This is a genomic window from Anaeromassilibacillus senegalensis, from assembly GCF_001261775.1.
Taxonomy (GTDB): Bacteria; Bacillota; Clostridia; order Oscillospirales; family Acutalibacteraceae; genus Anaeromassilibacillus; species Anaeromassilibacillus senegalensis.
Map to the genome: position 1 here is coordinate 288,357 of NZ_LN868537.1, position 115,343 is coordinate 403,699.

At 53.2% G+C, this 115,343-nt stretch carries 110 protein-coding genes and 1 tRNA gene (2 of these 111 cut by a window edge); 89 read left to right on the top strand and 22 right to left on the bottom strand.

The window, feature by feature from the left end:
- The 11 genes from mutL to BN2106_RS07030 all read left to right on the top strand — a co-directional run.
- On the top strand, positions 1–202 hold the final stretch of the coding sequence (mutL, locus tag BN2106_RS06980; RefSeq protein WP_050697855.1) for a DNA mismatch repair endonuclease MutL. It extends 1,763 nt beyond the left edge of the window; only the last 202 of its 1,965 coding nucleotides appear in the window; the start codon falls outside the window, past its left edge; it ends in the stop codon at positions 200–202.
- Positions 203–234: 32 nt separating this feature from the next.
- The gene (gene miaA, locus BN2106_RS06985; RefSeq protein ID WP_242846270.1) at positions 235–1,206 is read left to right on the top strand and encodes a tRNA (adenosine(37)-N6)-dimethylallyltransferase MiaA; all 972 of its coding nucleotides are present in this window, start codon (positions 235–237) and stop codon (positions 1,204–1,206) included.
- A gap of 24 nt (positions 1,207–1,230) precedes the next feature.
- Positions 1,231–2,610, top strand: a complete 1,380-nt coding sequence (locus BN2106_RS06990; RefSeq protein WP_050697856.1) for a biotin/lipoyl attachment domain-containing protein — start codon at positions 1,231–1,233, stop codon at positions 2,608–2,610.
- Positions 2,588–3,319 (top strand): YggS family pyridoxal phosphate-dependent enzyme, encoded by a 732-nt coding sequence (locus tag BN2106_RS06995; protein WP_050697857.1) that lies wholly within the window; start codon positions 2,588–2,590, stop codon positions 3,317–3,319. The genes BN2106_RS06990 and BN2106_RS06995 overlap by 23 nt, the downstream gene beginning before the upstream one ends.
- Positions 3,320–3,382: 63 nt before the next feature.
- Entirely contained in the window at positions 3,383–3,865 is a 483-nt protein-coding gene (locus BN2106_RS07000) for a cell division protein SepF (protein ID WP_050697858.1), read from the top strand.
- The gene (locus tag BN2106_RS07005) at positions 3,865–4,623 is read left to right on the top strand and encodes a YlmH family RNA-binding protein (RefSeq protein ID WP_050697859.1); all 759 of its coding nucleotides are present in this window, start codon (positions 3,865–3,867) and stop codon (positions 4,621–4,623) included. Before BN2106_RS07000 ends, BN2106_RS07005 begins: the two co-directional genes overlap by 1 nt.
- 15 nt (positions 4,624–4,638) lie before the next feature.
- Positions 4,639–5,292, top strand: a complete 654-nt coding sequence (locus tag BN2106_RS07010) for a DivIVA domain-containing protein (protein ID WP_050697860.1) — start codon at positions 4,639–4,641, stop codon at positions 5,290–5,292.
- Positions 5,293–5,405: 113 nt separating this feature from the next.
- A complete protein-coding gene (lspA, locus tag BN2106_RS07015) occupies positions 5,406–5,903 on the top strand; it encodes a signal peptidase II (RefSeq protein ID WP_082236403.1) in 498 nt (165 codons plus the stop codon).
- A 1-nt stretch (position 5,904) separates the two neighbouring features.
- On the top strand, positions 5,905–6,831 hold the full coding sequence (locus BN2106_RS07020) for an RluA family pseudouridine synthase (RefSeq protein WP_407921742.1): 927 nt from the start codon (positions 5,905–5,907) through the stop codon (positions 6,829–6,831).
- A 1-nt stretch (position 6,832) separates the two neighbouring features.
- Positions 6,833–7,642 (top strand): Cof-type HAD-IIB family hydrolase, encoded by an 810-nt coding sequence (locus BN2106_RS07025; RefSeq protein WP_050697862.1) that lies wholly within the window; start codon positions 6,833–6,835, stop codon positions 7,640–7,642.
- 22 nt (positions 7,643–7,664) lie between these two features.
- Positions 7,665–8,042 carry a ComEA family DNA-binding protein gene (locus BN2106_RS07030; protein ID WP_050697863.1) on the top strand — a complete coding sequence of 126 codons (378 nt, stop codon included), beginning with the start codon at positions 7,665–7,667 and terminating at the stop codon, positions 8,040–8,042.
- Between the two features lie 53 nt (positions 8,043–8,095).
- Here BN2106_RS07030 and BN2106_RS07035 read toward each other — a convergent pair whose 3' ends face one another.
- The 3 genes from BN2106_RS07035 to BN2106_RS07040 all read right to left on the bottom strand — a co-directional run bounded on the left by BN2106_RS07035 (position 8,096) and on the right by BN2106_RS07040 (position 9,019).
- Positions 8,096–8,668 carry an SOS response-associated peptidase family protein gene (locus BN2106_RS07035; protein ID WP_050697864.1) on the bottom strand — a complete coding sequence of 191 codons (573 nt, stop codon included), beginning with the start codon at positions 8,666–8,668 and terminating at the stop codon, positions 8,096–8,098.
- 72 nt (positions 8,669–8,740) lie between these two features.
- A complete protein-coding gene (locus BN2106_RS16100) occupies positions 8,741–8,962 on the bottom strand; it encodes a hypothetical protein (RefSeq protein WP_154666444.1) in 222 nt (73 codons plus the stop codon).
- Positions 8,933–9,019 (bottom strand) — tRNA-Leu (locus tag BN2106_RS07040). Before BN2106_RS07040 ends, BN2106_RS16100 begins: the two co-directional genes overlap by 30 nt.
- Before the next feature lie 480 nt (positions 9,020–9,499).
- On the opposite strand from BN2106_RS07040, the gene BN2106_RS07045 reads away from it, so the two are divergent.
- From BN2106_RS07045 to plsY, 12 genes are all read left to right on the top strand, one after another.
- Entirely contained in the window at positions 9,500–10,996 is a 1,497-nt protein-coding gene (locus BN2106_RS07045) for a peptidoglycan DD-metalloendopeptidase family protein (protein ID WP_242846271.1), read from the top strand.
- Positions 10,997–11,448: 452 nt separating this feature from the next.
- Positions 11,449–12,732 (top strand): UDP-N-acetylglucosamine 1-carboxyvinyltransferase, encoded by a 1,284-nt coding sequence (locus tag BN2106_RS07050; protein ID WP_050697865.1) that lies wholly within the window; start codon positions 11,449–11,451, stop codon positions 12,730–12,732.
- Between the two features lie 98 nt (positions 12,733–12,830).
- Positions 12,831–13,625 (top strand): MBL fold metallo-hydrolase, encoded by a 795-nt coding sequence (locus BN2106_RS07055; protein ID WP_050697866.1) that lies wholly within the window; start codon positions 12,831–12,833, stop codon positions 13,623–13,625.
- An 8-nt stretch (positions 13,626–13,633) separates the two neighbouring features.
- A complete protein-coding gene (gene rlmH / locus BN2106_RS07060) occupies positions 13,634–14,113 on the top strand; it encodes a 23S rRNA (pseudouridine(1915)-N(3))-methyltransferase RlmH (protein WP_050697867.1) in 480 nt (159 codons plus the stop codon).
- 249 nt (positions 14,114–14,362) lie between these two features.
- Positions 14,363–15,511: a D-alanyl-D-alanine carboxypeptidase family protein gene (locus BN2106_RS07065; protein WP_050697868.1), complete on the top strand. Its 1,149-nt coding sequence runs from the start codon at positions 14,363–14,365 to the stop codon at positions 15,509–15,511.
- Between the two features lie 207 nt (positions 15,512–15,718).
- A complete protein-coding gene (locus BN2106_RS07070) occupies positions 15,719–17,059 on the top strand; it encodes a glucose-6-phosphate isomerase (protein ID WP_050697869.1) in 1,341 nt (446 codons plus the stop codon).
- Positions 17,060–17,113: 54 nt separating this feature from the next.
- On the top strand, positions 17,114–17,530 hold the full coding sequence (locus tag BN2106_RS07075; protein ID WP_050697870.1) for a hypothetical protein: 417 nt from the start codon (positions 17,114–17,116) through the stop codon (positions 17,528–17,530).
- 156 nt (positions 17,531–17,686) lie between these two features.
- A complete protein-coding gene (locus BN2106_RS07080; protein WP_050697871.1) occupies positions 17,687–18,181 on the top strand; it encodes a YceD family protein in 495 nt (164 codons plus the stop codon).
- A 25-nt stretch (positions 18,182–18,206) separates the two neighbouring features.
- The gene (gene rpmF, locus BN2106_RS07085) at positions 18,207–18,389 is read left to right on the top strand and encodes a 50S ribosomal protein L32 (protein ID WP_050697872.1); all 183 of its coding nucleotides are present in this window, start codon (positions 18,207–18,209) and stop codon (positions 18,387–18,389) included.
- A 72-nt stretch (positions 18,390–18,461) separates the two neighbouring features.
- A complete protein-coding gene (locus BN2106_RS07090; RefSeq protein ID WP_050697873.1) occupies positions 18,462–19,778 on the top strand; it encodes a DUF512 domain-containing protein in 1,317 nt (438 codons plus the stop codon).
- Positions 19,771–21,093 (top strand): ribosome biogenesis GTPase Der, encoded by a 1,323-nt coding sequence (gene der / locus BN2106_RS07095; protein ID WP_050697874.1) that lies wholly within the window; start codon positions 19,771–19,773, stop codon positions 21,091–21,093. Before BN2106_RS07090 ends, der begins: the two co-directional genes overlap by 8 nt.
- 86 nt (positions 21,094–21,179) lie before the next feature.
- Positions 21,180–21,887, top strand: a complete 708-nt coding sequence (gene plsY, locus BN2106_RS07100; RefSeq protein WP_050697875.1) for a glycerol-3-phosphate 1-O-acyltransferase PlsY — start codon at positions 21,180–21,182, stop codon at positions 21,885–21,887.
- Positions 21,888–22,013: 126 nt separating this feature from the next.
- On the opposite strand, the gene rpmB is transcribed toward plsY, so the two are convergent.
- The gene (rpmB, locus tag BN2106_RS07105) at positions 22,014–22,202 is read right to left on the bottom strand and encodes a 50S ribosomal protein L28 (protein ID WP_050697876.1); all 189 of its coding nucleotides are present in this window, start codon (positions 22,200–22,202) and stop codon (positions 22,014–22,016) included.
- A 203-nt stretch (positions 22,203–22,405) separates the two neighbouring features.
- Here rpmB and BN2106_RS07110 point away from each other — a divergent pair, with 203 nt between their 5' ends.
- The 11 genes from BN2106_RS07110 to BN2106_RS07160 all read left to right on the top strand — a co-directional run bounded on the left by BN2106_RS07110 (position 22,406) and on the right by BN2106_RS07160 (position 31,349).
- On the top strand, positions 22,406–23,098 hold the full coding sequence (locus BN2106_RS07110) for a site-2 protease family protein (protein WP_242846272.1): 693 nt from the start codon (positions 22,406–22,408) through the stop codon (positions 23,096–23,098).
- 11 nt (positions 23,099–23,109) lie between these two features.
- Positions 23,110–23,850, top strand: coding sequence for a segregation and condensation protein A (locus BN2106_RS07115; RefSeq protein WP_050697878.1), 741 nt, complete (start codon positions 23,110–23,112; stop codon positions 23,848–23,850).
- Positions 23,820–24,365 (top strand): SMC-Scp complex subunit ScpB, encoded by a 546-nt coding sequence (gene scpB, locus BN2106_RS07120; protein ID WP_050697879.1) that lies wholly within the window; start codon positions 23,820–23,822, stop codon positions 24,363–24,365. Before BN2106_RS07115 ends, scpB begins: the two co-directional genes overlap by 31 nt.
- On the top strand, positions 24,362–25,000 hold the full coding sequence (locus tag BN2106_RS07125) for a DUF2953 domain-containing protein (RefSeq protein ID WP_050697880.1): 639 nt from the start codon (positions 24,362–24,364) through the stop codon (positions 24,998–25,000). The genes scpB and BN2106_RS07125 overlap by 4 nt, the downstream gene beginning before the upstream one ends.
- A 40-nt stretch (positions 25,001–25,040) precedes the next feature.
- Positions 25,041–25,481 (top strand): GerW family sporulation protein, encoded by a 441-nt coding sequence (gene ytfJ / locus BN2106_RS07130; RefSeq protein ID WP_050697881.1) that lies wholly within the window; start codon positions 25,041–25,043, stop codon positions 25,479–25,481.
- Positions 25,482–25,529: 48 nt separating this feature from the next.
- Positions 25,530–26,705 carry a D-alanyl-D-alanine carboxypeptidase family protein gene (locus tag BN2106_RS07135; protein ID WP_242846273.1) on the top strand — a complete coding sequence of 392 codons (1,176 nt, stop codon included), beginning with the start codon at positions 25,530–25,532 and terminating at the stop codon, positions 26,703–26,705.
- A 70-nt stretch (positions 26,706–26,775) separates the two neighbouring features.
- On the top strand, positions 26,776–27,618 hold the full coding sequence (locus BN2106_RS07140) for a pseudouridine synthase (protein WP_082236406.1): 843 nt from the start codon (positions 26,776–26,778) through the stop codon (positions 27,616–27,618).
- Positions 27,542–27,931 (top strand): hypothetical protein, encoded by a 390-nt coding sequence (locus BN2106_RS07145; protein WP_207641704.1) that lies wholly within the window; start codon positions 27,542–27,544, stop codon positions 27,929–27,931. The genes BN2106_RS07140 and BN2106_RS07145 overlap by 77 nt, the downstream gene beginning before the upstream one ends.
- Before the next feature lie 180 nt (positions 27,932–28,111).
- Positions 28,112–29,467: a carboxyl transferase domain-containing protein gene (locus BN2106_RS07150; RefSeq protein WP_050697883.1), complete on the top strand. Its 1,356-nt coding sequence runs from the start codon at positions 28,112–28,114 to the stop codon at positions 29,465–29,467.
- 61 nt (positions 29,468–29,528) lie between these two features.
- The gene (locus BN2106_RS07155) at positions 29,529–29,894 is read left to right on the top strand and encodes a biotin/lipoyl-containing protein (RefSeq protein ID WP_050697884.1); all 366 of its coding nucleotides are present in this window, start codon (positions 29,529–29,531) and stop codon (positions 29,892–29,894) included.
- 51 nt (positions 29,895–29,945) lie between these two features.
- Complete coding sequence (locus BN2106_RS07160; protein ID WP_050697885.1) at positions 29,946–31,349, top strand: oxaloacetate decarboxylase subunit alpha; 1,404 nt, start codon at positions 29,946–29,948, stop codon at positions 31,347–31,349.
- A gap of 411 nt (positions 31,350–31,760) precedes the next feature.
- Here BN2106_RS07160 and pyk read toward each other — a convergent pair whose 3' ends face one another.
- Entirely contained in the window at positions 31,761–33,515 is a 1,755-nt protein-coding gene (gene pyk, locus BN2106_RS07165; protein ID WP_050697886.1) for a pyruvate kinase, read from the bottom strand.
- Positions 33,516–33,797: 282 nt separating this feature from the next.
- On the opposite strand from pyk, the gene BN2106_RS07175 reads away from it, so the two are divergent.
- From BN2106_RS07175 to tuf, 13 genes are all read left to right on the top strand, one after another.
- On the top strand, positions 33,798–34,601 hold the full coding sequence (locus BN2106_RS07175; RefSeq protein ID WP_050697888.1) for a M15 family metallopeptidase: 804 nt from the start codon (positions 33,798–33,800) through the stop codon (positions 34,599–34,601).
- A gap of 138 nt (positions 34,602–34,739) precedes the next feature.
- Positions 34,740–34,949: a 50S ribosomal protein L31 gene (gene rpmE, locus BN2106_RS07180; RefSeq protein ID WP_050697889.1), complete on the top strand. Its 210-nt coding sequence runs from the start codon at positions 34,740–34,742 to the stop codon at positions 34,947–34,949.
- A 113-nt stretch (positions 34,950–35,062) separates the two neighbouring features.
- Positions 35,063–35,686 carry a YigZ family protein gene (locus BN2106_RS07185; RefSeq protein WP_050697890.1) on the top strand — a complete coding sequence of 208 codons (624 nt, stop codon included), beginning with the start codon at positions 35,063–35,065 and terminating at the stop codon, positions 35,684–35,686.
- A gap of 90 nt (positions 35,687–35,776) precedes the next feature.
- The gene (locus BN2106_RS07190) at positions 35,777–36,772 is read left to right on the top strand and encodes a deoxyguanosinetriphosphate triphosphohydrolase (protein WP_050697891.1); all 996 of its coding nucleotides are present in this window, start codon (positions 35,777–35,779) and stop codon (positions 36,770–36,772) included.
- A 187-nt stretch (positions 36,773–36,959) separates the two neighbouring features.
- Positions 36,960–38,726, top strand: coding sequence for a DNA primase (dnaG, locus tag BN2106_RS07195; protein ID WP_050697892.1), 1,767 nt, complete (start codon positions 36,960–36,962; stop codon positions 38,724–38,726).
- Between the two features lie 12 nt (positions 38,727–38,738).
- Entirely contained in the window at positions 38,739–39,842 is a 1,104-nt protein-coding gene (rpoD, locus tag BN2106_RS07200) for an RNA polymerase sigma factor RpoD (RefSeq protein WP_050697893.1), read from the top strand.
- Between the two features lie 10 nt (positions 39,843–39,852).
- Entirely contained in the window at positions 39,853–40,263 is a 411-nt protein-coding gene (locus BN2106_RS07205) for an RrF2 family transcriptional regulator (protein ID WP_050697894.1), read from the top strand.
- A 499-nt stretch (positions 40,264–40,762) separates the two neighbouring features.
- Complete coding sequence (rpoB, locus tag BN2106_RS07210) at positions 40,763–44,518, top strand: DNA-directed RNA polymerase subunit beta (RefSeq protein WP_050697895.1); 3,756 nt, start codon at positions 40,763–40,765, stop codon at positions 44,516–44,518.
- A gap of 18 nt (positions 44,519–44,536) precedes the next feature.
- Positions 44,537–48,079, top strand: a complete 3,543-nt coding sequence (rpoC, locus tag BN2106_RS07215) for a DNA-directed RNA polymerase subunit beta' (protein WP_050697896.1) — start codon at positions 44,537–44,539, stop codon at positions 48,077–48,079.
- A 257-nt stretch (positions 48,080–48,336) separates the two neighbouring features.
- Entirely contained in the window at positions 48,337–48,759 is a 423-nt protein-coding gene (rpsL, locus tag BN2106_RS07220; protein WP_050697897.1) for a 30S ribosomal protein S12, read from the top strand.
- 156 nt (positions 48,760–48,915) lie between these two features.
- Positions 48,916–49,386, top strand: a complete 471-nt coding sequence (rpsG, locus tag BN2106_RS07225) for a 30S ribosomal protein S7 (protein ID WP_050697898.1) — start codon at positions 48,916–48,918, stop codon at positions 49,384–49,386.
- Between the two features lie 45 nt (positions 49,387–49,431).
- Positions 49,432–51,513, top strand: a complete 2,082-nt coding sequence (gene fusA / locus BN2106_RS07230) for an elongation factor G (RefSeq protein ID WP_050697899.1) — start codon at positions 49,432–49,434, stop codon at positions 51,511–51,513.
- A gap of 104 nt (positions 51,514–51,617) precedes the next feature.
- On the top strand, positions 51,618–52,820 hold the full coding sequence (gene tuf / locus BN2106_RS07235; protein WP_050697900.1) for an elongation factor Tu: 1,203 nt from the start codon (positions 51,618–51,620) through the stop codon (positions 52,818–52,820).
- A gap of 49 nt (positions 52,821–52,869) precedes the next feature.
- Here the strand turns inward: tuf and BN2106_RS07240 are convergent, their stop codons facing one another.
- Positions 52,870–53,778 (bottom strand): SDR family oxidoreductase, encoded by a 909-nt coding sequence (locus BN2106_RS07240; protein ID WP_050697901.1) that lies wholly within the window; start codon positions 53,776–53,778, stop codon positions 52,870–52,872.
- Positions 53,779–53,917: 139 nt separating this feature from the next.
- Positions 53,918–54,574, bottom strand: a complete 657-nt coding sequence (locus BN2106_RS07245; protein ID WP_050697902.1) for a DUF2238 domain-containing protein — start codon at positions 54,572–54,574, stop codon at positions 53,918–53,920.
- Positions 54,575–54,686: 112 nt separating this feature from the next.
- On the opposite strand from BN2106_RS07245, the gene BN2106_RS07250 reads away from it, so the two are divergent.
- Positions 54,687–55,445: a nitroreductase family protein gene (locus BN2106_RS07250; protein WP_050697903.1), complete on the top strand. Its 759-nt coding sequence runs from the start codon at positions 54,687–54,689 to the stop codon at positions 55,443–55,445.
- A 42-nt stretch (positions 55,446–55,487) separates the two neighbouring features.
- On the opposite strand, the gene BN2106_RS07255 is transcribed toward BN2106_RS07250, so the two are convergent.
- Together BN2106_RS07255 and BN2106_RS07260 are read right to left on the bottom strand one after the other, a co-directional pair.
- Positions 55,488–55,697, bottom strand: a complete 210-nt coding sequence (locus BN2106_RS07255) for a hypothetical protein (RefSeq protein ID WP_050697904.1) — start codon at positions 55,695–55,697, stop codon at positions 55,488–55,490.
- A 54-nt stretch (positions 55,698–55,751) separates the two neighbouring features.
- Positions 55,752–55,937 (bottom strand): YdeI/OmpD-associated family protein, encoded by a 186-nt coding sequence (locus BN2106_RS07260; protein ID WP_050697905.1) that lies wholly within the window; start codon positions 55,935–55,937, stop codon positions 55,752–55,754.
- A gap of 174 nt (positions 55,938–56,111) precedes the next feature.
- Between BN2106_RS07260 and BN2106_RS07265 the strand changes: the two genes are divergently transcribed.
- The 3 genes from BN2106_RS07265 (at position 56,112) to BN2106_RS07275 (ending at position 60,262) form a co-directional block, all read left to right on the top strand.
- On the top strand, positions 56,112–56,906 hold the full coding sequence (locus tag BN2106_RS07265; protein WP_050697906.1) for a M15 family metallopeptidase: 795 nt from the start codon (positions 56,112–56,114) through the stop codon (positions 56,904–56,906).
- Between the two features lie 157 nt (positions 56,907–57,063).
- A complete protein-coding gene (gene gltX / locus BN2106_RS07270; protein WP_050698459.1) occupies positions 57,064–58,533 on the top strand; it encodes a glutamate--tRNA ligase in 1,470 nt (489 codons plus the stop codon).
- 34 nt (positions 58,534–58,567) lie between these two features.
- The gene (locus BN2106_RS07275; protein ID WP_050697907.1) at positions 58,568–60,262 is read left to right on the top strand and encodes a glutamine--tRNA ligase/YqeY domain fusion protein; all 1,695 of its coding nucleotides are present in this window, start codon (positions 58,568–58,570) and stop codon (positions 60,260–60,262) included.
- 94 nt (positions 60,263–60,356) lie between these two features.
- Here the strand turns inward: BN2106_RS07275 and BN2106_RS07280 are convergent, their stop codons facing one another.
- On the bottom strand, positions 60,357–61,352 hold the full coding sequence (locus BN2106_RS07280; RefSeq protein WP_050697908.1) for a biotin--[acetyl-CoA-carboxylase] ligase: 996 nt from the start codon (positions 61,350–61,352) through the stop codon (positions 60,357–60,359).
- A gap of 203 nt (positions 61,353–61,555) precedes the next feature.
- Here BN2106_RS07280 and BN2106_RS07285 point away from each other — a divergent pair, with 203 nt between their 5' ends.
- Genes BN2106_RS07285 through BN2106_RS07310 form a run of 6 tightly spaced genes read left to right on the top strand, consistent with a single transcriptional unit; the run spans position 61,556 to position 66,555 of the window.
- Complete coding sequence (locus BN2106_RS07285) at positions 61,556–61,753, top strand: DUF951 domain-containing protein (RefSeq protein ID WP_050697909.1); 198 nt, start codon at positions 61,556–61,558, stop codon at positions 61,751–61,753.
- A gap of 48 nt (positions 61,754–61,801) precedes the next feature.
- Positions 61,802–62,884 carry a peptide chain release factor 1 gene (gene prfA / locus BN2106_RS07290; RefSeq protein WP_050697910.1) on the top strand — a complete coding sequence of 361 codons (1,083 nt, stop codon included), beginning with the start codon at positions 61,802–61,804 and terminating at the stop codon, positions 62,882–62,884.
- Positions 62,885–62,914: 30 nt separating this feature from the next.
- Positions 62,915–63,940 carry an L-threonylcarbamoyladenylate synthase gene (locus BN2106_RS07295; RefSeq protein ID WP_050697911.1) on the top strand — a complete coding sequence of 342 codons (1,026 nt, stop codon included), beginning with the start codon at positions 62,915–62,917 and terminating at the stop codon, positions 63,938–63,940.
- Positions 63,933–64,538, top strand: coding sequence for a dephospho-CoA kinase (coaE, locus tag BN2106_RS07300; RefSeq protein WP_050697912.1), 606 nt, complete (start codon positions 63,933–63,935; stop codon positions 64,536–64,538). Before BN2106_RS07295 ends, coaE begins: the two co-directional genes overlap by 8 nt.
- A 19-nt stretch (positions 64,539–64,557) precedes the next feature.
- Positions 64,558–65,124, top strand: a complete 567-nt coding sequence (locus tag BN2106_RS07305) for a lytic transglycosylase domain-containing protein (RefSeq protein ID WP_050697913.1) — start codon at positions 64,558–64,560, stop codon at positions 65,122–65,124.
- Positions 65,125–65,139: 15 nt separating this feature from the next.
- Entirely contained in the window at positions 65,140–66,555 is a 1,416-nt protein-coding gene (locus tag BN2106_RS07310; RefSeq protein WP_050697914.1) for an aminopeptidase, read from the top strand.
- Positions 66,556–66,757: 202 nt separating this feature from the next.
- On the opposite strand, the gene hydF is transcribed toward BN2106_RS07310, so the two are convergent.
- The 6 genes from hydF to BN2106_RS07340 form a co-directional block, all read right to left on the bottom strand.
- Positions 66,758–67,948: a [FeFe] hydrogenase H-cluster maturation GTPase HydF gene (hydF, locus tag BN2106_RS07315; protein ID WP_207641705.1), complete on the bottom strand. Its 1,191-nt coding sequence runs from the start codon at positions 67,946–67,948 to the stop codon at positions 66,758–66,760.
- Positions 67,949–67,971: 23 nt separating this feature from the next.
- Positions 67,972–69,390 carry a [FeFe] hydrogenase H-cluster radical SAM maturase HydG gene (hydG, locus tag BN2106_RS07320; RefSeq protein ID WP_050698461.1) on the bottom strand — a complete coding sequence of 473 codons (1,419 nt, stop codon included), beginning with the start codon at positions 69,388–69,390 and terminating at the stop codon, positions 67,972–67,974.
- A 26-nt stretch (positions 69,391–69,416) separates the two neighbouring features.
- Positions 69,417–70,376, bottom strand: a complete 960-nt coding sequence (hydE, locus tag BN2106_RS07325) for a [FeFe] hydrogenase H-cluster radical SAM maturase HydE (RefSeq protein WP_050697915.1) — start codon at positions 70,374–70,376, stop codon at positions 69,417–69,419.
- Positions 70,373–70,630, bottom strand: a complete 258-nt coding sequence (locus BN2106_RS07330) for a TM1266 family iron-only hydrogenase system putative regulator (RefSeq protein ID WP_050697916.1) — start codon at positions 70,628–70,630, stop codon at positions 70,373–70,375. The genes hydE and BN2106_RS07330 overlap by 4 nt, the downstream gene beginning before the upstream one ends.
- Positions 70,631–70,833: 203 nt before the next feature.
- Positions 70,834–71,298: a D-aminoacyl-tRNA deacylase gene (gene dtd, locus BN2106_RS07335; RefSeq protein ID WP_050697917.1), complete on the bottom strand. Its 465-nt coding sequence runs from the start codon at positions 71,296–71,298 to the stop codon at positions 70,834–70,836.
- A 22-nt stretch (positions 71,299–71,320) separates the two neighbouring features.
- Entirely contained in the window at positions 71,321–72,748 is a 1,428-nt protein-coding gene (locus BN2106_RS07340) for a winged helix-turn-helix domain-containing protein (RefSeq protein WP_050697918.1), read from the bottom strand.
- Positions 72,749–73,085: 337 nt separating this feature from the next.
- Here BN2106_RS07340 and BN2106_RS07345 point away from each other — a divergent pair, with 337 nt between their 5' ends.
- Positions 73,086–75,089 carry a PAS domain-containing hybrid sensor histidine kinase/response regulator gene (locus BN2106_RS07345; protein WP_050697919.1) on the top strand — a complete coding sequence of 668 codons (2,004 nt, stop codon included), beginning with the start codon at positions 73,086–73,088 and terminating at the stop codon, positions 75,087–75,089.
- Between the two features lie 91 nt (positions 75,090–75,180).
- On the opposite strand, the gene BN2106_RS07350 is transcribed toward BN2106_RS07345, so the two are convergent.
- Positions 75,181–76,002 (bottom strand): MerR family transcriptional regulator, encoded by an 822-nt coding sequence (locus tag BN2106_RS07350; protein WP_050697920.1) that lies wholly within the window; start codon positions 76,000–76,002, stop codon positions 75,181–75,183.
- A 196-nt stretch (positions 76,003–76,198) separates the two neighbouring features.
- On the opposite strand from BN2106_RS07350, the gene BN2106_RS07355 reads away from it, so the two are divergent.
- Both BN2106_RS07355 and BN2106_RS07360 read left to right on the top strand, forming a co-directional pair.
- Positions 76,199–76,696 (top strand): HDIG domain-containing metalloprotein, encoded by a 498-nt coding sequence (locus BN2106_RS07355; RefSeq protein WP_050697921.1) that lies wholly within the window; start codon positions 76,199–76,201, stop codon positions 76,694–76,696.
- Positions 76,693–77,193 (top strand): GNAT family N-acetyltransferase, encoded by a 501-nt coding sequence (locus BN2106_RS07360; RefSeq protein WP_050697922.1) that lies wholly within the window; start codon positions 76,693–76,695, stop codon positions 77,191–77,193. Before BN2106_RS07355 ends, BN2106_RS07360 begins: the two co-directional genes overlap by 4 nt.
- Before the next feature lie 57 nt (positions 77,194–77,250).
- On the opposite strand, the gene BN2106_RS07365 is transcribed toward BN2106_RS07360, so the two are convergent.
- A complete protein-coding gene (locus BN2106_RS07365; protein ID WP_050697923.1) occupies positions 77,251–77,670 on the bottom strand; it encodes an acyl-CoA thioesterase in 420 nt (139 codons plus the stop codon).
- A 463-nt stretch (positions 77,671–78,133) separates the two neighbouring features.
- On the opposite strand from BN2106_RS07365, the gene BN2106_RS07370 reads away from it, so the two are divergent.
- Positions 78,134–84,061, top strand: a complete 5,928-nt coding sequence (locus tag BN2106_RS07370) for a glycoside hydrolase family 97 N-terminal domain-containing protein (protein ID WP_050697924.1) — start codon at positions 78,134–78,136, stop codon at positions 84,059–84,061.
- Between the two features lie 336 nt (positions 84,062–84,397).
- Positions 84,398–85,729: an MATE family efflux transporter gene (locus tag BN2106_RS07375; RefSeq protein ID WP_050697925.1), complete on the top strand. Its 1,332-nt coding sequence runs from the start codon at positions 84,398–84,400 to the stop codon at positions 85,727–85,729.
- A gap of 34 nt (positions 85,730–85,763) precedes the next feature.
- Here the strand turns inward: BN2106_RS07375 and ald are convergent, their stop codons facing one another.
- The gene (gene ald, locus BN2106_RS07380) at positions 85,764–86,879 is read right to left on the bottom strand and encodes an alanine dehydrogenase (RefSeq protein WP_050697926.1); all 1,116 of its coding nucleotides are present in this window, start codon (positions 86,877–86,879) and stop codon (positions 85,764–85,766) included.
- 380 nt (positions 86,880–87,259) lie between these two features.
- Between ald and BN2106_RS07385 the strand changes: the two genes are divergently transcribed.
- Genes BN2106_RS07385 through BN2106_RS07420 form a run of 8 tightly spaced genes read left to right on the top strand, consistent with a single transcriptional unit; the run spans position 87,260 to position 94,939 of the window.
- Positions 87,260–87,595, top strand: a complete 336-nt coding sequence (locus tag BN2106_RS07385) for a cupin domain-containing protein (RefSeq protein WP_050697927.1) — start codon at positions 87,260–87,262, stop codon at positions 87,593–87,595.
- A gap of 13 nt (positions 87,596–87,608) precedes the next feature.
- Entirely contained in the window at positions 87,609–88,568 is a 960-nt protein-coding gene (locus tag BN2106_RS07390; RefSeq protein WP_050697928.1) for a sugar kinase, read from the top strand.
- Positions 88,558–89,412, top strand: coding sequence for an amidohydrolase family protein (locus tag BN2106_RS07395; RefSeq protein WP_050697929.1), 855 nt, complete (start codon positions 88,558–88,560; stop codon positions 89,410–89,412). Before BN2106_RS07390 ends, BN2106_RS07395 begins: the two co-directional genes overlap by 11 nt.
- Position 89,413: 1 nt before the next feature.
- On the top strand, positions 89,414–89,842 hold the full coding sequence (locus BN2106_RS07400) for a secondary thiamine-phosphate synthase enzyme YjbQ (protein WP_050697930.1): 429 nt from the start codon (positions 89,414–89,416) through the stop codon (positions 89,840–89,842).
- Positions 89,843–89,870: 28 nt separating this feature from the next.
- The gene (locus BN2106_RS07405) at positions 89,871–90,914 is read left to right on the top strand and encodes a LacI family DNA-binding transcriptional regulator (RefSeq protein ID WP_050697931.1); all 1,044 of its coding nucleotides are present in this window, start codon (positions 89,871–89,873) and stop codon (positions 90,912–90,914) included.
- Positions 90,911–93,313 carry a glycyl radical protein gene (locus tag BN2106_RS07410; RefSeq protein ID WP_050697932.1) on the top strand — a complete coding sequence of 801 codons (2,403 nt, stop codon included), beginning with the start codon at positions 90,911–90,913 and terminating at the stop codon, positions 93,311–93,313. Before BN2106_RS07405 ends, BN2106_RS07410 begins: the two co-directional genes overlap by 4 nt.
- Before the next feature lie 12 nt (positions 93,314–93,325).
- On the top strand, positions 93,326–94,237 hold the full coding sequence (locus BN2106_RS07415) for a glycyl-radical enzyme activating protein (protein WP_050697933.1): 912 nt from the start codon (positions 93,326–93,328) through the stop codon (positions 94,235–94,237).
- A gap of 21 nt (positions 94,238–94,258) precedes the next feature.
- Positions 94,259–94,939, top strand: coding sequence for a fructose-6-phosphate aldolase (locus BN2106_RS07420; RefSeq protein WP_050697934.1), 681 nt, complete (start codon positions 94,259–94,261; stop codon positions 94,937–94,939).
- A gap of 254 nt (positions 94,940–95,193) precedes the next feature.
- Here BN2106_RS07420 and BN2106_RS07425 read toward each other — a convergent pair whose 3' ends face one another.
- From BN2106_RS07425 to BN2106_RS07435, 3 genes are all read right to left on the bottom strand, one after another.
- A complete protein-coding gene (locus tag BN2106_RS07425; protein WP_050697935.1) occupies positions 95,194–95,724 on the bottom strand; it encodes an AAA family ATPase in 531 nt (176 codons plus the stop codon).
- Positions 95,725–95,795: 71 nt separating this feature from the next.
- Positions 95,796–96,356 (bottom strand): YdeI/OmpD-associated family protein, encoded by a 561-nt coding sequence (locus BN2106_RS07430; RefSeq protein WP_050697936.1) that lies wholly within the window; start codon positions 96,354–96,356, stop codon positions 95,796–95,798.
- Positions 96,357–96,459: 103 nt separating this feature from the next.
- Positions 96,460–97,029, bottom strand: coding sequence for a folate family ECF transporter S component (locus BN2106_RS07435; RefSeq protein WP_074017460.1), 570 nt, complete (start codon positions 97,027–97,029; stop codon positions 96,460–96,462).
- Positions 97,030–97,322: 293 nt separating this feature from the next.
- On the opposite strand from BN2106_RS07435, the gene BN2106_RS07440 reads away from it, so the two are divergent.
- The 19 genes from BN2106_RS07440 to spoIVA form a co-directional block, all read left to right on the top strand.
- Entirely contained in the window at positions 97,323–98,582 is a 1,260-nt protein-coding gene (locus BN2106_RS07440; protein WP_050697937.1) for a diaminopimelate decarboxylase, read from the top strand.
- A 28-nt stretch (positions 98,583–98,610) separates the two neighbouring features.
- Positions 98,611–99,228, top strand: a complete 618-nt coding sequence (locus BN2106_RS07445) for a TrkA C-terminal domain-containing protein (RefSeq protein WP_050697938.1) — start codon at positions 98,611–98,613, stop codon at positions 99,226–99,228.
- Between the two features lie 223 nt (positions 99,229–99,451).
- Positions 99,452–100,330, top strand: coding sequence for a YicC/YloC family endoribonuclease (locus BN2106_RS07450; protein WP_050697939.1), 879 nt, complete (start codon positions 99,452–99,454; stop codon positions 100,328–100,330).
- Positions 100,331–100,357: 27 nt separating this feature from the next.
- On the top strand, positions 100,358–100,633 hold the full coding sequence (gene remA / locus BN2106_RS07455) for an extracellular matrix/biofilm regulator RemA (RefSeq protein ID WP_050697940.1): 276 nt from the start codon (positions 100,358–100,360) through the stop codon (positions 100,631–100,633).
- The gene (gmk, locus tag BN2106_RS07460; protein WP_050697941.1) at positions 100,626–101,231 is read left to right on the top strand and encodes a guanylate kinase; all 606 of its coding nucleotides are present in this window, start codon (positions 100,626–100,628) and stop codon (positions 101,229–101,231) included. The genes remA and gmk overlap by 8 nt, the downstream gene beginning before the upstream one ends.
- Positions 101,228–101,449: a DNA-directed RNA polymerase subunit omega gene (locus BN2106_RS07465; RefSeq protein ID WP_050697942.1), complete on the top strand. Its 222-nt coding sequence runs from the start codon at positions 101,228–101,230 to the stop codon at positions 101,447–101,449. The genes gmk and BN2106_RS07465 overlap by 4 nt, the downstream gene beginning before the upstream one ends.
- Entirely contained in the window at positions 101,449–103,905 is a 2,457-nt protein-coding gene (gene priA / locus BN2106_RS07470) for a replication restart helicase PriA (RefSeq protein WP_050697943.1), read from the top strand. Before BN2106_RS07465 ends, priA begins: the two co-directional genes overlap by 1 nt.
- 34 nt (positions 103,906–103,939) lie before the next feature.
- On the top strand, positions 103,940–104,413 hold the full coding sequence (gene def / locus BN2106_RS07475; protein ID WP_050697944.1) for a peptide deformylase: 474 nt from the start codon (positions 103,940–103,942) through the stop codon (positions 104,411–104,413).
- Positions 104,414–104,455: 42 nt separating this feature from the next.
- On the top strand, positions 104,456–105,382 hold the full coding sequence (fmt, locus tag BN2106_RS07480; RefSeq protein ID WP_050697945.1) for a methionyl-tRNA formyltransferase: 927 nt from the start codon (positions 104,456–104,458) through the stop codon (positions 105,380–105,382).
- Positions 105,383–105,415: 33 nt separating this feature from the next.
- The gene (locus tag BN2106_RS07485) at positions 105,416–106,117 is read left to right on the top strand and encodes a zinc metallopeptidase (protein WP_050697946.1); all 702 of its coding nucleotides are present in this window, start codon (positions 105,416–105,418) and stop codon (positions 106,115–106,117) included.
- Between the two features lies 1 nt (position 106,118).
- Positions 106,119–107,459 carry a 16S rRNA (cytosine(967)-C(5))-methyltransferase RsmB gene (gene rsmB / locus BN2106_RS07490; protein ID WP_050697947.1) on the top strand — a complete coding sequence of 447 codons (1,341 nt, stop codon included), beginning with the start codon at positions 106,119–106,121 and terminating at the stop codon, positions 107,457–107,459.
- 26 nt (positions 107,460–107,485) lie between these two features.
- Entirely contained in the window at positions 107,486–108,523 is a 1,038-nt protein-coding gene (gene rlmN / locus BN2106_RS07495; RefSeq protein ID WP_407921744.1) for a dual-specificity RNA methyltransferase RlmN, read from the top strand.
- Entirely contained in the window at positions 108,501–109,229 is a 729-nt protein-coding gene (locus tag BN2106_RS07500) for a Stp1/IreP family PP2C-type Ser/Thr phosphatase (protein WP_050697949.1), read from the top strand. The genes rlmN and BN2106_RS07500 overlap by 23 nt, the downstream gene beginning before the upstream one ends.
- 21 nt (positions 109,230–109,250) lie before the next feature.
- A complete protein-coding gene (gene pknB, locus BN2106_RS07505) occupies positions 109,251–111,320 on the top strand; it encodes a Stk1 family PASTA domain-containing Ser/Thr kinase (RefSeq protein ID WP_050697950.1) in 2,070 nt (689 codons plus the stop codon).
- A gap of 5 nt (positions 111,321–111,325) precedes the next feature.
- A complete protein-coding gene (gene rsgA / locus BN2106_RS07510) occupies positions 111,326–112,213 on the top strand; it encodes a ribosome small subunit-dependent GTPase A (RefSeq protein WP_195891800.1) in 888 nt (295 codons plus the stop codon).
- A complete protein-coding gene (locus tag BN2106_RS07515) occupies positions 112,198–112,842 on the top strand; it encodes a thiamine diphosphokinase (protein WP_242846274.1) in 645 nt (214 codons plus the stop codon). Before rsgA ends, BN2106_RS07515 begins: the two co-directional genes overlap by 16 nt.
- A gap of 73 nt (positions 112,843–112,915) precedes the next feature.
- Entirely contained in the window at positions 112,916–113,089 is a 174-nt protein-coding gene (locus BN2106_RS16470) for a hypothetical protein (RefSeq protein WP_195891801.1), read from the top strand.
- 257 nt (positions 113,090–113,346) lie between these two features.
- Complete coding sequence (locus tag BN2106_RS07520; protein ID WP_050697951.1) at positions 113,347–114,885, top strand: DUF3794 and LysM peptidoglycan-binding domain-containing protein; 1,539 nt, start codon at positions 113,347–113,349, stop codon at positions 114,883–114,885.
- Between the two features lie 60 nt (positions 114,886–114,945).
- Positions 114,946–115,343, top strand: partial view of a stage IV sporulation protein A gene (spoIVA, locus tag BN2106_RS07525; protein WP_050697952.1) — the beginning only. It continues 1,081 nt past the right edge of the window; only the first 398 of its 1,479 coding nucleotides appear in the window; it begins with the start codon at positions 114,946–114,948; its stop codon lies off the right edge, out of view.

The window sequence follows — 115,343 nt, forward strand, 5'->3', positions numbered from 1 at the left end:
CACAGAAAAGCTTGACTGGCTGTACCACAACGTAGCGTGTCGCGCAGCGGTGAAAGCCGGGGATGAGAGCCGCCCGGAGGAACTTCTGGCGTTGGCAGAACGATTGGAGCAGAATCCGAATATACGCTATTGCCCGCACGGGCGTCCGGTGTCGATCGTGCTGAAAAAGCGCGATTTGGAAAAACAGTTCGGCCGCATTTGACAGAATATGCAGCAATTGAGGTTATAATAGAAATGATGTCGATTCAGACGTACCCGAAACAGCAGAATATTCCCGTTGCGGCGGTGGTCGGTCCCACGGCTTCCGGCAAAAGCCGGTTGGCGGTGGAACTCGCGCTGCGGTTTAACGGGGAGATCATCTCCGCGGATTCCATGCAGATTTATAAGGGGATGGCGATTGGAACCGCAAAGCCGACAGAGGAAGAGATGCGCAGTGTGCCGCACCATCTGATCGATTTTGCCGACCCGGAGGAACCCTTCAGTGTGGCGGAATATGTGGAGCTGGCCGCAAAATGCGTTCGGGATATTTACAGCCGGGGAAAATTGCCGATTCTGGCAGGCGGGACAGGCCTTTATGTGCGTTCATTTCTACAGAATATTCAGTTTACCGAGGAGGAGCGCGACGACGCGTTTCGCGCGCAGATGGCAGCCAAGGCAGAGTGTGAGGGCGTACAAGCCCTTTGGGACGAGCTGTACCGGATTGATGCGGATTCCGCATCGCGTATCCATCCCAATAACGTCGGGCGCGTGATTCGCTCGCTGGAAATCTATCATACAACGGGAAAGACCATGACGCAGCAGTTGGAAGCATCCCGCCGCTTTGCTTCCCCATACAATACCTGTATTATTGGACTGGACTTTGTGGACCGGCAGGTTCTCTACAACCGCATCAATGCCCGGGTGGACGAGATGCTTGCATTGGGCTTGGAGCGGGAGGCGCGCGAGGTGCTGGCGCAGAGCCCTAAAACCGCGGCGCAGGCGATTGGATACAAGGAATTCCTTCCGTATTTTGCCGGGAATGGCACGTTGGAGGAGACGGTGAATTCCATTAAGCAGGAAACCCGCCGCTATGCCAAACGGCAGCGCACCTGGTTCCGGCGCGACGAAGAAATTCATTGGATTCTGGCGGACGAGCAGCCGGATTTTTCGTCCGTCGCCGACGAGGCCGCGCGGATTTTGCGCGCGTGGCTGGAAAACATCCGTTGAACAGCTGATGAAAGGAGGCATCCTGTGAACAATCCTATGCTGAAGCGGCTGCTTTCCCTGTTTGTCGCTTTTTTGTTGTTTCTCTATATAGGCTACCAAATCTATAATGCCAATTACAGTTCTGTGCGGACGGAAACCGTATACAGCAAGATGGAATCGGACACGATCCAGACCAGCGGCATCGCGGTGCGTGACGAAAGCCTGATCGAGCAGCCGGTCAACGGTGTGATCACCTACGTGGTCGAGGACGGAGGCCGGGTGTTTAAAGGCGGAACGGTCGCTGTTACCTACGCCAACGACGCCGACGCCGCGGCACAACGGCAGCTGGAGGATCTGGACAATGAGATTGCCAAGCTGCAAAAGTTGAATTCGCCCGGCGATACATATGCAGCCAATCCGGACTCCCTGAACAAGCAGATCAATCAGCAGTTTACAGACTTGCTGATCGGTTCGCGCAAGAACGGCTTCAGTGAGCTTTCGGATAACCGGGAACAGTTTTTGTATTTGCTTAATGAAAAGCAAATCGTCACAGAAAAGGTTACGGATTTTAATGCCCGCATCAGTTCCCTGCAAGCGCAGCGGAATACATTGGCGGCTTCGCACGGCGCACAGACAGGCACAATTGCCTCGCCTGCATCCGGATATTTTATCAGCCGTCTGGACGGCTTTGAAGGCGTTTTTGACTATCATAACATTAAGCAGATCACACCGGAGGAGGTGCGGGAAAAGGCTGCGCTGCAACCTGCTCCCTCCAACGCGGTGGGGAAAATCTGCGGGGAGTTCAACTGGTATTTTGTGTGCGTGGTCGATGCGGATACCGCGCTGAAATTCCAGGAGAAAGCCAACCAGACCCGCTATGAAAGCAAGCTGGTGACGCTGTCCTTCCCATTTGCAGCGGCCGCGCCGGTTCCCGCGGAGGTAGTCAAGGTAAACCAGAAGGACAAGGAATCTGACGCGGCGGTAATTATGCGCTGCAACAACATGGACGCGTCTCTGGCGCAGCTGCGCAACGAGACCGTGCAGATTCAGATCGAGGAATACAGCGGCCTGCGCGTCAGCCAGAAGGCCATTCACTTTGAAACAATCACCAAAAAGACCAAGGACAAGGATGGCAACGACAACGGCGTTGTCACCAGGGAAGTCAAGGGCGTGTATGTCATGCACGGCAGCGAACTGGAATTCCGGCAGATCATTCCGCTGTACAGCACAAACAGTTATGTCATCTGCAAGTCGCTGACAGAGGATGAGGAGAAGGATATGGCCAGAAAGCCGTTTGTACAGTATGAGGGGCAGGAAGATCCCCCAGACCCGATGGAGGGTCTGTTCACCGACCAAACGGTGCATCTTTACGACGAGATCGTCGTGGAAGGGACGGATTTATATGATGGAAAAGTCGTCAAATGATCTGGAATGTCGTTTTCTGGATCTGGAGGAAAACCTGAAAAGGATCCGGGAGAAAATCGCGGAGGCCGCGGTCCGGTCCGGCAGAACGCCGGAGGAAATTACCCTGCTGGCCGCGACCAAAACCGTACCGGTAGAGGTGATCAATCACGGGATCGAAATCGGCTTGGACCACATTGGAGAGAACCGCGTGCAGGAGTTGTGTGATAAATATGATTACCTGCATAAAGAGCAGACGGATGTGCAGTTTATCGGGCATTTGCAGACCAATAAAGTAAAGTATTTGATTGGCAAGGTCAGCATGATCCAGTCTGTGGACAGCGTAAAGCTGGCAAAAGAGATTTCCCGCCTTTGCACACAAAATGGATCGGATATGCAGGTTTTGATTGAGGTAAATATTGGAAAAGAGGCCAATAAGTCCGGTATTCTTCCGGAGAAAATGCCGGAATTAGTGGAAGAGATTTCCGTATTTCCTGGTATTCAGGTGCGTGGATTGATGGCAATTCCGCCTGCAAATGCCGATTCCACGGAAATGGACCGCTATTTTTCAAAGATGTCCGATTATTTTATTGACATGAAAGCCAAAAAAATAGATAATGTTACTATGGACTATTTGTCCATGGGGATGTCTGCTGATTATGCGCAGGCAATTTTGCAAGGCGCGAATATGGTGCGCGTCGGGTCCGCCCTGTTTGGGGCGAGGCAGTATTGAATCCATTCACTAAAAAATCGGCCGCCGTATGGAGACCGGGAGAATTTATAGGAGGCAAACTTTATGGCAGGACTGGTACAGAAATTCAAGAATATGTGGAATCCGCCGGATGATGAGTATGATTACGACTACGATTACGAGGAGTCTGCGCAGGACAGCGCGCCGCCGGAACGGGAAGAGCCGCGGGAACGCGAGGTGCGCGATACCATCAAACGTGCGCCGTCCAGTTCTTCCAACAATAAGGTAGTCAACATCCATGCGACCGCGCAGCTGCAGGTGGTTTTGTTCAAGCCGGAGCGTTTCGGTGAGGAAACCCGCGCGGTGGCGGACGAGCTTTTGAAAATGCACACGGTGGTTTTGAATCTGGAGAACACAGAGAAGAACGTATCCCGCAGGATCATCGATTTCCTCAGCGGCGTGGCGTATGCCAACGGCGGCAAGATCAAACGCGTCGCAACCAGCACCTTTATCATCACACCGTACAATGTAGACCTGACGGGAGACGACGTACTCGATGAGCTGGAAAGCAACGGCGTGTATTTCTAATGGAAAAACGCACCGGAACAGAAGATGCGGTGCTGGAGGCAAAGCTGGAAGACGCCTGCCGGTTTGCCTCGAATGGCAGGCCGCATTTTATCGGTTTTCTGGATGAACGGCAGGCGGCGTTGGCGGAGCGGCAAATGCGCCGGTTCGGTTTTACAAACTATATGCTTTGGGGCGGAACCGACGAGGCGGAACGCGTTCTGTTTGGCGCGTTTCCCGATTACATGGAGCCAGCCGCGGAATTGTTTCCGATGGAGACGCTGACATTTTCCTACCGGTCCTGCGATGCGCTGACGCACCGCGAATTTCTGGGTGCGCTGCTGTCGAAAGGAATTGTGCGGGAAACGGTCGGGGACATTCTGGTGGAGCCGGGGCGCTCCGTACTGTTTGTGCGGGAGGAAATCGCCCCTTTTTTAACACAGCAGGTTGACAAAATCGGACGCGTCGGTGTGAGAATTTCACCCGGTGCGTCGTTGCCATATCCGGAGCCCCATACCTTTTCTCCGTTTTCCGGTGTGGTGGCATCCGCACGGCTGGATTGTATCGCGGCGCTGGCCTTGGGGCTCAGCCGGGAGAAGGCGGCGGACTTGGTCCGCGCCGGTCTGGTCATGCTGAACCATGAGGTACAGTCCTCTGCCTCAGCACAGGTGGCGGAGGGGGATAAACTTTCGGTTCGCGGCAAAGGGCGGTACGTTCTGGACCGTCTCGGCCCTATGACAAAGAAGGGGCGGCTGAGCGTTGCAGGCAGGAAATATATATAATGGGAGGCTTCTTTTATGCTTACGCTGAATGACATTATCAATGTCACTTTTAGGAGAACAAAGTTTTCTGGTTACCATCCCGACGATGTGGACGTTTTTGTCGATAAGGTGAAGGAATCCTACGACGAAATGATTCGTAAGAACATCGAGCAAAAGGAAGAGATGGAGAAGCAGAAGGAAGAATATGACCAGCTTCAGAAAAAGCTGGAGGTTTTGGCGGGCAAAATAGAAGACTACCGTCAGGAAGAAAACGAGATTAAAAATGCCCTTGTCAGCGCGCAAAAGCTGGGAGACGCTTCGGTTCGTGAGGCGCGCCATAAGGCGGAGATCATTATAAAGGACGCCACCCTGAAGGCGGAACGCATCATTGCCGGCGCGGATGAAAATATCCTTGCGCAGAAGCAGGAGCTGGACCTCCTCAAAAGAGAGACCGCCGCGTTCCGTGCGCAGCTGTTGGAAACCTACAAGCAGCATTTGACCCTGATCGATGCCATTCCGAATGAGCGGCCGCAGGAAATCAAGCTGACCAAAGAGCCGCAGACGGTGGTACCGCAGGCGGAGGAACCCGGTTTTCCGGATGATTTCCACGTGACGATCGCGAATTTTGACGAAGAGCAAACCTCTGCGAATTTGGACCCATTTGCCCACGGAGAGGACGTTTTAGACTGAGCGGCGCAGCGTTCAGCAAAAATTTAGAAATGACACGAAAGAAAGGGCGGGCGTAAGTTCGCTCTTTTTCCATACGAAGAAGCAATATGCGGAAACGTGCGAAGGAGGATTTTATGACAGCAGTGATATCTTTGCTTTTGGCCGCTGTGGCTGTCGCGGCAGATCAGTGGATCAAATGGCTGGTGGCAACACAGTTGCAGCCAGTGGGCTCAGTTACGGTCATCCCAGGCTTTTTAGATTTTACCTACCTGGAAAACCGGGGCGCGGCATTCGGCATGCTTCCGGATCAGCGTTGGTTTTTTATTGTTGTGACCGGGTTGATTACCCTCTTGTTGATCGCGGGACTATTTGTCTATAAAAAGCACAACTGGCTTTCGTTGACAGCCTCTGTCCTGATCATCGGCGGCGGTATTGGAAACCTGATCGACCGGCTGCTCTACGGCTATGTGATCGATTATATTCATGTTTCTTTCTTTCCGCCCATTTTCAATTTTGCCGATTGCTGTGTGACAGTGGGAACGGTTCTTTTGATGCTGTACATCCTGTTTTTCTCCGACAAAAAAGAGGGGAAAAGGCTGACTGCGAAGGATCCGTCCTCCGGAGGGCTTTGATTTGGCGGAAGTAGTGGAAATTGCGGCAGCGCCCGACGATGTGGGGATGCGTTTGGATAAATTTCTGGCGGAAAGGTTGGAAAACTGCACCCGCTCTGCGGTGGAAAAGCTGGCGGAGCAGGAAATGATCCATTGCGGTAAAAAACCGGTCGCAAAGAACTACAGGCTGCATGCTGGAGATGTCTTTTTTGTAACGCTGCCGGAACCCGTCGCGCTGGACGTGCAGCCGGAAGAGATTCCGCTGGATATTCGCTATGAAGACGGCGATCTGTTGGTGGTCAACAAGCCGAAGGGGATGGTGGTGCATCCGGCTGCGGGCCATTACAGCCATACGCTGGTTAACGCGCTGCTGGCACACTGCGGCGATTCTCTGTCAGGCATCAACGGCGTCATTCGGCCCGGGATTGTCCACCGGATTGATAAAGACACCAGCGGCTTGCTGATTGTTGCAAAGAATGACTTGTCCCATCAAAATCTGGCGGAGCAGATCAAAGTTCATAGCTTTACGCGCATGTATGAGGCAGTGGTCCACGGTAATTTAAAGGTGGACAGCGGGACGGTGGATGCACCGATCGGCAGGCATCCGACGGATCGGAAGCGTATGGCGGTGACGGACCAGCACGCGCGCAACGCCGTAACGCGTTATGAAGTGCAGGCTAGGTATTCGGGCTTTACCCATGTGAGGCTGAAGCTGGAAACCGGGCGTACGCATCAGATTCGCGTGCATATGGCGTATATTGGTCATCCGGTGGCGGGAGATCCCGTCTACGGCCCCAAAAAACCGGTTCCCAATCTGGACGGGCAGTGTTTGCATGCGCGTACCATCGGCTTTATCCATCCGCGCACGGGGGCGTATCTGGAAATCACCAGTGAGCTGCCGGATTATTTTACCGCGCTTTTGAATAAATTGTCCGCAGGAGGAATGTAAATTGGATTTAAGTGGAGTTCTGTTAGTCAGCGACCTGGACGGTACGCTGATCGGTGAAAATTTTGTTGTGCCGGAACGCAATCTCCGGGCGATCGAGCGCTTTCAAAATGTGGGAGGCAGTTTTGCCATTGCGACCGGACGGTCGATTTTATCCGGCGGCAGATACGCGGAACTGACCCATCCCAAAGGACCATGCATTTGTTTGAATGGGACGATCCTGTATGACTATCAAAGGCAAAAACTTATATGGGACTGCCACTTAAACCAGCATACAGCGGCTGCTTATATCCAAAAGCTTTATGATCGGTTTCCAACGGCGGGGATTGAATATTTTTGCGTCGAAACCATCCATATTCTACGCAACAACGCATATGTGACGGAGCATTTAAATCATGAGAGCGTGTCATGGAGTGAAGGCCCGCCGGTTGACGCGGACGAGCCCTGGTATAAGGCGCTGTTTGCAGACGATCCGGAAAGAATGAATGAAATGGAAGCCTTTGCCAGAACCTTCTCGCATGAGGATGTGCGGTTTGTCTCATCTTCTGAGAATTATCTGGAGATGCTCCCCGCGCAGGCCAGCAAAGGAAACGCCCTGCGAAAGGCTGTACAGATGGCTGGCTATGACTTAAAACAGGTTTATGCGATTGGAGATTACTATAACGATACGGAGCTGCTGGAGGCCGCGGGTGTATCGGCGGTTCCCGAGAATGCACCGGAAGATATAAAGCGGCGGGCCGACCTCGTAGTGGGACATTGTTTCCAGGGGGCGGTGGCGGATTTGATCGAAGAGATTGAATACAGGCATTCGTAAGAAGATAGGGCGGTGGGAGCGGTTGGAAGAGGAAAAGAAGCAGGTGCGAATCCTGATTGGAATCGCGGCATTTCTCTGCGCGCTGATCGTCGGTTACAATGCTTTCTATGTGCCGGATATCCCTTTACAGAATGAGGTGTGGACCGATCAAATGTCCGGCGGCACTGGCACGGAATCGTATGTCCCTCAGGAGCCTGCTGAAAAAATCGATTTAAATTCGGCAACAGCAGCTGCGTTGGACACATTGGATGGAATCGGTCCGGTTCTCGCCCAGCGAATCGTGGATTATCGTGAGGAATACGGTGGCTTTTACAGTGTTGAGGAATTGAAAGAGGTAAATGGTATAGGGGAGAAGCTGTTTGAACAAATTAAGGACAAAGTGACGGTTTTGCAGCCGTGAACGTGTACATAAAAACAGGAATCAAACGAAACTGTTTCGCTTGATTCCTGTTTTTATGTTTCATCTGTTTTTTCCAAAGCGGATGGTTCGCAGTGAAGCATGGAAAATGCGGAGACGGTGTCGGAGAGCCACTCGTCGGCCCGTTCTGCGGGGATTACGACAGGAAGGCGTTCTTCCCGTTTGCCGGTATTGTCTCCAGTTGGCGCGGTCAGGACGACACAGTGCCGTTCCTGATCGTAATCGTTGTACATACCGGCGATATAAACGGGTGTATGGTCAGGGTTGGTATAGCGCTGTTTGACGGTTTCAGGCCCCCATTTGCGAAAGCCGGTGCAGGGGATCAGACAGCGCCTCGTATAAAGGCTGTTGTGGAACATCCACTTTTTTTCAGCTGTTTCCACAGGCGCGTTGGCCACAACGCTGCCGCTCGCGAAGTGTGGGAATCCCCATTTTGCCAGTTCCGGTTGGATCCCGTTTTCACCGTCCACCAAAATCGGTGTGGCGGCAGTGGGGAAGATTTCTCCGGTTTTAATGCAGTCCCTGCCGTGCTTCCGCTCAATCTGTTCCAGAATTTCCCGAATGTTTTGGTTTCGATCGTCCTCCAAGAGTGTATACCGTCCGCACATAGTCATCCTCCTCAAGATTATGGAATTCTATCATAAAATACCCAATTTTGCAGAGGATATGTTCAAACGGTTTTATTGCCAAAAAGAAGCGGCAAAGATGGAATTTTCCAGCGGTGCTTTCCTAATCTGCTTTTTACAGACAGGTAAAAAGAAAGCGTTATAAAAGTCAGGTTTGACAAGGCGATCCGTGGGGGAATGTCCATATTTTATTATTTCGTATTTGTCCGGACAAAAAAAATCCGAACCAATTTGGTCCGGATTTTGTGGTGCAGGTAAGAGGACTTGAACCTCCATGAAATTGCTTTCACATGGACCTGAACCATGCGCGTCTGCCAATTCCGCCATACCTGCATATTTGGTTTTTGCTCTTGCTTTTGGGCTCTCGCCCGACTGCTTGGCTAGTATAGCATATACGAAAACGGATTGTCAAGCGGTATTCTAAAAAAATTTGAAAAATTTTGTAATTCTCTGCGAATTTCCGAAAAGGGTTGCAAGTTTGTAACTTTTGTTGTATTATAAGATATCAACATTACAAAGTTGTAACTAATTTATGAACAAAGGAAAGGGAATAGAGTGATGCAGCTCCTAAAAAAGGGAAAACAGGCGTCGTCTGTTGAACCTTCCATCCAGACAGAAACAAAAAACCTGTGGACAGACCGCGCGCAATTGCACTGCCTCTTCGCGCGCTTTTGCCGTTTTTTGTATATTGTTGGAATACAGACGGTTCGTATTATAAAAAGGGTCCATAGAAGGCTCCACCGCTTTTTCCTGCCGCTTATTACGCTTTTAAAGCGAATTTATGCACGGACGATCGGCAGGCAGGTCCATCGTTTGAAAAATGAATTCCGTTCGATTAAAGAGGGATTTTTGATTGCCGGACGTCGTTTAAAGCAGGCGAAGCGGCAGGGAATGGGCCAGGCCATAATGGAGTCCCTGAAGATTACAGGAAAAAGCTTTGTGCGGCATAAAGGCTTCCTGTGCGGCATGCTAAACGTGTTGGCGCCTTTGGGGGCGCTGGCGCTGTTGGTTTTTACCGTACAATACTGGAACAATTTAAATTACGGCCTGGTTTTGACTTACGACGGACAGGAAATCGCGACGATTCAAAGCGAATCTGTGTTTGAGCAGGCGACCGAGATGGTCAATCAGCGTATGATTCATGACGTAAAAGGGGAAGAGGCTACGGTGGAGATCACGCCGGCCTTCAAGCTTTCTGTTGTGGATGAGAGCCGTTATGCTGCCGCAAGCGCGGTCTGCGATATGATCATTAAGCAGTCCGACGGCATTATTGAAGAAGCCAGCGGCCTGTATGTGGATGGCGAGTTGATCGGCGCAGTAAAGAGCAGCGCGGACCTGCGCTATATTTTGCAGAATATTTTGAACGATGCGCGCGGTGGAGATACCGCGGCGGATGCCTCCTTTGCACAGAACGTGGAGACGGTCAGCGGCCTGTTCCCGACCAACAGTGTAATGACCAGTGATCAGATGCGGGAACTGCTGACAGGAACCGAGAAGGATGCGGTCATTTATACCGTCAAGGCGGGGGATACCGCAACCTCGATTGCGCAGGCGCACAACCTGACCATCGCACAGCTGAACAGTGTCAACAATGGGCAGATCGGCGATGTGATGCATGAGGGTGACCTGATCAACATTGAGGTCGCAGTTCCCAGGCTCAGTGTGGAGCTGACCAAGACAGAGACGTATGAAGTGGCGCTTCCCTACAAGACGATTACCCAAAAGGACGATTCGCAGTATACAGATTATTCCAAGGTGTTGACAGAAGGCGTCAACGGGCAGCAGCAGTGTGTGGATAAAGTGACGTATCGGAACGGCAGCGAAGTGCGCCGGGAGAATGTCAGCAAACAGACGCTGCAGGAGCCGGTGGATAAGGTGGTTGTGACCGGAACGAAGAAGCGGCCCAAGTCTGCCGAACCAGGCTACAGTACAGGAACCATGATGTGGCCTGTCCCATCCCTGCATACGATCACCACGTATTATGAGTATCGCTGGGGCAGTTTTCACAGCGGCATCGATATTTCCGGCAGCGGTGCGTACGGCAAAACCATCGTGGCAGCCGACGGTGGAACCGTCACGGCGGCCGGGCGTTCCGGCAGTTACGGATTGCGGGTGCAGATCGACCACGGCAACGGGTTGCAGACGCTGTACGGGCACTGCAGCAAGCTTTTGGTAAAGCCAGGGCAAAAGGTTGCCAAAGGGCAGGCCATTGCACTGGTTGGAAGCACGGGCAATTCCACCGGACCACATTGCCATTTTGAAGTGTACCGGTACGGAAGCCGTCAAAATCCGCTGAATTATGTAAGATAAAAGAATGGAGAGCGCTCTGCACGTTTATAACGGCAGGGCGCTCTTTTCCTTCTGTTTGGCGTATTATGCCGCAAAGAAAAGGCAAATTATGTAAAGTTCATCGCTGTGCGCAGATTTACATACAAGGGGCGTTTGGCAACGCAATTATTTTTATTTACATTCACAAAGTTTTCCAGATTGGCTGGCTTTGCTTGACTTTTAGCGGCAGGTGTATTATTATCGTTAGGAGTAAATGATGCTCATATTAGGCAAATGTTTCGTGATTTTTGAAGAATATAACTGAATCATTTTGTAAATATTAACAGTCTGCGACATCACTAATTTTGCGGTTTCTGCAAAAGATAGTGTTACTTTCATTTTTAAAACGGAAAGAGGCGCAGGCTTTTTATTTGGGTCTATTTCCCTGACACCTGGGTAGGATTATGTGAATTTTGAGATTGGAGCGTGCCGCATTGGACAAATTTGTGATTAATGGTGGCAACCGGCTTACCGGCGAGGTAACGATCAGCGGTGCAAAGAATGCCGCAATTGCAATTATTCCTGCAGCGATTTTATCGGACGGCGTATGCCGCATTGAAAATATACCGAATATCACCGATGTGACTTCCATTACCCGTATTTTGTATGATATGGGTGCGCAGGTGCGCACCATTGATAAATCGACTATTGAAATTGACCCGCGCAAAATTCATACCTGCGTCGCTTCCTATGAACTGGCAAAGCATATCCGCGGCTCCTATTATCTCCTGGGCGCTCTTCTGGGCCGCTTTTCCCATGCCGTGGTTACGATGCCGGGCGGATGTGATTTCGGCGTGCGGCCGATCGACCAGCACCTGAAGGGCTTTGGTGCGCTCGGCGCCAATTACAAGCTGGACGGCGGCATGGTCGACGTCAGCGCGGAGCAGTTAAAAGGCAGCCATATCTATCTGGACGTCGTTTCCGTGGGTGCGACGGTCAATATTGTTTTGGCGGCAGTTCGTGCACAGGGCTTGACGGTGATTGAAAACGCGGCAAAAGAGCCGCATATTGTAGATCTTGCAAACTTCCTGAACTCTATGGGCGCCGATATTCGCGGCGCCGGCACAGACGTTATCAAAATTTATGGGGTGGACCATCTGAATGGTACAACCTATTCTATTATTCCTGACCAGATCGAAGCGGGTACCTATATGGTTGCCGCTGCTGCGACGGGCGGAGATGTACTGGTTAAAAACGTCATACCAAAGCATCTGGAGTCCATTACTGCCAAGCTGGAGGAGATGGGCGTGGAGGTGGAGGAATATGACGACTCCATCCGGGTGCGCAGAGATGCGCGCCTGAATAAATGCAATATCAAAACAATGCCGCACCCTGGATTCCCGACGGACATGCAGCCTCAGATTGCGGTGCTGCTCGCCATTGCGAATGGGACCAGCATCATCAACGAAAGCGTTTGGGACAACCGGTTCCGCTATGTGGAGGAGCTGAAGCGGATGGGCGCGCAGATTTCTGTGGACGGCCGTCTGGCGGTTATCGAAGGGGTGGACCATCTGTCCGCTGCTCCGGTCAAGGCGACGGACCTGCGCGCGGGCGCCGCGATGCTGATTGCCGCTCTTTGTGCGGAGGGGACCTCGCAGGTGGAGGATATCCAGCACATTGAACGCGGTTACGAAAATGTGGAGGAAAAGCTCAGCAGCCTGGGCGCGGATATTCAGCGCATCCACGTGCCGGAACCTGTGATTGCGCGGGCGATTTAAGAAAACTATTGGACAATAGAGAATGGGTATCCATCCATTCTCTTGTTTTTTAGGCAGTCCGAACCGGGCTGCCTGCAGAGGAGAAAGGAACGGGTCTTTTGGCGAGATTTACGCCGCTTTTCAGCGGCAGCAGCGGTAACGCATATTACATAGGGTCTTCTTCGGAAGGCGTTTTAATTGATGCAGGGCGTTCCGCCAAACAGCTTGTAAATATGCTGCGAACATGCGGGACGGAGCCGGAGGCAGTCAAGGCGATTTTTGTTACGCACGAGCATTCGGACCATGTGAAAGGCCTCCGTGTGCTGGCGAACCGGTATCATATCCCGGTGTACGCGTCCCAAGGAACATTGCAGGCGCTGTTGCAGATGGGGTGCCTGGAGGGAGATTTTCCGGTTCAGGAGATCACGCTGGACGGTGTGGAATGCGCCGGAATGTTTATTCAGTCGTTCCGCACTCCGCACGACTGTGCGGAAAGTGTGGGATACCGTGTGTTTACCGCGGACGGGCGCAGCGCGGCGGTATCGACGGACTTGGGATATATGACGGACACGGTGCGCGGCGCGCTCTGTGGGGCGGATCTGGTCGCGATAGAGTCAAACCACGACGTCCGTATGTTGCAGAACGGCCCGTATCCCTACCCGCTGAAAAAGCGTATTTTGTCGCGGATTGGGCATCTCAGCAATGTTGCATGTGCCGATGAGTTATGTCGCATGGTGGAAATGGGGACCACGCGTTTTGTATTGGCACATTTAAGCGCGGAAAACAACACGCCGGAGCTGGCCTATCAGACGTCGGTGTGCTCTCTGTCTTTGGCGGGTATGAAAGAAAAAATGGATTATAAACTTTGTGTGGCGCCGCGTGAGAACTGCACAGGGCAGTCCGTTTTATTTTAGGAGCAATTATGTTTACAGTCAACCTGATTTGTGTAGGGAAGTTAAAGGAATCCTATTGGCGGGAAGCGTGTGCGGAGTATGCGAAGCGGCTTTCCGCTTTTTGTCGTTTTACTATTGTGGAACTGCAGGAGAGCCGATTGCCGGACAATCCCTCCGCATCGCAGATTGAAACGGCGCTGCGGGCTGAAGGAGAAAAAATTCTTGCTGCTGCAAACGGATCGCCGCTGTTTGCTCTTTGCATTGAGGGGAAGCCGGTGTCTTCTGAACAGCTGGCGGAAAAGATCGGCGCGCTCGCGGTCAACGGTGCGAGCACGCTCTGCTTTGCCATCGGCAGTTCTTATGGGCTGAGTGATGCGGTCAAGCGGGCGGCGGCCCTGCGCCTCTCGATGTCGCCGATGACCTTCCCGCATCAGTTGGCGCGCGTGATGCTCTGTGAGCAGACCTACCGGGCTTTTCAGATTTTAAACCATGGAAAATATCATAAATAGAAACTTATCATGTTTGGTCAGATAAGGAGTGACTCCCCCCGCCATCGGCGGGGGGAGTCACTCCATTTAGCTGATTGTGCTATGGCCCTCTTTTCTTTAGTCACGGCTGAGACAAGAATGTTTTGTGGATTTGCCATAATGAGGGACGATCCGGCATAAGAATTAGTGGAATGCCAGAGCAGGGCCAAAACGCCTGCCGCGTTCGGGCGGTTGGCCCTGGGCTGGAACCAGAACTAGGAGGTGTCGGATATGAAGTTCAAAAGGATCACAGCGGGGCTGCTGGCCGCTTTGCTGGTGGGGCTGACTGTGCCTACGCGAACGGCGGCTGCGCTGTCGGAAGAGGAAGTCAAAGCACCCGCCGCGATTTTGATGGAAGCGCAGACGGGAAAGGTTCTATATGAAAAGAATTCGCACGAAAAGCGGCCGTGCGCGTCCATTACAAAGGTTATGACGCTGCTGCTGGTAATGGAGGCGCTGGACTCAGGGAAAATCTCCCTGACGGATACGGTTTCCGCCAGTGCGCACGCGTCTTCCATGGGTGGGTCGGACATTTGGCTCAAGGAAGGCGAGACCATGACAGTGGACGACATGCTGAAGGCCACGGTAGTGGCCAGCGCCAACGACGCAGCCGTCGCACTGGCAGAATTTGTGGCCGGCAGCGAGGATGAGTTCTTGCGGCAAATGAACGAGAAGGCACAGCAGCTTGGCATGGCGGATACCACCTTCCTGAACTGCAACGGGCTCGATGAAGACGGCCACCTGACCTCTGCAAACGATGTCGCCATCATGTCGCGTGAGCTGATGAAGCATAAGAAAATTTTTGATTATACGATGATCTGGATCGATTACGTGCGCGGCGGACAGACGCAGCTGGTTAACACCAATAAGCTGATCAAAACCTACAAGGGGATTACCGGCCTGAAGACCGGCACGACCGGGAAGGCGGGGAGCTGTATCAGCGCCACCGCAGAACGGGACGGCGTGCAGCTGATCGCCGTTGTTTTAGGTGCGGCGAATACAAAGGATCGCTTCGCCTCCGCGGCAACCCTCCTGGATTACGGCTTTGCAAACTGGGCAGTTGCCGCTCCAGAGGTGCCGCAGGATGCCCTTGCACCGGTTCCAGTCCTGAACGGTATGGTGGACGAGGTGGAAGCCACCGTCACGGCAGACGGCGTTCTGCTGGTTCCAAAGGGCAGGGAAAAGGAAATCCAGTATCAGGTCTCCATGGGAGAAAATCTGACCGCCCCGGTGGAAGAAGGGCAGGTATTGGGAAAAATCACCTGCACATTGGGGGATGAGACGCTGAAGGAGTACAACATTCTTGCCAAAACGTCTGTTCCGGAAATCACCTTCTCAGCGGTATTTCAGCTCCTGTTCCGCAATTTTGTGTCTATGTAGAGAGAATGTCCGATCAGGTCCGCGCGTCCGTTTTGACAGGCGCGCGGCTCTTTTTCGACTACTCTTAAAAAGAAATACACAATTTGCACAAGAGCGCAACGTTCCAAATAATTTTAATTATAAAAGTTGTGACTTCCCTTGCAAATAGGGGCAATCTATTGTAAAATAACAACAGACCCATATTTGCAACATTTAGGAGGATTTCATATGTCAATTAGGATTGATACACAACATCTATCCGGGTTTATCAATGAGAATGAATATAAGGCGCTTGCGCCGCAGGTGAAGCTGGCTCACGAGATGCTTCATTCCGGCACGGGCCTCGGCAATGATTTTATCGGCTGGGTGGATTTGCCCACCAACTATGATAAAGAAGAGTTTGCCCGCATCAAAGCGGCGGCGGAGAAGATCAAGTCCGATACCCAGGTGTTCATTGTCATTGGCATCGGCGGTTCTTACCTCGGCGCGCGCGCGGCGATTGAATTCCTGAAGTCCCCGAATTATAATGCGATGAAAAAGGACACGCCTGAAATTTACTTTACAGGCAACAGCATCAGTTCTTCCGCGCTGAGCGAGTTGCTCGCGCTGTGTGAAGGCAAGGATGTGTCCATCAATATGATTTCCAAGTCCGGTACGACAACGGAGCCTGCCATTGCGTTCCGCGTCTTCCGTGAGTATCTGGAAAAAAGATATGGCAGAGAAGAAGCGAAAAAACGCATCTACTGCACAACCGACAAGGCGCGCGGCACCCTCAAGCAGCTGGCAACCAAGGAAGGCTATGAGAGCTTCGTGGTTCCGGACGACGTCGGCGGCCGTTATTCCGTTCTCACGGCGGTTGGCCTTCTGCCCATCGCGGTCTGCGGTGCGGACATCGATGCGTTAATGGCCGGCGCGGCGAAAGCCCAGCAGGAGTACAACAATCCGGATGTGTATACCAATCCGTGCTACGAATATGCGGCGCTTCGCAATATGATGTACCGCAAGGGCAAGGAAATTGAAATCCTGGTCAGCTATGAGCCCTGCTACACCATGATGTGCGAGTGGTGGAAACAGCTTTACGGCGAAAGCGAGGGCAAAAACAACAAAGGCCTTTTCCCGGCATCCGTCGTATTCTCCACCGATCTGCATTCCATGGGCCAGTATATTCAGGAGGGCCGCCGTTCCCTGTTTGAAACGGTTGTCCTGTTCGATAAAGCCAAGCAGGAAATTTACATCGGCAACGATCCGGAAAATGTGGACGGCCTTAATTTCCTGGAAGGCAAGAGCATGGCGTACATAAATGAAAAAGCCTTTGAGGGAACTGTGCTGGCGCATACCGACGGCGGCGTGCCGAACGTTGTGCTGCACGCGCCGGATTTCTCCGAAGAGTCCCTGGGCTTTCTCATTTATTTCTTTGAAAAGGCATGCGCGATTTCCGGTTATCTGCTCGGCGTGAACCCGTTTGACCAGCCTGGCGTGGAAAGCTACAAGAAGAACATGTTTGCTCTTCTCGGCAAGCCCGGCTATGAGGCGGAGAAGGAAGCGCTGGAAGCGAGACTGAAAAAATAAAGGCTGGCGTTCTATCCGCTGAGGCGGAAATAAAATCATACAGGGGGAGTTTCAATGGTTACTCTGATCGTAGGAAAAAAAGGTTCCGGAAAAACAAAAAAACTGATCGAACGCGCAAATGAAGCGGTTAAAACATCCAACGGCAACGTGGTCGTGATCGAAAAAGGCCTTAAATTGACGTATGACATCTCCCATCAGGCACGTCTGGTGGACAGTGACAGCTACAGCATTCAGGGGATGGATGCTCTGGCGGGATTTATCAGCGGTATCTGTGCCGGCAACTACGATGTGACCGATATTTTTGTAGATTCCACATTGAAGATCATCGGCCAGGATATGGAAAACCTGAAGACGTTTGTTGGCAGAATGAGCAAGCTCTCTGAGAGTGCGGACACGAACATCACCCTGCTGGTTTCTGCGGAAAAGGGCGATCTGCCGGAAGGCGTCGGCGAACTCGCCACACAGATTTAAATTGTTACAAAACTTCGATGCTGCCGGGTTGCGCACGTGCCCCGGCAGCATCTTTGTGCGAATATTTTGCCGTAATTCGCAAATTTTCCCTACAAATTGTATTGACAAAGCGTATATTAACCTATATAATAGGCTAATGTAGCGTCGAGGTGTAAAATGCTTCTTGATTTAAAGAATGTGTTTCTGGAAGAGGGTGCATCGCAGCGTTTCCAGTATCCTTTGGATTTGCAATCCATTGACGTAAATGGTGTTTATCCGTTTGTCTCGCCGGTCGAGGTGAAGGGTACGGTGGAAAATCATGCGGGTGTTGTGCAGCTTGCCGCAACTGCGGAGTTTGATTTTTCTATTCCCTGTGACCGCTGTATTACACAGATCGATAAGCATGAAAAATATTCTTTTTCGCATGTTTTGGTTCTGTCTCTGGAAAATGAAGACAGTGACGAATACATTCAGGTGCCTGATTACCGCTTGGACTTGGACGAGCTGATTCGCTCCGATGTTCTGCTGGAATTGCCGACCAAGTACTTATGCAGGGAAGACTGCAAGGGCTTGTGTCCTCAATGCGGCAAAAACCTGAACGACGGCGCATGCGATTGCCAAACGCATCAGATTGACCCTCGCCTGAAGGTTCTTAAAAAACTGATAGATTAGATAGTTTTGTAAGGAGGTGCTGACGATGGCGGTACCAAAGAGAAAAGTATCCAGTGCAAGACAGAATAAGAGACGTTCCAATGTGTGGAAGCTTCATGCTCCTGCTCTGATGAAATGCCCGAAGTGCGGGGAGTATAAGACCCCTCACAGAGTGTGCGGCAGCTGCGGTTACTACAACGGCAGAGAAGTAATCAAGAAGGAAGCCTAATTTTGATTTCCGAAGGATAGAGAAGGAGTAATCCTTCTCTATTTTTTTGCTCTGTTCAAACGGAGGGTGAGTATGTCTGTAACAATTCGATCGGTGGATGGCGGCAGCGCAGCACAGCGCGCAAACATTTTGCCGGGGGAAACGCTGGTTTCCATCAATGGAAATGAAATATGCGATGTCTTGGATTACCGCTTTTATGAGACGGACCGGCAGCTTGCCATTGTCCTGCGGGATGTACAGGGGAAAGAGCGTACAGTGCAGATCCGCAAGGGACAGTACGAGTCCATCGGCCTGGAATTTGAAACGTATCTGATGGACAAGCAGCATTCCTGTACGAACAAATGCATCTTTTGTTTTATTGACCAGCTTCCCAAAGGGATGCGCGGCAGCCTGTATTTTAAGGACGACGATTCCCGGCTTTCTTTTTTGTTCGGCAACTATGTAACGCTGACGAACCTGCAGGAGCGCGAGGTGGAGCGCATCATTAAAATGCATATCAGCCCAATCAACATTTCGGTTCACACGACAAACCCGGAGCTGCGTGTCAAAATGATGGGCAACCGCTTTGCGGGGGAACGATTGCAGATTCTGTATCGCTTTGCAGAAGCGGGCATCAAGCTGAATTGCCAGATCGTCTCCTGCCGGGGCGTCAATGACGGCCCGGAGCTGGACCGCACGATTCAGGATCTGGGCGCTTTATGGCCGTCGGTGCAGAGCATCGCGGTGGTGCCGATCGGGTTGACCAGGCACCGGGAGGGATTGTATCCACTGGCAGGATACGACGCGCAAAGTGCCTGTGATACGGTGCGGCAGATCGAGGCGTATGGAGACCGATTCCTGGAACAGTACGGGCAGCGCATCTGCTATGCGGCGGACGAGTTTTATTTAAAAGCGGAGCTGCCGATTCCGCCTGCGGCGTTTTACGGCGATTTTGACCAGCTGGAAAACGGCGTGGGCCTTCTCGCCAGCTTGAAGCAGGAATTCAGCGACGCGCTGGAGGACTTTGCACCGCCGGAGAGACAGCGCCATGTTACGCTTGCAACCGGTGTAGCGGCAGCGCCTTTTCTGGATACGCTGCTTGACGAACTGCGAAGAAAATGTAATAATTTAACATGCAGCGTGGTACCTATTGTTAACCACTTTTTTGGAGATACTATCACCGTTGCAGGTCTGGTGACCGGCGGCGATCTTTTAAAACAGCTCAAGGACAAACCGCTTGGCGATGCGCTGCTTCTGCCGGATGTCATGCTGCGGCGGGAAGGCGATATCTTTTTGGATGATCTGTCTCTGGAGGAGCTGTCAGAGGCGTTACAAGTGAAAATTGTGACCGTGCCAAACGACGGCTATGCGTTGCTGGACGCGGTAACAGGGAGTGATACAAATGGCTAAACCCGTAGTGGCGATTGTCGGCCGCCCAAACGTCGGCAAGTCGACCTTGTTTAATAAGCTGATTGGTCAGCGTCTTTCCATTGTGGACGATACCCCCGGCGTGACCCGGGACCGGATTTACGGCGAGTGCGAATGGAAAGGGCGGAAATTCTCCGTTGTCGATACCGGCGGCATCGAGCCGAGTGCCAACGATGTGATTTTATCGCAGATGCGCACGCAGGCGCAGCTGGCGATCGACGCGGCGGACGTCATTGTACTGGTGACGGATCTCCGTTCCGGTGTTGTGGCGACGGATGCGGACATTGCCGCCATGCTGCTGAAGAGCAGCCGGCCGGTGATCCTGTGCGTCAACAAGTGCGATACGGTCGGAGATCCGCCCGCGGAGTTTTACGAGTTTTACAACCTGGGCCTGGGTGATCCAGTGCAGGTTTCCTCGGTGCACGGTCACGGAACGGGCGATCTGCTCGACCGCGTGGTGGAATTCCTGCCGCCGGAAACAGACGAGGAAGAAGACGGCGAGCTCATCAAAGTGGCGATTATTGGCAAGCCGAATGTCGGCAAAAGCTCTCTGATCAATCGCATTTCCGGTGAGAATCGCTGCATTGTGTCCGATATTGCGGGTACGACGCGCGACGCAATCGACACGGCGATCGAAAATGCGTATGGGCGATTTATCCTGATCGATACCGCAGGCTTGCGCCGCCGCAGCAAGGTGGACGACAGCATCGAGAAATACAGTATCATCCGCGCACAGATGGCAATTGAACGCGCGGACGTCTGCGTCATCATGATTGACGCGACGGTTGGTTTCACCGACCAGGATTCCAAGGTTGCGGGCCTCGCCCATGAGGCAGGTAAGGGCTGCATCATCGCGGTCAACAAGTGGGATGCAATTGAAAAGGACGGCAATACCATGTCGGCCTACCGCAAGCAGCTTGAAAATGATTTCTCGTTTATGTCCTACGCGCCGTTTATCTTTATTTCCGCACAGACGGGGCAGCGGGTCGACCGCCTGTTTGAGTTGATTAAGCATGTGGCGAATTCCAACGCGATGCGCATTGCGACCGGTATGCTCAACGATGTGCTGGCGCAGGCGACGGCGCGCGTCCAGCCGCCCACCGATAAGGGAAAACGCCTCAAAATCTATTACATGACACAGGCTTCCGTCAAGCCGCCCACCTTTGTATGCTTTGTCAATTCAGCGGAGCTGTTCCATTTCTCCTATCAGCGATATCTAGAAAACAGGATTCGGGAAACCTTTGGCTTGGAGGGAACGCCCGTGCGCTTCATTATCCGGGAGCGTGAAGGAAAGTAACGGCGATCGGTTGGCTGCCGTGCGTCGGGGTAAAATCCGGCTGCGCGGCGTCAGTTGACAAATAGAATATTTGAGGAGGTATCACAATGGAGATTTTGCTGGGGGCTGTTTTACCCGCTGTGCTCACAATCGTCATTGCATATCTGCTGGGCAGTATCAGCTTTTCCATCATCTTCACGAAACTGTTCAGCCATGAAGATATCCGGGAAATGGGAAGCGGCAACGCGGGTACGACCAACGTGCTGCGATCCGTTGGCGCAAAAGCGGCTGCGTGCACATTTATCTTTGACTTTGCGAAGGGCGTACTGGCGGTCTTTATCGGCAAGCTGATCTTTCAGTATTTTGCAGCGGCTTATCCGCTGGCCGGCGTTCCGGCGTGGGAGTTCGTCCAGTACGGCGCATACCTTGCAGGCGCGCTATGTGTTCTGGGGCACGATTTTCCGGCGTTCTTCGGTTTCAAGGGAGGAAAAGGCGTTTTAACCAGCTGGTCAATCATCCTGCTGATCGACTGGCGTACGTTCCTGTTTGTCATCATTGTCTTTATTTTAATGGTGCTGTTCACCAGAATGGTTTCGGCGGGTTCTATCAGCGCGGGAATCGCATTTCCGATCAGTACGTTTCTGTTTAACTATTTGGTCGACTGTGTGTGGAAGGGAAGCGTGTCTGTCACCTACTGCATGATCAGCGTCATCGCGGCGGCACTGCTGGGCGGCCTGCTGGTGTGGCAGCACCGCGGCAACATCGAACGCCTCCGCAACGGTACAGAGAAGAAACTCAGCGTGAAAAAGCACTGAATTACATAGAAAAGCAGCCAGAAGACGGCGCAGTCCGCCGAATCCTCTGGCTGCTTTTCTATGTATAAAATCGGACAAGCAAAAAGGAGCCTCAAAAGGCTCCTTCACACTTTATGGTTTTTTGCATTAGACGGCACGGGTAACCTTGCCGGAACGCAAGCAACGGGTGCAGGCGTAAATACGCTTGGGACTGCCGTTTACAACCGCTTTGACGCGCCGGATGTTGGGCTTCCAGGTTCTGTTCGCACGTCTGTGAGAGTGAGAAACCTTTATACCGAAAGCAATATCCTTGCCACAAACATCACATTTTGCCATGTGTCTGCACCTCCTTTAAAAGGGCTTAATCGTATTGCAACAGTAGTATTCTATCAGATTCATTTTGCAATTGCAAGCTTTTTCGTAAGAATATTTGAGAAACCGGCAAACATTTCCACAATTGCCGAATGCTGTGGCGGGAATACCTTGTTTTTTCCTGCCAAATCGATTATAATGATACGATAAAAAAGGAGAGTGTTTTTATGCTGTTTAGTGTCATCCGCTCGCTGTTCAGCGGCGGTTCCGTTGACTTTATGAGCATTCTGATGCAGATTGCTGCGGTATTGTTCATCATCTTCTGTATCTTGCCTCTGCACGAGTTTGCCCATGGGTGGGTGGCTTATAAATTGGGGGACAGTACGGCCAAATACAGCGGAAGGCTGACGATGAATCCTCTGGCCAGTGTGGACCCAATGGGTTCCCTGTTTTTGCTGTTGTTCGGCTTTGGCTGGGCAAAGCCTGTGCCGGTCAATCCCAACAATTTTAAAAATCCGAAGCGAGGGATGGCGATCACTGCAATTGCAGGACCGGTTTCCAATCTGCTGGCCTCTCTGGTTGGCGCACTGCTTTATGTAGGGTTGATGATTGCGACAAATTTTTCCCTGCCGATGTTTTTGCTGGTGTTTTTCCAATATTATATCATTATCAATGTGGGCTTGGCGGTATTTAACCTGATCCCCGTCCCGCCGCTCGACGGTTCCCGGATTGTCGGCGCGTTCCTGACCGACCGGGCGCTGGCGGCCTATTACCGTTATCAGAACATCATTGTCATGGTGATGTTTGTGGTGCTGTTCACCGGCATTCTGGATGCCCCGATCGGCTTTTTGCAAAACGCATGCTATAACGGTGTGATGTGGCTGGCGCAGCTGCCGTTTCAGCTGTTTGGCCTGTTATAAGTTGCGAAACAATGGAAAAGCTATCCTATAAGCTGGAAACCTTTGAGGGACCGCTCGACCTGCTGCTGCACCTGATTACCAAGAACAAGCTGGATATCTGTGAAATTCAGATCGCGGATCTTCTGGACCAGTATATGGCGCAGATCAATGCGATGCAGGAGGCCGACATGGACATCGCCAGTGAATTTTTGGAGATGGCGGCGCGTCTGGTCTATATGAAATCGGTCTCCCTGCTGCCGAAGCATGAGGAAATCGAAGCACTCAAACGCGAGTTGACCGGGCAGCTGCTGGAATACCAGGAATGCAAGCAGGTTGCCGCGCTGCTTGCGGAGCGCTTCAGCTTCAATATCATTGTCCGCAAGCCCATGGAGATCGAACCGGACAAGAGTTATAAGCGGCATCATAAGCCGAAGGAGATTCTTGAGGCGTATCTGGCCGCGGCGGGCAGAGGCAAACGCTTTGTTCCGCCGTCTCCGCAGGTGTTTTCCGGCATTGTCACGCACAGAATCGTTTCCGTGACGTCACAGATCGTCTATGTGCTGCGGCGGCTGTGGAAAACGCATTCGCTGGAATACAGCAGCCTGTTTGCGGAAAAGACGGACAAGTCTGACCGCGTCGCGACGTTTTTGGCGGTTCTGGAGCTGGTCAAGGGAAAACGGATCCGCGTAGAGGGCGAAGGCGACACGGCAATGGTAAATTTGTTGGACGGCGGTGAAAGACATTGGAAATCAAAAAGATCCGAGGAGCCATAGAAGCGATCCTGTTTGCCAGCGGCGATCCCGTTTCGGAAGATCGTGTGGCGCAGGTGCTCTCTCTGGATAAGGCGACCGCCGCCAAGCTGATGCAGAACGTCATGGACGACTTTAACAAAGAGGACGGCGGCGTGCGGATTGTCAAACTGGACGACGCCTATCAGATGTGCAGCAACCCTGTCTATGCGGACGAGGTGCGGCAGGCGCTGGACCTGCGGCGGAATACGCCGTTGTCGCAGGCTGGCATGGAGGTGCTTGCAATTGTTGCCTATAACCAGCCGGTGACCAAGGCGTTTATCGAGCAAATCCGCGGCGTGGACTGCTCCGGCGTATTGGGAAGCCTGATGTCCAAGGGATTGGTAGAAGAGCGCGGGCGGCTGGAGCTTCCCGGCCGGCCGCTGTTGTACGGGACGACGTCCGATTTTTTGCGCTGCCTGGATATTTCATCCTTGGGCGAGCTGCCGCCCTTGCCGCATAAACAGCGGGAAGAGGCGGAGCAGGAGGAGGCAAAATGACCGCTTTATGGATCGTCCTGGGCATTTTTGGCGTCCTTCTGCTGTTGCTGCTCTGGCCGATTTCGGTCACAGCGGAGTATCAAAACGAGCTGTCTCTGAAAATTCGCTATCTGTTTTTTACCTACCGCGCGCCGTCTTCCAAGCCGGAAAAGGAAAAGCAGGCGGCGCCAAAGGAAGAAAAACAGCCTGCAGAGCATAAAAAGACGAAGCTTCAGGAGATACTAGAGCAGAAGGGCCTTTCCGGCTTTCTGCATATGCTGAAGGAAATGGCGGGCATCGCCGCAAGCACGGCGAAAAAGGTTGCGTCCCACCTGGTATTTACCCGATTTCGTCTGGAAATTGTAGTGGCGGATGAAGATGCGGCACAGGCTGCCGTGCAATATGGCTATGTCTGTGGCGGTGTGTCCGCCGCTATGAGTGTGTTTTTGCACAACTGCAAATGCAAACGGTATCACGTCCATATCATCCCGGACTTTGATCAAAAGGAGAGCAGCGTGGTTTTTTCCTGCAAGGTAAAGATCAAGCCACTGTTCCTCGGAATATCCGGGCTGCATGCGCTGGTACGCTTGGTTCGCATACGGATGCAGAATGCAAAGGAGAAAACGGCGGTTAAACAGAATGTCCCGGCAAAATAAGGCTGATAGAATATCAATATTGTAAAAGGCGGTGCTGACTATGAGCAACCATCCCATTGAAGGCATGATGAATACCACCCTGGAAAAAATCAAACAGATGGTGGACGTCAATTCGATTGTTGGAGACCCGATCACCTCCCCCGATGGAACCGTGATCATCCCGATTTCCAAGATTTCCTACGGCTTTGCGTCCGGCGGATCGGACTTTCCCTCCAAGGTCCAGAGCGATAAGGAGTTTTTCGGCGGCGGTACCGGCGCCGGGATCACCATCAATCCCATCGCGTTCCTGACCATTTCCAACGGCAACGTACGTCTGCTGCAGATTGACCCATACAACAGCTCCGCAGACAGGATCATCGGTATGGTGCCGGAGGTTGTGGACAAGATCAATGGATTTGTCAGCAAAAAGAGCGAGGATAAAAAGGCTAAAAAGGAAGCGGCTGAAAAAATTGCCGTGGATGAGAAAAAGGAAGAACCGTAAATTTGATGACTAAATAAAGCAGCCGCCTGCATATACCTTTATGGGCAGGTGGTTGCTTTGTGTAAAAAAACAATTTCTTTGTTACTGGCGGGCGTTACATGTTTCTGGATGCTCGCGTTTCCCGGCTTTATCCAGGCAGATGCCGAAGGGGAGGCTGCCGCGGGAGAACCGCAGGTTTCCGCGCGCGCGGCGGTGCTGATCAACGCGGACAACGGCCAGGTTCTCTTTGGCAAAAACGAGGAAGAACAGCATTCCATGGCCAGCACAACCAAGATTATGACGGCCCTGATCGCATTGGAAAAAGCTTCTACCGATGACAAGGTCGTTACGATTACCGACCAAATGGTGCGCGTGGAGGGTTCCTCCATGGGGCTGATGCCCGGCGATAAACTGACGCTGAAAAGCCTGGCGGCGGGCATGCTGATTGTCTCTGGAAACGATGCGGCCAATTCGGCGGCGATCGCAGTGGCCGGTTCCGCGGAGGATTTCGCTGTGCTGATGAATCAGCGTGCGCAGGAACTGGGAATGGAACATACCCATTTTGTCACGCCATCCGGATTGGACGACGAACAGCATTATTCCACGGCGCATGATATGGCGAAGCTCGCCATGGCGGCGATGAAAAACCCGGATTTTGCCAATATCGTAGGGCAAAAAGCGATGAATATCGATTACATACACCCCGACCAGACCCGGCGGTATACCAACCACAACAAATTGCTGAGCATGTACGAGGACTGCACCGGGGTTAAAACGGGGTTTACAAAAAAATCCGGGCGCTGTCTGGTTTCTGCGGCGGAGCGGGACGGCGTGCGGCTGATCGCCGTGACGCTCAATGCGCCGGATGACTGGAACGATCATCAGGCGATGTTGAATTACGGATTCTTGCAGTTGGAGCCGATGGCGGTGGACGACAGCGCATACCGTGTATCCGTGCCGGTCGTGGGTGGAACGGCTTCCACGCTCTCTGTTATGGGAGAAGCGGGGGAACCCGTCGTGGTGCCGCGCGGAAAAGCGGCGCAGGTAGAGCGTGTTGTGGAGCTGCCGCGCTTTCTCTATGCACCCGTGACGGCGGGCCAGATTGTGGGGCGCGTTACCTACCGGCTGGATGGAACGACGCTCGCACAGACGGATTTGGTCGCCGGAGAAGGCGTCGATTGCCCGGTGGTGGAAAAGACCCTGTTTCAAAAGATTGCGGATGTGATCAAGCATCTGTTCTTATAGAAAATAGAAAACGAAAAGCGGGCCATGCTGTTCCGGCATGGCCCTGTAAAATGTAAAGGATGTTGAACGTATGGCGAAAGATCTCAGATTGCAAAAGGTATTGGCGGACAGCGGGATTGCTTCCCGGCGTAAGGCGGAGGAGCTGATTGCAGCGGGCGCGGTCAAGGTAAACGGCGTGACGGCAAAGATCGGCGATAAGGTGGACCCGAAAACGGACAAGATCATTGTGAAGGGAAAGCCTGTGGAGACGCACGCACAGAACAACGTGTATATTATGCTGCACAAGCCGCGCGGCTTTATCACCACGATGAGTGATGAGATGGACCGCCGGTGCGTGGCGGAGCTGGTCAAGGAAATCCCGGAGCGCATTTATCCTGTGGGGCGGCTGGACCGCGATTCGGAGGGGCTTTTGCTGATGACGAATGACGGCGCGTTTGCCAACGCCATGACGCATCCCTCCAAGCACGTTCCAAAGACGTACCGTGTCACAGTGCGCCCGTCCGTTACGGAGGACCAGCTGACACAGATTGCGGTCGGCATTGAGATCGACGGCAGGAAAACGGCTCCCGCCGACGTGCGCGTGATTTCGCAGGAGTCGGGACGTGTGGTGCTGGAGATCGTCCTTTACGAGGGCCGCAATCGGGAGATCCGCAAAATGTGCGAATCGCTTGGCCTGGAGGTGGCGCGCCTGAAGCGAACGGCAGTCGGGCCGGTGCGGCTCGGCATGCTGCAGCAGGGAAAATGGCGTGAGCTGACAGCGGATGAAATAAAGCGCCTGAAGACCGCGGCAAAAGCGGACAAGCGTGCCAGTGAAAATCAGAAAGGGGATAAGGAAAATGATCACCATCCTGCCAATGGAAGACAGAGAAAGAGTGGAAGCCATCCTGGCGGACGTTCCGGACAGAGGAGATAACGCGGCAGTGCTGCTGATGGGAGACGCCAGCGAGGAGCTCGGCTACGTAGTGGTGGATGTAAAGGATTCCGTCCTGCGGATGCGCAAAATGGAAATCAGGGGTTCCCAATTGGAGCAGCCGGATTTAAACGCGCGGATCTGCTCGGACAGCCTGATGCGCGCGGCGGCCTCTTATGGCGCGAACAAAGGCGCTTACCGCATTGCAACGGATGTGGCGGGTTTGGGAAAGCTGCTTGCTCCCGTCGGGTTTGTAGAAGAAGAAAATTCATTTGTCTGCGAATTGTCAAAGATTGTGAAAATATGTAAAGAATGAGATCGAATTGCTTAATTAACTCTTGTCAAGCCTTTTGGAATATATTATAATTAAAACAATTGTGATAATCTATTTATTGCGATAACGTTTCATTATATGTTTTCACCGCCCGGAAAAACGGCCTGCCGAACCCCCGGACGGAATGGAGCACCTAACCGATAGAATGGAGGAATTATCATCATGAGCACAGGAAACAGTGCGGAATTGCTGCAGACTTCCCGTGAAGCCGCGGCAAAGACAAAAGGATTTCAGCGCATCACCGCTTTGTTTGACGAAGGCACCTTCAACGAGGTCGACAGCTTCGCAAAATCCGGCGACGGTTCCGCAGAGGTGGTAGCGGGCTACGGCGAGATCAATGGCAGCCCGGTGTACGCCTTTGTACAGAACAGTGATGTGGACGGCGGCGCAATGTCCAGAGCGCAGGCCGCAAAGATTAAAAAGATCTATGACCTGGCAGTCAAGACCGGTTCCCCGGTGGTGGGAATTTATGATTCCATCGGAGGCCGCTTGAATCAGGGCGCGGACATGCTTGCCGCATACGGCGAAATTCTTTTGGGAAACAACAATCTTTCCGGTGTTGTACCGCAGATTTCCCTTGTGCTCGGCCCGTGCATCGGTACTTCCGCGATGATTGCCGCAAGTGCGGATTTTGTAGTCATGGCGGAAAAGGCGGAACTTACGATTGAGACCAGCGGCAAAGATGGCGCGGCGGAGAATGCTGCGAAAATGGGCGTTTGTTCCATCCTCGCAAAGGACGACAAGGCGGCCATGGAGCAGGTCCGCAAACTGATCGCGGTGCTTCCCTCCAACAACCTTTCCGGTGCTCCCGTGTTTGAGGACGCGGGCAATGCAAGTGCTGCGATTCCGAACGGTGCTGACGCTAAGAAAGTGATCGCCGCGATTTCTGATACAGACAGCTTTGTGGAGCTGAACGGTCAGTTTGGCACCGCCGCAGTGGCCGGTCTTTCCCTGATCGGTGGCGCAACGGTCGGCGTTGTTGCATACAACGGTGTGCTGGACGCGGATGCCTGCTCCAAAGCGGCCCGCTTTGTGCGCTTCTGCGACGCATTTTCCATTCCGGTCGTAACGCTGGTGGATGCAAAAGAATTTTCCTCCGTGCGCGAGGCTGCAAAGCTTAGCAATTCTTATTCCGAGGCGACGACGGCGAAGATCACCGTGATCACGGGCGAAGCGTATGGACCGGTTTATGTGGCCGTCGCAGGCCGCGGCGCAAACGCGGATTATACCATGGCATGGGCCAACGCGGTTGTTTGCCCGCTGGCGCCGCAGACTGCCGCTATGTTCCTGTGGAGCGACCGCCTGAAGAAGAGCGGAAACACCAAGGATGCCCGCAATAAGCTCATCGAAGAGTACAAAGCCACGGAGGCAACCCCGTTCGCGGCGGCTGCCGAGGGCTATATTGAAGATATTATCCGTCCGGAAGAGACGCGTGCAAGATTGATTGCCAATCTGGAGATGCTGGACGGCAAACGCGTTTCCCGCCTGCCCAAGAAGCATTCCAACATCCAGATCTAAGCTGGACGGTATTTTGGATCATTTGTTTTAAATTTGTCAATATTGTCAGGAGGATAACATAATGAAGACGCTCAAGATTACTGTAAATGGCACGCCCTATGATGTTCAGGTAGAAGAAGTTGCCGGCGGTGCTTCTGCACCTGCTGCTCCGGCTCCGGCCGCTGCGCCCGCTCCGAAGGCTGCCGCTCCTGCTGCTCCGGCTCCGAAGGCCGGTGCGGAAGTCGTTTCTTCCCCGATGCCCGGTACCATCGTTTCCGTTGCTGTGAATGCTGGACAGGCTGTTAAAAAGGGCGACGTTCTGATTGTGCTGGAAGCGATGAAGATGGAAAATGAGATCATGGCTCCTCATGACGCGACAGTTGCCGCTGTTCATGTTTCCAAGGGCGAGAGTGTGGAGTCTGGTTCGGCCCTCGTTTCCCTCCAGTAAGCAAAACCGGCTTGAACGTACAAAGAAATTTATAGGAGGGATTTTTCAATAATGGCTAATAAAAAAATTGGAATTACCGAAGTTGTACTGCGTGACGCGCACCAGTCCCTGATTGCCACCAGAATGCCGATCGGCGACATGCTCCCGATTCTGGAAAAGCTGGATAAAGTTGGCTTTCATTCTCTGGAGTGCTGGGGCGGTGCAACATATGACGCCTGCCTGCGCTTCCTGAATGAGGATCCGTGGGACAGACTGCGCACCATTCGCAAACACTGCCCGAACACCAAGCTGCAAATGCTGTTCAGAGGCCAGAACATGCTGGGCTACCGCCACTATGCGGATGACGTTGTGGAATACCTGGTGCAGCGTTCCATTGCAAACGGTATCGACATCATTCGTATCTTCGACGCGCTGAACGATATTAAAAACCTGAGCGTTGCGATCAAGGCGGCGAAGAAGGAAGGCGGCCACGCGCAGGTTGCGATTTCCTACACGACCGGCCCGGTCTTCACCAACGATTATTATGTGAAGTACGCAAAGCGCATCGAGAATGCGGGCGCGGACTCCATCTGCATTAAAGATATGGCGGCGCTGCTCACCCCGTATGAGACATACGATCTGGTGAAAGCGCTGAAAGCAGCGGTCAAGATTCCGATTCAGCTGCATACCCACTATACTTCCGGTTTGGCATCCATGTGCATGATGAAGGGCATTGAGGCGGGCGTCGATATGATCGATACCGCGATGTCCCCGCTGGCACTGGGTACCTCCCATGCGCCGACGGAGTCCATGGTTGCAGCGTTGCAGGGCACCAAGTATGACACCGGTCTGGACCTGGTTCTGCTCAACGAAATCCGCGAGTATTTCATGCCGATCCGTGCGAAGTACATCAAGAGCGGCCTGCTCGATCCGTCCATGCTGGCTACCAACACCAAGGCGCTTGTCTATCAGGTGCCGGGCGGTATGCTCTCGAACCTGCTGTCCCAGTTGAAGCAGGCGGGCAAGGCGGACAAGCTCGAAGATGTGCTTAAGGAAGTACCGCGCGTCCGCAAGGATTCCGGTTATCCGCCGCTGGTTACCCCAACCTCCCAGATCGTCGGTACACAGGCGGTTTACAACGTCATCACCGGTGAGCGCTATAAGATGTGCACCAAGGAGTTTAAAGACCTGGTAGCCGGCAAGTATGGCACCACGCCGATGCCGATTGATCCGGCATTTGTTAAAAAGATTATTGGCGACGAAAAGCCGATCACCTGCCGTCCGGCCGACCTGCTGGAGCCGGAACTGGAGAAGCTTCGCGGCGAGGTTGCGGAGTGGTCTGAGCAGGAAGAGGATGTGCTCTCCTACGCACAGTTCCCGAAGGTGGCGCTTGACTTCTTCAAAAAGCGCAGAGATGCACAGTATGGCATTGACAGCCAGCATTCCAGCGTTGAAAAGCAGGTTCATCCTGTGTAATATGGAGTGAATCATAAAACCGGAGCAACAGGAATTTTTCTGTCGCTCCGGTTTTTATTTAGCAGCATTGAAAAATGATATTTACACAAGTTAAGATAGAAGATCACTATAAATAAGTAAAACAAAATTTGAATAGGGAAAGAAATCACACGGATTTGCTTTTTGCAATAAGATGTATCTGATGGATCATGGATGAAAAGGAAACATGAATCGTAAAATGGGGGAGCAACACATATCATGCAGGCACTCATGTTGACAAATTTCTGTTTTCATATAGAGGTTCACTTTGTATTGTTGCAGATATTATATGGAGGACTGTGTTGCGTTCCGACTTTAAATAATAGCAAGAAAAGACATGATAAAAAGGGAGAATCCATTCAGATTCTCCCTTTTGTCATTGATTTGATGGTATTACATGTTCTGTGTAATGCCGCTGTATACGATACCGCGCGAAGCGTCCAGTGTAATGGTTGTACCGCTCTTTAGAATCTCAGTCGCATTGCTTGCGCCTGTAATCACCGGTTTATCCAGCGCAAGGCCAACAATTGCGGCGTGTGAATTGGAGCCACCCTGTTCAGTAATGATGCCGGTCGCGGATTTGATCAGAGAAAGAATGGCGTTACTCGTCTGCGGAATGACCAGAATATCGCCGGTTTTATAGGTGGTCAGTGCTTCTTCCTCACTCTTGCAGACGCACACGTTGCCGCAGGCAATGTTTTTGGTAATGCCCATGCCGGAAAGCAGCACATCACCGACAAGCTGTACCTTCAACAAATTGGTGGTGCCGGAGATGCCGAGCGGGACACCTGCCGTGATAACGGTCAGGTCGCCATTTTTGACCAGACCCTGCTGGCGCGCGACGTCGACCACGTGGTTAAACAGTTCATCCGTATTGTCTTTCTCGTCCACCATGATCGGGATTACGCCCCAGGAAAGATTCATCTGACGCAGGACAGTCGGATCGGTCGTGCCGCTGATGATCGGGCAGTTGGGGCGGTATTTGGAGATCATGCGCGCGGTTTTACCGGATTTGGAAACGGTCATAATGGCGACTGCTCCCAGATCGTGCGCCGTTGTGACGGTCGCGTGAGAGATCGCAGAGGTGACATTGGGCTGTTCCGCGACATCGCGCTTGGCAAAACGGCCCTTGTAATCGATGTCTTTTTCCGTACGTTCCGCGATGGTTGCCATGGTCTTTAAAGAGAGGATGGGATATTTACCCGCTGCTGTCTCGCCGGAAAGCATGATCGCACTGGTGCCGTCGTAAATGGCGTTCGCAACGTCCGTGGTTTCCGCACGGGTTGGGCGGGGATTTTTCATCATGGAATCCAGCATCTGTGTGGCGGTGATCACCTGCAGGCCTGCATTGTAGCCCTTTTTAATCAGCTTCTTCTGTAGGACCGGAATTTCTTCCAACGGAATTTCCACGCCGAGATCGCCGCGGGCGACCATGATGCCGTCGGAGACACGCAGGATTTCATCGATGTTTTCCACACCGTCGGAGTTTTCAATTTTTGCGATAATGCGGATTTTATGGCAGTTATGTTTTTCCAGTTCCGCACGAAGGTCAAGGATATCCTGAGCAGTGCGGGTAAACGACGCGGCGATAAAATCAAAATCGTTTTCCACGCCGAATGCGATGTCCTCCTTGTCCTTCTCACTGATGAACGGAAGGGTCAGCTGCACGCCGGGGACATTGATGCCCTTGTGGGAGGAAATGACGCCGCCGTTGACGATGGTGCAGAGGATGTCGGTTTCCGTGCAGGACTCCACGCGGAGTTCAATCAGGCCGTCGTCAATGAGGATGCGGGAACCGATGCTGACTTCTTGCGGGAGGCGGGGAAAGGTAATGCTGGTAATGGTTTCATCGCCTTCTACCTCTCTGGTGGTGAGAGTAAAAGCTTTTCCGGCTTCCAGAGTGACTTTAGATGTTGCGAAGGTTCCGGTGCGGATTTCCGGGCCCTTTGTATCCAGCAGCAGCGCGATCGGAAGGCCCAGCTCTTCGCGCAGCCGTTTCACCTTGTCGATGCGTACTTTCTGTTCCGCGTTGGTCTGGTGAGAAAAATTCAGGCGGGCAACGTCCATGCCGGCGAGCATCAGCTCTTTTAAAACGGATTCGTCGTCTGTCGCAGGACCGAGTGTACAAATGATTTTTGTTTTTCTCATAATTAAGACCCCATCCTTAAAATTGTTTATGAATCTTTGGATAATATTAAAAATTTCTTCAGTATATAGTATACCGTATCCTTTGTTAAGAAGTAAACAAGAAAATCAGGGAAAAAGCCTGCATCCAGCGTTTTCCATTTTGCATACAAGGACGGGTCTGTTTGTTGAAAAATTTCGTGTTTCGCGATACAATAGGAAACAAGTTTTATTTCATCAAATACATATGTCCGCCGGCGCGGCATATCCATAATAATAAGGATATCAGAAAAAGGAGCTGAAGGAATGCGCAGGGATAAAACAGAGAGAGTTGTGAAAACGCGTCCAAGCTGGAAGAAGGCGGATCAGGTACATAAGATTAAAGTTGTCATGACATTTGTAGCGGTTGCTTTGTGCATCTCTGTTGCAGCGGGCGCTATTCTGGCATGGGTGGAAATCAAGCATCCCTTTGACCCGGTGAGCAGCGCCCCGCCGGCCTCTTCCAGACTGGTTTCTTCCGCAAGGGAAGAACTGCCGGTTTATGATAACGCGTTCAGCCTGGTGGTCGTCAATCCTGCCCAGCCGTTACAATCAGATTTTACCGTCAATCTGAAAGAGTATGAGAGATTCTCCTTTGAAGAACGCATCTTGCCCGCACTCGAACGCATGATGGAGGCGGCGCAGACGGACGGGTGCGCGTTGCAAATTGCAGGCGGGTATATCTCCGCAGAGGAACAGAATGCTCTGTATGACCAACTGGTGCAGGAATTGACACAAAATCAGGGATACAGCAAAGTCCGCGCGGAGGATAAGGCGCAGAATACGATTGGCCGCGGAGGCTATAATGAATACCAAACCGGCATGCTGGTGCGGTTTTCCGCGGAAGGGGAAACAAACTTTTCCGCTTCCGCAGAATACCGCTGGCTGGTGAAAAACGGTGTGGAATACGGATTTATCCTGCGGTATCCGGATAATAAGACCGGCGTTACAGGTATGGAATCCGACCCCTCCTGCTTCCGGTATGTGGGTCGGGAAAACGCGATGAAAATGCGCGAATATTCCATGTGCCTGGAGGAGTACGCACAGTACATCCGTAAACAATCCAGTTAGCATTTTGACGGTTTTCAGGCAGTTATGGTCCTTTTTCAGCGAAATGGAAATTAATATACAATAGCTCTTGCAATTTTAGTCGTTCTGTGTTAAAATTCAAACGTTAGGTTGCAGTTTGGCTGAAAGAGGTGACAACAGATGAAGGAAAAGATCCATCCCCAGTATAAAGAGACGACCATTAAATGCGCTTGCGGCAATGTGATCGAGACCAGATCCACAAGAGAAGACATCCGCGTTGAAATATGCTCCAAATGCCATCCGTTCTTTACCGGTAAGCAGAAGCTGGTTGATACGAGCGGCCGTGTCGATATGTTTAAGAAGCGTTATGGTCTTCAGGACAAAAAATAATCAGGTTTTTTATTTGAACAAACTTTGGCGGCGCAATGGATGTTGCGTCGCCTTCTGTTTTATAACACAGGCGTTCTGGCGGCGCGCCGGACGCCGGGATACCGGAGGGCGCTATGACGGAATATAAAACGGTGCTCAACCGCGCCAGCGGGGAATTTACAGAGCGCAGATCCCGCTTTATCGGCCATGCCATGCCCGTAAAGACGGAAGAGGAAGCGGTTGCCTTTATAAATGAGCTGAAGGCAAAGTATTGGGACGCCTCACACAATGTATATGCCTATACTTTGCGGAATGGGCAGGTGAAACGGTATTCCGACGACGGGGAGCCGCAAGGGACCGCGGGGATTCCCACTTTGGACGTTTTGCTGAAATCCGGCGTCACCGATACGGTGGTTGTGGTAACGCGTTATTTTGGTGGTGTGTTGCTCGGCGCCGGGGGCTTGGTACGCGCGTACTCGCACGGTGCGTCCCTTGCACTGGAGCAGGCGGAGATAGTCACCATGCGGGAATGCCTGCTGGCAGAACTGTCCTGCGATTACAACCAGTATGGCCGGCTGCAGGCGCTGGTGCCGGAATGCGGCGGTGTGGTGGACGATGCACAGTTTACGGATCAGGTGAAGATTTGCTTTCACATAACAGGGGAAGAACTGGAACGTCTTCAGCCGCGTTTGGCGGATGCAACCTGCGGGACTGTCACTGTGACAAAAATTGGTAAAAAATTTTTTAGAGTTTTTTAAAAATTTTGCAGGAAAACCGTATAAAGTTGCGTATATAATACATGGAAGCGCCTTTTAGATCGACCGTTAATAGGAAGAGGGTGTGTAACCATGACCGTGAGAGAACGGACACAAACCATTGAAGAGCAGATTTTATCGCCCTATGCGGCGTTCTCCCGCAATACCCAGGGAAGGGACGTGCCGGAGGAGGAGTGCGACCTGCGGACGCCCTACCAGAGGGACCGGGATCGGATTATTCATTGTAAGTCCTTTCGCAGATTGAAGCGGAAGACGCAGGTGTTTCTCTCTCCGGAGGGGGATCACTACCGTACGCGTCTGACACATACGTTGGAGGTGGCGCAGATTGCGCGCACCATTGCGCGGGCGCTGCTATTGAACGAGGATTTGACGGAGGCCATCTCTCTGGGGCACGACCTGGGACACACGCCCTTTGGACATGCGGGAGAACGGGCGCTCAATGAGATTATGCCGGAGGGATTCCGGCACTATGAGCAAAGCGTACGCATTGTAGAAAAGCTGGAAAAAGGCGGGCAGGGTTTGAACCTGACGAAGGAAGTGCGTGACGGAATTCTTTGCCACACCAGAGGCAGAGAGGCGCAGACGCTGGAAGGCCGCATTGTTCGTTACGCGGACCGCATCGCCTACATTAACCACGACATCGATGATGCGGAACGGGCGGGTGTGCTGAAGGAAAGCGACCTTCCCAAAGAAATTACGGATTTGCTGGGAAACAGGAAGTCCGTACGGATCAACAGTTTGGTGCGCGCCATTGTGGAGAACAGCCAAAGTGGCGTCATTCAAATGGATCCGGAGCATCAACAGGCGTTCGACCAGCTGAACGATTTTATGTATGAGCGGGTTTATTTTAACCCGTATGCCAAAGGGGAGGAAAAGAAGGTTCCGGGGCTGATTGAGATTTTGTTCACCTATCTCAGGAATCCGGATCATCTGCCGCCCGATGTGCGCTGGATTGCGGAGCAGGAGGGCCGAGAGCGGGCCGCCTGCGACTATATCGCAGGGATGACGGACCACTTCGCAATTCAGCTGTTCAGAGAGATTTATATTCCCAAGGCCTGGAACATTTAATACGAAACTCTGATGAAAAGCGTGAATAGAATGGAGATGGATTTTTTCGCCAGACAAGGAGGACGACGCGTGTGGGCTGACGCCCGGCGAGGAAGAGGACGCTGGTTGGTGGAAAAAGGCTCACCATCATATTATGATCTTCATTAGAATTTAGTATAAGTACCGGCCGCGAATCGGAGGAATTGCCATGCCTTTGCCGGAGTTATTTTTGCAGGAGTTGAAAATGCGGAGCGACATCGTCGATGTCGTTTCGTCCTATGTTTCCCTGCGGCGCAGCGGCAGGAACATGGTGGGGCTCTGCCCATTTCACAATGAAAAAACGCCGTCATTCAACGTTTATCCGGAGAACGGATCGTTCTATTGCTTTGGCTGCGGAGCGGGGGGCGACGTCATCACGTTTATCCGCCGCATCGAAAACCTGGATTATATGGAGGCGATCCGCCTGCTTGCCCAGCGTGCGGGCATACCGGTACCGGAGAACCATGTGGACGACGGAATGGCAAAGCTTCGCACCCGAATCTATGAAATTAACCGGGAGGCAGCACGCTTCTATCATGCGATGCTGTTGTCGGAGCAGGGCGGACCGGGGCTTTCCTATCTGACAGGCCGGGGCCTGTCCATGAAAACGATCAAGCATTTTGGTCTGGGTTATTCGCCGTCCGCCCGTTTTGCGCTGACCGATTACCTTCAAAAAAAGGGATATGCATCGGAAGAAATTATTGCGGCGAACGTCGCGTTCAAGGGCCGGAATGGCGGGACGGTCGACCGATTTTACGACCGGGTGATGTATCCGATCATCGACCTGCGCGGGAATGTCATTGCCTTTGGCGGCCGTGTGCTCAGCGACGCAAAGCCCAAATATCTGAACACCTCGGATACGCTGGTATTCCGTAAAAGCGACGCATTGTTTGCCTTGAATTTTGCCAAGAATCACGGCGGCGAACAGCTCATTTTAGCGGAGGGCTACATGGATGTCATCTCCCTGCACCAGGCGGGGTTTGCCAATGCCGTTGCCACGCTGGGTACCGCACTGACCGTTGAGCAGGCGCGGCTGATGGCGCGGTACGCGAAAGAAGTTGTCATCTGCTATGACGCCGACGAAGCGGGGCAAAAGGCGACTGCGCGCGCGATCCCCATCCTAAGAGATGCGGGAATTCTGGTCAAGGTGCTGAAAATTGTGGGAGGAAAGGACCCGGACGAATACATACGCTCGTACGGCGAACAGGGTCCGGTCCGGTTTAAGCAGCTTCTGGATTCCTGCGGAAACGATGTGGAGTACCGGCTCTCCAAAATCCGCAGCACCTGCAATCTGGAGAGTGCCGACGGGCGCGTCGCTTATCTGACGGGCGCGGCGGAATTGCTTGCCACGCTGGACAGCCGGATGGAACAGGAGATCTATGCCGGGAGGCTGGCGGAAGAAATCGGCGTAGACCGGTCTTCTATTATGATGCAGGTGGACAAGAACAGCCGGAAGCGGCAAAAACAACGCCAGCAGAAACAGTTTAAAACGTTTCAGCAGCAGACGGTCGGCGTCGGAGACAGCATCAATCCGGAAAAAGTCAAGCATTTGCGCGCCGCAAGCGCGGAAGAGGCGCTGATTGCGTATATTACGAAATATCCGGATCATGCTAAAGAGGTCGTACGCCGTTTGCCGCCTGAAAAATTTACCACTTCTTTCAATCGCCGCGTATATCAGGCAATCGTGGAGAAAATGATGGATGGCAAGGACTACGGGCTGACGGAGATTTCCGGAGAATTCTCCGTGGATGAAATAGGTGCGATTGCCCGGATTTTTGCAAAATACAACGACGTATCCGCCACCAGGGAGGATGCGGACGAATATATAGAAGTGATCGAACAGGAGCACGCTAAAATAAACATGGAAGATGTCGCTTCGGTTCCAACGCAGAGTATTGAACAATACCTCGCGGACTTGAAGTCGAAGAAGAAATAGGGGGACGTACACATGGGAGCAGCAGCAACACCGGATAAAAAAACAGTCATCAAAGACTTGATTGAGCAGGGAAAAGCGAAAGGCCAACTCTCCACCAAGGAGATTCTGGACGCCATCGGCGAGCTCGATTTTGAACCGGAGCAGATCGAAAAATTCTATGATACGCTGGAAGCACAGGGCGTTGAAATTATTGAAGACTTTGCCGACGTTCCTCTGGAAGAGATTGAGTTTACCACGGAGACCACGGAGGACGAAAATCTGGAGTCGGCTCTGAGCACCGAGGGCATCGCAATCGACGACCCGGTCAAGGTCTATCTGAAGGAGATTGGCCGTGTGCCGCTGCTTTCTCCCGAAGAGGAGATCGATCTTGCAATCCGCATAAACGAAGGGGACGAGCGGGCAAAAAAGCGCCTGTCAGAAGCCAACCTGCGTCTGGTTGTCAGCATTGCAAAGCGTTATCTGGGCCGCGGCATGCAGTTTTTGGACCTGATCCAGGAGGGCAACTTGGGCCTGATTAAAGCGGTCGAAAAATTTGACTACACAAAGGGATTTAAATTTTCCACCTATGCAACTTGGTGGATTCGCCAGGCGATCACCCGCGCCATCGCGGATCAGGCGCGTACGATCCGAATTCCGGTGCACATGGTGGAAACCATTAATAAAGTAAAAAAGGTTTCCAGCCAGCTGCTGCACACAAACGGCCACGAGCCCAGCGCGGAAGACATTTCCGCAGAGCTGGATATGCCGGTCGATAAGGTGCGGGAGATCATGCGCGTGGCGCAGGAGCCGGTTTCGCTGGAAACGCCGATCGGTGAGGAAGAGGACAGCCATTTGGGAGATTTCATTCCCGACGATGATGCGCCCGCGCCGCAGGACGCCGCTTCCCACACGCTCCTGAAAGAGCAGCTGGCGGACGTTCTGGATACGCTGACGCCCAGAGAAGAAAAGGTGCTCAGCCTCCGGTTTGGACTGGAGGACGGGCGGTCACGCACGCTGGAGGAAGTTGGCAAGGAGTTCAACGTTACCCGCGAGCGCATCCGCCAGATCGAGGCAAAGGCGCTGCGCAAACTGCGCCATCCAAGCCGCAGCAAGAAGCTGAAAGATTTTTTGGACTAGGAGGGATTCTATGCATATGACGCTGGAGGCGGACTATGCGGTCCGTATTGTGGAGCGGCTGGCGGTTTCCGAAGAAAAAGTCGATGCGCGCACCATTGCGGAAGACACGCATGTGCCCCTGCGTTTTGCGTTAAAGATCCTGCGCAAGCTGGTCGCCGACGATATTATTGTTTCCTATAAGGGCGCGCATGGCGGGTATATGCTGGCGCATCCCGCGGGGGAGATCACTCTGCGGCAGGTCATCGAGTCCGTGGAGGGACCGTACCGGATCAGCCGGTGCCAGTGCGAGGAGTATTGCTGCTCGCATACGACAAGCTGCCGGTTTCACCAGATTTACGATGAGGTTTCCGCCGTTGTGCGGGATAAGCTGGATTCCTACACCTTTGCCTGCGAAGAGGGGAAGGATAAGCCCGCCCAATAAATGTTCTTTACATAATGAGAAAGCTCCCGGACGTTTGCCGCGGTTCAACCGCAGGCGTCCGGGAGCTTTTTTGCAAAAATTTCAAATGAACCGAATCATAAACATACAACCGTATACGAAAAAACGGACAGTAAAGGGTTCCGCGTGGAAAACTTCGCACGACAGAGACCGGCTTATTTCGGCAGAAAAGAAACTTTTTTGTGCCAGAATCTGGCATTTGTACACAGAATTTATCGTTGAAAATAGGATGCATCATAAAAAAATAAAAAAGTCAAGGTAAAAACAAAAATTACCTTGACAAACACTATATATTGTTATAAAATAATAAACTGCATCATCATGGAAACATATACTCATGTCTATTTTTGTATATAATATCACAACTCCGCGAAAAAGGCAAGAGTTTCTCACGAAAGCCGGGAAATCGGTGATTAGGCAAAGTGATAATGTTTCATTTATGCCACAGGATGGTAAATATTTGAATGGAGTGATTGAGCCAATGGTGAATGTCAAACCGGTACAGGTCGGCAAAAATGTCCGTATGAGCTTTTCGCGCATTGACGAAGTTCTGGATATGCCAAATCTGATCGAGGTTCAGAAGAATTCCTATCAATGGTTTCTGAACGAGGGCCTCAAGGAAGTGTTTAAGGACGTTTCCGGTATTACAGATTACACGGGCAATCTGGTTTTGGACTTTGTTGATTACAAGCTGGACGTCGACAAGCCGAACTATAGCGTGGAAGAGTGCAAAGAGCGCGACGCCACCTATGCGGCTGCACTGCGGGTGACTGCCCGGCTTTTGAATAAGGAAAGCGGGGAAATCAAGGAATCCGAAGTATTCATGGGCGACTTCCCGCTAATGACGGCCAGCGGCACCTTTGTAATCAACGGTGCGGAGCGCGTCATTGTTTCCCAGTTGGTTCGTTCTCCCGGCGTTTATTATAAAATGGAATACGATAAGACCGGTAAGGAGCTGTTCAGCGCCACCGTCATTCCGAACCGCGGTGCGTGGCTGGAATATGAGAACGACGCGAACGATGTATTCTATGTCCGCATCGATAAGAACCGCAAGCTGCCCATCACGGTCTTCATCCGTGCGCTGGGGCTGGGTTCCGACGAGGAGATCCGTGAGTATTTCGGGGACGACGACCGCATCAACGCGACCATCGAGAAGGACCCGTGTAAAAACATTGAAGAGGCGCTGTTTGAGGTATATCGCAAGCTGCGTCCGAGTGAGCCGCCCACCATCGAGAGTGCGCAGACACACATTAACGGCCTGTTCTTTGACGCACGCCGGTATGATCTGTCCCGTGTGGGCCGCTATAAATACAATAAGAAGCTGAATCTTGCAGGCCGCATCACCGGCCAGCAGCTGACCCGCCCGATCATCAACCCGCTGACCGGTGAGCTGATGGCGGAAGAGGGCCAAATTGTTTCTCACGACCTCGCGCGGGAAATTGACGACGCGGGCGTCACCATCGCCTATGTCATGGTTAACGAGCGCGAAGTGAAGGTCATTTCCAACGGCATGGTGGATTTGAACCAGTTTGTATCCTTCGACGTGCAGGAGGAATGCGGCATCAACGAGCGCGTCCGCTTCTCCGTGCTGGCGGAAATCCTCAACACCTGCGATGGCGAAGAGGAGCTCAAGGAAGCGATCCGCACCAGAAAAGACGAGCTGATCCCCAAGCACATCATCATCGACGATATTTTTTCTTCCATCAACTATATGAACTGCCTGGCCGTGGGCCTCGGCACCATTGACGATATCGACCATTTGGGCAACCGCCGCATCCGTTCCGTCGGAGAGCTGCTGCAGAACCAGTTCCGTATTGGTTTTTCCCGTTTGGAGCGCGTTATTCGTGAAAGAATGACGCTGCAGGCACAGGACCTGGAGGTCCTGACGCCGCACTCCCTGATCAATATTCGTCCGGTGGTGGCCGCCATTAAGGAATTCTTTGGTTCCTCGCCGCTGTCCCAGTTTATGGACCAGACAAACCCGCTGGCGGAGCTGACGCACAAGCGCCGTCTTTCCGCTTTGGGGCCGGGCGGTCTTTCCAGAGACCGCGCTGGATTTGAGGTCCGTGACGTTCACTACAGCCACTATGGCCGCATGTGTCCAATTGAAACGCCGGAAGGTCCGAACATCGGTCTGATCTCCTATCTGGCAACCTTTGCACGGATCAACCAATACGGCTTTATTGAAGCGCCGTTCCGCCGTGTGGATAAAGAAACCGGCATCGTGACGGGTGAAGTCGTCTATATGACGGCGGATATGGAAGACGAATACATTGTGGCGCAGGCGAATGAACCGCTCGATGAAGACGGCCGTTTCCGCAATGCGAAGGTCAACGCCCGTTACCGCGACGAGTTCGTGGAGGTTGAGCGGGAGAACGCGGACTTCATGGACGTTTCTCCGCGAATGGTTGTTTCCGTTGCGACGGCGATGATCCCCTTCCTGGAAAACGACGACGCGAACCGTGCGCTGATGGGTTCCAACATGCAGCGGCAGGCGGTGCCGCTGCTCAAAACACAGTCTCCGATTGTCGGTACCGGTATGGAATATAAGGCGGGCGTCGATTCCGGCGTCTGTGTCATTGCAAAACGCGCAGGTGTGGTCCGCAGTGTCAGTGCGGACGAGGTGCGCGTCACCGCCGACAACGGCGAGGTGGATGTTTACCACATTATCAAATTTATGCGTTCCAACCAGGGAACATGTGTCAATCAGGTTCCGGTGGTCGATGTCGGCGACCGTATCCAGGCGGGTTCCGTCATTGCGGACGGCCCGGCCACCAAGGACGGCGAGATCAGCCTTGGCAAAAATGCCCTGATCGGCTTTATGACCTGGGAAGGCTACAACTACGAAGACGCGGTTTTGATCAATGAGAAGATCGTCCGCGACGACGTTTATACCTCCATCCACATCGAGGAATACGAGACCGAAGCGCGCGATACAAAGCTTGGTCCGGAAGAAATTACCCGTGATATCCCGAACGTCAACGAGGACCTGCTCCGCGATCTTGACGAGAGCGGCATTATCCGCGTGGGCGCGGAGGTTCGCGCGGGCGATATTCTGGTTGGCAAGGTCACCCCGAAGGGGGAGACGGAGCTGACCGCGGAAGAACGCCTGCTGCGCGCGATCTTCGGTGAAAAGGCCCGTGAGGTCCGCGATACCTCCCTGCGCGTGCCGCACGGCGAATACGGTATTGTGGTGGACGTCAAGGTGTTTACCCGGGAGAACAGCCACGACGAGCTGAGCCCCGGCGTCAACAAGGTGGTACGTTGCTACATCGCCCAGAAGAGAAAGATCTCCGTCGGTGATAAAATGGCGGGCCGCCATGGAAACAAGGGCGTCGTGTCCCGCATCCTGCCGGAAGAGGATATGCCTTTCCTGCCGGACGGCACACCGCTGGACATTGTGCTGAACCCGCTGGGCGTTCCGTCCCGTATGAACATCGGGCAGGTTTTGGAAGTCCATCTGGGCATGGCCGCGAAGGCGCTGGGCTGGAAGATTATGACGCCGGTTTTTGACGGCGCGCATGAAGACGACATCCGCGCGTGCTTTAAGCAGGCCGGTATGCGTGAGGACGGCAAAATCATGCTGAAAGACGGCCGTACCGGCGAGTATTTTGACAATCCGGTCACCGTTGGCTATATGTATTACCTCAAGCTGCATCACTTGGTAGACGATAAGATCCACGCGCGTTCCACCGGACCGTATTCCCTGGTCACCCAGCAGCCGTTGGGTGGTAAGGCGCAGTTCGGCGGGCAGCGTTTTGGTGAAATGGAAGTTTGGGCGCTGGAAGCGTACGGCGCCGCGTATACCCTTCAGGAAATTCTGACCGTCAAGTCCGACGACGTCGTTGGACGTGTGAAGACGTATGAAGCAATTGTCAAGGGCCAGAATATCCCCAAGCCGGGTGTTCCGGAATCCTTTAAGGTTTTGATTAAAGAATTGCAGTCCTTGGGCCTCGATGTCAAGGTGCTGGATAAGAACGATGAAGAGATCGACCTCAAGCAGAACTTTGATGAGGACGACGACATCGGATTTACACCGTCTGACGATCTGTTTGACGAGCCGAGCGTCGCGGAAGGCGATCTGGAAGGCTACAGTATGGAAGAAGGCCAGGAGGAAGACGATCTGTTTGGCACCGAATCGGAAGAAACAGCCGATGACGGAGCGGAAATTGATGATCTTTTTGTGAAGGAGGAACCCTTAGATATTTCTTCTGATGGGGACGACGAGCTGGAATAAATTGAAGGGGGTTACAATATGGAATTTAACGTATTTGAATCTATAAAAATCGGACTGGCTTCGCCGGATAAGATCCGGGAATGGTCGCATGGCGAGGTCAAGAAACCGGAGACGATCAACTACCGTACCCTGAAACCGGAACGCGACGGCCTCTTCTGCGAGCGCATCTTTGGCCCGCAGAAGGACTGGGAGTGCCACTGCGGAAAATATAAAAGAATCCGTTACAAGGGCAAAATCTGCGACCGCTGCGGCGTAGAAGTCACCAGGGCAAAGGTCCGCCGCGAGCGTATGGGCCATATTGAGCTCGCCGCGCCGGTTTCCCACATCTGGTATTTTAAAGGAATTCCCTCCAGGATGGGTTTGATTCTGGATATTTCCCCCCGCATGCTGGAAAAGATTCTGTATTTTGCCATGTACATTGTTACGGACCCCGGCGATGTGCGTGAGCTGCAGAAGAAGCAGATGCTGAGCGAAAAAGAATACCGTGATCTGCGCGAGAAATATGAGGACGACTTCGAAGCCAGCATGGGCGCTGAGGCGATAAAAAAGCTGTTGGAGGAGATCGACCTCGAAAAGGAATCCGAAGAGCTGAAGGATGAACTGGTCAATGCTTCCGGACAGAAGCGTGTCCGCATCCTCAAGCGTCTGGAGGTTGTGGAGGCATTCCGTCTCTCCGGCAACCGCCCGGAGTGGATGATTCTGGATGTTGTCCCGGTCATTCCGCCGGACATCCGTCCGATGGTCCAGTTGGACGGCGGTCGGTTCGCCACCTCCGACTTGAACGATTTGTACCGCCGTGTGATCAACCGCAACAACCGTCTGAAGAGGCTGTTGGAGTTGGGGGCGCCGGATATCATCGTTCGTAACGAGAAGCGCATGCTGCAGGAAGCGGTCGATGCGCTGATCGACAATGGCCGCCGCGGCCGCCCGGTTACCGGACCGAACAACCGTCCGTTGAAGTCTCTTTCTGATATGCTTAAGGGTAAGCAGGGCCGTTTCCGTCAGAACCTGCTGGGCAAGCGCGTCGACTATTCCGGTCGTTCCGTTATCGTCGTCGGTCCGGAACTCAAGATGTACCAGTGCGGCCTGCCGAAGGAAATGGCGCTGGAGCTGTTCAAGCCCTTTGTCATGAAGCGTCTGGTGGAAACCGGCGCGGCGGGCAACATTAAAGCGGCCAGAAAAGCAGTAGAGAGAGCGAAACCAGAGGTTTGGGACGCGCTCGAAATTGTGATCAAAAACCATCCGGTTCTGCTCAACCGCGCGCCGACCCTGCACAGACTGGGCATCCAGGCCTTTGAGCCGGTGCTGGTGGAGGGCCGCGCTTTGAAGCTGCATCCGCTGGCCTGTACCGCTTACAATGCGGACTTCGACGGCGACCAGATGGCGGTTCACGTGCCGCTTTCCTCCGAGGCGCAGGCGGAAGCCCGCTTCCTGATGCTTGCTGCTGGCAATCTGCTCAAGCCGTCCGATGGACGCCCGGTTACCGTTCCGACGCAGGACATGGTTCTGGGTTCCTATTACCTGACGTTGGATAAAGACGGCGAGATGGGCGAAGGCAAGGTTTTCAAGGATTTTGACGAGGCGATCCTGGCATATGAATCCAAGACGGTCAGCCTGCATGCGAAAATTAAGGTGCGGCGCACCATGGAAATCGACGGGAAGATGGTCAGCAAGCTGGTTAATACCACGGTTGGCCGCATGATCTTCAACCGCCCGATCCCGCAGGACCTCGGCTTTGTGGACCGCTCCAATCCGGAGACGGCGTTTGATTTTGAAATTGATTTCCTGGCTGGCAAGAAGCAGCTTGGAAAGATCATTGATAAGTGCATCAAGACCCATGGCGTTCCGAAAACCTCTGAGGTGTTGGATGCAATAAAGGCGCAGGGCTATAAATATTCCACAAAGAGCGCCATCACCGTCGCGGTTTGCGACGCGACCATTCCACCGCAAAAGAAAGAGATCATTGCCGGCGCGGAAGAGCGGATTGATATGATCACCGAGCAATATAAAAACGGTTTGCTTTCCAATGGCGAGCGTTACAACGCCGTGCTGAAGACCTGGGAGAAGGCGACGAACGACGTTACCAGCGCCCTGCAAAAGGGCCTTGACCGTTACAATCCCATCTTTATGATGGCGGATTCCGGCGCGCGTGGTTCCATGAGCCAGATTCGTCAGCTTGCCGGTATGCGTGGACTGATTGCAAACACCTCTGGTAAGACGATTGAAATCCCGATCCGTGCGAACTATCGTGAAGGCCTGAACATTTTGGAATACTTTATTTCTTCCCGCGGCGCCCGTAAAGGCTTGGCCGATACCGCGCTGCGTACGGCGGACTCCGGTTACCTGACCCGCCGCTTGGTCGATGTTTCGCAGGATGTGATCATCCGCGAGGACGACTGCGGCGCCACAGACGGCCTGGTGGTCTTTGATATCCGTGAGGGCAAAGAGGCCATCGAGTCCCTGCACGAACGCCTGATTGGCCGTTATTTGGTAGAAGACTTTGTCGATCCGGAAACGGGCGCGGTTCTGGTTTCCAAGGATAAAATGATGACGGACGACGACGCGGATATCATTGTTGGCCACGGCGTGGAGCGCATCAAGATTCGTTCCATCCTGAATTGCCGTGCGCGCCACGGCGTCTGCAAGAAGTGCTACGGTGCGAACCTGGCGAACGGTCAGCCGGTCACTGTCGGCGAGGCGGTCGGTATCATTGCGGCGCAGTCCATCGGTGAGCCGGGTACACAGCTGACAATGAGAACGTTCCACACCGGCGGTGTCGCGAGTGCCGAGGATATCACACAGGGTCTTCCGCGTGTTGAAGAACTTTTTGAAGGACGTAAGCCGAAGCATCTGGCGATCCTGAGCGAGATTGGCGGAAAAGTTTCCTTTGAGGAGATCAAAAAGAATAAACATGCGGTAGTCACCGATTCGGAGACAGGGGAGAGCAAATCTTATCTGATTCCGTTTGGTTCCCGCCTGATCGTCAATGAAGGCGATGTTATCCCGGCAGGTACCCGTATTACGGAAGGCTCCGTCAACCCGCACGATGTGCTTGCCATCAGCGGCACACATGCGGTACAGGATTACCTGATTCAGGAAGTCCAGCGCGTTTACCGGATGCAGGGCGTTGACATCAACGACAAGCACATCGAGGTCATTGTGCGCCAGATGATGAAGAAGGTCAAGGTGGAAGAGGCGGGCGACACCACACTGCTGCCCAGCTCCCTGGTGGAAAAATCTGAGTTTGAGTACGAGAACCAGAAAATCCGCGACCGAATCGCCGCTGGCGAAACGGAACTGCAGGAAGCCACCTGCTCTCCGACATTGCTGGGTATCACCAAGGCTTCCCTGGCGACCGATTCCTTCCTGTCCGCGGCTTCCTTCCAGGAAACAACCCGCGTACTGACCGACGCCGCCATTAAGGGCAAGGTCGATCCGCTGCTTGGCCTGAAAGAAAACGTCATCATCGGCAAGCTGGTTCCGGCCGGCACGGGTATGAAATGCTACAGCGACGTGGAGATTGAACCCACGAATGAGGACTTGACAAACGAGGCTATTTAGCGTTATAATAACCAATTGTAGCGATTGAGCAGGCAATATTCTCCATAATGTCTGAGATTGCATGTAAAATGCATAAAATATGGGGAACATCGCCTTGGGATTCGGCGGATTTTGCCGGACAATTGCGAAAGTTGAAAAGCGTTTATCCTGTCCCGAGGAGAAATTTCGGGACAGGATAAAATTGTGTTCAAATCTTTTTTTGATGTTTAGCGGTATTCCGCTTGACATATATTACTTCTATAGTGAGGAGGTGTCGTATGCCAACATTTAACCAGTTAGTTCATACTGGCCGTGAGGTAAGCGAAAAGAAAGCAAAGGCTCCTGCGCTTTTGAAAGGCTGGAACTCCAAGAAGCGTGTTCCGATCGATCAGGATTCTCCGCAGAAGCGCGGTGTTTGTACCGCTGTTAAGACTGCCACCCCGAAGAAGCCGAACTCTGCTCTGAGAAAGATCGCAAGAGTCAGGCTCTCCAACGGAATCGAAGTCAGCGCTTACATCCCCGGCGTCGGTCACAACCTGCAGGAGCATAGCGTTGTTATGATCCGCGGCGGCCGTGTTAAGGACCTTCCTGGTGTCCGTTACCATATTATCCGTGGTACGCTGGACGCGCAGGGCGTTGCAAAACGTATGCAGGCCCGTTCCAAGTATGGCGCTAAACGTCCGAAGGCAGGAAAAAAATAAGGTAGTTTCAATTTGACAGAGACCGAACGGCTGCAAAAATGCAGCGGCGTTTTAGATATAGATGCTTCTATTCTTGGAAAACGCCTCTGTGTTGGCCAACGGGAGTTTGTCGCTTTCGAGTACCTATGATATCATTATGTGAAGGAGGGAAGTAAAGTGCCAAGAAGAGGTAATATCGCAAAACGTGATGTTTTGCCCGATCCGCTTTACAATTCAAAGCTTGTAACACGTCTCATCAATAATATTATGTTTGACGGTAAGAAGGGTGTTTCCCAGAAAATCGTCTATGGTGCATTTGATATTATCCGTGAGAAAACCGGAAAGGAGCCCCTGGAGGTTTTTGAGCAGGCAATGGAGAATGTTATGCCGCAGCTCGAGGTAAAGGCTCGCCGCGTCGGCGGTGCCACCTACCAGGTCCCGATGGAAGTTCGTCCGGAAAGAAGACAAACCCTTGGTTTGCGCTGGATGACGAAGTATTCCAGACTCAGATCTGAAAAGACCATGAGGGAGAGACTTGCCGGCGAAATCCTTGACGCTGTAAATGGTGCTGGCGGTGCTGCTAAGAAGCGTGACGATACGCACAAGATGGCAGAAGCGAACAGAGCTTTCGCACATTACAGATGGTAATTTGCGCGGGCATTCAACTATTTTCAGAACTTTAAGGAGGAAACTATGCCAAGGCAGGTATCACTCGAACAAACCCGTAATATCGGCATCATGGCGCACATCGATGCTGGTAAAACAACAACGACAGAACGTATTCTGTACTACACGGGCGTTAACCACAAAATTGGTGAAACACACGATGGCGCTGCTACCATGGACTGGATGGCGCAGGAGCAGGAGAGAGGCATTACCATTACCTCCGCTGCTACCACCTGCTTCTGGAAAGGCCATAGAATCAACATCATCGACACCCCCGGCCACGTGGACTTTACCGTTGAGGTTGAGCGTTCCCTGCGCGTGCTGGATGGTTCCGTAACCGTATTCTGTGCAAAGGGCGGCGTTGAGCCCCAGTCCGAGACGGTTTGGCGTCAGGCGGAGGAATATCATGTTCCGCGTATGGCGTATGTAAACAAGATGGACATCATGGGCGCGGATTTCTACAACGTCGTTCAGATGATGAAGGACCGCCTGAAGTGCGCCGCCGTCCCGATCCAGCTGCCGATCGGCAGTGAGGATACCTTTAGAGGGATCATCGATCTGGTCGAGATGAAAGCCGATATCTACTATGACGATATGGGCAAAGACATGCGTCAGGAAGACATTCCGGAAGACATGCGTGAAAAGGCCGAGGAATACCGCACCGCGATGCTCGAGCACATTGCCGAGCAGGACGACGCGCTGATGGAGAAATATCTCTCTGGCGAGGAGTTCACTCGTGAAGAGATCATCACCACCATCCGTAAGGCCACGATTGCCAATCAGATGGTTCCGGTTTGCTGCGGTACTTCCTATAAAAACAAGGGCGTACAGAAGCTCCTTGATGCCATTGTGGACTATATGCCCGCTCCGACGGATATCGAAGCGATCAAGGGCGTGAATCCGGAAACCGGCGAAGAAGAAGTCCGTCATGCTTCGGACGACGAGCCGTTCTCCGCTCTTGCGTTTAAGATTGCCACAGACCCGTTTGTTGGTAAGCTCTGCTATTTCCGTGTATATTCCGGTACGCTGAGCGCTGGCGCCACGGTTTATAACTCCGTTAAAGACAATAAAGAGCGCATCGGCCGTATCCTGCAGATGCATGCAAACCATCGTCAGGATATCGACATTGTTTATGCGGGTGATATTGCTGCCGCAATTGGCGTAAAGAACACCACCACCGGCGACACCTTCTGCGACGAGAAGCATCCGGTTATTCTGGAATCCATGGAATTCCCGGAACCGGTTATCCGCGTGGCGATCGAGCCGAAGACAAAAGCCGGTCAGGAGAAGATGGGCATTGCGCTGGCAAAGCTGGCGGAAGAAGATCCGACCTTCAAGGCGTATACCGACGAAGAGACCGGACAGACCATCATCGCCGGCATGGGCGAGCTGCACTTGGAAATCATTGTAGACAGACTGCTGCGTGAATTCAAGGTGGAAGCGAATGTCGGTAAGCCGCAGGTTGCATATAAGGAAACCGTCCGCAAGCTGGCGGATGTGGATACCAAGTATGCGAGACAGTCCGGCGGTAAGGGCCAGTATGGCCATGTTAAAATTAAGGTTGAGCCGAACCCGGAGAAGGGCTACGAGTTTATCAATGCCACCGTTGGCGGATCTATTCCGAAGGAATACATTCCTGCGGTTGACCAGGGTATCCGCGGTGCGATGCTCTCCGGCGTATTGGCTGGATATAACGTTGTCGACGTAAAAGTCACCCTGTACGATGGTTCTTACCATGAAGTCGACTCCTCTGAAATGGCCTTTAAGATCGCCGGTTCCATGGCGTTCAAAGAGGCGATGAAGAAGGCCGATCCGGTCATTCTGGAGCCGATCATGAAGGTTGTTGTCATTGTACCGGAAGACTACATGGGCGACGTCATCGGCGACCTGAACTCCCGTCGTGGCCTGATCCAGGGCATGGACGCGGTTTCCGGCGCTCAGCAGATCAATTCCATGGTTCCGCTGTCTGAAATGTTTGGTTATGCGACCGACATGCGTTCCAAAACGCAGGGCAGAGGCCAGTATACAATGGAGCCCGACCACTATGCGGAGGTTCCGAAGTTTGTTGCTGACTCGATTATTTCCGAGCGTGGTAAAAAGACTGAATAAGTTACAAAATATGCTTGATTTTTCCGGGTTTCCTTGGTAAAATGATAAGCATAGTTCTGACTTAAAAAATCTTACTCTGTATTTATAAAAGGAGGAGAATCCCAATGGCAAAGGCAAAATTTGAAAGATCCAAACCCCATGTAAACATTGGTACCATTGGTCACGTTGACCATGGTAAAACCACTCTGACTGCTGCGATCACCAAGGTTCTCAATCTCGCGGGCGACGCTGATTTCGTTGATTATGCGAACATCGATAAGGCTCCGGAAGAGAGAGAGCGTGGTATCACCATCAACACCGCGCACGTTGAGTATCAGACGGAAACCCGTCACTATGCTCACGTTGACTGCCCTGGCCATGCTGACTATGTTAAGAACATGATCACCGGTGCTGCGCAGATGGACGGTGCGATCCTGGTTGTTTCCGCTGCAGACGGCCCGATGCCGCAGACCAGAGAGCACATCCTGCTTTCCCGTCAGGTTGGCGTGCCGTATATCGTTGTATTCATGAACAAAGCGGATCAGGTTGACGATCCGGAACTGCTCGATCTGGTTGAGATGGAAATTCGTGACCTGCTCAACGAGTATGAGTTCCCGGGCGACGACACCCCGATCATCCGTGGTTCCGCTCTGGTTGCTCTGGAGTCCGCTTCCAAGGACACCGATGCACCGGAATACAAGTGCATTCATGAGCTGATGGATGCTGTTGACAGCTTTATCCCGACTCCGGAGCGCAAGTCTGACCTGCCGTTCCTGATGCCGGTTGAAGATGTCTTCACCATCACTGGCCGTGGCACAGTTGCTACCGGCAGAGTTGAGCGTGGCGTCATTAAGGTTGGCGAAGAAATTGAAATCGTTGGCCTGACCGAAGAGCGCAAGAAGACCGTTGTTACCGGTCTGGAAATGTTCAGAAAGATTCTGGACTTTGCAGAAGCTGGCGATAACGTTGGCGCGCTGCTCCGTGGCGTTCAGAGAACAGAGATTGAGCGTGGACAGGTTCTGGCGAAGCCGGGCTCCATCCACCCGCACACCAAATTTCGTGGCCAGGTCTACGTCCTGACCAAGGATGAAGGCGGCCGTCATACACCGTTCTTCAACAACTATCGTCCGCAGTTCTATTTCAGAACCACAGACGTTACCGGCGTCATCAACCTGCCGGAAGGCACAGAGATGTGCATGCCTGGCGATAACGTTGAAATGGACGTTGAGCTGATCACCCCGATCGCAATCGAGGAAGGCCTCCGTTTCGCTATCCGTGAGGGTGGCCGTACGGTTGGTTCCGGTGTTGTTATCGCGATCAACGAGTAATTAAAAAACAAAAAAGGGCTTCATTCGTAAGAATGAAGCCCTTTTTGCGTTATCCGTTGACAATGGTGCCGCCGTCCGGGTGCAGCACCTGTCCTGTCATATACCGGGAGTCATCCGAAGCCAGAAAAACATAGCAGGGAGCGACTTCAAATGGCTGTCCTGCGCGCTGCATGGGAACCTCAGAGGTATAACTGCCAAAGGTGGTCACTTCCTTTGCGGAATAGGAAGAGGGAATCAGGGGTGTCCAAATGGGGCCGGGCGCTACGCCGTTGACGCGGATTCCCTGCTTGACCAGGTTCTGCGACAGCGAGCGCGTCAGAGCAAGGACTGCACCTTTGGTGGAACTGTAATCCAGCAGGTTTGCGCTGCCCCGGTAGGCTGTGACGGAAGTTGTATTAATAATGGAAGCGCCGGCCTTTAAATGGGGAAGTACGGCCTTGATCATAAAGAAGAAGGCGTAAATATTGGTGCGGAAGGTCAGATCGAGCTGTTCCTCACTGATATCCAGAATGCTTTTCTGGATAAATTGCACCGCATGGTTGTTGACCAGAACATCAATTTTTCCAAAGCAATTCAATACTTGTTCAACGGCCTCCTGCGACATGGATTCCTGTTTCAGGTCGCCGGGGATCAGCAGGCATTTCCTGCCAAGTTGTTCTACGCGGCATTTGGTGTCTCTGGCGTCCTGATGCTCGTTAAAGTAGCAAATTGCTACATCGGCGCCCTCTTTTGCAAATGCATAGGCGATCGCCCGGCCAATGCCGCTGTCGCCGCCTGTGATGATGGCGACCCGGTCCTGTAGTTTTCCACTGCCTTTGCTGTCTGGGTTTTCCGAGATGGGGGTGGGGTCCATGAGATATTCCATTCCCGGTTGACCGTATTGGTGCTGCGGCGGGAACAGGACGGGAATCTCCCGGCATTTGCTTTCTTTCTTTAAATATGGATAAACCGGATACATGATCGTTCCACCTTTCTGAGGGTCAACTGCGCGTATTTCTTCTATTTGCATTTTTATGTGTATCCGGCGTTGGATATGTTGCAGCAGGGCAAACGAAAAGCCTCCGTCCGGAATGATTGACGGAGGCTTTATTAACAGGTCAGCGCTTTCCTTGGAAATTGGACGCGTGGAAGGTTTGGAAAATTCCCATCAGGAGACTGGTTTTCCTCTTTTTGTAGTAGCAGTAGATGGAAATCAAAAAAAGCAGGGAACCGATCAGGCAGACCAACATATCCTGCATGGTATCGTGTACGCCGGTCGTCAGAACGTTTTGTGGATCCGTTCCAAAGACAACGCTGATGGCGTATTCTGAAAGCTCCCATAATCCGGCGACTGCCATGGACACAGAGAACGAAAAGACAGAAACCAGTGGAAAATCCTTTTCCCGTATTTCCTTTTGCGGCGAAAGGAGATAGAATAACAAAAGGGCACCGAAAGTGCAGAAGACGCCTGATAAGGTATGGATTGCTTTGTCGTAATAGGGCACCAGAGAATAGGCGGGAACTACCAGTCCGATGACATAGGCCAAAAAGCTGAACAGGTACACGACAAAGCGGAATTGGTGGACAGTTTGCAGGTGGAACAGTTTTTCAAGAAGAAAAGGAACCGCCAGCAGCAGAAGTCCGCCAAAAGCGAGAATGTAATAATATGGCCTTCCCAATTGAATGTTGTAGACAGCCAAACCGAGGCTGACGATGCTGTAAATACCGATTAGAAATGGGTTCAGTTTTTGAAAAATTGCTTCACGATGGATCATAAATGGCCTCCTTACCGAAAATGGGGTACGATATCCCTATCATACAACAATCCGTACGGAAAAGGGAAGGCCATAAAGGATTATTGCTGTTTCTCTTAGGAAACAGGAAAGGATGTGCAGGATTACGAATCAGATATTAGAAAGCTTGTACCGGAGAAAGTCTGTGCGTGTATTTACAGATCAGCTGATTGCACAAACAGAAAAAGATGCGATCATCAAAGCAGCCATGCAGGCGCCGTCGGCGGGCAATCAGGCTTTGTATACCATTTTGGATATCACCGATCCGATGTTGAAGAAAAAACTTGCAGTCACCTGCGACAATCAGCCATTCATCGCGAAAGCGCCGATGGTGCTGATCTTCCTGGCGGATTTCCGTAGATGGTATGACGCGTTCCGGTATGCCGGCTGTGAACCGCGCAAACCTGCGGAGGGCGATCTACTGCTGGCGATGGCGGACGCCTGCATCGCGGCGCAGAACAGCGTTGTTGCGGCGGAGAGCTTGGGAATCGGCTCCTGCTACATCGGAGATGTTCTGGAACAATACGAAGCGCACCGGGAGCTGTTGTGCCTGCCGGACTATGTGTTCCCCGCGGTCATGCTTGTCTATGGATACCCGACGGAGCAGCAAAAGAGGCGGAAGAAGCCGGAACGGTTTGAACAGTCCTATATTGTGCAGGAAAATGCTTACCAAACATTCAGCCCACAGGAGCATGAAGCGTTTTTCCAGGAGCAGGCGGGACGGGAGGGAAAGTCGTTGTTTGACTATCCGGCTTTTATGCAGGCATTTTGCAAGCGTAAATACAACTCGGAATTTTCCCGGGAAATGTCCCGTTCGGCATCGCTGTATATACAACAGTTTCAAAATAAATAGGAAAAATCCGCATGGAGACAATGTATGTTTCATGCGGATTTTTTATTTGGATTCCAGTGTGTCGCGAAGAGAAGCGTTATCGCGCTCCAGTTTGCACATTCCCTTTGTTCCCGCCAAAAGTGCCAATTCGTCGCCAATGACGTCGAACAGGTCTCCCATCAAGGCGAGTTGTTCCGGGGTTCTGTCGTGTGCCAATTGGAAGGCAATTGCGGTTCCCGCGGCAATCAAACGTTCTCCGTAACAATTATCCATTACATGCTCACCCTGATACAGGATATGACAAAGATAGCCGGTTGGTGCAAAATATCAGGAAAAAGATGTCGTATTGCCAGCCAGCTCCTGTACAAAAGCATGCATTTCCTGTTTGGATTGGATGCTGTGCGTGTGCGCAATAATCTGTTTCTGTCTGTTTTCCGGCATTGCACAGAAGTGCTCCATTGCCTGCGGATGCTGAGCAAGCGCCATACCGAAACCGAGCGGTAATTCTTCCATATGGATTCCTCCTCTTAAAATTACAAGGATACGACCAGTATTTCCGTTTTCTGTTTGATCCATGAACCGCATGGACATGTAAAATCTGGATGGATGCAAAAACGGCCTTTTCTGGTATGAAAGGTTTTCTCTGTGCAAGAATAGCTGTGAGAACGAACAAGAGGATGGGATTGAATGAGAAAAACTTCTAAAATCAGGCGCTTCTTCCTGTCGCTGGGTGTCATGCTGCTGACAGCCGCAATGACAGCCGGCGTCAGCGCCATTTTTATTTATACGATGGAAAAAGTCTCTGTAGAGCAGACAGAAGCCCGGCAGGAGGTCCAGCAGGAATCGGCGCCGAGCGGAAAACAACCCTTGTCTGGAGCAACGCTGGTGGACGCCAAACCTGCTGAGCCGGTGTACGAAAGAGCGGAGCTGGACGATACGCTGGTGCTGGTCAATTTTGAACACTCGCTGCCGGACAGCTTTCACCGAAATATCATCGATTTATATGGGACGGATGTAGACGAGCGGCTGGAGGAACCGTTCAAGCAGATGCAGCGCGCCGCGCGCGCGGACGGTGTTTCACTGTGGATTTCTTCCGGATACCGCAGTGTGGCGCGGCAGGAAGAGCTGTTCACCCGTGCAGTCAATGAAAACCTGGACAAAGGCATGGACCAGAAGGAGGCGGAGGCCGTTGCGGCTGTTTCCGTAGCGCGGCCGGGGTGGAGCGAACACAATACCGGCCTGGCGATCGACCTCAACGGCGTGGCGGAAAACTTTGATACAACGCCGGAATTTGCCTGGCTGGACGAGCACGCGGCGGAATACGGTTTTATCCTGCGGTATCCAAAGGATAAACAGGAGATTACAGGCATTCGGTACGAGCCGTGGCATTACCGGTTTGTCGGCGTGGAGCACGCAAAAGCGATCCGGGAGCGCCATTTCTGTTTGGAAGAGTATGTAGACTATTTGGAAGATAATCGTTGAAATCCTGCGTGTATTTGGTATAATAAAAGAATTGGGACGCCGTCCGCGCGTTGCGGCGGCGTTTTTCCGTATTCAGCCGGTTTTTCCGGCGAATGGCAGTGAGGGAAGCGCGGAAGCGGCCGCTTTTGCGCGCGAAAAAAACGAGAGGCGGATTTTTATGCAAAATCAAGTGGTAAGAACCAGATTTGCACCAAGCCCCACCGGCTTTATGCATGTCGGCAATCTTCGCACAGCTCTGTACGAATATTTGATCGCCAAGTCTATGGGCGGGCAATTTGTGCTGCGCATTGAGGATACCGACCAGGAACGGCTGGTGGAGGGCGCGGTTGACATCATTTACAATACATTGAGAAAAGTGGGCCTGCAGCATGATGAAGGCCCGGATATTGGCGGTGAATACGGTCCCTATGTGCAAAGCCTGCGCAAAGACCTGTACAAGCCGTACGCGGAGCAGCTGGTCGAGCAGGGCAAAGCGTACTACTGCTTCTGCACAAAAGAGCGTCTGGACGCGCTGCATGAGAGCAAGGACGGCGAGGAATCCTTTGGTGGATATGACCGCCATTGCCGCGACCTGCCCAAAGAAGAAGTGGAGCGTTTGCTGGCGGCGGGTACGCCCTATGTCATCCGGCAGAAAATGCCGGTGGAAGGTTCCACGACCTTTCACGATGTTGTGTACGGCGACATCACCATTGAAAACCGCGAGTTGGAGGACCAGGTTCTGCTGAAATCGGACGGGTATCCTACATACAATTTCGCGAACGTTGTTGATGACCACCTGATGCACATCACACACGTGGTGCGCGGCTGTGAGTACCTGACCTCTACACCAAAGTATAACCTGCTGTATGAAGCGTTCGGCTGGGCGCTTCCCACCTATGTACACCTGCCGCTGATCATGGGCAAAAACGAGGACGGGAGCGTCTCCAAACTGTCCAAACGGCACGGTGCGACCGGCTTTGAGGATTTGGTCAAGGAGGGCTATCTCCCGGAGGCGATCACCAATTATATCGCGCTGTTGGGCTGGTGCCCCAAGGAGAACCGTGAGCTGTTTACTTTGGCGGAGCTGGCGGAGCATTTCTCCATCGACGGCATTAGCAAATCTCCCGCGGTGTTTGATTACGATAAACTGACCTGGTTTAATGCGGAGTACATCCGCAACATGCCGCAGGCAGAATTCATCGCGGCGGCACAGCCGTATTTCCAGCAGGTGTTTGGGGACAAGCAGGTCAATCTGGAGGTGCTTGCGACCATCCTGCAGCCGCGTGTGACAAAGCTGACGGAGATTCCGGGAATTATCGGTTTCTTCCAGGACCTGCCGGACTATGACAAAGAATTTTTTATCAATAAAAAGAGTAAGACCAATTTGGAAAATTCCGTGACCATGCTGGAGGCGGCAATTGCGGAACTGGAGCAGGTGGAAGATTGGCAGCTTGATGTGATCCACGAAAGACTGATCGCGCTGGCGCAGCAGCTCGAGGTTAAAAACGGCACTTTGCTTTGGCCGGTGCGCATTGCGGCGGCCGGCATGCTGGTCACGCCCGGTGGGGCAATGGAAATTCTGGCCATCTTGGGCAAGGATGAGGCGGTCCGCCGGCTGAAGATCGGACTTGAAAAACTGCATCATTGATAGAACGAAATTTTGGTATAAAGGAGCACCCGAAATGAGCGACGAGATCAAGAACAGGGAAGAGACGGAAGGCTGGAGCAATTTTATCCACGATTTTATCGATGAGGATATCCAGCCGGGCGGCCGGTTTGCCGGGAAGACGGTACACACGCGTTTTCCGCCGGAACCCAACGGCTATCTGCATATCGGCCATGCCAAGGCGATCTGTATTGACTTTGGCACGGCGGAAAAATACCGCGGCGTCTGCAACCTGCGCATGGATGATACGAACCCCACCAAAGAGGATACCGAGTATGTCGATGCGATCAAAGAGGATATCCAGTGGCTGGGGTTTTCCTGGGATGACCGTTTCTATTTTGCGTCGGACTATTTTCCGAAGATGTATGAGCTGGCGGTTGGCCTGATCAAAAAAGGGCTTGCTTATGTATGTGAGTTGACCCCGGAGCAGATGCGGGAAAACCGCGGCGATCTGACGCAGCCTGCGGTCAGTCCGTATCGCGACCGTCCGGTTGAAGAAAGCCTGGACCTTTTTGCGCGCATGAAGGCGGGCGAGTTTGCAGATGGCAAAATGACGCTGCGTGCAAAGATTGATTTGGCCTCCGGCAACTTCAATATGCGCGACCCGGTGATTTACCGCATCAACCACATGCATCATCACCGCACGGGGGATACCTGGTGCATTTATCCGATGTATGATTACGCGCATCCGATTGAAGACGCGCTGGAGGGAATTACGCACTCCCTGTGTTCCCTGGAGTTTGAGGACCACAGGCCGCTGTACGACTGGGTAATTGCCAATGTCGATCTGCCGGACAAGCCGCGCCAGATCGAATTTGCACGTCTGGGAATTAACAATACGGTGATGAGCAAACGCAAGCTGCGCCAGCTGGTGGAGGGCAATTATGTCTCCGGCTGGGATGATCCCCGTATGCCGACGCTGTGCGGCCTGCGCCGCCGCGGCTACACCCCGGCATCCATCCGCAATTTCTGTGAGCGCATCGGCGTTTCCAAGGTAAACAGCACGGTGGAATACGGCTTCCTGGAGCACTGCCTGCGTGAAGATTTGAACGAGAACGCACAGCGTGTCATGGCGGTGCTGGACCCGGTCAAACTGATTATCACCAATTATCCGGAAGATTTGACAGAGGAATTTGAAGTGGAAAACAATCCCGGCAAGCCGGAAGAGGGGACCCGCACGGTTCTGTTTTCCCGCGAGCTTTGGATTGAGCGCGAGGACTTTCTGGAGGAACCCTTTAAGGGGTACTTCCGTCTGTTCCCAGGCAATGAGGTGCGTTTGAAGACCACGTATATCGTCCGTTGCACGGGCTGCAAAAAAGACGAGGACGGCAATGTGATTGAGGTGTACGCCGAGTACGATCCGGCCACGCGCGGCGGCAACACGCCGGACGGCCGCAAGATTAAGGGAACCATCCACTGGGTGGACGCCAAAACTGCGGTCGATGCGGAAGTCCGGCTGTACGACAGCCTGTTTACCGTTCCAGACCCGGATGCGGGCGATTTCCTGGAAGTGCTGAATCCGGATTCCCTCAAGGTGCTGACAGGTTGCAAGGTAGAGCCCGCGCTGGCAGAGGCCAAGCCGGGGCAGTCCTTCCAGTTCATGCGCCAGGGATATTTCTGCGCGGATAGTGTGGACAGCACGCCGGAACATCCGGTGTTTAACCGCTCCGTTTCTTTAAAGGACGGTTTTAAAAAGAAAGCGGGCAAATAAAAAAAGACCTGATAAACAACGATTCCCCCCGCGCACCGCGCGGGGGGAATCGTCAATTCAGCTGATTTTTCAGGCGTTCATTCAAGCGCTTTTGCTATTGGGGAAGTGTCTGTCCGTAAATTCCCTGCACCACGACTTCGCCCGCGTTGACAGCAGTCTGCCGCCCGTCATCGGTGTTGACGAGCAGCTCGCCGGTGGAACTGACACCAACAGCTGTGCCGGTTTTCTGGATCTTTCCCTGGTAGAATCCAACGCGCCGGCCGATAGAGACGCAGAGCATTTGGTATTCATGCAGGACAGCAGGTGTCAGACAACTGTAGTTTTCTGGCGTCAGCAACCCTTCCAGTTCCCATAAAACAGCCTGTAAAAGCTTTGCGCGGGAGACGGTGCGGCCCGTTTCAATCTGTAGAGAAGTTGCCTTTTCCGCAAGACTTTCCGGGAACACGGGAATATTGGCGTTGATGCCAATGCCGAGCACCATGTATTCGATCCGGTCGACCTCCGCCGCCATCTCGGTCAGGATACCGCAGACTTTCCGGCTGCCGATCACCACGTCGTTGGGCCATTTGATTTTTGCTTCGCAGCCGGTCAGGGAACGAATGGCGCGGCAGACAGCAATGCCCGCCAGCAGGGTAATATTGCCTACCTCCGACGGGATCAGGCCCGGACGCAGCAGCACGCTGAACCAGACGCCCGTTCCTTCCGGCTGTTCCCAGCGGCGTCCCAGGCGGCCCTTGCCGCCGGTCTGCTGCTCTGCGGTGAAAACGCTTCCGTCCGGCGCGCCCCGCAGCGCTTGGCGCTTGGCTTCCTCGTTGGTGGAATCCGTCTCCGCCAGGCAGACAATTTTGCTTCCCAGCGTTTTGGTATGCAGGCCCGCGCGGATCTCCGCTTCTGTCAGCAGGTCCGGCAGGGCGAGAAGCCGGTATCCCCGGTTGGTGGCGGAGTCGATCTGGTATCCGGCATCCCGCAGGGACTGGATGGCTTTCCAGACAGCGGCGCGGGAGACACCCAGTTCTTCACTCAGCTGTTCACCGGAGAGGTAATCTTCGGTGTCCTGCAGGCGTTGTAAGATGTTTTCCTTGGTGGTCATTCTATCACAACTTTCTGTGAAATTTTTCGATGTACACAAAGTACGTTTACGCTTATTGTAGTATAGCACAAATTGGAAGGAAGCACACGGGCCGCTTCGGAAGAAAGAGAGAAACGTAAAAAAGGTCTGTCTGTTTGCTGGAAATGGTGTTATAATATAAATTCCGATAGATAAGCGATTTTAAAAAAAGTGAGGTGCGGAGAATGGATGTAAGACCCGGCGATTTACTGCAGATGAAAAAGACACATCCTTGTGGGGGAAAGACGTTTCTGGTTCTGCGCGCGGGCATGGATTTTAAAATCCGGTGTACGACCTGCGGCCATGAGATCATGGTTCCGCGCCTGAAATGCGAAAAGAATATCAAAAAGATTCTGCGCGAGAACACGAGCGACGAGCTCTAACCGCTTTCTGCGTCTTAAAATGAAAATTTCAGAAAGCAGGTACTAAATATGTTTGAGAATATACAGGTTTTTGAAAAGCGATACGAGGAATTAAATCAGAAGCTCTGCGACCCGTCGGTGCTTGCGGACCCCGCCGTTTACGCGGAGCTGATGAAGGAACACAAGAATATTACGCCGATCGTGGAAAAGTACCGCGAGTACCGAAAAGCGGAAGAGGCGCAGGATGAGGCCAAAATGCTTCTGGACGAGGGTGGACTGGAAAAGGACTTCCGTGAGATGGTGGAACAGGAGCTGGAGGATGCCCGGGAAACGGTGGTGCAGACGTCCGACGAACTGAAAATCCTGTTGCTTCCGCGCGATCCGAACGACGATAAAAACGTTATTGTGGAAATTCGCGGCGGTGCGGGCGGCGAGGAAGCGGCGCTGTTTTCCGCCGTACTGTTCCGCATGTACAGCATGTATGCGGAGAGCAAAGGCTGGCAGACGGAAATCCTGAATACCAACGAGACGGAGCTCGGCGGTTACAAAGAAATCAGCTTTATGATTACCGGCGACGGTGCGTATTCTAAGTTGAAATATGAGAGCGGCGTGCACCGCGTGCAGCGCGTGCCGGAAACGGAGACGCAGGGACGTGTGCATACCTCCACTGCGACGGTTGCCGTCCTGCCGGAGGTAGACGACGTGGAAATCGAGATCAATCCGAAGGATTTGCAGATCGATACCTTCCGCTCCAGCGGTGCGGGCGGCCAGCACATCAATAAAACGTCGTCCGCGATCCGGATCACGCACCTGCCGACCGGTATGGTGGTGGAATGCCAGGATGAGCGAAGCCAGTTTAAAAACAAGGACAAGGCCATGAAGGTACTGCGTTCCCGCCTGTACGAGATCGAGCAGGCCAAGCAGGACGCACAGGTGGCGGCGGACCGCCGTTCTCAGGTGGGCACGGGCGACCGCTCCGAGCGGATTCGCACGTACAATTACCCACAGGGCCGCTTGACGGACCACCGCATCGGTTTGACGCTCTATCGGCTGGACAGTATTTTGAACGGTGACATCGACGAGGTGATTGACGCATTGGTCGCAGCGGACCGCGCCGCCAAGCTGGAGGCGTCCATTGAAAGCCAGCGCTGAGCATTAGGAACATACAAAGGAGAGAAAAGCATGCAAACGCAGCTTTTAGATGCAAAGGAGCCGGAATCCATTCGAAAAGCCGCCCGTATTTTGCAAAACGGCGGCTTGGTGGGGATTCCCACAGAGACAGTGTACGGCCTTGCGGCGAACGCGCTGAACGGCGCCGCCGTCGCCGGGATTTTTACGGCGAAGAGCCGTCCGATGGACAATCCTTTAATTGTACATATTTCGCAGTTTGATCAGATTGACGGATTGGTGCGCGAGGTGCCGGACGCGGCAAGAAAACTTGCTGAACGCTTCTGGCCCGGGCCGCTGACCATCATTTTGCCAAAGGGAAATTGTATCCCGGATGAGGTGAGTGCGGGGCTGGATACGGTTGCAATCCGATTCCCGTCCCATCCGGTCGCGCAGGCGGTGATCGACGCTGCCGGCGTGCCGTTGGCGGCGCCCTCTGCAAACCTCTCCGGACATCCCAGCCCGACGACTGCCGCCCATGTGATGGACGATATGGACGGCAGGATCGAAGCGGTTTTGGACGGCGGCCCGTGCGCGGTCGGCGTGGAATCCACCGTTGTCACGCTTGCAGCGGAACCGCCGCGTCTGCTCCGTCCGGGCGGCGTGACCTTGGAACAGCTCCGCGAGGTGCTGGGTGACGTGGAGATGGACCAGGCGGTTTTAAACCCGCTTCCAGAAGGGCAGCAAGCGGCGTCCCCCGGCATGAAATACAAACATTATTCTCCAAAGGCCAATGTGGTTATTTTGGATGGTTCCTTGGAACACTATATCGATTATGTCAATACGCATGCGAAACCCGGCGTCGCGGCCCTCTGCTACAACGGCGAAAACGATGCGCTTTCCGTTCCGGCGATCTGCTACGGCGGGGAGCGGGACTGCGGCGAGCAGGCGCGCGAGCTGTTCGACGCGCTGCGGGAATTGGACGATGTGCTGCACGCCGAAACGGTCTATGCGCGCTGCCCGGAGCCGAAGGGCGTCGGGCTGGCGGTGTACAACCGGTTGATCCGTGCCGCGGGATTCGAGGTGATTTCTCTTGGCTAAACCATTTGTCATCGGCCTGACCGGGCCCACGGGAGCCGGAAAATCCACGGTGGCGGAATCGTTTGCCGCCTTGGGCTGTGGGGTGATCGACTGCGATCTCGTTGCGCGCGAGGTGACTTCCGGGCCGGTTTGCCTGCAGCGCCTGCAGGAGGCCTTTGGGCCGGACCTGGTCCGTAAGGGCAGGCTGGACCGCGGCCTTTTGGCGGAACGGGCATTTGCAACCAGGGAATCCGCGCTGCGTTTGAACCAAATCACCCATCCGCTGATTCTGGAAGAGGTACAGCGGAAAATTAATCAATATGGGGAACAGGGCATGAAGGTGGTCGTCGTGGATGCCGCGCTGTTGTTTGAAAGCGGCGCGGACGCGCAATGCGACACAACGGTTGCAGTGGTGGCCGATTTGCAGTTGCGTCTGCGCCGGATCATACGGCGCGACGGTATCTTCGAAGGGCAGGCGCGGGCCAGAATCAGCGCCCAGCAGCCGAACGAATATTATACCGGGCGCGCGGCATATGCTATGGATGGCGGTGTTCCTGCGGAACAGGTTCCGGAGGAGACGAAAAAACTGCTGTGCGCCATTATGACCGCGGCCCAATGAGTTCCCTTTGGAGAATGCGATGAAGCGATGGATCAAAACAATTTTAACGCTGGCTGTTTTGTTTGTAGTGGGTTCCCTGCTGCTCAACTGGGGCTACGATTCCTTTATGAAGGCGGCGTATCCGCTGGCGTATAAGGAGCTGGTCACAAAAGAAGCGGCGGAGCAGGGGGTGGACCCTGCTCTGGTCTATTCTGTGATCAAGGCGGAAAGTAATTTTGACCCCGAGGCAAAGTCCCACGCGGGCGCGATGGGCCTGATGCAAATTACACCGGATACCTTTGACTGGCTGCAAACAAAGCTGCGGGAGGATATTTCCTATACAAAGGAAGATTTATATTCGCCGCAGGTCAATATCCGTTACGGCTGTAAGTTTTTGCAGATCCTGCAGGACAAATACAGCGAGCGGGCGACGGCACTGAGCGCGTATAACGCGGGCATTGGAACCGTCAATACCTGGCTTAGTAATCCCGAAATTTCACAGGATGGTGTCACGCTGAGCCGGATTCCCTATCCGGAAACGGAGCGGTATGTCAGCACCGTGCTGCGGAATTATCAAAAATATAAAGAAATCTATCAGTTTGAATAGACAGGAGGAACACATATGGCAAAGAAAAATGAAGCGCCGGATGTAAAAAAGCTGAAAGAGGAGCTGTTGCTCTGCCGGAAGAACGGCTATTTCCAGATTCCGGACGAAAAGGTCAAAAAGGCGGACGATTTCTGCGAGGGCTACAAGGCGTTCCTGGACAGCAGCAAGACCGAGCGGGAGGCTGTCCTTTCCGCAGTTGCTCTGGCGGAGAAAGCGGGCTTTTCGGCATACGACGCAAAGAAAACATATGAAGCCGGAGACCGCGTATATTACAATAACCGCGGCAAGGCTCTGATTCTGGCGGTGATCGGCAAGGACGGCTGCAAGAACGGCGTCCGCATCGCGGCGGCGCATATCGATTCCCCGCGTTTGGACCTCAAGCCGCATCCGCTGTATGAGGAGAGCGAACTGGCTCTGTTTAAGTCTCACTATTATGGCGGCATTAAGAAATACCAGTGGACGGCGATCCCGCTTTCCATGCACGGCCTGGCCGTGTTAAAGGACGGCACCCGCGTGGAAATCCGTTTGGGCGAGGAGCCGGGCGAACCGCAGTTCTGCGTGACCGACCTGCTGCCTCATCTTGGTACCGAACAGATGCAAAAGACCCTGGCAAAAGCAATTGAGGGCGAGAATCTGAATATTCTGGCCGGCAGCCGCCCGGTGCGCGCTGAGGAAGGAGAGAACCTCTTTAAGCTGAATGTGATGCGCCTGATCCATGAGAAATATGGAATGACAGAGGAGGATTTTGTCTCTGCCGACATCGAATTTGTCCCCGCGTTCAAAGCATCGGATATTGGATTTGACCGCAGCCTGATCGGCGGCTACGGCCACGACGACCGCGTCTGCGCGTATCCGTCCCTGATGGCGGCGCTGAACAGCAAGACGCCGCAGCATACGGTCCTGACTGTACTTGCGGACCGTGAGGAGATTGGAAGCGACGGAAACACCGGCCTGAACTCCGAATTTATGCGCTATTTTATTGAGGATCTGGCGGAGAAAGAGGGACTGAAGGTCCGTCATGTGCTCAGCAAGTCCAAATGTTTGTCCGCAGATGTGACAGCGGCGTTTGATCCGACCTATGCCAGTGCGTACGAGAAGACAAACTCCACGTTTGTCAACAACGGCGTTGCCATGAGCAAGTATACCGGCTCCCGCGGCAAGAGCGGGACCTCTGAGGCGACAGCGGAGTTTGTGGCGGAGGTACGCAGTATCTTTGAGAAAAACGACGTCCTCTGGCAGATCGGCGAGCTTGGCAAAGTGGACGGCGGCGGCGGCGGAACGGTGGCAATGTTTGTTGCCAACCTGGATGTTGACGTGCTCGACGTGGGCGTGCCGGTGCTTTCCATGCATGCGCCGTTTGAGGTTGTTTCCAAGACGGACGTTTATATGACGTACAAGGGCATCAAGGCGTTTTTTGAATCCAAAGTGTAAGAGTATTAGATAAGCTGCCTTTATCACAATGTACGTTTGTACTGAATTTTGAAGAATAAAGCAATCCCCTCCCGTCTTTCGCAGGAGGGGATTGTGAATTAGGCCTGTTTTTTCTATGAATTCCAACTATTATGATACAGCCATTTTGCTGCAAAAATCCCGCTGCCTGTCCGAAGGGCAGCGGGATTTTTTCGTATGTGCATCACAGGGTAATGTGGTCGAGTATGCCGTTGAGCTTGGCAAGCAGAACGCCGTAGTTGGTAATCGGTACACCTGCGTCTTCCGCGCGGGCGATGCGGGAAAGCAAATATTTTCGATTGAACATACAGCCGCCGCAGTGGACAATTAGATCGTATGAGCGGAGGTCCTCAGGGAAGCTGGCGCCGCTGACCACCTGGATATCCATGTCCGCCCCATATTTTTTCCGGAGCAGCGCGGGAATTTTAACCCGGCCAATGTCCTCGCTCAGCGGGGCATGCGTACAGGCCTCTGCAATTAACACGCGGGATTGATTGTTCAGCTGCTCTACGGCGTTGGCCCCGCGCACAAAAGCTTCCAAATCTCCCTTGTGAGCGGCAAACAGGACGGAAAAAGAGGTCAGTCTGCTTTCCTTCGGCGCCTTTTCGTAGACGGTTTTAAACGCCTGCGAATCCGTGATAATGAGGTCCGGCGGTGTTTTTAAAGCGGCAAGCGCCGCTTCCATCGTATCCGGCGTGGCATTGATGGAGATGCAGCGGTTGTCCAACAGGTCGCGAATGGTCTGCACCTGCGGCAGGATCAGGCGGCCCTTCGGTGCTTCCCTGTCCTGCGGCATGACCAGCAGGACGACGTCACCTTCCTTGACCAGACGGCCGGTGATGCTCTCCGCGCCGTAATTTTCCGGCAGGACGCGCGTCAATTCCTGCAAAAGCTGCGGAATACCGGTGCGGTCTGCGGCGCTGACCGCGATGGGGAAGAGGTGAAGCTCTTCCCTTATTTTGTTCAGCAGGGGAGCCGGTTCGGTTTGATCGGCCTTGCTGACGACCGCAACAACGGGAATTCCGCCCTGTTTCAGCTCCTTCAGCCATTCGGTTTCCATTGAGAAATCGCCGTCCGTAAAAATTAGAATAGCAATGTCCGCCTTGGGGAGCGTCTGGCGGGTCTTTTGGATGCGCAGTTCTCCCAACTCGCCTTCGTCGTCAAAGCCGGCGGTATCGATAAAGACGCATGCACCCAGCCCGCGAACCTCCATCGCTTTATAAACCGGGTCGGTTGTGGTGCCCGCTACGTCGGAAACCAGCGCCACATCCTGATTGGTCAGGGCGTTGATCAGGGAGGACTTGCCGCTGTTCCGTTTTCCATAAATGCCGATGTGCAGGCGGTTGGCGTTTGGTGTGCTGTTCAAACTGTTCATTTCAAACACCTCTTTATCCGTGCTTAGAAACGGAAGTCGCGCAGGCCCTCGTCCAGCCCATGGAGATTTTTCAAAGCAATCTCACGGACCTTATCATTCGGGATCGTCTGCACCTCTTTTTCAATCATTTCCAATGCAAGCTTTTTGGTTTCCGGCCCCGCGTAGTCTTCCGCATATTCCTTCAGGGTCATTAGCGCGTTGGGCAGGCAGCAGTTTTTGATTTGCCCGGCTTTGACCAGCGTCATAAAACGATCCCCGGTGCGGCCTTCCCGGTAACACGCGGTGCAGAAGCTCGGAATGTAGCCCAGCTTGAGCAGCCAGTTGACCACCTGGTCCAGCGTGCGGTTGTCGCTCACTTCAAACTGGGAGGAATCCTCTTCCTCCTGGTCCTCCTCCGCGTAGCCGCCGACGCTGGTGCGGGAACCGCCGCTGATCTGGGACACGCCGTATTGAATGACCGCCTCACGCGTCTTTTTGGATTCACGGGTGGAGATGATCAGACCCGTGTACGGCACGGCGATGCGCAGGATCGCGACGATCTTCTGAAACAGCTCGTCGGATATCGCATTGGAAAAGTCGTTGACGTCAATATCATCTGCGTTGCGGATGCGGGGAACGCTGATGGTGTGCGGGCCCACGCCGTGGACGGCTTCCAGATGTTCCGCGTGCATCAGAAGGCCGACAAAGTCGTAGCGGTAGAGGTTCAGGCCGAACAGCACGCCGCAGCCGACGTCGTCGATGCCGCCTTCCATTGCGCGGTCCATCGCTTCGGTATGGTAGGCATAGTTATGCTTCGGGCCGGTGGGATGGAGCTTCTCGTATTGTTCCTTGTGGTAAGTTTCCTGGAACAGGATGTAGGTGCCGATGCCGGCTTCCTTCAGTTTGCGGTAATTTTCCACCGTCGTGGCGGCGATATTGACATTCACACGGCGGATCGCGCCGTTTTTATGCTGGATGGAGTAGATCGTCTGGATACTTTCCAGAACATACTCGATGGGGCAGTTGACCGGGTCCTCACCGGTTTCCAGCGCCAGGCGTTTGTGTCCCATATCCTGTAGTGCAATGACTTCGCGGCGGATTTCCTCCTGTGTGAGCTTTTTGCGCGGGATATGCGTGTTTTTCTTGTGATAAGGGCAATAGGTACAGCCGTTGACGCAATAGTTGGAGAGATACAGCGGTGCGAACATCACGATACGGTTGCCATAGAATTCCTGTTTTATTTTGGTTGCCTGCGCGAAGATGCGCTCCAGCGCAGTTTTGTCCTCACATGCCAGCAGGACAGCGGCCTCGCGGTGCGTCAGGCCCTTCAGCGCGTCGGTTTTATCGATGATTTGATTGATCAACTCCAGATTGTCCTTGTTTTCTTCCGCATACCGGAGCGTATCCTGGATTTCCTGATCGTCTATAAATTCGGTTGCCACCAGAGAATTTGGATTATACATGATTTTCTTCCTTTCGGTTTCCATATTTATACAGGCGTCCGATTGAGCGCCCGAATTTCCGCCTCGGTTTCCAGCCGTCCGGCGCGGATGTCCGCTTCAGAAAAAGAGGCGGGGTAAATTTGATACAGCTTTTTTAATCGGTTCGGCGTGACCTTGCGCATGATCACATTGGCGCCGCAGGAGAACACGCCCTGCTTTTGCGCGCTGTCCAGTACGCCAAGGGCAGTGGTAGCGGGCAGGTTGGCCTTGGGCAGCAGCAGGCGTGCCAGCGCGACCGCGCGTTTGGTTAATTCCGTACTGCCGCCCGGGGTATCCCGCAAGGGCGTATCCGGGTGGGGGATAAACGGCCCGATACCTGCCATATCGCAGCCGATCTCCTGCAAAAGCAGCAAGTCCCCGGCGATCGTGTCCAGAGTCTGTCCGGGCAGGCCAATCATAAAGCCGCCGCCGGTTTCAAAGTCCAGACGTTTCAGCGTCCTCAGGCAGGATACGCGTTCTTCTAACGTACCATCCGGGTGCAGTTCAGCATAGAGTTTAGGGTCGCTCGTCTCATGCTTGAGGAGGTATCGGTCTGCGCCGCAGTCTTTCCAGTAACGATAGACGGATTCCGGCAGCTCGCCGCAGCTCAGGGTGATTTTCATGCCGGTTCGCTTGATCTGCTTGACGACCTCGCCTAAAAGGTCCGCCGTATACCAGCTGTCTTCTCCGGACTGCAGCACGATGGTTTTGTAGCCGGCTTCCCAGGCTTCGCGCGCGGTTTCCACCATGTCGCGCGGATCCATACGGAAGCGTGTCGCGCTTTGATTGGCGGCATTCAGGCCGCAATAGCGGCACAGGCGCTTGCAGTGGTTGGAGAATTCCAGCAGGGCGCGGATGTGGACGACATCGCCGACGGATTCTCTCCGGATCGCGTCCGCCTGCGCGTAGATCTCATCAAAATTGTCCCGGGCCAGCCATGCGGCAAGCTCTTCCCGTGTGAACTTCATGCCGGCTGCCCAGCCTTGGAGTAAATGGTTTTCACACTCAGCCCTTTGAGCATCCCCAGCTTGCCGGAGAGGGAACTGATCACATTCATCGGCGCGTCGATCGCCACGCTGATGATCGAAATGCCGCGGTCCCGGTAAGGGATTCCCATGCGGCCGATGATGTATTCGCTGAATTCATGCAGGATGTGGTTGAGTTCCTCCGTGTTTTCCAGGTCCTCCACCACAATTCCAATCAGCGCCACGCGCTTTTCCATAGCTGATTTCCTCCTTTGAAATAAAAAAGCTCCGCGCAAAAAAGCGCGGAGCTACCCTGATTGTTCAGTCATAACAACCGCCTTCTTTCTCGGGAAAACCCCTCGTAAATCAGAACGTATCTGTGTTTTTAATCATCCTCGCCCGCGGATCATTTCCTTGGGTTGGGAAGTTATCCTTATCTTACCAACTTTTTGGAGTAAAGTCAACACCTGGCATCCGGCATGATTTCCTCAGTATCCAGGAGAATCGTAACCGGCCCGTCGTTTTCAATGGAAACAAGCATGTCCGCACCAAATTGCCCGGAAGCCGTTTGAATGCCCTGCGCTTGCACCTGCGCAATGAAGCGCTCGTACAGTGGAATCGCCTGTTCAGGCCGTGCCGCCGCGATGAAGGATGGGCGGCGGCCCTTGCGGCAGTCGGCGCAAAGAGTAAATTGGGAAATAATCAGCATCTCTCCGCCGATATCCAACAGAGAACGGTTCATCTTGCCCGCGTCGTCCTCGAAGATACGCAGGTTGACGGCCTTCTCCGCCAGGTAATCGCACTGCTTTTCCGTATCGGCTTCCGTTACGCCGAGTAACAGTGTCAGGCCGGGTCCGATTTCCCCGACGACGGTTCCGTCAATTGTCACGCTGGAGCGGCGGACGCGCTGAATGACTGCTTTCATGTTGCAAAGTTCCTCCTGTTTTTCAAACGTTTTTGCGTTCCTCATGATCGTTTAAATTGTGTAAAATCTGTTCCGCGGTGGAGATAACCAGACGCATCATGTTTTCCAAGCTGTCATGAAAAACAAAACGGTCTTCTGTATCAAGGCCCTGGATAATCAGCGCGGCATGGGACAAAAGCTGAGATGCGGTCTCCGGCTGAGCGGCGGCGCGGGTCTCCAGCAGGGGAAGGCCTAAAAGCAGCGCCTCATAAAATTTATCCCATATCTCCTTTATGGGACGGTCGTCGTTGCTGCACAGCAAAATGCCAACGCCGATTAAAAACATGCGGAAACTGTTACCCTGCGCCTGCTGCGCTCTGAGGTTGCATAAGCATTCTTCGGTCCGCCATCTCGGGCCGGGAAAAAACTGTTCAATGATACGGTCCAGTGAGATGGAAATGATTTGCAGCACTTGCAGGAACATGGAAATTATCCGCTGTAAAACCTTGTTTGATGAGACCGTATCCGTTTGAGCCGCCACCTGGGTACCCAAGCCCTGACGTGTGGTTACAATGCCCAGACTGGCCAGCAGCTCCACGGCACGACGAACCGTGCTGAATGAAACCGAATAATTTTTTGACATGGCTCCATAGGAGGGAAGAAAATCCCCCGGCCCATATGCCTCCCGGATATAGATTTGGCCGATCAGATGAGCTGCGATGGAATAGCACTTTTGAGGGCGTTCCCGGTATACCTGCCAATGGAATCGAATTTGTGCCGGAACAGGCCGGGATTGTGCGGCTTGGTTGATAAAATCATGTAAGCTGTGGTTTAGAAGCTCCAGTATCTGAAAATATGTACAAACGAGCTTCTCGCGGTCACCCTGTTCGCAGTCATTCGCCATCTGCTCTGATAGCTGCTCCAACTGCCGTTTGGTTTCCGATGATGAAACATGCATTGCCAGGGAGGGGAGAAACTGATAAAAGAGAATGGATTCGGTAAAAAGATCGAACGCCAGGCGGTTTTTATGTACAAGAATGGCTTGACGGCCGCAGTAGAACGAAATCTGAAATGGCTCTGTGACGATCTTGAGCGAGTTCTCTTTGATGGCAAGCATATCTTCCTTCCGCAGGAGCCGCGCACCCGCAAGAAACAGAGGATAAAATAAGGTTCTCAAATTTCGGTCCAGATACTGCAGGGATTCTTTTCGAGCCAGATAGTAGTCCTGCAGGTTGTGAAGGTATACATCCGCCGCAGCGTTATAGAGCACCACGGTATGCCGTCCTCTGGCAAGCTGAATGTAGTGTTCCTTTTGAAGCTGTAAGTAAGCGCTGCGAACGGTTTGCAGGGAGACTTGATAGACGCTGCACAGTGTTTCCACAGAAGGCAGGCAGTCCCCTTCCCGATAATATCCGAATTCTATCTGGTTTTTAAAGAATCCATAGATCAGGTTGTATCTTCCTGGCCCCATCGCGGATTCACTCCCTTCAGAAACGTTTGTCACAGCTAGTATTATACTATGGAAGCAGGCAGAAATCCACCCAGTCTGCCTCAGGGACTTGCCGGATTTTGGAAGGTAAGTTGTTTTTAAAAGGAAACACACTTTTGCAGTCTTGCCATGCGGCTCTTTCTGCGCTACAATGGACTTAAAGTTTCGTACATGAGCACAGTTGGTTATTGCGTGGCCAATCGGTTCCATTACACGCCTCCATTTCTTTTTTCGCCTTGTTTTGATTGACTGGACGGATGCTTGCAAAGGATCATGGCGGCCTGCGAAAACACGTTTCTGTTTAAAAGGAGTGGGGCAAATGATTAAAGACTATGCGAACAAGGTCATGGACTATGAATACAATGCGTTTATGACGCTGATGAATGTCAGTGTCAGCAAACACTTGCTTGACGAACATTTTACCGTTCTTTGGGCCAACGATTATTTTTATCAATTGATTGGGTATACAAAAGAAGAATATAAGACGCTGTTTCACTGCCATGTGGATGAATATTTTAAGAACGATCCGGAATCCGTCGCACTTATGGCGCAGATCATTGTGGATGCATATCAACGGCAGCAACCGGGCTACGAGTTTGAATGTCCCATGCATGTGAAAAACGGGGGGACCACTTGGATACGGGTGACCGGTCGGTTTACCGACGAGGTGTTTGAAGGCGTTCCTGTCGTCTATACGATTTATACGGATATTACCAAGCTTAAAGAATTGCAGCAGCAGTTGGAAGAGCAGTCAAAGCAGCTTTCAGAAGCGTTGAAGATGGCGGAGACGGCCAGCCGGGCAAAGTCGAGTTTTCTTTCGCAGATGAGCCACGACATTCGTACGCCTATGAATGCGATTGTCGGAATGACAGAAATCGCGATGATGCATATCGATGAGCCCTACAAAATAAAGGACTGCCTGAAAAAGATTTCCCTGTCCAGCCAGCATCTTCTCGGTCTGATCAACGACGTACTGGATATGTCAAAGATCGAAAGCGGCAACATTGCGCTCAATTTGGAACCTGTGTCGCTGCCGTCTGTGTTGGAGAACATAGTGGCCATCATGCAGCCTGTGGTCAAAGAAAAGAAACAGCATTTTTCTGTCCGCCTGCAGCATGTCCAGCATGAGGAATTCCTCTGCGATGCGCTGCGGCTGCGCCAAATCTTTATTAATATCCTGTCAAATGCCTCCAAATTTACACCTGAAGGCGGACAGATCATTTTCGAGGTAGAAGAGCTTGCCCTGGATACGCCCGATCATGCCCGGCTTCGGTTTACCTTCTCCGATACGGGAATCGGTATTAAGCCAAAGTTTCTTCCTTATCTGTTTGATGCTTTCACCCGGGAACGGGACAGCCGCGTAGATAAAACAGAGGGCAGCGGGCTTGGGATGGCCATCACTAAAAAGCTGACGGAACTTTTTGGCGGTACCATCCAGGTGCAAAGCCGTTTGGGCGAGGGTACCACGTTTTGTGTGGAGCTGCCGCTCGAAATTACCTCGTCCAGATATGAACAGGTGATCGATTGTAACGACATGAAAATTCTTGTAGTGGATAACGACGCTGTCGCGTGCGAATATCTGACAAAAACGTTGCAAGAACTGGGCGCGGACACGCGCTGGTGCACCAGCGGTGCCGACGCTGTGGAAAAGGTTGTGCAGGCCCGCACGTCAGGCCGGAATTTTGACATTGTACTGTTGGATTGGCAGATGCCCGGTATGGACGGCGTACAAACCGCCCGTGCGATTCGCGCCCATGCCGATGCGGAAATTCCCATTTTGATCGCCTCTGCCTACGATTGGAGCGACATTGAGGACGAGGCGAAACAGGTTGGCGTCAACGGCTTTTTACAGAAGCCTTTGTTTAAGTCCACTTTGTGCAGCGGAATCCAGCGGTATTTGTCTGGTTGTCCATCTGTTCCCCAAAAGAGCAGAGAAAGTTCACTGCACGGCAAGCGCATTTTGCTTGTGGAAGATAACCAGCTCAACAGTGAGATTGCCATTGAGCTGTTGTCTACGATGGGTGCTGAGGTGGAGACAGCGGTTGATGGCGCGGTGGGGGTGGAGCGGTTCCGCCAGTCCGAAAAAGGATACTTTGACTTGATTTTAATGGATGTCCAGATGCCCAACATGAACGGCTATGAAGCAACCCGGCAAATTCGAGCCCTGACCCGCTGGGATGCGGCCTCTGTGCCGATCATCGCGATGACTGCCGACGCTTTTGCAGAGGATGTGGAAGCGGCCAGGAGAGCGGGGATGAACAGCCATCTTCCAAAACCATTTAACCTGGATTCTTTGTATAAAGAGATCGGCAAATACCTGTGACTGCTTGAATGACTTGGGGTGGACGGTCTTGTTTTATATTTTATAAAGAAAAAATCCCCGCCAGACTGCGTACAGCCGGCGGGGAAGTGATTTACGCTTTTTTCACCGGGAATTGGATTTCTGTCAGCCAGTTATCCACGTTGTCCTGATTCCAACTGCCGTCTATATAGACCTCTCGCGGACAGCCGGTAATCTCATACCCATTGTCCTCAATCCATTTGATAACGGACGCATAGGCATCGCCCAAACGGATATAGACCCCTTTGTGCAGGACACAGGCCGCTTGCGGGACCGCCGGAACCTCTTTGAAAACCAGCAGTTCCGAATCCGCTTTTATTTCAGTAACGGTCTGGCAGACCTCTACATCAATATCGTGCTCGCGGTATTCACCGTCATGATAGATGTTAAAACAATAGCTGGGTTCTATGCATTTGCAGCCCAGTCGTTCCAGCTCCGGCTTTATTACCTCCGGATAAAGATGATTCAGCATATCAAAGCCAGAAATAATGCGGCGCAGGGATGCCACGGCGGCAGCCGGAAGTTCTTTTACAAATACGGTATAGTTGTTCATAAAAAATCCTTTCCCAGCCTTCAAAAAGTTTTCGATTCGGTTGAGTTTATCCTGCTCTCTGCAAATGACGGAGGAAATTTCCCGCCGCTTTTGTTCCAAAAGGCGCAGAATGGTTTCCTCTGGGCAGCCGGTGTTCAACAGAACCGATACTTCTGTCAAAGTAAATCCCATTTGCTTTAACGCCAGGATCTGGTGCAGTCGGGTCAGCTGCTCACTGGTGTAATACCGGTATCCGGTGAAACGGTCGATGCTGGCGGGCTTCAGCAGGCCCAACTCGTCGTAATGCCGCAGAGCTTTGGTCGTAACACGTCCGATTTGAGAAAACATTCCGATGCTGTACATAATGCAGTCCTCTTTTCCTGTTCAACAGTCGCGCTCTTGTTGATGACTCTATCATAAACGTTGCCCTTGGGGCAAAGTCAATACGCTATGATCAAAAACTTTTTCTGTTAATTGTCGCAAAATAGGTGGATTTTCGATATGGATATGAGGTATACTGGTTTACAGTATTACATAACAAGAAAAGGAGCTTCTTTCTATGTGGAGTTGCACGAACCGTGCTTTATTTCAGGAATGCATTCAGGATTTAATCGATACACCCAGTGTGCAGGCGATGCGGGGCGTCACGCAGCATGTGGACATCAACTGCTTGGACCACTGTATCTTTGTGGCGTATCTCAGCTTTTTAATTTGCCGCCGTTTTGGATGGGACTTTGAGGCGGCAGCGCGCGGCGGCCTGCTGCACGATTTATTTTTGTACGATTGGCACGAGAAGGGCAGCCATGAGGGGTTGCACGGTTTTACGCATCCGGCGGCGGCGCTGGAAAACGCCAGTCGTCTCTGTGAGCTGACAGATGTGGAAAAAGACATCATTGCCAAGCACATGTGGCCGCTGACGCTCCGGAAGATGCCCAGATACCGGGAGTCGTTTGTGGTGAGCGGCGCGGATAAACTCTGCGCGCTGGCGGAAATGCTGCAAATCTATCGTCTGATGCGTGTGGGAAAAAAGCTGAACTTTTCTTATGCGGGACAATGAAAAAGCTTGTTTTACGAATACCGGATGAACGGGAGATCCCCAAGGTTGGAAAACAGCTAACCGCCGCCTACCAGTCGTCTTATGCGGGACTGATGGACGAAACGTACTTGGCTTCTCTTCCCGAGGATCACTGGAATCCCATCCTAAGGGAAAGCATGTGCAGGGGAGATACCTGCATAATCGCGGAACAAGACGGGTGCGTTTTAGCAACTGCTGTCTTCGGAACGACGGATGAGAGCCGGGACAGCGTTGTACTGCATGCAATCTATGTGTCTTCGCATTGGGTTGGGAAGGGGATCGGTCATCTTTTGTACACAGAGCTTGAACAGCGTATGGTCGCGCAGGGCGCGCGGCGCTGCCTGCTGGAGGTTTTGTCCGCAAACGATCGTGCGATCCGGTTCTATCTTTCACATGGGTTTCAAAAGACGGGTACGTTTAACGTGGAGGAGAACGGCATGACGTTGACCTGCGATACAATGTGCAAATTTTTTATATAAATAAATGACGGTAAAAGTTCGGCTTTGCATCATGGATTCATGGCAAAGCCGGACTTTTTATGTCTCAATGGAGGCTTGAATTTTTTGATATAGCTCCGGAAAGCGTTTTTTCATGCTGATGGGCCGAAAGGTTTGCGCATCTACCCAGGCATGCAGGGTATAACCGGTATTGATTGGCGTTTCTTCGCCGCTGCGGAAAATCTGATACCGGAATTTGACGCGGGCGGGGGTCAGCTGCTCCACACAGGCCTCCACCAGCAGTTCATCCTCATACCGGGCAACACCGTTGTACCGGCATTGCAGCTCTACCAGGGGCGTCATAACGCCCATTTGTTCCATCTCTGAGTAGGTCATACCGATCCTTTTGATCAAATTGGTGCGCGCCACTTCGTACCACACCGGGTAATTGGAATGGTGCGCGATTCCCATTTGGTCTGTTTCCGCATATCGTACGACGATTTTGCTGATCGACGTCATTGGTGTTTCCCTCCCATAACAGGTTATTTTGTATCAGTTTTTACAGAACGATTTATTGATGATTCTAAACCATAAAAAAGAAAAAGGCAAGGTGATTTTTTCCAGTCATTTGGCAGTATTTTTTAAATTAATAATTAAATCTTTTTAAATAATTATCTATTTTTATTAATTAACAACAAACAACCAATGGGATATGGATTATTGTTGCGTAATTATGTAATCTTGTATCATTTTGAAGATAGGATATTGAATTACAAAATCATCTGTGATAACGTTATGGAAAAGATTCATAACAGCAGGTTTTTTTATGCATAAGTACATAAAAATTCAATTGATGGAAAATTTTGCTGTTTGTAATCTTTAGGAAAGCAATAAAAGACAGCGATTGTAATTGTGGGGAAAGAAGACCGGTGACCGGTCTAAATCAAGGAGTCTGTAAAATGAGTAGAAGAGAGGTAAACACATGAAGAAAAAGACCGTTCGGTCAGCGTTGGCAATGATGCTGGCAGTACAGATGGCTTTTGCAGCTTCCGCACCGGCTTTTGCGGCCGCTGAAGCCGCACAGGCAGGAACCCAAAACGCCATTGTTTTGCAGGAAGGGCAGGATATTCCCATTTATCTGAGTGATATGAACTGGAAATCCGCTTCCGTGGGGTATAGCAATGCAACCAAGGACAAAGATATGGACGGCAATCCACTGAAGCTGGTACAGGCGGACGGATCGCTCAAAACCTACAGCAAGGGTGTTTTTGCCCATGCACCTTCCGAAATCTCCTATGATATCGAGGGCAGAGGTGTAAAATCCTTCCACGCGGAAGTTGGTATTAACAGTGGCCGCGATGGGGCAAGCTGTGCGTTTATCGTCAAAGCGGACGACAAGGTGTTGAAGCAGACCGGCGTAATCCGTGGCAATGCGGCGGCGGAAACCATTGACGTGGAAGTTCCCGCCGATACCAAACTGCTGACGTTGATTTCAACTGACGGCGGAGACAATAAAAACAATGACCACAGCGTCTGGGGCGACGCGCAAATTGTTCTGGACGGAACCGTTCAAAAGAACTTAAAGAGAGTATCCCTGCAGGCGTCAAATTCGATCCTGGAGGTGGGGAAAACCTCGAAGATCACGGCATCCGGTATCCTGGTGGACGATTCCAAGGCAGAAGGTTTTGACAGTCTTTCCTTTGAAAGCAGCAACACGGATGTTGCGACCGTGGATAGTGACGGTGTAGTAACCGGCGTTTCCAACGGTGTGGTGACAATCTCCTGCGCGGCGACGCTGGGCGATGTTACCAAAACCGGTGCGGTAGAACTGATTGTCGGCACGGAAACACAGGGGACCACCTGGTCCATTCAGTCTCCGGATGGCAGCAGCACCGCGGTGTTTGCACTGAATGCGGATGGAAAGCTTTCCTATTCCGTATTGAATGAAACGAGGACAGTTCTCGGATTGGCGGATACCGGTATTGTAACCAGCCTGGGCGATTTCTCCAGCGGGTTGACCTTCAAAAGCGTCACGGATGCAAAGGAAATCAACGAGACATATTCTGTTATTTCCAGCAAGAAGGATGCTTATGTAAACCATGCAATGGAACGCACCATCACCTTTGAAAAGGATAACATGGAATTTGACGTCATTGTACGTGCCTACGACGACGGTGTGGCTTTCCGCTATGCCATTCGCTCAGCGGACGGTTCCGAGCAGGATATGACAATTTCCCATGAAACGACGGCCTTCCAGGTGCCGGCGGGTTCCAAAACCTGGGCGATGGCGCACGGTACCGGCGGTGCATGGTCCTATGAGGACAGCTTCTATGAGAAGCAGATTGAAGACGTCACCGGCGGCCAGTCCATTCCGCTGCTCTATGAGACGCCGGAGGGCGACTTTGCCCTTCTGACGGAAGCGGAGCTTAGCGGCGAATACATTGGTTCCATGGTCAAGGCGGAAGGAAACGGTGTTCTGCGTGTCTCCTACACGCCGCAGCAGGGCACCAAAGAGGTGGTCACCTCCGCGCCGTTCCAGACCCCGTGGAGAGTTGCAATCACCGGAACGCTGGCGGATATCGTGGAGAATACCATGGTGGAAAACCTGAGCGCGCCGGAAAAAACCGAGTATGATTATGAATCCTGGGCGCATCCGGGTTTGACCTCCTGGTCCTGGATTGCAGCGGGTCAGACCTCTGCGAATCAGCATGATCCGGATATGATTAAACGGTATATTGATTTTACAGCCGAAATGGGCTGGAAATACTATATTCTGGATGAGGGCTGGCAGCCGCACGCACCGAGCGGGAGCGACAGCCGCTATGCCGGGTATTACGATTGGTTTGATGAGATCGTCGATTATGCGGACAGCAAAGGCGTGGGCCTGATTGCGTGGGTCATCTGTGATGATCTGAACACACAGGCTAAACGTGACGCCCGCCTGATCGAATGGGCAGAAAAGGGCATCAAGGGCATTAAGATCGACTTCTTTGACCGCGAAACACAGGATAGAACCCAGCTCTTTACCGATGTTTATGAGCAGTGCTCCGAATTAAAAATGGTGGTAAACGCGCACGGCGCCAATAAGCCGACCGGTGAGACCCGCACTTATCAGAACGTTCTGACCCGTGAAGCAATCCGTGGCCAGGAGCAGGGGGATCTCAAACCGGAACAGTTTACAATCCTGCCGTTTACCCGCTGTGCAGTTGGCGCGGCGGATGTAACGGAGACTTTGTATCCCAGAGGCAGTTCCAGCACCATTGGCTTCCAGATTGCGTCTTCCATTCTCATCCAGAGCGGCCTGCATTGTATGGCGAGTGGCCCGGATGATTATCTGAACAGCCCGACGTACTCGCTGTACAAGGATATGCCCGCTGTTTGGGATGACACCAAGCTGATCGACGCCTATCCGGGCGATTTTGTCACCATGGTGCGCCGCAGCGGCGAGAACTGGTTCGGCGCCTCCACCACGACGGAAGCGCGCGACGCGGAATTCCCGCTTGATTTCCTGGGCGACGGCAAATATTATGCGCTGGTTTACAAAGATGCCGGTACCAGCCGCAATGATATTGCAATGGAATGCATTGAGGTCACCAAGGCGGACAAGCTGACCGTTCCCATGAAGAAGGGCGGCGGCTGCGCCATTAAAATTGTCAAAGAGAAGCCCGCCGGTATTGCTTCTGTTACGCTTAACAAAAATGTACTCAGCATGGAAGCACGCCAAAAGGTTACGCTGAAGGCGGACGTCACACTGGAGGAAAACGCACTCATTAAGAACGTCAACTGGACTTCCAGCGACGAATCGGTCGCAACCGTGTCCGCAACCGGCGAGATCACCGCCGTTGCGCCCGGTACTGCGGTCATTACAGCGGTTTCCCCGGTTGATCCCACCATCAAGGCGGAATGTGCTTTGACGGTCATTCAGGATAAGTATATCATCAACGATGAGACCTGGTCCGTTGTCAACGACGACCTGGACAAGGTCCGCTATAATAACGAGAACTCCATTACCATTACGTCCCAGCAGGGCGAAATTGGCGAAGGTACCAATACGCTGGACAACATCTTTGCAACCGTGCCGGCCGATCAGGATTTTGCCATCAGTGTCAAGGTAACGGGCGGCCTGACGGCGAACTATCAGGCGATTGCTTTGACAGCATTTACCGACACATCAAACGTTGTCAGTGCGATGAGAAGATACCACAGCTCCTTTGGCAACAACTGCTTTGCCATGGTCCGCAACGAGAAGGGCCAGGGTATGACAGAGACGCCGACACAGGCAGATACCAACAAGGATGCGGATGCTTACCTGAAACTGGTCAAAAAGGGCAAAACCTTCACCAGCTACTACAGTTACGACGGCGTGAACTGGACAGAAATTCGCAGCCAGGATGCGAAGGGCGACATCGCCAATGCAGAGGCAAAGGATATCAAGATTGGCGTGTATACCAGCACCGGCAACTCTGCCGCCTATAAGGATGCCACCTTTACCGATTTCACCTACTATCCGGGCGAAAGTACGGAGGGAACGGTCATCCCGTTTGCAAAACTGCGCGATGACATCAGCACTTACACGGTTGCGTTTGACAGCCAGGATGCGGATGTGCCTGCCTCTCCGGCAACGATGGACGTTGTGTTCCCGGCGACGACGGTGACCGGCCTGCCAAAGAATCCGGAGCGCGAAGGCTATACCTTTGGCGGATGGTTTACAGAGCCGGACGGCAAGGGCGCCGCGTTTACCACCGATACGGAAGTAACCGGCAACATGACCGTTTATGCCTATTGGATCCAGGATGACTATGTGTTGGGTAATGATTGGTCTGTAATCAATAAGGTTTCGGACAATCTGGCCATCAACAGTGAGAATTCCGTCAGCATCACCATGCAGGAGGGAGAGATAGGCGGCACGCTGAGAAATGTTCTGACCACTGCCCCGGCGGATCAGAACTTTGCCATCAGTGTCAAGGTCAGCGGCGGTCTTACGGACGACTTCCAGTCTGCGGCGCTTGCAGTGATGACCGATACCAATAACGTTGTGGCAGCCATGAGAAGACATCACAGCTTCTTTGAGGACCAGTGCTTTGCTATGGTGGCCGGCGGCGTGGAAAAACCGTATCAGGTGGACACGCAGAAGGATCAGGACGCCTATTTGAAGCTGGTCAAAAACGGCGCAATGTTCACCAGCTATTACAGCTATGACGGTGAGAACTGGACGGAAATCCGCAGCCAGGAATACAACAACCTGAAAGATGTTGCAGCGGAAGACCTGCGCATTGGCGTATACGCCAGCACCGGCAACTCCAATAAATACAAGCCCGTTACCTTTACCGATTTTACGTATTATCCGGTGGACAGCGAAACCGGCACGGTCATCCCGTTTGCCAAGAGCAATAAGCCGGTTGTTCCGGATGAGGGAACGCTTTCCGTCAAGTATGGTAACAGCGTGGCGCTCACCGTCAACGGCGAAGCGCAGAAGCTCGCGGATCTGCTCGGCAAGTATGAAGTGAAAAAGGTGGAAGCTGATACCCCGTATACACTGGCGTTTAAGCCGCGTGTAGAAGGCAGAGAATTCAGCTTCATCAGTGTCAACGGCGTTGATCAGGCGGTCAAGGACACAGAATCGTTTATCTATGAGTTTACCACGGACGGCAAGGCGCAGGAGCTGAACTTTGCGTTTACACAGGTTGACAAGCGTATTCTGCGCAACCTGATCACCTATGCGCAGGATTATGCCGCAAACAACGACATGGAATCCCTGGTGCCGGTGGTCAAAGAAAAGTTTGAAAATGCATTGGCGGACGCGGTAACCGTACGCGATACCGTCGCGGTGACACAGGATCAGGTCAACGATGCATGGACCGATTTGCTGGACGCAGTTCACATGCTCAGCTTTGTTAAAGGCGATAAGGCGGAGCTGACCGAGCTGGTCGACTATGCGAACAGCATTGAGACGGAGAACTTCACGCCGAACAGCGTGGCGGCATTTGAAGCAGCCCTTGCGGCGGCACAGGAAGTACTGGACGACGAAAATGCGCTCCAGCCGGACGTCAAGGAAGCCTATGATACGCTGCGTGCGGCGGCACTGGCCCTGGTGGATGCGGCAAGTGTGGAGAACCTCCAGAATCTGGTGGACATGGCGGCAGACATCGATCTCAGCGAATACATTAATATCGATAAAGACGATTTCAAATCATACCGCGATGCGCTGGCAGAGGCGGAAAGCGTCCTGGCAGATCAAAATGCAACGCAGAAGCAGGTGGATGCGGCGGCTGAGGCGCTGGTCAAGGCAATTGGAAAATTGCGCAAGACACCGAACAAGGATGCCCTGCGTGATCTGGTCGCAGAGGTGGAGGCCCTCGACCTGAGTGCCTATACACCGGAAAGCGCGGCGCGCGTCCGCACTATGATGGCCAACGCGCTCCGTATGCTCAATAATGAGGATGCGACACAGGAAGAAATTGACAGTATGGAAACGGAATTGAACAGCGCTTACAAGGCCTTGGAGACCAAGAAGAATAACAAGCCTTCCGGCGGAAGTTCTTCCTCCAACTCCGGTTCGAAGCGGCCGTCCGGTGATTCCGGTACAGCGGTTGCGGTTCCGGCAACTGTTGTAAACGCGGCACAGAATGTAAAAGCGGCGGCTTCTGTCCGCTCCGACACAACGCTTCCGTTTACACTGAAGAGAGGGCAGGCGTATTGCTTCAAGATGACAGTTCTGAACGGCAGCCCGGCGGCACCGAGCTTTACAGTTGGCAACAGCAGTGTTCTGAAGACGCAGTTTGTTGCGAAGGTCGGTAACGACTACTATTACCGTGTATGGGCGGTTGGCACACCGGGCGAAAGCACAGGCGTGTATACCACAATGGTAAATGAAGCGCCGCAGCAGCACTGCACAGTAACCATCGGTTAAAGATCATTTCGTTTAGTTGTGAGAATTGCCGCATGCGTGTCCCGGCTGGCGGCAGGTCATGGCAGCCCCTGTATAAAATAGGTTTATAAGGAAATCCTCGATAGGAGGATGTATTGAATAGGCGATCAGATAGGCTGCCCCCGGTAGGAGAACCGGGGGCGGCTGTCGTTTTCAAGCTTGACAAGTGCGCACAGGTCGGATATAATAAGCGGCGTTACATTTGAATGTGCAGTACCGCCGGGTATTCAGCGTTGGATCTTCATGCCGTTAGGCCATTGGGCATGGAGCGTCTGGCGCTTTTTTATTTTTCCGGCCAAAAGAAGAGGAGGAGATTAGATGCATAAAACCGAACCCCTGCTCCGGACCTTTACACGCTATGTTTCGCTCAATATTTTAAGCATGATCGGCCTGTCCTGTTATATTCTGGCGGATACCTATTTTATTGCGAACGGCGTGGGGAGTGCCGGGATCACTGCGCTGAATCTGGTGCTGCCTGTATACAGCTTTATCAATGGAATTGGGCTGATGCTGGGGATGGGAGCAGCAACCTGGTACGCCATCCTGCGCGGCGAAAAGGAGGCAGATTCGGCAAACCGTGTGTTTACCCATGTGCTGCTGCTGGGAGCCGTTGCAGGCGTTTTATTCACAATATTGGGGGTTGTGAACGCGGGACAGCTGGCGCGTCTTTTGGGTGCGGAAGGAAATATTCATACATTGGCAACGGTTTATTTGCAGACAATGCTGTCGTTTTCCTGTCCCTTTATCCTCAACAATATTTTTGTTTGCTTTGTCCGCAACGATCAAAATCCAAAGCTTGCCATGACCGCGATGCTGGCGGGCAGCCTGCTCAATATCCTTTTGGATTATATCCTGATCTTTCCTCTGCGGCTGGGGATGTTCGGTGCGGCCTTTGCGACAGGGCTTGCGCCGCTTGTCAGCATGCTGATTTTGCTGCTGCATAAACGGAAGCGGAAGAACCAGTTCCATCTGGTCCGGTGCGGTGTGAGTGGGCGGCGGTTGCTCCGCATCCTGACGTTCGGCCTTCCCTCCTTTATCACGGAGTTTTCCTCCGGCATTGTAATTCTGATTTTTAACATGGTAATCTTGCATCTTGCAGGAAATACCGGCGTGGCGGCGTACGGAATCATCGCCAATATGGCGTTGGTGGCAGTCGGTATTTTTACAGGTGTGGCGCAGGGAATTCAGCCAATGATCAGCACAAACTACGGCATGGGGGAACATCGGAACATAAAAAAGACGTTTTCTTATGCGGTGCTTTTGGCGATTGCCCTCGGCGTATGCTTTTATGCGGCAGGTCTGCTGTTTACCACACCGATTGTCTCTGTTTTCAATGGGGAACAGAATGCGGAATTGGCACGAATGGCAGAGGAAGGTGTCCGCCTGTACTTTCTTGCGTTTTTGATCATGGGGATTAATATCATAGCGGCGGCGGTTTTTGCCGCGCTGGAGCAGCCGGTGCGGTCGTTTGTGCTGTCTATTTCGCGTGGAGGAGCGGCCATTGTACCAGTCATTTTCCTGCTGGCCTGGAGTTTGGGCATGACCGGCGTCTGGCTGACGATTCCCTGTGCGGAAGGAATGACACTGCTTTTGACGGTGTTGTACAGCCTGCAATATTTCAGAACGAAAAAAAGGGAACCGGCCGTTTAATTCGGCTGGTTCCCTTTGCTATATCCGGTTGTGTTTAAAACAGACTTTCAACGGGGGTATATTCGCGGTTCTGCGCTTCCGCTACGGAACGATAGGTCAGATTGCCCTTGTAGATGTTCAGGCCCCTCAGCAGGGCGGGATCGTCTTTCATCGCCTGTACTGCGCCTTTTTCCGCAATGCGCAGCGCGTAAGGCAGTGTCGCGTTGGTCAGCGCAAAGGTGGAGGTGCGCGGCACGGCGCCCGGCATGTTGGCGACGGAGTAGTGCACAACGCCGAATTTCTCAAAGGTCGGATTTTCCAACGTGGTGATCCGGTCAATGGTTTCCACGGAACCGCCCTGGTCGATGGCCACATCGACGATGACGGAACCCGGGTTCATGGACTGAACCATATCCGCTGTGACCAGGCGGGGCGTTCTGGCGCCCGGAATCAGTACCGCGCCGACCACCAGATCCGCGCGCTGAACCGCCTTGGCGATGTTGTACGGATTGGACATCAGAGTGACGACGCGCCCGCGGAAGAGATCGTCCAGGTAGCTCAATCGCTGCGCGGAGACGTCGAGAACCGTTACCTGTGCGCCGAGGCCAACCGCCATCTTGACCGCGTTGGTGCCGACGGTGCCGCCGCCAATGATGGCAATGTGCGCCGGTTCCACACCGGGAATGCCGCCCAACAGCACGCCGCGTCCGCCGTTGCTCTTTTCCAGAAGATTGGCGCCGATCTGCACGGACATGCGGCCCGCGACCTCGCTCATGGGAGCCAGAAGAGGAAGGGCGCCGTTGGCGAGCTGTACAGTCTCATAGGCAATGCCGATGATTTTGCGATCCAGCAGGGCCTGTGTCTGCTTCGGGTCGGGTGCGAGGTGCAGGTAGGTAAACAGCGTCTGTCCCTCGTGCAGCCAATCGTATTCCGGAGGCAGGGGTTCCTTAACCTTGATAATCATTTCTGCGTCATCGAAGACCTGTTTGGCGGATGTATAGAGTTCCGCTCCCGCGGCGCTGTATTCCTCGTTGGTGAAACCGCTCTCCAGCCCGGCGTTTTCTTCAATGAGCACCCGGTGGCCCGCATGAACAAATGCGTCCACACCGGCGGGGGTGATGGCAACGCGGCACTCCTGCGGCTTTATTTCTTTTGGGATACCGATAATCATGGGAAAAACCTCCTAATATGTCGATTTTCAACATTTGATACTTTATTGTAACATCTCATCACAGCGCGTCAATAGGAATAGAAAAATTTTAATAATTTGTTGGGCTGGGAAGGGGATATTGCCAGCCTTTTCTTTAAAAGAGACGAAACAACCCGCAAACGGGAAAAATGATTTTAGTTCTTTGCTTTACCAGATGATTTATATAGATAACAGGCAATAATTTAAGATTTTAAATGAAATAGATAGATAAATAAAAAAATCAATAATAGTCAACAAAATATCATAAAATATAATGTTATTTCAAAGTTTGTGATAAACATTGTATCAAGCGTATAATGAGCATAGTAAACAGAATGCGTTGCAGAAAGGGAGGAACGATTGTGCAGTACGGAGAAAGCATTCAGCCGATGGCACAGGCATCGGAGTTGTTTGGTGATTCAGTCATTTATCGCGCGCTGAAAACAGACCAGTTTGAAAGCGGCCTGCTGTGTTTGGAGCCGGGGAAAACCGCTGGCTATGATGGAGGACATAAAAACGCGGATGAGCTTTTTTATGTGGTGGAGGGAACCGCCTGTGTGGAATACCCGGCCACAGGGAAACAGGTTTTGGTGAAACAGGGGGAGTTGATTGTCAACGACCGCGACCTGCCGCATGTGGTAAGCAATCCGGGAACGGAACCGTTAAAACTGCTGTTTGTCTGCTGTGCGGAGCATTGAAAGGAGTAAAACCATGGCTTATGATATTGTGACCATCGGTGGGCTGCTGGTGGAAATTATGCGAAAAGAAGTGGATCGCCCATTCGACCGGGCGGCGGATTTGATCGGGCCGTATCCGAGCGGGGATACCCCCATTGTCATCAATGCCGCAGCGAAGCTCGGCGGGAACTGCGCAATGATCGGTGTGGTTGGCCCGGACGACTTTGGAAAATGTGTTCTGGACCGTTTGCAGGAAAGCGGCGTTTCCACAGAGATGATTCGCGTGCAGCCCGGTGCGACAACCGGCACCGCGTTTGTAGGGTACTATTCCGGCGGCAAGCGTTCCTTTATCTATCATTGGCGGCATGCAGCGGCTGGAATGCTGGATGAACAGGATATCCAGCCGGAAAAATTGCAGGGTGTCAAATGGGTCCATGTCACGGGTGTGACGATTTCTTCCAGCGAGAGCAGCGCACGGGCGGTATATAAGCTGATCGAGTGCCTGCCGGAGGATGCAAAGCTGAGCTTTGACCCGAATATCCGCCCGGAGGTACTGAGCGTGGAAGAAATCCGGGAAATCTGCCGCCCGGCGATCGAGCGTGCGGACATCGTCTTCCCGAGCGTCAGTGAGGCGGCGATGCTGACCGGCGCGCCCGACGATGAAGCGGGCTGCGCAGAATGGGTCCGGCAGGGGAAAACCGTCGTGCTCAAGCGCGGGGAGCTGGGATGCCGGATTTATCAGGGGGATACCGTGGTGGATGTGCCGAGTTACCAGGTGGAGGAGATCGATCCCACCGGAGCGGGTGACACCTTCTGCGGCGCGTTTTTGGTGGCGCTGCTGGACGGTATGTCTCTGGAGGACTGTGGTCGCTTTGCCAACGCGGCGGGCGCGCTGTCTGTGACGAAGAAAGGCCCCATGGAAGGCGCGCCGGACCGGGAAGCGGTATTGGCTCTGATGCGGAATGGAGAGGGAGGGAATTCCTTTGGTCATTGATCTTTGTACCTATCCCGGGTTTATTCAGGAAATCAGCGAGGACCCGGAGCGCGTCGCATTTCGGCGCAAAACCTTTGGGCTGTATAAACAGCATGTGTGGCCGATGAAGCTGTTCATCACACAATTGAACGCGGCGGGAATCGATAAGGCGGTTTTGTTGGGTGAGGATTTGACAACGCGCTGCGGCGGGTGTATTGTGACAAATGAGGAAATCCGGACTTTAGTGGACTTGGCCCCGGACCGCATGATCGGCTTTGCAAGCGTGGACCCGCACAGGGAGGATGCTCCGGAAGTTTTGAAGGACGCCTTCACCCGTTTACAGTTGAGCGGCCTGGTGCTGAACCCGTCCACGCAGCGCTTCTATCCGGGCGATGAGGCGCTGGAGCCATTGTACAGCCTCTGTGAAGAATATAACAAACCGGTGATTTTCCAAATGGGTGTCAGCCTGCAGCCGGATGCGCCCGCCAAGTACGGCAAGCCGCTTTTGGTGGAGGACGTTTTGCTGGCGCATCCGAACCTGCGCGTCTGTGTATCACATTTTGCATGGCCGTGGGTGGAGGACGTCGCGGCGCTTCTGATCAAGTATCCGAATTTCTATGCGGATACGTCCATGCTGTATTTTGACTCCCCAAAAGAGTTCATGCACCATGTGTTCGGACAGCAGCTGGGCGCGTTCTGGCTGGACCGCAGCCTGCACAGTAAGGTGCTGTTCGGCTCCGGTTACCCGCGTATTGAACAGCTGCGGATGAAGGAAGCGGTGGAAGACTTGGCGCTCCGTCCCGCAACGCTGCAGAAGGTGCTGGGCGGCAACGCGGAACGTTTTATCTATGGGGAGGCGGATTAGTATGGTATACTTTCAGGACGCGGAGGTTTTAACCGAAAAGCACTTTCAATTTGTCCGGCTAACCGATTCCGTCCGCGAAGCGGTGCGGGAATCCGGCATCCGGAACGGCATGGTGTTTGTGGTTACAGCCCATACAACCACCGGCATTACGGTAAACGAGGGGCTGGAATGTCTGGAAAGCGATATGGAAACCGTCCTGTGCAATCTGGTGCCGGACGACGCCCCCTACGTGCATGCGCACTGGCTACCAACCTATGGCCGCACCTCCGCCAATGCGACGGGGCACCTGCGCGCCATGGTGACGGGCAACCACTGCGCGTTCCCGGTGCGGGACGGAGAGATGCTGCTGGGCGCGGCGCAAGAGATTTATTTTGCGGAATTTGACGGTCCGCAGATGCGGAAAATCACCATCGAGGTGATGGGCGAATAACACACAGGGCCAACAAGGAGAAAACCAGATGAAAGTAACGCTGCAATTCATTGCCGATAAGGCGCATGTTTCCCGTTCGCTGGTGTCCAAGGTGCTCAACGGCAAGCCGGTGCGGGTCTGTGCGGATAAGCGGGCGCGCATTTTAAAGCTGGCCTGTAAGTACGGATACCAGCCGCGCGGCGCGGGCGCCGGGGAGGACGGTCCCTTGGCGCGGGTCAAGCGAAAGCGTGTGATCGGCCTGATCCAGCCGAGCCTGGACTTTTTGTTCCTGACGGAGCTGACCAACGCGATCAGCCTGTCCGCACGGGAGCTGGGCTATCAGGTGCTGATCCTGAATTCCCACGAGGACGCGGAGACGGAACGGCGCTGTCTGGATATTTGCAGCAGCGGCATTGTGGACGGCGTCATCGTCAGCGCATCGGATAATATGGCCAATTTGGACAATTGCCGCGCACTGAAACGCAGGGGCCTGCCCATGGTGTTTGTGGACCGTTTCCTGCCGGACCTGGATTGCAGCTATGTGACCACCGATAACCGCGCCGGAGCGTTTGAACTGACGGAAGAGTTGATCCAGCGCGGTCACAAGAACATTTTATTTGTGTTCCATGGGCGGTCGATCTTTACCACGGCGCAGATGGACCGCTTTGACGGCTATCAGCAGGCGATGGCGGCGCATGGACTGGACAGCATAAAAGAATATATTTATTCAAACCGGGAGCTGTCTTACCAGCCGATCTACCGGGCGTATGGCGAAGCCCAGAAGTTTACCGCTATCATGCTGGCGACCACCTGGGACTTTGAACGTCTCGGCAAGCTGGTGCAGGGCATCGGCGGGGGAGACCCGGTGGATATTGCCGCGTTCGATTCGTTTTCTCTGCGCTACCCACAGGCCGGGCTTGCGGGCGTCGCCGGCTGCTTCCGCGATCTTCTGATTATGGAGCAGGACCCGAACGAAATGGGAAGGCGTGCGGTAGAGGAATTAATTGATTTGATTGAAAACGGAGAGCATCCGTCGGAGCATATTTACTTAAAACCACATATGATCTGTACAGAAAAAGGAGGTACCCCATGACCAGAACCGAACGTATCAAAGAGTATATCCTTTCGACAAAGCCGGAAATCTGTCTGGAACGCGGCCGGATTTATACGGAAGAATGCTTGAAAAATATAGCGCAGCCTGTGGTGATCCGCCGGGCGCGCGCATTCCGCCGCTACCTGCGGGAAATGACGCTGTACATCGGCCCGGACGATCTGCTGCTGGGCAACACGGCGAGCAAGCCGCGCGCGGCAGCTCTGTTCCCGGAATATGCGGTCAACTGGATCCGCGACGAACTGGATACCTTTGCGGCGCGTCCCAGCCAGCAGTTTCCCATTTCGGAAGAGCAGAAGGCGGAAATTCGGAAGATGTGTGATGCTTGGGACGGCGCCACGCATTTTGACCGCGTGGACTATACGCTCAAAGATACGATTGGCGAGTATCTGATGGAGCCGGGCCCGGATGGGAAGGGCCACCAGCATCCGAGTATCAACCAGACCATGTCCATTGAGCACAACCAGAACGGTGACGGGCATATTATTCCGGATTATGTCAGCTTGCTGCAAACCGGACTGGGAGCGGTGACACGGCACGCGCAAACACGTCTGTCCCTGTTGGATGAACATGACCCGGAATATCTGGACCAACGTGCGTTCCTGGAGTCCGTTGTTCTTTGTATGGAGGGGACAAAGGAGTATCTGGAGCGGCTGGCGCATCTGGCGATTGAAACAGCAAAGAGCGAGCCCGACGCGGGTCGCAAGGCGGAGCTGACGGAGCTTTCCCGTATCTGCCATAAAATTTCCACAGAGAAGCCGGATACCTTCTATGAAGCGTTGCAGCTTGTGCTGACGGTGCATCTGCTCATTCAAATAGAATCCAACGGGCACAGCATCTCCATGGGCCGCATGGACTCCTTCCTGTATCCGTTCTACCGCCGCGACTGCGCGGATGGGACTATGGATGCGAAAAAAGCGCAGCAGTTATACGAATGCTTCCTGCTCAAGTGCTTTGAGGCGAACAAATTGCGCGATTGGGGCACGACGGAAATTCTGGGCGGCAACCAGCTGTTTCAGTCCATCACGCTGGGCGGACAGACGGAGGACGGCGAGACGGCGGTCAACCCGCTTTCGTATATCTTCCTGAGGGCGCTGGGCAACACGAACATGAACATTCCCACCGTGGTGGTCAGCATCGGCAAAACTACGCCGACTGCCTTTATCGAGGCGAGCCTGGAGGCGCTGGTCGCGCACAAGGGCGGCATGCCGGCCTTCTTCAACGACGACATCGCGGTGGATATGATGATCCGCGCGGGTGTCAGTCTGCGGGACGCGCGCAACTGGGCCTCCATGGGCTGCTCGGAGGTGCGCGTGCCGGGCAAGCACGGCACGGGCGTTACGCCGGTGTATGTCAACATGCTCAAGATTTTGGAGCTGGCGCTGCACGGCGGATGCAATCCCGCGACTGGAAAGGTGCTGTGCGCCTCATCCAGGTCTTTAAAAGACTGCACGTCCATCGACGAGGTCATCGCACTGTTCGAGGAGCAGCTCGACTATTACCTGCCGTTTATCCCGAAGATTGAGAGCGCCATTGCGGAGAGCTACTTTACTTTAACCCCGACGCCGTTCCTTTCTGCCGTGATGAATTACCGCATCGACATGGCGAAGGACATCTCCTGGGGGCGCGGGCCAAATTACAACGATACCATTGTGCATGCACACGGCTTCCCCAATGTGGCAAATGCGCTGACCGCACTGGACCGCGTGGTGTTCCAGCAGAAGAAATACTCCATGGCGCGCGTACTGGAAGCGATGGACGCGAACTTTGAGGGAGAAGAAAACGAGGCGGTCCGCAAGGCGCTTCTGGATTGTCCCAAGCTGGGCAACGATGAGGACGAAGTCGACGCCATGTGCAACCGCATCTTCCGCATCATGCCGGAGAAGATGAAGCAATATAAGCCCCTGCGCGGCGGACAGTTCGGCTGCACGGCGCAGACCGTCGTCATGAACGTGATCGACGGCGAGGTGATCGGCGCGACGCCGGATGGCCGTCTTAGCGGGGAGGCAATCGCGGATAACCTGTCTCCCACACCCGGTACGGACCACAACGGCCTGACGGCTGTATTCAACTCTGTTGCAAAGATCGACCACGCGTTGATGGACAACGGCTCGATTCTGAACGTGAAGTTCCATCCGACGTCCTTGAACGACGCGGAAAAGGTGGCAAAGGTCGCCAGTGCAATCCGCGTTTATTTTATGAAGGGCGGCTTCCAGGTGCAGTTTAACGTGATCAGCCGGGAAGTGCTGGAGGATGCACAGCGGCATCCGGAGCAATATCGCAGTTTGGTGGTCAAAGTAGCCGGTTTCAGCGCCTTCTATGTGGAGCTGGAAAAGAAGTGGCAGGACCAGCTCATCGCGCGGACCGAGTACGCGTCGTAACGGAGAGCTTATATGGAAGAGAAAAGAAATCTGTTGGGCTGTGTGTTTGATATCCAGCGCTTTTCGTTGGACGATGGGCAGGGCATCCGCACGGTGGTGTTTTTGAAAGGCTGCAACCAGATTTGCCCCTGGTGTCATAATCCGGAATCCCTCAGTTCCAGGCCGGAAATATTTCATGCGCATTCGCTCTGTACCCATTGCGGAAGCTGTGCGCGGGTGTGTCCTGCCGGAGCGATTTCCCTTGTGGATGGAAACTATGTGACGGACGGAGAGCTGTGCATACGATGCGGCAAGTGTGCCGCGGTCTGTACGGCGGACAGCTGCCGGATGATGGGAAAAAACAGGACGCCGGAGCAGGTGATGGAGGAGATCCTGAAGGATCAGGCGTATTACGAGGCCTCCGGCGGCGGTGTGACGTTCAGCGGCGGGGAGCCAACTCTGCAGGCGGAGTTTTTAAAAGAGATCCTGCGCCTCTGCAAAGAGCAGGGGATACACACAGCCATTGAGACAAATGGGAACAACGAGTGGGATGTTTATGAAGGTCTTTTACCGCTGCTGGATTTTGTAATGATCGATTTAAAGCACACGGACGATGTGATTCACCAAAGGGTGATTGGTGCTTCAAACCGCCGGCCTTTGGAGACGCTTGCGAAGCTATGCGGAAGGGTACCGCTGGAGGTTCGTACGCCGGTGATTCCTGGCTTTAACGATCAGGTTCCGCAGTTGCAGGACATCTTGCATACGGCGCGCGAGATGGGCGTGCAGACGATCCGCCTGTTGCCGTACCATGCGTTTGGCATCGGCAAATATACTGCATTGGGGAAAGCGTATTCCTATCCGGCGCGGGAGTCCATGCGCCGGGAGGAGCTGGAAACGCTGCTTCAAAGCGTGGATACGGAGGGCATAACTGTAAAAATAGGGTAACCGTACAGTGGAGGATAAGAGATGGAATTTTTATTGGACACCGCAAATCTGGAATGGATTCGCCGCTGCTGCGATGCATTTCCAATTACCGGTGTTACAAGTAATCCGAGTATTTTAAAGGCGGAGGGAAAGTTGAATCTCTTTGCGCATTTCCGCAAAATTCGAGCGCTGATCGGGCTGGAGCGGACACTGCATATTCAGGTGCTGGCGGAAGACTGTGAGGGAATCCTCGCGGATGCCGCAACCATTTTGCAGCAGGTGGACGAACGGGTCTATATCAAGGTGCCAACGACGGAAGAGGGCCTTAAGGCTATGAAGGCGCTGAAGGAGAAGGGCGTCGGCGTGACCGCCACTGCGATCTACTCCAAAATACAGGGATTTTTAGCAATTGCTGCCGGAGCGGATTTTATAGCGCCGTATTTCAACCGCATGGAGAACTTGGACGTCGACGCGCGGGAAGTGATTGCCGCTTTTGCGGAGATGATCGGACGTACCGGGGCGAATACAAAAATATTGGCTGCCAGCTTTAAGAACATGGCGCAGGTAAACGACGCACTGATGGCGGGTGCACAGACCGTGACTGTACAGCCCGCGCTGCTCTGCGATGCGCTCAAAAGCGCGGCGGTGGAGAAGGCAGTCAGGGATTTTGCCGCGGACTGGAAAGCGGTGTACGGGGAAGATACTCTGCAAAATATGGCGTAATCCGGAACGGAATCGGATAGCCAGATTTATTTGATCAAAAGCGGCGCAATGTGCGAAAGTATGTTGTGCCGCTTTATTTTCTATGTAAAATACAATAAAAAAACAGCGGCTTTGAACGTTCAAAGCCGCTGCAGCGGATAGCTATCATTGAATGCAAAGAGTATTTTATATGTCCGGTGTGGCGCTGTACACATTTTAAGCAATCTGATCATTTACAAATCGTCAGCTGCTGTGAGCTTAAACCGTTTCTTAATCTAGATGTTCATAAATTTTGGAATGTTCTCTTTTATTGCTTTGGCGGTATCTGTGACAGGTTTTGTTCCATCAACATAGATAACAGGACACTTTACGCTTTGCATCCATGCATCAGTTTTTTTCATTGAGCGGGAAGCCACAAAATTATAAAAAGCCTGCTCTTGTTCGTATAGATCTCCACCTTTATAAACACGACATCCAAATTTGTCTATACTTCTTTGTTTGATGCGGTGAAGCCTTATTTCAAGGGGCGCTTTGATATATATAACGCAATCGTACAGAGTATTAATATCTTTGCCGAAATCGCAGTTTACTGCGGATAAAATAAACCGTCCATTGCGTTTAATATCAGCCAATAAAAGCTTTTGTACTTCTTCTTTGGTATGAGGATTTGCATAAGGGATGACAGAGTCCTTGAAATAATAATCTTCAACATCCATGTGTTTAAATCCAAGTAGTTTGGCAAGATGTTTACCCAAGGTAGTTTTGCCGCTGCCATTGGCACCGGCAATGGCAATGCCATGGATCATATGAATCATCCCTCGTAAAGTTTAGTTCTCTTTAAAACAGCCAAATATTGTTTAAAAATAGGATTTTAAAACTACATGGGTTTCAGGTTTTGATGCAGCCGTTCCAGCATCCAGGCAAAGCGCTTTTCCCGGCCCGCATCTGTTTTTGCATCGAGATAAGCACGGGTGTATGTCTTTTTGACGGAGAGCGGCATAGCCGTAAAATTTGTATAGGCGGGTTCGTGCCCCTGCAGAAGGGCGGACAGGCACGCAATTTCTTCCTCTGTAATAGCCGGAGGCTTCGGCGCATCCCACTGGCCGTTTTTCTTTGCTTCTTCCATTTTGTTTTTGCCCCAATCGGTCATTCTGCCCTGCTGCATCAATCGCTCGGCCAGCGCCTTGTTTTTCTCTGACCATTTGCTGTTTTCCCGGCGGACGGAAAAGTATTTTCGATACGTTTTATCGTCGATGCTTTGCATTTGCCCGTCGATCCAGCCAAAGCATAAGGCTTCTTCCAAAGCCTCGTTTGCAGTGAGCGTAACCGGTCCGCCTTTTTTGCCAAACAAAAGCCATACGCCATCGCAGTCTGTACCGTTTTGCTCCAGCCATGCGTGGAAAGAGGCCTGGTCGGGAAAGATCAAACATTCTTTCATGAAATTTCCTCCTTAAATATATGGGAGTTTTACATGGTTGTTTGCTCCCCATTATACGGTAAATCCGGCTGAATGGAAAGGCCTGTGGAACGATTCTTTATCATTATGTTACGGCAGTGCGCCGCGCGATCTTCTGCGCTGCCCGTCCTACGGCCACAAGCAGCAGAATTTCAAGCGGCAGGAGCAGCAGGCTTTTCGTCAGCCGGGCCGGGAGTAGAAGCTCGTATGATTTACCATACAGCATCACAAGCCAGAAAGTGTTTAACAGGACGTTGAGCAGCAGAGAAACGGAGATTCTCGCTGCGGCGATGCGGCCAAGCGAAACAGGACGTCGGTATAAAAAGGCGCCGTACACAAAACCTTCAAGAGCGGCAGTCAATGTAAATCCGGGAAAGTAGGGGCCGCCGGGCGCGATAAAGAACGTCAAAATATCACCGATGGCGCCCGCATTAAAGGCGACCACCGGGCCAAAAAGCATGCCTGTCAGCGCACTGACCAGAAATCCAAAGCTAATGCGGGTTTGCGGTGTTAGCTGTAGACGAAAAGAAGACAGAGCAATATTCATAGCGATCAAAAGTGCGGTCATGACCAAAGATTGCAAACGTTTTTGTTCGGCGGCGGATTGCCGCAGAGTAGAGAGAAACCTCCTCCACCAGGGTTCGTTTTTATGCATAGAATACCTCCATTACAATGGGATAAAAGGTGTATTTCATTTTGTTCGTTCTGAACGGGTAACGGCTTCATACCTGCAAATCGGGAATTGTCGCCGCCTGGATTCGACCAAACGCTCTCGATTATAGCATATCACTGCGCATCCGGCAAGGAAGGCAGCTGGAAATGAATCTTTATGCGTTCTTATCTTGACAAAATTCGGAAAATTTTTTATACTTATACCGTATTTTTGAAAGTTGATTATTGCTAACTTGCGGCGGCAATGAATGAAATAAGGAAAGTAGGAACCTGAAAATGAAAAAAACGTTTGTTACAAAGGAGCAGCTGCAGCAGATTGTAGAGCAGTACCCGACGCCGTTCCATTTATATGATGAAAAAGGAATCCGGACATGTGCGCGCAACCTGCAAAAGGCCTTTTCCTGGAATCCGGGATTTAAGGAATATTTTGCGGTGAAGGCGACGCCCAATCCGTTTATTTTAAACATTCTCAAGGAGGAAGGCTGCGGTGTGGACTGCTCCTCCCTGACGGAGCTGATGATGGCAAAGGCCTGCGGGTTTGCCGGCGATGACATCATGTTTTCGTCAAACGTCACGCCTGCGGAGGATTTTCAATACGCCTCGGAATTGCAGGCGATCATCAATCTGGACGATTTTACCCACATTGATTTTCTCAACAACCTGGTGGGCATCCCGGAGACGATCAGCTGCCGGTACAATCCGGGCGGCGAATTTGCGATCAGCAATACCATTATGGACAACCCCGGCGAGGCAAAGTACGGTTTAACAAAGCAGCAGATGATGGAAGGCTTTCAAAAGCTCAAGGAGCTCGGCGCAAAACACTTTGGCATCCATGCGTTTTTGGCGAGCAACACAACCACGAACGAGTATTATCCAACGCTGGCCCGCATCCTGTTTGAGACAGCGGTGGAGCTGAAGGAAAAAACCGGCGTACACATCGCGTTTATCAATCTGTCCGGCGGCGTGGGAATTCCGTACCGGCCCGACGAGGAGCCGGTGGACATCCTTGCGGTCGGCGAGGGCGTACGTAAAGCATTTGAAGAAGTCCTGGTCCCGGCGGGCATGGGCGATGTAGCGATTTACACGGAGCTGGGCCGTTATATGCTGGCGCCGAATGGCTGCTTGGTGGCAACGGCGATCCATGAGAAGCATATTTATAAGGAATACATCGGTCTGGATGCCTGTGCGGCCAACCTGATGCGCCCCGCGATGTACGGGTCCTACCATCACATCACGGTGGCCGGGAAAGAGGACCAGCCCTGCGACCACAAGTATGACGTGACGGGTGGGCTCTGTGAGAACAACGACAAGTTTGCGATCGACCGGATGCTGCCGAAGATTGACAAGGGCGACCTCATCGTCATCCACGATACGGGTGCGCATGGGTTTTCCATGGGTTATAATTACAATGGAAAGCTGCGTTCCGCGGAACTTCTGCTGAAAGAGGACGGCTCCGCGGAACTGATCCGCAGAGCGGAGACACCGGAAGACTATTTTGCAACCTTTGACTTTACAGGACTTTTCAAGGACCTTTAATACGGAAAAGAAGTGGCAGGCGACAGAGATGAAAAGCAGTCCCAACCCGCCGATTTATGAGCAGGTGGCGTTTGACATTGCAAAAAAGATCGCCGCAGGCGCGATAGCCGAAGGGGAGAGACTGAGCGGCCGCTCTCTTCTGGCAGCGCAGTACGGCGTTTCCTCTGAAACGATCCGCCGCGCTGTGCGCTGCCTTGCGGACGCAGGCGTTGTGGAAACGCAGGACAATGTCGGTTCAACCGTGGTGTCCCAGGGAAGTGCGGTCAGCTATACGGAAAAATTTCAGCTGAACCATAATGCCCGGTATTTAAAGCGGGAGATGCACCGCCTGATCAAAGAGCGCAATCGTCTGAATGACCAGATTTTGGAGCTGATGGACCGTATTACCGACCTGAACGGGCGTTTTGCAGAGAGCGACCTGCTTCGCAATTATGATTTTACCGTTCCCTCCACGTCTTCCCTGATGGGAAAAAGCGTTGGAGAATCGGGCTTTTGGCAGAACACCGGGGGGACGATCGTGGCGATTCGCCGGGGAGAAGAAATTCTTTTGTCCCCGGGACCGCATGTGCGGTTCCAGGCAGGGGATGTGCTGGTGGTGGCAGGCCTGCCGGGCATTGTGCCGAGAGTCCAGGAATTTATATCGTGACACCGGCCCGTGGAGCGCTTCCGCGGGCCTTTCCATTTTCCGGAGGAAAATCTGGAACTGCCGGTCAAAATGCGCGTAAAAGGGAGAAAACGGGAGAGAGAAGAAGGGCGGTCCCCGTCTTGACAATCGATACCTCAAGCTGTTACAATAAAAACATATGTAAAAAGTTGGGACGCGCTGTCCCTGTGAAGGTATGAATTACATTTTGAATTGAGATGATGATGTGATCAAAAGCATGACCGGCTACGGCAGGTTTGAAGGAGTCATCGACGGCCGTGGCATTGTCCTGGAGATGAAATCGGTCAATCACCGATATTTCGAGTTTTCCTCGCGCATCTCCCGTGGGTATGGCTTTTTGGAAGAAAAGTTAAAATCTTACCTGCAGGGAAAAATCGCACGCGGCAAGGTGGACGTATATGTGTCCATTGAAACGCTGGAGGATGCGGATGCGCAGGTGCTGGTGAACCACTCGCTTGCAGCGGGGTATGTTCATGCGCTGCGTGAGTTGGCGGAACGGTACCAGTTGCAGGATGATTTGTCTGTCGGTACGTTGGCCCGGTATTCCGATATCTTTACCATTCACAAGACGCCCGAGGACGAGGACGCCATATGGGAGGCGGTCCAAAAGGCCGCGGACGAAGCGTTTGGTTCCTTTGTGCGGATGCGGGAGCGTGAGGGAACACGCATGCGGGAAGACATCGAGTTGCGCGCGCGGACGATCCTGAACTTGGTAGCACAGATTGAGGAGCGGTCCCCGCAGACCGTGGCGGAATACCAGCAGAAATTACAGGCGCGGCTGGACGAAATGCTGGCGGACGCGAAGGTGGACGAGCAGCGGATTCTTACAGAGGCTGCTATTTTTGCGGATAAGGTGGCCGTGGCGGAGGAAACCGTCCGCCTGCGCAGTCACTTTGACCAGCTGGACCATATGCTGCGTGCAGACGCGGCGGTGGGAAGAAAGCTGGATTTTCTGGTACAGGAAATGAATCGGGAGGCAAATACCATTGGATCCAAGGCTGTGGATGCACAGATTGCCCATCTTGTGGTGGATATGAAAGCGGAAATTGAGAAAATCAGGGAACAAATCCAAAATATTGAATAAAGACCGGCTTGAGGAGGCATTTTTAAAATGAAACTGATTAACATTGGCTTCGGCAATATGGTATCCGCCAACCGGCTGGTTGCGATTGTCAGCCCTGAGTCCGCTCCGATTAAGCGCATCATTCAGGATGCGAAGGAAAAAGGCACGCTGATAGACGCAACGTACGGCCGCCGCACCCGTGCGGTGATCGTGACGGACAGCGACCACGTCATTCTTTCCGCCGTGCAGCCGGAAACGGTTGCCAACCGCCTCAATGACCACGACGAGCTGGACGACGAGGAGGAAATTGACGAGGATGACTAAGGGACTTTTAATTGTATTGTCCGGGCCTTCCGGCGCGGGCAAGGACACAATTCTCCACACGCTTTTGCAGAAGAGTCAGGATTTGCGCCTGTCGGTGTCTGCCACCACGCGGAACCCGCGCGAGGGAGAGGTGGACGGCCGGGATTACTTTTTTGTCACTAAAGAACAGTTTCTGTCCATGCGGCAGAACGGAGAAGTCCTGGAAAGCGCGGAGTACTGCGGCAACTATTACGGGACCCCGGCAAAACCCATCCGGGATTGGATGGATGCTGGCAGCGATGTTGTCCTGGAGATTGAGGTGCAGGGCGGCGGCCAGATCAAACAAAAATGCCCGGACTGCGTCAGCGTGTTCATTCTCCCGCCCTCTGTTGGGGAGTTGGAGCGCCGCCTGCGCGACCGCGGCACGGAATCCGAGGAAGCCATTCAAAAGCGTCTGCAGGCTGCCCGGCAGGAAATTTTACAGGCAAAGGCATACGATTATGTTGTCATCAACGACACGGTAGACAACGCCGTAGCCGCGATCCAGCACATTGTTGCCGCTGAGAAATATAAGAAGGACAGAAATCTCGATACGATAGAAGGAGTTCTGCAATTATGATTAAACCGATCAAAGATTCTATGTTGGGCCCGAACCAGAGCCGCTATTCCTTTGTAGTGGGCATTGCGAAAAGAGCGCGGGAAATCTCGGCGGAAGCAGAGGCAAAGGGGGACATCCTGATTGTCAAGCCCGTGGACCTGGCTTTGGACGACTATGCGCAGCATAAGTTTAAGATCATCGAAACACCTGAGCCGAATGACGACGACACGGAGGCCTAATGTTGGCGCTGTATGCCAGAGTGGCAGTTGAGAATACCGCCTATCATTTTGACAAGGCCTTTGACTATCTGGTTCCGCAGGAGCTGGCACAGGCTGCTCATCCGGGCTGCCGTGTGCTGGTGCCCTTTGGGGCGGCGAACAGCTGGAGGCTGGGAATGATCCTGGAGATTTCCCAGGAAAATGAAACAGACAATCCAATCAAAGAAGTGGTAGCGGTGCTGGATCAAGCGCCGCTTCTTTCGAGAGAGGGCATTTTGCTGGTCCCCTGGCTTAAAGAGCGGACGTTCTGTACCTTGTTCGAGGCGGTGAAGCTGTTGCTGCCCGCAGGAATCAATTTGAAGCTGAAGACGGAATACACGGTTTCCCGGGAAGGCCGGGAGGCGGACGATTCCGCACGTCCGGCGCCGGAGCAGCAGATTTTACAGTACCTGTGTGCCCAAAAGAAGCCGGTAGAGCGTGAAAAGCTGCTGAAAGCCCTGCGGCTTCCCCGCGACAGCGCGGCGCCGGAAAAGCTCTTCAAAGAGGGACTTTTGGAGAAGAGCGGTTCTGCCGTCCGGCAGATCAAAGACGCGGCGCAGAAGATGGTCCGTTTAGTTGAGGGAGGAGCCCTTCCTGGGAAACTGACGCCGAAGCAGAAAAGTGTATGTAAAATTCTTGCGGATACAGGAAGCGTGTCCCTGAAGGAGCTGTGCTATTTTGCCGGGGTTACGCCTGCCGTTGTCAATGCGTTGGTGACGAAGGGTGTGGTCCGCTATTACGAGGCGGAGGTTTACCGCAATCCGTACGAGGATATAGAAGAACCGGGCCAGGCGGAGCAGATCGTCCTGTCCGGCGAGCAGCAGACGGCCTTTAAGAATCTGCTCGGTCAGTACCGGCGGGCGGCGGGCGGTGCGTCGCTTCTCTTTGGCGTGACGGGGAGCGGAAAGACTTCCGTATTTATGCGGCTGATCGATGAGGTGCTGGCAGACGGGAACAACGTCATTGTGATGGTGCCGGAAATCTCTCTGACGCCGCAGAGCCTGGCGCTCTTCCACCGGAGATACGGGAAGCGCGTGGCAGTTTTCCACAGCGGCCTGTCCCTTTCGGAGCGGCTGGATGAATGGAAGCGCGTGCGGCGCGGTGAGGTTTCCATTGCGGTGGGCACTCGGTCCGCAGTCTTCGCGCCGTTTGAAAACCTCGGCCTGATCATCATGGACGAGGAACAGGAATATACATATAAATCCGAGTCGTCGCCGCGGTATCATGCGCGGGATGTGGCAAAATTCCGCTGTGCTTATCACAAGGCGTTGCTGGTGCTGGCCTCCGCGACCCCGTCCATGGAAAGCTACTATCTTGCGCAGAACGGGCGCTACTCGTTGAACCGCCTGACAGCCCGCTACGGGGGCGCAAAGCTGCCGGAAGTCCGCTTTGTGGACATGAACCAGGAGTTGGACGCAGGAAACGACAGCATTTTCAGCCGGGAATTGCTGTTCGGCATGGAAGAAAATTTAAAAATTAACAAACAGTCTATTATTTTGCTGAACCGCAGGGGTTACAATACCTTTGTAAGCTGTAAAGCCTGCAAAGAAGTGATGACCTGCCCCAACTGCAGCATTTCACTGACCTACCATGCGGCGAACCAAAGACTGATGTGCCATTACTGCGGGTACTCGGTTCCTTTTACAAAAGAGTGCCCCGTCTGTCACGAGGACAAGGTATATTATTCCGGGTTTGGCACACAGCGCGCGGAAGAGCAGCTGCGGGAGTTTTTACCCGACGCCCGCGTCCTGCGTCTGGATACGGACGCTGCAATGTCCCGTTTTGCCTATGAAGACAAGCTGCGCCGTTTCTCCGAAGGGGAATACGACGTGATCGTGGGTACGCAGATGGTTGCCAAAGGGCTGGATTTTGAAAACGTCACGCTGGTCGGCGTGCTTTCAGCGGATCAGGCTCTATATGGAGACGATTTCCGCAGTTATGAACGCGCTTTTGACCTGCTCACACAGGTGGTGGGCCGCGCGGGCCGCGGGCAGTTTGCCGGGGAAGCGGTGATTCAGACCTTTACACCGGAAAACCCGGTCCTGTCTTTGGCGGCCAAACAGGATTACCCCGCGTTTTACGAGGGGGAGATTGCACTGCGCAAGGCGATGCTGTACCCGCCGTTTGCGGATTTATGTGTGATCGGCTTCGTGGGAACCTTGGAATCCAAGGTTGCGCAGGCGAGCCAGTCGTTCATGGACATGCTGCGCCGCCTGGCGGAATCCGAGTATAAACGGGAGCCGCTGCGGGTTTTGCCGCCGTCACCGGCATTAATCAGCAAGGTCAGCAATAAATATAGGTATAAATTGATTATGAAATGCCGCAACAGCCGAAATTTTCGCCAAATGGTTGCACGGCTGCTGACAGCCTTTGCAAAAGAAAAGCGATTTGCGGACGTTACGGCGTTTGCGGATATGAATCCGGATATGATATTATAAAGGCAAAGAATGCAGAAAATGGGAGGAAAATACAATGGCCATTCGTAATATTGTCAAGGATGGGGACGAGATCCTCACACAGGTGTGCCGCCCGGTCGAGAAATTTGATGAAAAGCTGGGCGTCCTGTTGGACGACATGATTGAAACCATGAAATCCGCCGATGGCGTTGGTCTCGCGGCGCCGCAGGTGGGCATCCGCCGCCGGATCGTGGTGATCGATGTGGGCAGCGGCCCAATCGAGATGATCAATCCGGAAATCGTGGAGCAGAGCGGCGAACAGGAATGCGTGGAGGGGTGCTTATCCTTCCCGGGATTGTACGGCTTCACCAAGCGCCCCATGCGTGTGGTGGTGCGTGCGCAGAACCGGGAGGGTAAGTTCTTTGACCTGGAGGGCGAGGATCTGTTGGCGACCGCCTGCTGCCACGAGATCGATCACCTGAACGGCGTGGTATTCAAGGCGCATGTGACCCGGATGCTGACGGAAGAGGAACTGGAAAAACTGCAATAAAAAACGGAAAAAGCGGGTAAGTCCCGGATAGGATGATGGAAAATGCGGATGATATTTATGGGTACGCCCGAATTCGCGGTCCCGTGCCTGCAAAGTCTGCTGGACGCGGGGCATGAAATCTGCGCGGTTTATACCCAGCCGGATAAACCGAAGGGCAGGGGGTACGCGCTGACTCCGCCGCCGGTCAAGGTGCTGGCGGAGCAAAACGGCCTGCGGGTTCTGCAGCCCAAAACGCTGCGCACGCCTGAAGCTGCGCAAGAGATCCGGGACCTGTGCCCGGCATGCATTGTCGTGGTTGCGTATGGAAAAATTTTGCCCAAGGAAATTCTGGAGATTCCACGCTATGGGTGCATCAACGTGCACGCGTCCCTGCTGCCGAAGTACCGGGGCGCGGCCCCCATCCAGTGGGCGGTGATCAACGGGGAACCGGTGAGCGGCGTGACCACGATGTATATGGCAGAAGGGCTGGATACCGGCGACATGCTGCTGAAAGCAGAGACAGAGATTGGCCCGGAGGAAACTGCCGGAGAGCTGCACGACCGTCTTTCCCAGATGGGTGCGAAGCTGATCGTGGAAACAATGGATGCCGTCCAAAACGGAACGGTGCAGCGTACGCCGCAGGGCGACGCGGACACCAGCTATGCCTCCATGCTGACCAAGGAGCTTGGAAACGTCGACTGGAGCAAACCGGCGGAGGACATCCACAATCTGGTGCGCGGCCTTTCCCCGTGGCCGGTGGCGTTTACCCAATTCCACGGCAAGCGATTGAAAATCCATCGGTCGAGAGTTGCGCCCGGATTCGGCGGCGCTGCCGGCAGTGTGCAGGCGTGCAAGGACTGCTTTATTGTCGCCTGCGGCGGCCAATCAGCCCTGGAGCTGCAGGAAGTCCAATACGAGGGCGGCAAGCGGATGAAGGGAAAGGATTTTCTCTGCGGCCATCGCCTGGACCAGGGCGGCACGCTGGGCTGACATCTTCTGAATCAATAGGAGAAACAAAGAAATATGGGATTGTATTATTTCGATTATCACTCGTTTATCATTATGATTCCGGCGATCATCATTTCGATGTACGCACAGATTAAAGTAAGTTCCACATTTAACAAGTATTCTCACATTATGACTGCGCGCCATATGACCGGCGCGGACGCGGCCCAGCGGGTAATGCAGTACGGCGGCGCATTCGGCGTGCAGATTCAGCACATCGGCGGCAGCATGACAGATAACTTTAATCCTTCGACCGGCATCATCAGCTTGTCCGATCCGGTGTATGCCTCTTCGTCCATCTCCGCGGTCGGCGTCGCGGCGCACGAGGCGGGGCATGCCGTTCAGCATGCACAAGGGTACCTGCCCAATAAAATCCGTGCGTTGCTGGTTCCCGTAACACAGTTCGGCTCACGGCTGTCCATGCCGCTGATTTTAATTGGCCTGATCTTGCCGGTGCAGTACGACTTTTTTGTAACCCTTGGAATCGCCTTATACAGCCTCTGCGTCTTGTTCCAGCTGGTGACGCTGCCGGTGGAATTCAACGCAAGCGCCCGTGCCCTGCGCGCACTGGACGAGACAGGGATTCTGGACCAACAGGAACTGCTGGGGGCGAAAAAGGTGCTGCGGGCGGCGGCAATGACCTATGTTGCGGCGACTTTTACGGCGCTGCTTTCCCTGTTGCGGCTTCTGTTGATTTTTGGAAATCGGAGGCGCGAGTGATATGGCGGATGCAAGAGCAGCCGCGCTGGCGGCTTTGCTGCATGTGGATGAAAATGAGGGGTATTCCAACCTGGTGCTGGATAAAACCCTGATCCAGTTTGCGTTGGAGCCGCGCGACGCGGCTCTGGCATCCGCTATTTTTTATGGCGTGCTGGAACACCGCCTGACGTTGGATTATCTTATCGGCTGTTTTTCAAAAACGCCGGTGCAAAAAATGACGCCGCAGGTACGGGAAATCCTGCGTATCGGTGCGTACCAGATTTTATATCTTGAAAAAATCCCGCACAGTGCGGCGGTGAATGTCTCCGTGGAGCTGGCGAAGCATAATAAAGCTGTAAAGGCCGCGGGCTTTATCAACGCGGTGTTGCGGAATTTGCTTCGGAATCTGGAAGACCTGCCGATGCCTTCAGAAAAGAAGGACCCTCTGCTGTATCTCAGTGTCAAATACTCCTGTCCGCAGTGGTTGATTGCCCTGTGGCAGCGTTCCTACGGGGCAGATTGCGCCTTGCAGCTGTTGGAATCTCTGGCTGGCCATCCGCCGGTCTACATCCGGTTGAATAATACAAAAGGCGATGAGGCATACTTACTCCAGCAGCTGATGGAAGAAAATGTAAAGGCAGAACCCATTACAGGGATTCCGTGCGCTGCCAGCGTACGGAACACCGGCTCCATTGGGAGAGTGCAGGCTTTTCAGGATGGACTATTCCATGTACAGGATCTCTCGTCCCAGTTGTGCGCGCGTCTGGTCGGCGCGCAGCTGGGAGAACGGGTGATTGACGTCTGTTCTGCGCCCGGCGGCAAAGCGTTTACCATTGCGGAGACCATGCAAAATCAGGGGACCGTCCTGGCCTTTGACAAGTATAAAGGAAAAGTTCGTTTGATCCGTGACGGCGCGCAGCGGCTGGGGCTGGATTGTATAAAAACCGGTATACGGGACGCGCTGCAGCCGAAGGAGCCTTTGGAGCCGGCGGACCGCGTCCTGTGCGATGCGCCCTGTTCCGGGCTGGGAATCATTCGGAGAAAGCCGGAAATCCGCTATAAATTGGAATCCGCTCTTGACAGTTTGCCGGATTTGCAGTACGGTATTCTGAGTAAAACCTCGGAATTGGTAAAAAAAGGCGGATTCCTGTTCTACTCCACCTGCACCCTGCATCCCAAGGAGAACGCAGAGGTTGCGGAGCGGTTTTTAAAGGAGCATCCGGATTTCCGCCCCAAACCGCTGTCCCTGCCGCAAAATTTGCCGCATGCGATTCCGGAGCCGGAGTACCAGCTCACTTTGATGCCGCATGTACATGGGACGGACGGCTTTTTTATTTCTTCCTTTCAAAGGGTAGGAGAATGAACTTGAGTTTACAGGACATCAAATCGATGACGCTTGCGGAGATTAAGGAGGCGTTCGCCGCGGACGGCCTGCCGTCCTTCCGTGCTTTGCAGGTGTATAAATGGCTGCATCGCGGCGTGAAATCTTTTGAGGAAATGTCGGACCAGTCCAAGGCGTTTCGCCAAACGCTTGCGCAGCGCTATTACATAGCGGTGGCGGAGGTTGCCCAGCGCCTGGTTTCCAAACTGGACGGCACGGTAAAATATCTGCTCCGTCTGCCCGACGGAGAGCACGTGGAGTGCGTGTTGATGGAGTATCACCATGGTTATTCCATCTGCATTTCGAGCCAGGTGGGCTGCAAAATGAACTGTTCCTTCTGTGCAACGGGAAAGAGCGGCTTTTCCCGCGACCTGACGCCCTCGGAGATGTTGGCGCAGGTGCAGGCGGTGCAGGAGGACCGGCAGGTCCGCATCTCTAATATCGTCTTGATGGGGATGGGGGAGCCGCTGGACAATTACGAAAATGTACTTCGCTTTTTGGAATTGGTCTCTTCAGACGACGGTATGAACATCGGTATGCGGCATATTTCCCTTTCCACCTGTGGCATTGTGGACCGGATTTATGATTTGGCGGACCGCAGGTTGCAACTGACCCTCTCCGTGTCTCTGCACGCGCCGAACGACGCGATCCGTTCCCGGACCATGCCGGTTAATCGCCGGTGGAATGTGGAGGAGCTGTTGAAGGCCTGCCGTTATTACGCGGACACAACCGGGCGGCGCATCTCTTTTGAATATGCGATGATCAGCAGCGTCAACGACAGCGCGGACTGCGCAAAGGAGCTGGCGCGCCGTCTGCATGGGATGCTTTGCCATGTCAATCTGATTCCGGTCAACGAGGTGCAGGGGAACGGGTACCGGAAGAGCTCCCAGGAGCAGATACAAAAATTTATTAAAATCCTGTCCGAAAAAGGGATCACCGCGACCGTGCGGCGGACGCTTGGCTCGGATATCAACGCTTCCTGCGGGCAATTGAAACGCAGATATCAGGAGGAGGTGGCCGGTATTGAAAATTTACATGAAAACTGATATCGGCCTGGTCCGCCATTCCAACCAGGATGCGGTGAAGGCGGGCGTGCTCTCCGGAAATACGGCGTGGGCGGTTGTCTGCGATGGAATGGGCGGGGCGAACGGCGGCAATATCGCCAGCGCGATCGCGGTGGATAAAATATCGGAGCAGATCCTTTCTTCAGGCAGCGAGCATATCAGTGACCAGTCGATTAAAAACCTGATGATTTCCGCGATCTTCAACGCCAATGTGGCAATCTACGACCGGGCGCAGGAAGAAGAGCAGCTCAAGGGAATGGGTACAACGGTTGTTGCGGCGATTGTCTCACGCGGGATCGCGCACATTGCGCACGCGGGGGACAGCCGGGCATATATGGTTGAACCGGACGGGATCCGGCAGATCACAACCGATCATTCCATGGTGCAGGAATTGATCAACAGCGGAGACCTTACCACCCAGCAGGCACGGCGGCACCCGCAAAAAAATATCATCACCCGCGCGCTGGGCGTGGAATCCGGTATTGAGATTGATTACTGTGAATGTAAATTTACCAAAGACGACATCCTGCTGCTGTGCACGGATGGATTGACCAACTATGTGGATGAAGAGCAGATGGAACGGCTGATCCGGGAGCTGGATACCCGGCTGCTTCCGGAGCGGCTGGTGGAACTGGCCAAAGCCGGCGGCGGCGGAGACAACGTCACCGTGGCCGTCATCCGACACTAACTGTATTGGAGTTGATGTTGCATGGATAAGTATACAGGAAAAAGGCTTGATGGGCGCTATGAAATTCATGAATTGATCGGCGTGGGGGGAATGGCGTGGGTCTACCGCGCATATGACATCATTGACGACCGGACGGTCGCAATCAAAATCCTGAAGGATGAGTATTTGGAGAATCAGGATTTTATCCGCCGGTTTAAAAATGAATCCAAAGCCATTGCGGTGCTTTCTCACCCCAATATTGTAAAGGTGTATGATGTCAGCTTTGGAGACCGCATTCAGTATATCGTCGAAGAATATATCGACGGCATCACACTGAAGGAGTATCTTGACCAGCAGCGGGAGCTGAAGTGGAAGGAAGCAATTCACTTCACCGTGCAGATCCTGCGCGCGTTGGAGCATGCCCACAGCAAGGGCATTGTGCACCGCGACATTAAGCCGCAGAATATCATGCTGTTGCAAGACGGCGCCATCAAGGTAACGGACTTTGGTATCGCGCGGTTTTCCCGCAGCGAGACGCGCACAATGACCGACAAGGCGATCGGTTCCGTGCATTATATCGCGCCGGAGCAGGCGCGCGGCGACGTAACCGACGATAAGGCCGACATTTACTCGGTCGGCGTCATGCTGTATGAGATGCTGACCGGGACTCTGCCGTTTGAGGCGGACAATGCGGTTTCCGTTGCGATCATGCAGCTGCAGGCGGACCCGAGGCCGCCGCGGGATATCAATCCCGCCATCCCGGAGGGCCTGGAAGAGATCACCATGAAGGCAATGCAGAAGAACCCCTCACAGCGCTACCAGTCTTCCTCGGAGATGCTGGAGGATATTGAGGCGTTTCAGCGCAACCCCAGCATCAGCTTTCAGTATAAATACTTCATCGATGAAAAACCGACCAAATACGTCAATGCGGTCAGTTCTGTGCGCAACGGCAAGCTGGCGGCCTATAATGATAACTACGAATACGAGTACGAAGAAGAGGAGCCGCCGCGCAGAAAGCAGCAGAACAGCAAGAAGCCCATGATGGCAATGCTGGGCGTCCTGGCGGCCTTCCTGATCGTGGCGTTGAGCATCGGCGTCGCGGCGATTTTCCGGAGCTGCAGCACGACGGAGTCCGACACGATTGAAATGCCGAAGTTTGTCGGCATGAAATACAGCGATATACAAAACGATGAAACCTACAAGTTTAAATTCACCATCGAGACCAAGGAGGATTCCACACAGGAATCCGGTATCGTCCTGAGCCAGAAGCCTTCGGAGGGAATGATGGTCAAGGAGGACGGAGAGGTCATTCTGGTGATCAACAGCGGCGCAAAGGCTGTGCCGGTCCCGGATGTCACGAACCGTTTGCAGGCAGACGCGGAAAAACGCCTGAAGGACGAAGGGTTTGTTGTCAGCGTCGTGGAGGTTTTCAACGACCAGACCGCAGAGGGCTACGTCTGCGATATGGAACCGAAGGGCGGCGCGACCGCTCCGGAGGGAAGCACAGTCAAAATCCTGGTCAGCAAAGGCCCGGAGAACGAGCAAATCCCGGTGCCGTCTGTGATCGATAAGAACATCGAGGCGGCGAAGGCGGACATTCTTGCTGCTGGCTTGCAGGTGGGAGAGGTCACCATGAAGGACGACAGCGATAAGCCGGAGAATACCGTTATTGAGACGAATCCGCTGCCCGGCGTTCCGGTCGACAAGGACTCCAAAGTCAACCTCGTGGTCAGTTCCGGCAAGCAGTCGGAAAAGACGCTGGAGGCAAATATTCATCTGCCGCAGAGTGTTACGCACGACATCCAGCTCAAGGCCTATCTGGATGGAACCGTGATGGATGACGGCATCAAGACGGTGAATCCGTCTTACAATAACCTTTGTACGATTAAAGTGACGGGAACCAGCGGCCAGAAGACGCTGGTTGTGGAGCTGGACGGCAGTAAATATGCGGTATTCATTATGGACTTTGATACCGGAAAACCCAGTCAGGTGGAGAGCTATCCGTACGTTCCGCCGGTGGATTCTTCCAATCCGGAGGGCGATGGAACAGACACGGACTTTGGACTGAATGACGATTTCCCGACCCAACTGCCAATTACACCGACGGAATGAGCGTGATGGAACAGTTGAACGGATTGATTATGAAAGGGATCGGCGGCTTCTACTATGTAGAGGCTGCCGATCAAATCTATACCTGCAAAGCCAGGGGTGTGTTCCGCAAAAAGGGAATGACGCCGTTTGTGGGGGACCGGGTGGAGATCAGCGTGGACCCGGATGGGACAGGCCTGATTGAGTCCATTCTGCCGCGCAAAAACTTTTTAACGCGCCCGCCCGTTGCCAATATCGATCAGGTGATCGTGGTGACTTCGGTATGCGACCCCTCTCCAAATCCTTTGCTGATCGACAAAGCCATTGCAGCGGCGGAGGATAAGGAGATCGAGCCGGTTGTGGTCGTCTCCAAAACAGACCTGCAGGGCGGCGAGTGGCTGCGTGAAATCTATGAAAAGGCGGGCATCCGCTTTTTTGCGGTTTCTTCCATAACGGGAGAGGGCGTCGCGGAAGTCCGCGCTTTGCTCAAGGGGAAAATCACCGCGTTTACGGGAAATTCCGGTGTGGGGAAGTCCTCTCTGCTCAACGGCATCGATGAGACATACGCGCTTCAGACGGGCGAAATCAGTCAGAAGCTAGGGCGAGGCCGCCATACAACCCGGCAGGTGGAGCTGCTGAAGCTGGCGGGGGGCGGCTATGTGGCGGATACGCCGGGCTTTTCCTCCATCAATTTGGAGCAGTGCGACCTGATCCGCAAGGAGAACCTGCAGTTTAGCTTCCGGGAATTTGCGCCTTATATAAACGCGTGCAAATTTCCGTCCTGTTCGCATACCTGCGAAAAGGGCTGTGCGGTGCTCGAGGCGGTTCGGGAAGGGGTAATCCATCCCAGCCGCCACGAGAGCTACGTGGCGATGTACAACGAAGTAAAGGACCTGAAGGAATGGGAAATGAAATAAAACGCTGCATGATCATCGGTTCGGTGCCGCTGGCGGACAGAACGGTCTTCAAGGAATATCCGCCGGAATCCTTCTATCTCATCTGTGCGGACGGCGGTGTGGACACAGCGAAGACGTACGGCCTGAGGCCGGATCTGCTGATCGGCGACTTTGATTCTCTGCGGGGCGATCTGCCGGCGGGGATCGAAACGATCCGCCTGAAGCCGGAGAAAGACGATACCGACATGATGGCGGCGGTCCGGGAGGGGATGCGGCGCGGTTTTCGGGAATTTGTGCTCCTCGGCGCACTGGGCGGGGAACGGTTTGACCATTCCATTGCCAACCTCTGCGTGCTGCAATACCTGGCGGAACAGGGCTGCCGTGCGGTGCTGGCGGATACGAAGACCAGTGTGCTTCTGCTCAAAAGCGGACGCATGGTTCTGCATGGGCTGGCTGGCGCGACCTTTTCCGCATTTCCCTTTGGCTGTTCCGTCTGTACGGTAAGTTATGAGGGGATGCAATACCCGCTGGACGAGTACCCTCTGCGCTCCGACTTCCCGCTGGGCTGCAGCAACCGGATCATCGGAGACCCGGCGCAGGTGGTTGTGCACAGCGGCGACGCACTGCTGATTATTCAGAAGGACGCGTAAATTTATTTGGAACCAATTTTCCACCCCGTGTATATACTGCTAATAAGACATAAGAGAAACGGGGCGATGGAAAATGCGTTGCAAAGGAAACTGCTGCTTTAAAGGCAATACCTGCTGCAGAGTGGGGCAGTATGCCATAGCGTTTGGACTGGGCCTCGTATGCTCTTGCTTCTGCCCGATCGGCCTGATCATGTTCGTTGTGGCGATCATTATGGTTGTGCTGGGCGTGGCGCTCCTTCGGAGCTGAACATAATTGGGAGGTTTTCGTCATGAAAGTAGTCGTCGTCAAGGGTTCTAAATTTTGGGGATTTGTACTTCGCAAAATGTTCCACATCAAAAAAGAGCAGTGACGAACCGGCCGGCTGGAAACAGCCGGCTTTTTGCTTTTTGGGCCTGCCATGGGGATTTTCTCCACGGCGGGCCCAATTTGTTTCTACGGAAAAGCATAAAATGGACAGGAGCCGAATAACAATTAGACAGAAACAGGAAAAGGAGAGAGCCTGAATGGATTATATGCTTAACCGTGAGGCGTTGGCCGCCGGCGAAATCATTTATGACGGATGTCAGGAGCAGCCGGTAGACCTTGACATCAGCCTGCCGGATTACTGCCCGGACATACAGCGCATCCTGAAGTGCCAGGTCTATCCCCGCATCACGGGGAGGAATGTCATGGGGGACCGCCTGGAGCTGGAAGGAACGTACAATGTCAAGGTCTTTTATCTGGACGCGGGGGGGAACACCCTGCGGTGCTGTGAGAACAGCAGTTCATTCTTCGCCGCCATCACTATGAAACAGGCGGTGGACCACGCGCACGTCTGCGCGTTTACCCGTGTGGAGTACATCAATTGCCGCGCGACCAGTCCGCGCCGCTTGGATATCCACGGAGCCTTCTCCGTTTGCGCCAAGGTGATCGGGCGGACAGAGAGCGAGGTGGTCTGTCACATTGACAGCGACGAGGTGGAGCAGCAGAAGCGTTCGATGCCATACAGCCGTATCGCCGGATTCTGCGGTCAGCAATTCAGTGTGGAAGAGACGCTGGAGCTGCCGTCTTCCAAGCCGGGCGCGGAAAACATCCTGCGTTCCACCGCCTACGTGAATTTGCAGGATTCCAAGTTGGTGGCAAACAAGCTGATGGTCAAGGGAGAGGTCAACCTGAAGATCCTGTATTCCTCCGTGTTGGACGAAAGCATGCTGGAGCTGATGGAATACGCAATCCCCTTTAGCCAGATGCTGGATTGCAACGATCTGACGGACGACTGTCTCTGCAACGTCAAGCTGAGCGTCGCTGGATTATCCATTCAGGTGAAAAATGATTACTCCGGGGATAAGACCTACTTTGAGTCGCAGGTGAACCTGTATGCCGAGGCGGTTGCCTACCAGGGCGCGGAAGTTACCGTTGTGACGGACGCTTATTCCAAAGAATATGAACTGGAGATCGGCTATAAGCAGAAAACCGTGGAAAAAGTGGTGGAGCTGCTGACTGATTCCATCTTACAGAAGAACAGCATTGCCCTGGAGGACACCGGTATTACCAAGGTGTTTGACATCTGGAACGAAATGTCCGCAGTCAACGCGGCGGAGCAGGACGGTCAGATCGTCTTTAAAGGAAAGTTCAATGTTTGCATCCTGGCTGCCAACCAGGAAAACCGGCCGTTTTACACCGAGCGCATGCTCGACTTTGAATATACGCACCCGTGGGGCGCAGAGAAGCCCAGTGGCGTCCGCTGCGCGCCGGAGCTCAGTGTGGCGGGCATCAGCTACCGTATCACAGGCGGCGGGATAGAGGTCAAGACGGAGCTGCGGCTGAGTACCGAAGTCACCAGCCAGAGCAGCTTGAAAATCATTTCCGATGTCCGGGCGGACGAAGACCGGCCGCGTGCAAAGGATACCTCCGCTGCGCTCAGTATTTATTTTGCAGACTCAGGCGAGAGCCTTTGGAACATTGCCCGGACGTACTGTACGTCCGTCAGTGCCATCCAGCAGGAAAACGACCTTGCCGGCGAGTTTGTTGAGAACAGGGGGATGCTGCTGATCCCAATGTGAGGACTCGCTGATTCACGCAAAGCATCGTTTACAAAATTCTCTGCCTGAGGGGGAGGTACAATGGAAGAACGTAATATTTACAGCGATATCTCGGAACGAACCAACGGAGATATCTACATAGGGGTTGTCGGTCCGGTCAGAACCGGCAAGTCTACCTTTATCAAACGGTTCATGGATACCATCGTAATTCCCAACATCGACGGGAACTATAAACGGGACCGCGCCATCGATGAAATGCCCCAATCTGCCGCGGGCCGGACCATTATGACCACGGAACCAAAGTTTATTCCGGAGCAGGCGGTCAAAGTGCAGGTGGACGGAAGCGCCAGCTTTGCCGTCCGGATGATCGACTGTGTCGGCTATATTGTCCCCAGCGCGCTCGGCTATGTGGAAGGCGATATGCCGCGCATGGTGATGACGCCCTGGTACGACGAGCCCATTCCGTTCAATATGGCGGC

What these genes read in the sequence shown, in the direction of transcription:
- ald (WP_050697926.1), bottom strand. Translation starts at nt 86,879, where the DNA reads ATGATTATCGGTATCCCAAAAGAAATAAAGCCGCAGGAGTGCCGCGTT.
- prfA (WP_050697910.1), top strand. Translation starts at nt 61,802, where the DNA reads ATGTTTGAGAATATACAGGTTTTTGAAAAGCGATACGAGGAATTAAAT.
- BN2106_RS07435 (WP_074017460.1), bottom strand. Translation starts at nt 97,029, where the DNA reads ATGCATAAAAACGAACCCTGGTGGAGGAGGTTTCTCTCTACTCTGCGG.
- rpmB (WP_050697876.1), bottom strand. Translation starts at nt 22,202, where the DNA reads ATGGCAAAATGTGATGTTTGTGGCAAGGATATTGCTTTCGGTATAAAG.
- BN2106_RS07515 (WP_242846274.1), top strand. Translation starts at nt 112,198, where the DNA reads ATGGGAAATGAAATAAAACGCTGCATGATCATCGGTTCGGTGCCGCTG.
- der (WP_050697874.1), top strand. Translation starts at nt 19,771, where the DNA reads ATGGCTAAACCCGTAGTGGCGATTGTCGGCCGCCCAAACGTCGGCAAG.
- BN2106_RS07245 (WP_050697902.1), bottom strand. Translation starts at nt 54,574, where the DNA reads ATGATCCATCGTGAAGCAATTTTTCAAAAACTGAACCCATTTCTAATC.
- BN2106_RS07465 (WP_050697942.1), top strand. Translation starts at nt 101,228, where the DNA reads ATGATTAAACCGATCAAAGATTCTATGTTGGGCCCGAACCAGAGCCGC.
- rpoD (WP_050697893.1), top strand. Translation starts at nt 38,739, where the DNA reads ATGGGAGCAGCAGCAACACCGGATAAAAAAACAGTCATCAAAGACTTG.
- hydF (WP_207641705.1), bottom strand. Translation starts at nt 67,948, where the DNA reads ATGAACAGTTTGAACAGCACACCAAACGCCAACCGCCTGCACATCGGC.
- BN2106_RS07440 (WP_050697937.1), top strand. Translation starts at nt 97,323, where the DNA reads ATGAAAAAAACGTTTGTTACAAAGGAGCAGCTGCAGCAGATTGTAGAG.
- rpmE (WP_050697889.1), top strand. Translation starts at nt 34,740, where the DNA reads ATGAAGGAAAAGATCCATCCCCAGTATAAAGAGACGACCATTAAATGC.
- rpoC (WP_050697896.1), top strand. Translation starts at nt 44,537, where the DNA reads ATGGAATTTAACGTATTTGAATCTATAAAAATCGGACTGGCTTCGCCG.
- BN2106_RS07330 (WP_050697916.1), bottom strand. Translation starts at nt 70,630, where the DNA reads ATGGAAAAGCGCGTGGCGCTGATTGGAATTGTGGTGGAGGACCTGGAA.
- gmk (WP_050697941.1), top strand. Translation starts at nt 100,626, where the DNA reads ATGACTAAGGGACTTTTAATTGTATTGTCCGGGCCTTCCGGCGCGGGC.
- plsY (WP_050697875.1), top strand. Translation starts at nt 21,180, where the DNA reads ATGGAGATTTTGCTGGGGGCTGTTTTACCCGCTGTGCTCACAATCGTC.
- BN2106_RS07375 (WP_050697925.1), top strand. Translation starts at nt 84,398, where the DNA reads ATGCATAAAACCGAACCCCTGCTCCGGACCTTTACACGCTATGTTTCG.
- lspA (WP_082236403.1), top strand. Translation starts at nt 5,406, where the DNA reads ATGACAGCAGTGATATCTTTGCTTTTGGCCGCTGTGGCTGTCGCGGCA.
- BN2106_RS07205 (WP_050697894.1), top strand. Translation starts at nt 39,853, where the DNA reads ATGCATATGACGCTGGAGGCGGACTATGCGGTCCGTATTGTGGAGCGG.
- BN2106_RS07190 (WP_050697891.1), top strand. Translation starts at nt 35,777, where the DNA reads ATGACCGTGAGAGAACGGACACAAACCATTGAAGAGCAGATTTTATCG.
- BN2106_RS07445 (WP_050697938.1), top strand. Translation starts at nt 98,611, where the DNA reads ATGAAAAGCAGTCCCAACCCGCCGATTTATGAGCAGGTGGCGTTTGAC.
- dtd (WP_050697917.1), bottom strand. Translation starts at nt 71,298, where the DNA reads ATGAAAGCAGTCATTCAGCGCGTCCGCCGCTCCAGCGTGACAATTGAC.
- BN2106_RS07355 (WP_050697921.1), top strand. Translation starts at nt 76,199, where the DNA reads ATGTGGAGTTGCACGAACCGTGCTTTATTTCAGGAATGCATTCAGGAT.
- ytfJ (WP_050697881.1), top strand. Translation starts at nt 25,041, where the DNA reads ATGAGCAACCATCCCATTGAAGGCATGATGAATACCACCCTGGAAAAA.
- BN2106_RS07065 (WP_050697868.1), top strand. Translation starts at nt 14,363, where the DNA reads ATGAAGTTCAAAAGGATCACAGCGGGGCTGCTGGCCGCTTTGCTGGTG.
- BN2106_RS07370 (WP_050697924.1), top strand. Translation starts at nt 78,134, where the DNA reads ATGAAGAAAAAGACCGTTCGGTCAGCGTTGGCAATGATGCTGGCAGTA.
- BN2106_RS07345 (WP_050697919.1), top strand. Translation starts at nt 73,086, where the DNA reads ATGATTAAAGACTATGCGAACAAGGTCATGGACTATGAATACAATGCG.
- tuf (WP_050697900.1), top strand. Translation starts at nt 51,618, where the DNA reads ATGGCAAAGGCAAAATTTGAAAGATCCAAACCCCATGTAAACATTGGT.
- BN2106_RS07295 (WP_050697911.1), top strand. Translation starts at nt 62,915, where the DNA reads ATGCAAACGCAGCTTTTAGATGCAAAGGAGCCGGAATCCATTCGAAAA.
- BN2106_RS07005 (WP_050697859.1), top strand. Translation starts at nt 3,865, where the DNA reads ATGGAAAAACGCACCGGAACAGAAGATGCGGTGCTGGAGGCAAAGCTG.
- BN2106_RS07420 (WP_050697934.1), top strand. Translation starts at nt 94,259, where the DNA reads ATGGAATTTTTATTGGACACCGCAAATCTGGAATGGATTCGCCGCTGC.
- fmt (WP_050697945.1), top strand. Translation starts at nt 104,456, where the DNA reads ATGCGGATGATATTTATGGGTACGCCCGAATTCGCGGTCCCGTGCCTG.
- BN2106_RS07140 (WP_082236406.1), top strand. Translation starts at nt 26,776, where the DNA reads ATGGCGAAAGATCTCAGATTGCAAAAGGTATTGGCGGACAGCGGGATT.
- BN2106_RS07405 (WP_050697931.1), top strand. Translation starts at nt 89,871, where the DNA reads ATGAAAGTAACGCTGCAATTCATTGCCGATAAGGCGCATGTTTCCCGT.
- hydG (WP_050698461.1), bottom strand. Translation starts at nt 69,390, where the DNA reads ATGTATAATCCAAATTCTCTGGTGGCAACCGAATTTATAGACGATCAG.
- BN2106_RS07160 (WP_050697885.1), top strand. Translation starts at nt 29,946, where the DNA reads ATGGCTAATAAAAAAATTGGAATTACCGAAGTTGTACTGCGTGACGCG.
- BN2106_RS16470 (WP_195891801.1), top strand. Translation starts at nt 112,916, where the DNA reads ATGCGTTGCAAAGGAAACTGCTGCTTTAAAGGCAATACCTGCTGCAGA.
- BN2106_RS07080 (WP_050697871.1), top strand. Translation starts at nt 17,687, where the DNA reads ATGCTTCTTGATTTAAAGAATGTGTTTCTGGAAGAGGGTGCATCGCAG.
- BN2106_RS07350 (WP_050697920.1), bottom strand. Translation starts at nt 76,002, where the DNA reads ATGTACAGCATCGGAATGTTTTCTCAAATCGGACGTGTTACGACCAAA.
- BN2106_RS07090 (WP_050697873.1), top strand. Translation starts at nt 18,462, where the DNA reads ATGTCTGTAACAATTCGATCGGTGGATGGCGGCAGCGCAGCACAGCGC.
- BN2106_RS07110 (WP_242846272.1), top strand. Translation starts at nt 22,406, where the DNA reads ATGCTGTTTAGTGTCATCCGCTCGCTGTTCAGCGGCGGTTCCGTTGAC.
- pknB (WP_050697950.1), top strand. Translation starts at nt 109,251, where the DNA reads ATGGATAAGTATACAGGAAAAAGGCTTGATGGGCGCTATGAAATTCAT.
- pyk (WP_050697886.1), bottom strand. Translation starts at nt 33,515, where the DNA reads ATGAGAAAAACAAAAATCATTTGTACACTCGGTCCTGCGACAGACGAC.
- BN2106_RS07185 (WP_050697890.1), top strand. Translation starts at nt 35,063, where the DNA reads ATGACGGAATATAAAACGGTGCTCAACCGCGCCAGCGGGGAATTTACA.
- BN2106_RS07265 (WP_050697906.1), top strand. Translation starts at nt 56,112, where the DNA reads ATGAGAAAAACTTCTAAAATCAGGCGCTTCTTCCTGTCGCTGGGTGTC.
- BN2106_RS07075 (WP_050697870.1), top strand. Translation starts at nt 17,114, where the DNA reads ATGGTTACTCTGATCGTAGGAAAAAAAGGTTCCGGAAAAACAAAAAAA.
- BN2106_RS07175 (WP_050697888.1), top strand. Translation starts at nt 33,798, where the DNA reads ATGCGCAGGGATAAAACAGAGAGAGTTGTGAAAACGCGTCCAAGCTGG.
- gltX (WP_050698459.1), top strand. Translation starts at nt 57,064, where the DNA reads ATGCAAAATCAAGTGGTAAGAACCAGATTTGCACCAAGCCCCACCGGC.
- def (WP_050697944.1), top strand. Translation starts at nt 103,940, where the DNA reads ATGGCCATTCGTAATATTGTCAAGGATGGGGACGAGATCCTCACACAG.
- BN2106_RS07285 (WP_050697909.1), top strand. Translation starts at nt 61,556, where the DNA reads ATGGATGTAAGACCCGGCGATTTACTGCAGATGAAAAAGACACATCCT.
- BN2106_RS07485 (WP_050697946.1), top strand. Translation starts at nt 105,416, where the DNA reads ATGGGATTGTATTATTTCGATTATCACTCGTTTATCATTATGATTCCG.
- BN2106_RS07305 (WP_050697913.1), top strand. Translation starts at nt 64,558, where the DNA reads ATGAAGCGATGGATCAAAACAATTTTAACGCTGGCTGTTTTGTTTGTA.
- BN2106_RS07430 (WP_050697936.1), bottom strand. Translation starts at nt 96,356, where the DNA reads ATGAAAGAATGTTTGATCTTTCCCGACCAGGCCTCTTTCCACGCATGG.
- BN2106_RS07275 (WP_050697907.1), top strand. Translation starts at nt 58,568, where the DNA reads ATGAGCGACGAGATCAAGAACAGGGAAGAGACGGAAGGCTGGAGCAAT.
- BN2106_RS07360 (WP_050697922.1), top strand. Translation starts at nt 76,693, where the DNA reads ATGAAAAAGCTTGTTTTACGAATACCGGATGAACGGGAGATCCCCAAG.
- hydE (WP_050697915.1), bottom strand. Translation starts at nt 70,376, where the DNA reads ATGAAGTTCACACGGGAAGAGCTTGCCGCATGGCTGGCCCGGGACAAT.
- BN2106_RS07000 (WP_050697858.1), top strand. Translation starts at nt 3,383, where the DNA reads ATGGCAGGACTGGTACAGAAATTCAAGAATATGTGGAATCCGCCGGAT.
- BN2106_RS07010 (WP_050697860.1), top strand. Translation starts at nt 4,639, where the DNA reads ATGCTTACGCTGAATGACATTATCAATGTCACTTTTAGGAGAACAAAG.
- BN2106_RS07115 (WP_050697878.1), top strand. Translation starts at nt 23,110, where the DNA reads ATGGAAAAGCTATCCTATAAGCTGGAAACCTTTGAGGGACCGCTCGAC.
- rpmF (WP_050697872.1), top strand. Translation starts at nt 18,207, where the DNA reads ATGGCGGTACCAAAGAGAAAAGTATCCAGTGCAAGACAGAATAAGAGA.
- remA (WP_050697940.1), top strand. Translation starts at nt 100,358, where the DNA reads ATGAAACTGATTAACATTGGCTTCGGCAATATGGTATCCGCCAACCGG.
- BN2106_RS07400 (WP_050697930.1), top strand. Translation starts at nt 89,414, where the DNA reads ATGGTATACTTTCAGGACGCGGAGGTTTTAACCGAAAAGCACTTTCAA.
- miaA (WP_242846270.1), top strand. Translation starts at nt 235, where the DNA reads ATGATGTCGATTCAGACGTACCCGAAACAGCAGAATATTCCCGTTGCG.
- BN2106_RS07365 (WP_050697923.1), bottom strand. Translation starts at nt 77,670, where the DNA reads ATGACGTCGATCAGCAAAATCGTCGTACGATATGCGGAAACAGACCAA.
- BN2106_RS07425 (WP_050697935.1), bottom strand. Translation starts at nt 95,724, where the DNA reads ATGATCCATGGCATTGCCATTGCCGGTGCCAATGGCAGCGGCAAAACT.
- rpsL (WP_050697897.1), top strand. Translation starts at nt 48,337, where the DNA reads ATGCCAACATTTAACCAGTTAGTTCATACTGGCCGTGAGGTAAGCGAA.
- BN2106_RS07070 (WP_050697869.1), top strand. Translation starts at nt 15,719, where the DNA reads ATGTCAATTAGGATTGATACACAACATCTATCCGGGTTTATCAATGAG.
- BN2106_RS07280 (WP_050697908.1), bottom strand. Translation starts at nt 61,352, where the DNA reads ATGACCACCAAGGAAAACATCTTACAACGCCTGCAGGACACCGAAGAT.
- BN2106_RS07125 (WP_050697880.1), top strand. Translation starts at nt 24,362, where the DNA reads ATGACCGCTTTATGGATCGTCCTGGGCATTTTTGGCGTCCTTCTGCTG.
- BN2106_RS16100 (WP_154666444.1), bottom strand. Translation starts at nt 8,962, where the DNA reads ATGGAGGTTCAAGTCCTCTTACCTGCACCACAAAATCCGGACCAAATT.
- BN2106_RS07255 (WP_050697904.1), bottom strand. Translation starts at nt 55,697, where the DNA reads ATGGATAATTGTTACGGAGAACGTTTGATTGCCGCGGGAACCGCAATT.
- BN2106_RS07520 (WP_050697951.1), top strand. Translation starts at nt 113,347, where the DNA reads ATGGATTATATGCTTAACCGTGAGGCGTTGGCCGCCGGCGAAATCATT.
- priA (WP_050697943.1), top strand. Translation starts at nt 101,449, where the DNA reads ATGTTGGCGCTGTATGCCAGAGTGGCAGTTGAGAATACCGCCTATCAT.
- BN2106_RS07145 (WP_207641704.1), top strand. Translation starts at nt 27,542, where the DNA reads ATGATCACCATCCTGCCAATGGAAGACAGAGAAAGAGTGGAAGCCATC.
- BN2106_RS06995 (WP_050697857.1), top strand. Translation starts at nt 2,588, where the DNA reads ATGATGGAAAAGTCGTCAAATGATCTGGAATGTCGTTTTCTGGATCTG.
- dnaG (WP_050697892.1), top strand. Translation starts at nt 36,960, where the DNA reads ATGCCTTTGCCGGAGTTATTTTTGCAGGAGTTGAAAATGCGGAGCGAC.
- BN2106_RS07415 (WP_050697933.1), top strand. Translation starts at nt 93,326, where the DNA reads ATGGAAGAGAAAAGAAATCTGTTGGGCTGTGTGTTTGATATCCAGCGC.
- fusA (WP_050697899.1), top strand. Translation starts at nt 49,432, where the DNA reads ATGCCAAGGCAGGTATCACTCGAACAAACCCGTAATATCGGCATCATG.
- BN2106_RS07310 (WP_050697914.1), top strand. Translation starts at nt 65,140, where the DNA reads ATGGCAAAGAAAAATGAAGCGCCGGATGTAAAAAAGCTGAAAGAGGAG.
- rlmN (WP_407921744.1), top strand. Translation starts at nt 107,486, where the DNA reads ATGACGCTTGCGGAGATTAAGGAGGCGTTCGCCGCGGACGGCCTGCCG.
- BN2106_RS07260 (WP_050697905.1), bottom strand. Translation starts at nt 55,937, where the DNA reads ATGGAAGAATTACCGCTCGGTTTCGGTATGGCGCTTGCTCAGCATCCG.
- BN2106_RS07150 (WP_050697883.1), top strand. Translation starts at nt 28,112, where the DNA reads ATGAGCACAGGAAACAGTGCGGAATTGCTGCAGACTTCCCGTGAAGCC.
- rsgA (WP_195891800.1), top strand. Translation starts at nt 111,326, where the DNA reads ATGGAACAGTTGAACGGATTGATTATGAAAGGGATCGGCGGCTTCTAC.
- BN2106_RS07035 (WP_050697864.1), bottom strand. Translation starts at nt 8,668, where the DNA reads ATGTGCGGACGGTATACACTCTTGGAGGACGATCGAAACCAAAACATT.
- BN2106_RS07410 (WP_050697932.1), top strand. Translation starts at nt 90,911, where the DNA reads ATGACCAGAACCGAACGTATCAAAGAGTATATCCTTTCGACAAAGCCG.
- rsmB (WP_050697947.1), top strand. Translation starts at nt 106,119, where the DNA reads ATGGCGGATGCAAGAGCAGCCGCGCTGGCGGCTTTGCTGCATGTGGAT.
- BN2106_RS07155 (WP_050697884.1), top strand. Translation starts at nt 29,529, where the DNA reads ATGAAGACGCTCAAGATTACTGTAAATGGCACGCCCTATGATGTTCAG.
- BN2106_RS07340 (WP_050697918.1), bottom strand. Translation starts at nt 72,748, where the DNA reads ATGGGGCCAGGAAGATACAACCTGATCTATGGATTCTTTAAAAACCAG.
- rlmH (WP_050697867.1), top strand. Translation starts at nt 13,634, where the DNA reads ATGTTTACAGTCAACCTGATTTGTGTAGGGAAGTTAAAGGAATCCTAT.
- BN2106_RS07390 (WP_050697928.1), top strand. Translation starts at nt 87,609, where the DNA reads ATGGCTTATGATATTGTGACCATCGGTGGGCTGCTGGTGGAAATTATG.
- rpoB (WP_050697895.1), top strand. Translation starts at nt 40,763, where the DNA reads ATGGTGAATGTCAAACCGGTACAGGTCGGCAAAAATGTCCGTATGAGC.
- BN2106_RS07250 (WP_050697903.1), top strand. Translation starts at nt 54,687, where the DNA reads ATGTGCAGGATTACGAATCAGATATTAGAAAGCTTGTACCGGAGAAAG.
- BN2106_RS07240 (WP_050697901.1), bottom strand. Translation starts at nt 53,778, where the DNA reads ATGTATCCGGTTTATCCATATTTAAAGAAAGAAAGCAAATGCCGGGAG.